This is a genomic window from Paraburkholderia sp. SARCC-3016, assembly GCF_031119615.1.
Classification (GTDB): Bacteria; Pseudomonadota; Gammaproteobacteria; order Burkholderiales; family Burkholderiaceae; genus Paraburkholderia.
The window spans coordinates 1-115,343 of record NZ_JAVHZD010000011.1 but is presented as its reverse complement, the minus strand read 5'-3'; the positions used below and the strand labels follow the sequence as shown (position 1 = coordinate 115,343).

The following is a 115,343-nucleotide window of genomic DNA, read 5'->3' as shown; positions in this document are numbered from 1 at the left end:
AAATGGACGAAGCGCTCGCATCGGGCAGTCTGATGCAGCCCGTGGAAGTGGCCGATGCAGTCGTATTCATGCTGACGCGGCCGCGCAATGTGACGGTTCGCGACCTCGTCATTTTGCCGAACAGCGTCGATCTGTAACCAACCTGTCTGAGCCTCGATGCGAGGCCTCGAACCATGACCTCAGCGAACACACGCTATGTGATCGGCGTCGACGTGGGCACCGGCAGTGCCCGCGCCGGCATCTTCGATACGGCCGGCCATATGATGGCATCGGCCAAACGCGACATCACCGTTTTCCACGAAGCCGGCTCGATCGTCGAGCAGTCGAGCACGGAAATCTGGAGCGCGATTTGCCATTCGGTGAAGGAAGCGCTGGCGCAGGCCGCGCTGTCGCCGGACCAGATCGCCGGCATCGGCTTCGATGCAACGTGCTCGCTCGTCGTATTGGGCGACGGCGGACGGCCGCTGCCGGTCGGCCCGTCCGAACAGGCCGGACGCGACATCATCGTCTGGATGGATCACCGCGCGCTCGAGCAGGCCGAGCGGATCAACGAGACGAACCATGAGGTGCTGAAGTTCGTCGGCGGCAAGATCTCGCCCGAGATGGAAACGCCGAAGCTGCTGTGGCTGCTCGAGCATCGTCCGCACGTATTCCGAGCGGCGTGGCAGTTCTTCGACCTGACCGACTTCCTGACCTGGCGCGCGACCGGCGATCTGTCGCGGTCGACGTGCACGGTCACCTGCAAATGGACGTATCTCGCGCACGAGCAGCGCTGGGACGACACGTATTTCCGCACGGTCGGCCTCGGCGTGCTCGCCGACGAAGGCTTTGTGCGTATCGGCCAGAAGGTGGTCGACCCGGGCACGCCGCTCGGCGGCGGACTGACGAGCGCGGCCGCCGCGGAACTGGGCTTGCGCGCGGGCACGCCGGTCGCGGCCGGCATCATCGATGCGCACGCCGGCGGCATCGGCACGGTCGGTGCGCAAGGCAAGCCCGAATCGAGCCTCGGCTACGTGTTCGGCACCTCGTCGTGCACGATGACGACCACGCGGCAGCCCGTGTTCGTGCCCGGCGTCTGGGGACCGTACTTCTCGGCCATGGTGCCCGAAGCGTGGCTCAACGAAGGCGGCCAATCGGTAGCGGGCGCGGCGATCGAGCGCCTGCTTTCGATGCACCCGGAAACGCTGCGAGCGCAAACCGAAGCGGCGCAGGCCGGCCAATCTTTGCCGGTGATGCTCGCGGAAATCGCGTCACGCCGATCGGACGATCTGTCGGGCGCGGCAAAGCTTGCGGAGGGCTTGCATGTCGTGCCCGAATTCCTCGGCAATCGTGCGCCGTTCGCCGATCCGCATGCGCGCGCGGTCATCGCGGGTCTCGGCATGGAAACCGGCCTCGACAGTCTTGTCGCGCTTTATATCGCGGGCATTTGCAGCATCGGTTACGGACTGCGCCAGATCATCGAAACGCAGGCGCAGGCCGGCGCGCCGATCGAGCAGGTGGTGATCAGCGGCGGCGCGGGACGGCTCGACCTCGTGCGTCAGCTGCTTGCCGATGCAACGGGCAAGCCCGTGCTCGCGATCCAGGCGGAAGAACCTGTTCTGCTCGGCGCAGCGATGCTCGGCGCCGTGGCAGGCGGGTTGTTCGACGACGTGCGCTCGGCGATGACGGGCATGTCGCGCATCACCGATACTTACACGCCCGCTGCAGGCGCAATCGCCTCATTGCACGACGCGCGCTATGTCGCATTCGCGAAGCTGCAGCGCGTGGCGAGGGAAATCAGATAGAAATCGACTCGCGGCGACGCCCTCGCCGGCGCCCGCCGTGCTCATTGCGTCTGCTGCCGTCCCCACTGCCCCGCTACCGCTCTACTGCCCCGGCAGATGCGACCGTAGGAAATCGACATACCCGTTCTGGATCTTGATGATTTTCTCGGCGCACTCGTTATAGTCCGACGCTTTCGTATCGTTAGGTCCGTACATGCCGCGGCATTGCGCGTAGAGCGTCAGCGTCGCCGCGCCGCCGCTGCCCTTGGCGACGCGCGTGGCCGAATAAGCAGGGTCGCCGGAACCGGACGGCACGTCCGTATCGATCGCGAACGCATCGGCACGCGTAACCGATGTACTCGAATGCTGCTCGATATAGCGCTTCGTCAACGCCCAGGCCGAATCGCATTGAGCCGTACTGCTGCAATCGACCGTCGCGTTGTGTTGCGCGGTTGAAAGGCCCGCCTGATTGCGCTCCAGACGCTGCTCGGCTCGTTGCTCCTTCTCAGGCGACGAACAGGCAGTAAGCGCAAACGCAACGGCAAGCGCGGCAGGCATAACAATCGCAAAGGCTATGTTTTTTTTCACGCGTCGAACTTCCGTGGCCAAGTTTGAGCGCGATTATAGCCGTGCTCCCCAAGCGGTCGCGCATTAGCGGGTGTCGCATTCGGTGCGTAGCGGTCTCGCCCTCCAGGGCATGCAATAAGCGCCGGCCCGTCGTGCCGAGCCAATATGCGCCGAGCCGATATGTGCCGAGCCGATATCGACGGACGAGCGTATGCTCGAGCGCGTTCTCGCCGCAGCCCGTCGATCCCGTGCGCACGCGGCGACGTCAGACCGTTCGCCGCGTTAGCATCGAGCGAATCTCGCCGATCGCCCGTGCCGGGTTGAGCCCCTTCGGGCACACATCGACGCAATTCATGATCGTGCGGCAACGGAACAGCCGGTACGCGTCCTCGAGATTCGTCAGCCGTGCGGCCGTATCCTTATCGCGCGAATCCACGATGAACCGGTACGCCTGCAACAGCCCGGCTGGCCCGACGAAACGATCCGGATTCCACCAGAACGACGGACACGACGACGAGCAGCACGCGCACAAAATACATTCGTAAAGTCCGTCGAGCTGATCGCGTTCGTCGGGAGACTGAAGGCGTTCGCGCTCGGGCGGCGGATCGTCGTTGACGAGCCACGGTCTGATCGAATGGTACTGGTTGAAGAACGTCGTCATATCGACGATCAGATCGCGCACCACGGGTAAGCCCGGCAACGGCCGCAACACGATGTGCTTCGGCAGCTCGTTCATGTTGGCCAGACACGCGAGGCCGTTCTTGCCGTTGATGTTCATTGCGTCCGAACCGCAGATGCCCTCGCGGCACGAGCGGCGGTAAGCAAGCGTTTCGTCGATCGACTTCAGCTTGCCGAGCACGTCGAGCAGCATGCGCTCGCTATGGCCGAGTTCGAGTTCGTATCGCTGCATACGCGGTGCGGTATCGGCGTCAGGGTCGTATCGATAGATATCGATGGTTCGGATATCGGACATAGGTGGCTCCCGGTTGGCGCGAGTCCGCTTGCGGCTTCCGGCCCATAGCCGTACGGCGCGTCGCGGCGTCAGGCGCGCATGGCGCGTTCCCGCCGGGCGCCGTGTTAGCCGTCTTCCCCCACTTCGGCGGGATTGGGCAAATCGGGCAGATCTTCGGTCGATGGCGGATCGGGTTCGTGTGGCACCTGCGGCAGGTCGGTACCGTCGTCCTCGGCCGGCGTATGGTCGATAAAGAGTTGTTCCGTGTTCATTCGTCGCTCCTTCAGAGGAATGGTGTTCCCCGCTGATTAGCATGTCGCAGGCCAACAGCGGTCCGCCGCGCGAAATCTATCCAGACGATGGACCGGCCTACTTCGCGCGCGGCCGCTCCAGGGCCTCGTCGGGCCGATGCAGCCGCCCTTCACGGATGGCCGTGACGCCATTGATAACCGCGCGCGCGACGTTATCGGTTTCGGCCTGCATGCCCGTGTCTTCATCGAGCGCATGATGGCTCGTCGCATACGGCTCGTAGTAACCGATAAAGCGGTCGAGCCGCGACTGGGCGCCGCATTCGATCAATCCCATCCAGTCGAGCCAGTCGCACAACGCCGCGCGTGACGTCTCGATACCGGACACGTCCCCGTGCACGACGACGCCATATGCGCGCCCTTGCAAATGCTTCCGGTAGCTCCATCCGTTCAGCTCGAGCTGCTTCGCCTTCTTCGCGTCTTTGCCGCTTGTCGAAGTCGGGTCGGGATTGCCGCCGTCGGCACATACGAGCCGGTCGATCATCAGTTTCAAAGGGCTCGGCGACTGATACCAGTAAACAGGCGAGACGAAGATAACCCCATGACAGGCGGCAAAGCGTTCGTAGATTTCGTTCATCCAGTCGTTGACCTGCCCGAGCGAATGATTCGGATAGCAGCTGCAAGGCCAGTGGCACAGCGGCATGGCCGTCGATACACAGGCTTTGCACGGATGGATATGAAGATCGCGGTCTGACGTCAGCAGCGATAGATCGAGAAAATCGGCATCGAATTGCGCGTTCGTCACGATCGACTCGACGCGCTTCGCGAGACGAAAGCTCTTCGACATCTCGCCAGGGCACGTATGGTCGTTTCGCGCCGACGCGTTGACGATCAGAACACGCGAGCGCGTCGCCCGATCCTGCTGCTTTTGCTGCGCGGCCCGGATGCGCTGCGCGGCCTCGCGCCATTCGACCGACAGGTCATAGGCGGGATCGGCGAAACCCGGCCCGGCCTTCGCGGTTATCGGCGATTTGCGGCCTTGCATATACGCCTCCCATGCGATCGCTTCGAGCCGGGCGATCGACACGTCTTCTGCGCGAAACGCCGGATCGAAGAAGCGCGCGGCAAAACGTTCGTGAAAAGCGTCACGCGACATCTTCTCCGTGATCTGGCCTTTCCTGACTTCGGGGCTAAATTCAGGGCTAACTTCAGGGCTAAATTCAGGGCTAACTTCTTTGTCGTTGCTCACGGCACGCCTCGCGAGTTCGAAAGTCTGCTCAAACAGACATAAGCAATGAGCGGCACGCAGAAAGTGTGCCGCGCTACACCTCGCCAGCGCCGGTCAATGCGGCAGCACACGCGTCAACGGGAACGAACCGTGCTAGCCGGATTGAAAACCGTGAAAAGAACGAAACTGACGAAGGCGTGACACCATGACGATCGGCTGCCCCGAATGCGGCGCGCTCGAGGACATTCCGCCGCTTACCGCGCGCACAATCGCCCGCTGCCGCATCTGCCGCTATCCGCTCGAACGGCGTAGCGGCCGTAGCGTGAACGCAGCGCTCGCGTGCGCGAGCACGACGTTCATCCTGCTGTTCCCCGCGAACCTCGCCCCGCTGATGACCGTCGACATGCTCGGCGCCGAACGCTCGTCGGTGCTGTCCTCGGGCATCGTCGACATGTGGGACGGCGGCTCGGTGATCCTTGCGCTGCTGCTCGGCACGTTCGGCATCGTGCTGCCGTTCGTACGCTTCGGCGGGCTTGCGATCGTGCTCGGTGCGGTCCGGTTCGGATGGCATTTCAGACAAATGGGCAGACTGTTCCGCTGGACGCTCTGGCTCGACGTCTGGGCCATGCCCGACGTGTATCTGGTCGGCTGCTTCGTCGGCTATGCGCGCGTCACGCAAAACCTGACCGGCACGATCGGCGCGGGCGGCTACTGCTTCATTACCGCGGCGCTGATGTCGATGATCACGCGCGCCGCGCTCGATCGCCGCACGGTCTGGCGCGCAATCGCGCCCGAGCAACGACTGCAGGACGACACACCGGCAATTTCATGCACGGCGTGCGACCTCGTCCAGCCGGCATCGCGCGAGGGCCACGCGTGCCCGCGCTGCGGGCTGACGCTGCGTACGCGCAAACCCGATGCGGTCGTACGCGCGGGCGCGCTGTCGCTGGCCGCGCTGGTGCTCACGCTGCCCGCGAACCTGTATCCGATGACGTACTCGCTGCAACTCGGCCAAGGCGTGACCGACCGGATTGTCGACGGCGTTTATCAACTGTTTCATGCAGGCTTGTGGCCGCTCGGCATTCTGATCTTTTGCACGAGTATCGTGATCCCAGTGGCGAAAATCGCGGGCATGGCGTGGTTTGTCATCTCGGTCAAACGCGGCTCGCGCAGGCATTTGCGCGCCAAGGCGCACCTGTACCGATGGATCGACGAACTCGGCCGATGGTCGAACGTCGACGTGTTTACGATCGCGGCGTTTATCCCATTGATCCGTTTCGGCAGCATCGCGTCGTCGCGGCCCGCGATCGGTGCGACGGCGTTCGCGCTCGTCGTGTTCTTCACGATGTTGGCGTCGCGCGCCTTCGATCCGCGGCTGCTCTGGGACGCGCGCGCGTCGCGGAGGCGGCCGTGAACGGCGCGGGACGCTTACGGCGCACCCAGGCCGAGGTGCGGCGCAGCGCGTGGCCGGGCTGGATCTGGGCGGTGCCGATCGCCGCACTCGGCGTGGCCTTGTGGCTTGGCATCCGCTCGCTCGCGCAAGGCGGCGAAACGGTCACCGTGACGTTCTCGAATGCCCACGGGATGAAAGCCGACGATACCGACGTCACACTGCGCGGCGTGAAGGTCGGCAAGGTTTCGGATGTTTCGCTCGCGCCGGACGGCAAGCATGTGGAAGCGAAACTGAAGATAGATCGTGCCGAAAAGAAGTATCTGGTGAGCGGCACGAAGTTTTATCTGCTCGGCGCGCAACCGGACTTCAGCGATCCGTCGTCGTTGAAAGCGATGCTTGCCGGGCCCGAAATCGTGATGGAGCCAGGCACCGGCCAGCCGACCGATCACTTCGACGGCGGCGACCGGAAGCCTGCGCTCGCGCCGCAACATGGCCCGATCGTCACCTACGTCGTGCGCTTCGACGGCGCGGTCGGCGACCTGAAGGACGGCGCCGCGGTCGAGCTGCGCGGCTTTCATGTCGGCACGGTCACGAGCGTGCGCCTGAGCTACGACGCACGCACCGGCACATTGAGCACGCCGGTGCAGATCGCGCTCGACCCGGCCGCGCTCGACATCGTCGACGTACAGCCGCCCGCCAACGGCGACTGGCGGCCGATTGTCGATGACATGATGAAGCGCCTTGTCGGCGAGGGCATGCGTGCGCGGCTCACGCAAGATCCGCCGCTCATCGGCGCACGTAAAGTAAGCCTCGATTTCGTGCGCGACGCGTCTCCCGCCGCGCTCCTTGCTGCGGACGACGGCATGCCCGTCATTCCCGGCGTCGCGCCCGCCGACATCGACACGATGATGTCGACCGCGAACGGCATCGTCGACAAGATCGACAGCCTGCCGATCAAGGAAACGGGAGAACAGGTGCGCAGCATCGCCGAGCATGTGAACAGGCTCAGTTCATCGCCGCAGATCAAGGATAGCCTCCAGCATATCGACCACTCGGTCGCGCAGATCGATCGCACGCTGCAGCAGGTGTCGCCGCAAATCGGTCCGCTCGTCGCGCAACTGCGCGAGACGGCGAATTCGGCCGACCAGGCTGTGGTGGCGGCAAACCGCACGCTTGGCGGCGACGCGACGAGCCAGGACGATTTGCCGGCCACGTTGCGCGAGCTGACCGACACCGCGAGATCGATACGCGCGCTCGCCGATTATCTGGACCGGCATCCCGAAGCGCTCGTTCGAGGCAGACAGGAGGACAGGCCGTGAGCCGCAAATCGACGGACAAGACCACGCGCGCATTCGTACCGGCGAAAGCATCACCGAAGAACGTCACCGCTGCGCCGCTCGCGGCGAGCGTCATCGCAGTGATTGCCGCAGGCGCGCTCGCCGGCTGCGGACACAGCCCGCCTACACGTTATGTGACGCTGAACGCAACGCCGGCCGACGCGCCGTTCGTGACGGCCCAGATACCGCCGGTGCAGCTGACCGCGGTCCATATTCCCGCGGAACTGGACCGGCCCGAGGTCGTCACGCAGCAGTCGCCGAACCGGATCTCGGTCGCCGAAAGCGAGCGCTGGGGCGCGCCGCTCGCACAGATGATGCGCCGCACGCTTGCGCAAGACCTCGTCACGCGCCTGCCCGCGGGCTCGTTCGTGCTGCCCGATGCGCCGGCGCCGCCCGACACGCGAACGCTCGTCGTAACGGTCCTCGATGCAGAGGCCGACGCAAACGGCACGCTGACGCTGCAAGCGGCATGGACGCTGCTGTCGGGGCGACCCGCCCGCGCCACGTTCTCGCGGCAGACAACGCTGAAATCCGAGATCGAGAATCGCGGCGACGCGGCAGCGCAGGCGGCCGCAATGAGTCGGGCTCTCGGGCAACTGGCCGATCAGATCGCGACGTCGATCGCCGCGCGCTAAAACGCACGCGTCATTCGGCGGGGTACGTCACCGTGCCGTCAGGCCGCAAATGCGCGCCCGGCGTCAGCGTCGCCGCGCCGGCGTGTTCCGCATCGACGATATGGACGACTTTCTCTCCGTGCGCGATCAGATAATCGGCAATGATGCGCCGGTGGCAACGCCACCAGACCGTCTCCGCGCACATGATCGCGCACGGACCGGCCTGGCCGAGTTCGAGCAGCTTCGTAAAACCGGCCGCGAATTCCGCGCCCATCGCGTAGTCGGCGTAATTGTGGAACGAGCGGTTTTGCCAGAACGCGTTGGTCGAGGGCGGCACCTCCTTGCGCATGCTGCGTCGTCCGCCGAGCTCGGCAAGATGCAGGTAGCCGATCGCGGGCGCGAGCGCATCGGGCAGCGTTGCGGCATTGAACTGAGGGTTCGTCGCCGAGCGCGGAATGCGCCGGACGTCGACGAGCGTCTCGATCCGTGCGTCTCGCAGCAGGGGGAGAAACTCATCGAGCGTCCGTGTCGAATGACCGATTGTGTAGAAAGTATTCGCCATAACCGTGGCCGCTCAACGTGCCTCGCGTGCCTCGCGGGCATCGCGTGCATCGCTCGACTGTGCCTCGCCCGGCTGCGATGCATTGCGAGCTGCCAGCAAAGCCATGGCGCGCAACAACGACTGACCGCCCGGCGTCACCGTGGGCAACGCAACGCCGTTGCCCGTCGGTTCGAGTGCAATCAGTCGACGCTCCAGCAGCGTCTTCAGTTCGTAGCGCTCGAGGTCGGCTGCGTCCGGCGCATGCTTGACGAGCAGCAGCGTCGCGAACTCGTGCGGCGTCAGCATGGGCGCTCCGGTGCGTCGCGAAACAACGTTGCCGGCGCGTGCACGATGGCGTCGCATGCGGCTTCGGGCTCTCGCCCAGGCACATGCCATGGCTGCGCTTGCCCGGACTCTCTTGCATGACCCCAGTCGTGGCCGTGATTCCAGCTTGAAAACTGCATCGCTTGATTCTCCCCGGTGGATAAGTCAACGTGATCGCTGCGCATGTTGCGTGCCACGCCGCAGCACGCCGATCCGGTACATCCGATGCTCACGAGCGATAGCCAACGTCGGCAACGCACGAAGGAGCACACCATGTCATCGAATCAATCGAACCCCGCCAACCCGCAGATCCGCAAGTTCATCGATGTTCAAAAGGCGCTGAAAGGCGTGTCCTATCCCGCGAACAGGCAGCGCCTGCTCGACGCCGCAAAACAGCACGGTGCCGACCAGGAAGTGATGGACGCGCTGTCCGGCCTCGGCGACGAACAGTTCGACAGCCCGGCTGCGGTGTCGAAGGCCGTCGGCAACGAGGCGTAGGAGCACACAGCATTTGCGCCGCACATGCGCCACTCGCAGCGCGCGTACGAAGCGAACCCGCCGAACGGCGTGCGATGCACACGCTCGGGTACGCGCGATGCGGTAAGTCATGCGCCGTCCCCGGCAGCATCGATGACTCAACCCACGATTACCAAGGAGCGCTTTATGTTCATGCACAACAAGCGTCTGCAATACACAGTTCGCGTTGCCGCGCCCGATCCCGGCCTCGCGAATCTTCTGCTCGAGCAGTTCGGCGGACCGCAAGGCGAGCTCGCCGCTGCCATGCGCTACTTCACGCAGGCTGTAACCGAGGAAGATCCGGGCCGCAAGGACATGCTCTACGACATCGCGACCGAAGAGCTGAGCCACCTCGAAATCATCGGATCGATCGTCGCGATGCTCAATCGCGGCGCGAAGGGCGAGCTGGCCGAGGCCGTCGACGCGCAAGCCGAGCTGTACCGCAAGCTGAACGGCGCCGGCAACGACAGCCACGTCACGCAAGTGCTGTACGGCGCGGGAACGCCGTTGACCAACTCCGCGGGTGTGCCGTGGACCGCCGCGTATATCGATACGATCGGCGAACCGACGGCCGACCTGCGTTCGAATATCGCGGCCGAAGCACGCGCGAAAATCATCTACGAGCGGCTCATCAACGTGACCGACGATGCCGGTATTCGCGACGCGCTCGGCTTTCTGATGACGCGCGAAGTCTCGCATCAAAAGTCGTTCGAAAAGGCGCTGTATTCGATTGTCGGCAACTTCCCGCCGGGCAAAATGCCGCCGATGCCGGAATTCGCCGACGCGTATCTGAAGATGTCGCAGGGCGAGCCGCCGCAAATGGGGCCGTGGAACGAGGGCAGCGGCCTGAGGTTCGTCGGCGACCCCGAACCGGCTGTCGACGGCGGCGACGGCCTCGCGTCGGTCAAGCTCGGCAAACAGCAGACGGCCGCGCTCGAGGCGATGCAACAGCGGCTCATGTCCGATCCGTCGTCGGATCCTGAGACAGGCGCGGAACTCGGCATGTCGCCGGTCGATGCAAAGGCTGGCGCGAAAACCGGCGCCAAGGCGGCCGCGAAAGCGGGGGCCAAAGCCGGCGCCAAGTAGTCGCAACGGCTATAGACCGGCAGCCGCGCAACACCGGCGGCCTGCCGTGCGCCCGGTAGCGCGCGTGCCGTCGCGGCACGCGCCCACCCGATACGCGGCGCGGATATGAGAGGTAGCGGACAATGGAATTCGACTACGGGAATTACCACATCGACGCATCCCCGCTTTCGGAAGGCGGGCGCTACTTTGCCCGAGCGCGGATTTGCATCGTGACGACACGCGGTGCGAACCGCAACGAGGTGAAATGGAGCGGCGACCTCGGGCAGTTTGCTTCCGAAGCCGAGGCCGCCGAATGCGGCAGAAAATGGGCGATCGACTGGTGCGACAGTCAAAAGTAGCTGGCGCCCGTTGGCGCGAGCGCCCCTGGCAGGCTGCTGAAATACATTCCTGGCGATGCCCAGTGCCTCTTTCCAATGAGGCAGCGCGCCAGGTTGGTTGATGTCGATTTGATGCTGGACGCCCTCGATTCGGGTCGAACCAATGTCATCTCCTCGCCGATTTTCGCCCCTATGCCGCTTTAGCGGCGAGCGTGCGCATGCGGTCGGGTTGTAGGCCGCCTGAGCTCGTCCTGGCTCCCGCCGGCGGGCTTAACAGCGGAATAGTAGTTCACATTTGTTCACAATTCAGACGATCCGCTCCATTTCGCCTGCGCGAAACCCACAATGTCAGAAAACTGTAATTGACGCGCGCAGCAGCGCTAACATAAAAAACGTATCGCTATCCTTACTAACCCAAAAGAGCGGCTGAAGGTACAGCGTCACCGTGCGGTGAATGCGGGACAGGCATTGCCGCCTTCTCTGGCGCGGCAGACAAGGCAAGCACTCTTTATGCACTTCCCGACGCTTGCCGTTGCGAACGCTTGACGCAACTACCTCTGCTTAAAGACCTCAGTCATTGCACGAGCGCAATGCGCTCGTCCCGTCGGGCTCACCAATCTTGCGAATCAATTACTTATGGCGATCGATGGAGTGATTTTTGTAAGCTCAGTCGCGATACTTAAAAATGCGTAAAGAATAACTTACTTTTTTTTATCGAAAGACGTCATTTAGTTGACATTAGGCACTGCCTAAATGTCCGCGCTGGCAGAACAACACAACGCAATCCCCACCCGGCCGATCTCTCTGCCAGCGCAACTTGATCATCATCAGGGACAAATACCTGACAAAAAGATTCGGGCCGATACCAAATTGGCATCCGCTTTTAATATCTGGAGGATCATGATGAATCGCAGCATTGTCCAAGCTGGCCTTGCCGTCACCTTGATTACGAGCAGTCTGGGTTTGGTGACAGCGGCTCCCCAAGGCAACATGGAGCTCTTGCCGACTGGCCAGTTCATTTCCCCGATGGCCATTCCTGGTGCTGTCGCGCAGTTGCTAAATCCACAACTTCCGGCCAAACCGGCACAGGTAGTGAGCGGTGCTATCAAGTCGCAGTTGAGTCCGGACGGCAACACGCTGGCCGTGATCACCGCCGGCTACAACACGGTCTACACCGGCGCCAATAACGCCACGCTGGATGCGGCCGATTCAACTCAATATATCTTCATCTATGACGTATCGGGCGCGAACAAGGTTTCCCCGAAGCTCGTGCAGGCCATCCACCAGAACAACGCGTTTGATGGTCTCGTCTGGAACGGTAACAGGACGCTGTACGGCACCGGCGGCGTGGATGACAAGGTCTATGTGTACAACCGCGCATCGGCCGCTCCCCAGTCGCAATGGACGCAGACCGCAGCCATCGCGCTGAACCACAGCAAGGGTATCGGCTCCGGCGCGAAGCCGAACGCCGGCGGCCTGGCGCTCTCCGCGGACGGCCGCACGCTCGTCGTCGCCAACAACTACAACGATTCGATTTCCATTATCGATACGGGCTCAAACACGCTTACCTCGGAATACGATCTGCGTCCGTTCAACACGTCCGGTCAACAAGGTGCGGCCGGTGGCGAATACCCGTGGGCCGTTTCGCTGAAGTCTGATGGCACCGCGTTCGTCTCGTCGGTACGCGATCGCGAAGTGGTGGTGTTGAACCTGTCGAACCCCGCGGCGCCGCAGTTCATCACGCGTATTCCGGTGCAGGGCAATGCTTACGGTATGTCCTTGTCGCCGGACGAGGCGAAGCTCTACGTCGCGGTCTCGAACGCCGATCAGATCGCTGTCATCGATACGATCCGCCACAAGGTTGAGAAGACGATCGACCTCGCGATCGATGCCGGCGACGGCAACGGTCATGGCAGCGGCTGGGGCAATGACCAGGGCCGGGGTAACAATGGAAAGTACAGCGGCCGCGATACGGTCAATGTAACCGTATCGCGTGACGGCAGGACTCTGTATGCCGTCAACAACGGCGATAACTCGATCGCCGTGATCTCACACGACGGCAACAACGGCTACCACGTCGAAGGCTTCATGCCGACCGCCTATGCGCCGAAGGACATCACGGCGAGCGCTGATGGTTCACGCCTGTACATTATCAACGGCAAGTCGGTCACGGGCCCGAACCCGCTTTACACGTCGGGCACGCAAGCGCAGTACCAGTTCGGTCTCGAGCAAAGCGCGCTCGTAAGCGTGCCGGTCCCGCGCGCGGGCGAGCTTGACCGGCTGACCAGCCAGGTGGACGAAAATAACCATTACTCGGCGAAGGAGGCCGAAAACGATCGACAAACGATGCAGTTCATGCGAAATCACATCCGGCATGTGATCTACGTCGTGAAGGAAAACCGCACGTACGACCAGATCCTCGGCGATCTGGGCAACGGCGCGAACGGCGATCCGACGTTGACGATGTATGGCAAGTCCACGACACCCAACTTCCACAACATCTCCGAGAACTTCGTCACGATCGACAACTTCATGGACCCGGGCGATGGTTCGATGGACGGCTGGTCATGGGTGCAGCACGCGCACGTCACGCCGACCGAGGAAGTGTCGCAGCAGGAGAACTACGCTGGTGTGAACCGTGGCATGTCGTATGAATCCGAGGGCGACAATCGCGGCTTGCCCGTGGGGCTTTCTACCACTGCCATGCGCGACGCTGCGACGAACGGCGCCGTCACGAGCGCCACGTCATCGTTGCCGGGCGGCACCGCTAACGCACTACCGGGCATCGCCGATATTTCGGTCCCCGACGCTCCGTTCGGCTATCAGCGGGCCAACATCTACGACGCGGTACTCGCCGCAGGCGGTACGGTGCGCAACTATGGCGGCATGGTCAACAACGTGGGCTCGATCGGCACGATCGCCAACCCGCTGCTCGATCCGGCCGACGCCAACATCGTTCAGGCTCACCCGGTCAAACCGACGCTCGTCGGCCGCACGGATGAGTACTACCGTGGTTTCGATCAGGCGTACCCGGACACGTTCCGCGAACTCGAATGGAACCGCGAGTTCCAGCAGTACGTGAAAAACGGCGGCCTGCCGTCGTTCGAGTTCGTTCGCATGGGCTCGGATCACACCGGCAGCTTCGCGCAGAACGTCGGCCAGATGGGTTCAGCGGAGCAGGAAGAAGCCGATAACGACTTCGCAGTCGGCAAGCTAATCGAGACCGTCGCCAACAGCCCGTACGCGAAGGATACGGTGGTCGTGGTGGTCGAGGACGACTCGCAGGCCGGTTCCGACCACGTCGATTCGCACCGCTCAACCGCTTATGTCGTCGGCGCGTACGTAAAGAAGCACGCCGTGGTCAGCACCCACTATACGCAGGTCAACGCGATCCGCACGATGGAAGACCTGCTCGGTACGCAACATATCGATCTGAACACGGCGTACGCGAAGCCGATGGCCGATCTTTTCGACACGACGGGGAACGGTTCGTGGACGTACACGGCGGTCGCGTCAACGATCCTCAAGGGCACGAATGTTGGCAACGTCGCCACGGGCTCGCCGAAGAGCGGCAACGATGGCAATCAGTTTGCCCAGGGTCCGGACATTCATCCGCTGCATGATGCGGCGTACTGGGCGAACGCGACGAAGGACTTCGACTTCTCGAAGGAAGATCGCATTCCGCCGGAGTTGTTCAACCAGGTTCTGTGGAAGGGCGTGATGGGTAACAGGGCATATCCGGAACCGCACTCGATCTACACGAAGCTTGATACCGATGGGTCGAAGGTGGTCGCGACGGCGGATGACGATGGCGACGACGATTAAGCCGGTCGTGGCATTGATTCGATCGCGCGTCGGGCGAAGCTGCATTGCCTGATATCTGACACGCCCGATCCGGACTCGCCGTTGATGACGGGTGGCTGCCCATACGCGCAGCCACCCGTGCAGATGCCCATTCGATGGGCAGGTAACCTGCTCGTCTTTCGCTACATATAACAACCATTCCACGGTACAGCGTTAATGAGAGCCTCCTCCCCGAGAAGCGCAATTGCGGTGTCCGCCGCTTTTGCGATTTGGCTCGCCAGTACGGCGCAAGCTCAACAGAATCAACCCTTGAGTGCCCAACAAACCAGGGCGCCTTCCACATTGCAGCCTATTGTTATCGAAGCATCAAAAATAACGACCGCCACGGACAACGTTAACGATCCCGACCAGATTGTCAACGCAAGCAAAACCGGCACCCCGCTCGGCGACCTGCCGATGAGCGTGCAGGAAGTTCCGCGCGCGATTCTCGATGAACAAGGCGTCACCTCGTTACAGGAAGCGGTTCGTAACGGCAACTTTTCCGGTGTGAATTATGGTGGTACCGATTCAAAAGGCTTCACCGACCACTTCATGATCCGCGGCCTGCAGGCGCAGACCTATGACGACGGCTTTTCGGACGGCGATCAGGTCAACGGCCCGACGCATTCGCTGCTGGGGGTCGAGCGCATCGAAGTGCTCGAAGGACCGGGATCGGCGCTGCTCGGCAGCGGCCCTCCGGGCGGATCGATCAACCTGATTCACTACACGCCGTCGGCGCAGTTTCATTGGGGCGGCAGTATTCAGACCGGCTCGTTCGGCACGGCTAACGCGAGCGGCTACGTCACGGGACCCACCGGCATCGACGGACTGAACTACCGGCTGGACGTGGGAGGCAACCGCTCCGACGGCTACCGCGACCTCTCATCATGGAACAAGGAAATCCGTCCCGATGTGCAATGGACAATCGGCGATCACAAGTTCGAGTTCTCGATCGATGCGCAGGACTACATGGCGACGCCCGATTCATACGGGTTGATCTACTTCAATGGGGCGCCGATTCGCAACGTTCCGTTCGACGCCAAATATTCGACGCCGTTCGCCAACGCCCACGGCAACTACGTCCGCACCACGCTTTCGGATGAATGGCGTATCAGCGACTATCTGACGATCAACAACCGGGTATCGTACCTGCACCACTCGCTGGACTTTTTCAGCAACGGCGACAGCACGCACGCGAAGGTCAAGGGCGACACATTCACTGGCCGCCAGCTGCGCGATCAGGATGATTCGCTGAACACAATCGACTATCAGTTGGAACCGGTGTGGAAATTCTCGACGGGCAGCGTCCACCATACGCTGCTAACGGGCTTCGAATACCTGCACCAGGATTTGAACAGCGCAAAGACGACCGCAGATCTTCCGGATATCGACAACATCTTTGCGCCGGCGCCCCCGGAAACCTCCATCGCGAACCTGAACTTTCAGTGCGCGCCGTCCCACTCGTGCCAGAACGACCACTTGGTGGCGAATTTTTATAGCCTTTACGCGACCGATCAGCTCGATGTGACGGATCAGTTCAAGGTCCGTGCGGGCGTGCGCAAGGACTGGTTCGGCACATCGCTGGCTTTGAACCCGGTCGCCGGCGAGCCGGACCGTACTGCCAACGACGGCATCACCCTGGTGCCGGGCAACACGTACACGCGCAACGATGCGCCGACCAGCTGGAACGTCGGCGTGCTGTACAAGGTCACGCCTTGGATGGCGCCGTACTTCGGCGTCTCACGCAGCTACCTCGCGAATTTCAATTCGGAAAACACGGCGTTTTCCATCGGCCCGCCGGAATCGGCGCTGCAGTACGAGTTCGGCGTGAAGTGGGCGTTCGACGATGGGCGGTACGTGCTCAACACTGCGTTGTTCGACGTGAAACGGGACCATGTCGCGACGCCGTTTGGCGACGACCAGATTGCGTTCGACGCACAACGCACGCGCGGAGCTGAGGTTTCGCTCGACGCGGATCTCACATCGAACTGGCACGTCTATGCGAATTTCACCGCGGAGCATGCGCGCATCACCGACAGTCAGGACACTCCGGGTGCTGTCGGTACCGAACCGCAGGGCGTGCCCGCGTATATGGCGAACCTATGGACGACATACCGCTTCAGCCTCTTCGGAAGAACTGGGTTTCATGCCGGGGCTGGCATCAACTACATCAGCCGGATGACGAACGGATTCGCGAACGGCTATGACTGGGCGCCTGCCTCCCTGATCGAGAATTTGCAGTTCGGTTACGCGGAGCGCCATTGGGGAGTCGATCTGAACATCGACAACGTCACCGACCAGCGCTACTTCATCGCCACCAACGTGGTCGGCGCTTACGTCGGGCCGCCGTTGGCCGCCTACGTTACCGTCCACGCAGACTTCTGATGAGGTGGGAGCGGTCGCGTTTCAACGTTTACCCCTCCCGCACGGATGACCTGCGCGGGAGGTATTTCAACAGCCTGCTAGAGCATCGGCGCCCCGCCCGTCACCGCGACTGTCGCCCCGGAGATATAGCTTGCTTCATCGGAAGCGAGCATCACATACGGCGGCGCCACTTCGGCGGGCTGCCCTGGCCGCTTCATCGGCACCTGCTTGCCGAATTCCTTGACCTTTTCCTCGGGCATTGTCGATGGAATCAGCGGCGTCCAGATCGGCCCCGGCGCGACGCAGTTGACGCGTATGTCACGTTCCGCGAGTGATTGCGCGAGACCGGCCGTGAAGTTCTGAATCGCGCCCTTCGTCGTTGCATACGCGAGCAGGCCCGGGTTCGGTTTGTCCGCGTTGATCGACGCCGTGTTGACGATCGAGCCGCCGGCTTTCATCTGCTTGACGGCAGCGCGGGTAATTCTGAACATCGCGCCAATGTTCGTATCGAACGTGCGGTCCCATTCGTCGTCGCTGATTGCTTCGATCGACGGGTACGTCATCTGGTAGGCCGCATTGTTGACAAGCACGTCTAGCTTGCCGAATTCGCGCACGGCGCGCTCGACGATCTCATCGCAATGCGCCTTGTCCGTAATGTCGCCTCGTACGAGTACCGCCTTACGCCCCGCCTGTTCGATCCAGCGCGCGGTTTCCCGCGCATCGTCGTCTTCGTTCAGATACGCGATCAGCACGTCCGCGCTTTCGCGTGCGAAAGCGATCGCCACCGCGCGTCCGATGCCGCTGTCGCCGCCGGTGACGATCGCGGCCTTGCCTGCGAGGCGCCCCGAGCCGCGGTAGCTCTGTTCGCCATGGTCGGGCTTCGGATCCATCGGCGCGGTGCGGCCAGGCACCTGGTTCTGCTGTTGGGCGGGCGTCGATTGTCCCTTTTGCTGAGTCTCGGTCATGCTAGCTCCCTGTGCGTTGCGCCGGACACAACGCGGCCCGGCGTCCGCTAAAGGACAGCAAGCCGCGAACCTGCGCGCGATCAGGGGACTGCTTCCTGTGCCACTTCATGCGGCGCATTTTCCGCCGCTTCTTTCACCGCTTTTTTCGCCGTCTTCTTCACGATCCGCACCGGTATCGACTTCGCTCCGGGGACCTTGCTCTCCTTCGCGTAATGCCACAACGGCAGCAACGGATTGCACTCCGGATAGTAACCGGCGATGCAGCCTTGCGGAATGTCGAACGGCACGATCGTCAGGCCGTCGACGCGGCGCTCGACGCCGTCGTCGGCAATCGTCTGCAAGGAGATCGCGTCGCCGTGGGACAGCGCATGCCCGTCGATATCGGCGGGGTTCATCAGGATCACCATCCGCGTGCCCTTGATGCCTCTGAAGCGATCGTCGTGGTTATAGATCGTCGTGTTGAACTGACTGTCGCTGCGCAAGGTCATGAGCCGCAGCGAATCAGGCTCGCGCACGGGCATGTCGGGATCCTCGCCGATCGAGGTAGGCACCATGAATTCGGCCTTGCCGCTTTTCGTCTGCCACTTGCGTTCGCGCGCGGGCAGCGGACGCGGGAAGCCTCCGGGCGTCCACATCCTTGCATCGAAATCGTGGAACATCTCAGGCCACGTCTTCGCCATTTCGCCGCGCACGCGCGAGTAGTCGTCGCGCCACGTGTCCCAGTCGACGGTCGAGCGATCGCCCAACGTCGCCTTTGCAATGCCCGCGATAATGAACGGCTCGGAGCGTATAGAAGGCGACGCCGGCTCCACCACGCCGCGAGAGCCATGAAAACACGCGGTGCTGTCTTCCATCGACACCGCCTGGTCGCCGCCCGCCTGCCGGTCGATCTCGATGCGGCTCAGGCACGGCAGCATATATGAGTTCCGGCCGTGCACGAGATGGCTGCGATTGAGCTTCGTCGTGATGTTGACGGTCAGATCGAGTTCGGCCCACGCCGGCTCGGTACGCAAACGGTCCGGTACCGAACGCACGAGATTGCCGCCCAGATTGACCATCGCTTTCACTTTGCCGTCGAGCATCGCCTCGAATGCCTCGACGATATTCATGCCCTTGTCGCGCGGCGGCTCGAACGAGAACTGCTTCGCAAGCTGATCGAGCGGCGCGAGTTCGGGCTTTTCGGTAATGCCGACCGTGCGCTGGCCCTGCACGTTCGAGTGGCCGCGCACCGGCGAGGGCCCCGCGCCGGGCTTGCCGACATTGCCGCGCAGCAACAGCATATTGACGAGCATGCGCACGTTCTGCACGCCCATGCGGTGTTGCGTCATGCCCATGCCGTAATGCGCGATTACGGCATTCGCTTTCATATATTCGTCTGCTGCCGCCTCGATCGCCTCGCGCGGCAGGCCGCTTACGCGCACGATGTCGTCCCAGTCGGCATCGCGCACATAGCGCGCGAACTCCTCGAAACCGTTCGTATGGTCGCGGATGAAATCGACATCGATCACCCGCGGCTCGCCCGCGCTGAGTGCACGGTCGTCCGCCTCGATCACGATCTTGCAGATGCCGAGAATCGCGGCCGTGTCGCCCCCCGTCCTCACCTGGTGGTACTGCGTGCTGATCTGCGTATCGCCGGGCGTCAGCATATCTTTAGGCGACTGCGGGTTCGCGAAGTGCAGCAGGCCCGGTTCGCGCAGCGGATTAAACGTGATGATCGGCACGCCGCGCTTTCTCGCATCCTGCAACTGATGCAACATACGCGGGCTGTTCGTGCCGACGTTCTGGCCGAAGAAGAACATCAGGTCGGTTTTTTCGAAGTCGTCGAGCGTAATCGTGCCCACGCCGACGCCGATCGCTTCCTTGAGCCCGACGGCCGTGCTCTCGTGGCACATATTCGAACTGTCGGGCAAATTGTTCGTCCCATACATGCGCGCGAACAGCTGCAGCATGTACGACGTTTCGAGCGACGCGCGGCCCGACGTGTAGAACACGACGCTCTTCGGGTCCAGCTCGCGCAGTTGCGCGCCGATCGCATCGAACGCCTCCTGCCACGAGACGGGCACGTATCGGTCCGAGGCCGCGTCGTAGCGCATCGGCTCGGTCAGGCGACCCGCTTCTTCGAGATCGTGATCGTGCCACGTCAGCAGGTCGCTGACCGAATGCACGCGGAAAAAGTCGGGCGTAATGCGCTTTGCCGTGATGTCCCACGCGGTCGCCTTCGCGCCGCTTTCGCAGAATTCGAACGCATGCGGGGACGCCGGTTTGGCCCATGAACAGCTGACGCACATGAAGCCGTCGGGCTTGTTTTGATGCATCAACGCGCGGCTATCGGCGAGCGGCGCCTTTTCCTGCAGCAGGATTTTCGTCACCGCCTTCACCGATCCCCAACCGCCCGACGCGTAGGGATACGCACTGCTTTTTCCCTCGTTAGCCATATGGATTCACCTGTTACTGAAGTATCACGATGTGAGTGGTCAGCAAGCAGCGTTCCAGTTGTGCGCCGACGACAGCCGGTCGCGCAATGCCGGATATGCGTGCGACCGCGAGCAGCAACGAGGAACGCGCGATGCTGCTGCGAGAACGGGAAGCCGGCGTTCGCGGCTCGCATCCGCGGGCGGCCAATGAGCCAATGACGCCGGCATGTCGACACGGGAGCCGCAACATGAAACAGGTCGAGCAAGCAAGCCATCGCGTCCGGTACGAGCCGCTTTGGGCGCGGGCGTGCCGCGCGATACCGTCGGGCCTCGTTGCGGGGCTGTTCGCGGCAGCGACCGCGGCCGCACGATCGGTCCGCGAAGGCAGCACCGCGTTCGCGCCGGTCAATGCCGTCACGCATTGCCTCTGGCCGCACCGCGCATTCCGGCAACGCGGCTTCAGCTTGCGACACACGGTAACGGGTTTCGCGATTCACGAGGCGTCTGCCGTCTTTTGGGCGATGTTGTTCGAAACCCTTATCGAACGCATGCCCGACGCGCGGCAAAGACAGCAGCCGGTCGCGACGGCGGCGGCCGCGGCGGCAACCGCAGCGACGGCTTATGCGGTCGACTACAAGGTCGTGCCGAAGCGGCTCACGCCTGGCTTCGAGGCACACCTGTCGGATAGGTCGCTGGCCGCCGTCTATATCGCGCTGGGCGCGGGGTTGTTCGTCGTGGCGATGCTACGGCGGCCGTCGCGTTAGTGCGTTGCCGGAGCGCTTACGCGCCCGTTCCTTCAGCTTTGCCCGAGTTGTTCTGGCCGCTCTCTTCGGATCCCTGCTTGACCTCGCGCAGATCCTGTTCGCTGACCTCGGCCTGGCGCACGGTGGTGCCATCCTCGCCGGTTTCGGAAATATCGGTTTCGAACGTGCCGGCGCCGCCGGTATCCTTGCCGGCTTCGTCCTTGCCGGCTTCGTCTTTGCCGGCTTCGTCTTTGCCGGCTTCGTCCTTGCCGGCTTCGTCCTTGCCGGCTTCGTCCTTGCCTGTATTGCCCGGTTGCGTGGTGCCGGGCGCTTGTTCCTTCGTCGCCATGATTTGCTCCTTTCGATGTGTCGAATGACAGCGGGTCGCTGCGCGTGCCGCAATCGCACGCCCCGTGAATACAGCATCGGCAGTGCCCGAACTCATGCGCTGGAAAGCGCCGCGTTCTTCGCACGAGAAAAAGCATGCAAGCGTCGACACATCAATTGCCGTCGCGCGATGCCGGCACGCGCCGGCGGGACGGTCCGACCATGCCGCGCGCGCGTCACATGCGCTATGGCGTGCCGGCGGCAGAGGCCTGAGACGCCAAACCGGCAAGCGGTGTATCGTACCGGGCATACGGTCACCGGCCGCGCGTTCGAGGTGGCCGCTTTAGTCAGTACAACAACAGAGAACAAGACGCCCGATGCCGAGCCCTGCCTCCTCCTGCCTGCATGCCCGCCGCCTGCGCCACGGGCGCACGCCTGCGCCACGTTTTTGCGCCGCAACACCGGTCGCGCTCGTTATCGCCCTCACCGTATCGACACCCGCACACGCGCAATCGAGCGTCCAGATGTACGGCCGCATCGACGGCGGCATCGAGTATCTGAACCATCTGGCGCAGCCGAACGGCACCAATGCCACGCGCTGGAGCGCCGAGGGCGGCGACTGGGGCACGAGCATGTGGGGCATACGTGGTACTGAAGATCTAGGCGGTGGCCGTAATGCGCTGTTCGATCTCGAAACGGCCTTCCAGGTGATGAACGGCACGACCGGCGGCAACGGGCGGCTGTTCTCGCGCCGTGCCTACGTCGGCCTCAGCGACCAGAAGCTCGGGCAGATCCAGGCGGGCCGCAATCTCTTCATCGACAGCGACGGCGTGTGGGCGTTCGATCCGTTCGTGCAACAGGCGGTGTCGTCGGCATCGCTCGTGCGCGGGCGTAACTGGCAGCAGACGAACAACAACGTCGAGTATCACAGCCCGATCATCGGCGGATTCGACGTACAGACGCAGTTCGCATTCGGCAACCAGACGAGTTTCAACACGGGAGCGCCCGGCGAATTCGGCCGCTCGGATGGTGTGATGCTGACATGGCATTCGCCGGCCCTCGAGTTTCGCGGCATTTACGACGAGCTGCGTAACTCGAACGGGCAGATGGACAATATTTTCACGGCATCGCGCGAATACTTTGTCGGCACGAACATCAACGTCGACCCGGTTAAAGTCCAGGCTGCATGGACGCACTACGCGGCACCCGATACGCCCGCCGGCCTCGCCGACAGCGCGGACCATTACTGGCTCGGCGCCACGTTCCAGGCAACCACGCGCTGGGCGCTAACGGCTGCCGGCTTCTACGTCAATGTGCGCAACGGCAGCGGCGATGCGACGCACGACCCGGCGGGACACGCCACGCTCTACGCGCTCGGCACCACGTACAACTTCAGCAAGCGTACGTTTTTCTACGCGACCGTCGCATACGTGCGCAACAGCGCGAATGCGACCTTCTCGGTGTTCGCCAACCCGCGCGGCTCGACGCCGAACACGAGTCCGCTCGCCGGAGAATCGCAAACGGGCGCGTACATGGGAATAATGAGCAACTTCTGACGCGGCGTGGCACTGCGAATTACGCGCGTGCGATATGCAAACCGAACTCGAACCAGGCAGCCGAGAAATTGGCCCGCAACGCAAGGTTGAGGGCCGCGCAACACGCACGGGGTGGTAGGCCCCGCTCGTAGGGCGACGCTGAATGAGCGTATTACATTGCGTGCTCCCACATACCGCGCGTCGGAGCATCGCGAACAGGACAATGTTTTCAGTCTGTCCGTAAAGCGTCCTTAAAGGACTCATTTCCCGGAGTGCCGGAACGGGGAATGCTCGTGCATCACCTGGCGCAGGTAAAGCGACCCGCAAGCGAACAAGCAAACGTATGCGGGAAAGCGGGTATGAGCGGGTGCAAGCGTGTGCCCGCCGCTACCGGCGCGAACCCAACGTCAGGGAGGCTCACCATGAAGGCGCTTAGATGGCACGGCAAGAAAGACATCCGGTGCGACACCGTGCCGGATCCTCAGATCGAACACCCGCGCGACGCGATCGTGAAAGTGACGACTTGCGCGATTTGCGGTTCGGACCTGCATCTGTTCGACGGCTTCATGCCGGGCATGAAGCACGGCGACATCATGGGCCACGAGTTTATGGGGGAGGTCGTCGAAGTCGGAAAGGATAACGCTGCATTGAAGGCGGGAGACCGCGTCGTGGTGCCGTTCACGATAATTTGCGGCGAATGCGATCAATGCAGGCGCGGCAATTTCTCGGTATGCGAGCGCTCGAATCGCAGCAAGGAAGCGGCCGACAAGATGTTTGGACACACCACTGCGGGACTTTTCGGCTATACGCATCTAACGGGCGGCTACGCCGGCGGCCAGGCCGAGTACGTCAGAGTGCCGTTTGCCGACACGACCCACGTGAAGATTCCGGACGGACTGACCGACGAGCAGGTGCTCTTTCTCGGCGATATTTTCCCGACCGGCTGGCAGGCTGCGGTGCAATGCGATATCGAGCCGACCGACACAGTCGCGATCTGGGGTGCGGGGCCGGTCGGGCAGATGGCGATTCGCAGCGCCGTGCTGCTCGGCGCGAAACAGGTTATCGCCATCGATAACGTGCCCGAGCGTCTCGCAATGGCGCGCGCCGGCGGAGCGACGACGATCGACTTCAAAAACGAAAGTGTGCTCGACCGGTTGCACGATCTGACCGCCGGCAAGGGGCCCGAGAAATGCATCGACGCAGTCGGCATGGAGTCGCACGCCACACGCTCGGTCGACTCGATGTACGACCGGGCCAAACAGGCCGTGATGCTCGAAACCGACCGGCCGCACGTGTTGCGCGAGATGATTTACGTGTGCCGCCCGGCCGGCACGATTTCGGTACCCGGCGTTTACGGCGGACTCGTCGACAAGATTCCAATGGGCGCGGCGATGAATAAGGGCTTGACCTGGCGCATGGGGCAAACGCACGTGAACCGCTGGACCGACGATCTGCTGAGACGCATTCAGGAAGGGCAAATCGATCCGTCTTTTGTTATCACGCATTCGGTGCGGCTCGAAGACGGGCCCGCGATGTACAAAACGTTTCGCGACAAGGAAGATGGTTGCATCAAGGTCGTAATGAAGCCATGACCGACACCGACTGATGCGACGACAATAAATACCGGCCGTTGGCGGCCCCACTGCGTACGAGCGGCAAGCGCGTCGCCAACGATCTCCGCTCGCGAGCGCCACCACAGCAAGCGCATCCGAATCGCCGTGTAATGTTTCCCGCCGGGAACGGAGTGTGCGACGCAATTCTTTACTCGCCGGCCCGATGCAGCGCCGCAAGGCTTCATTGCGCGACTACATGGCCGATGCCGACACTGAAAAGAACGAAACGGATCGAGATTCATTGCCATGACGCCCGAAACGCCGCAACCGCGAAATACGCGGGCCCCCCTCCGGAAACCTGTCCCACGAGGGGCACGTTGGATCCTTTGGCTAACCATACTCTTCGCTGCACTATCCGGCCTGTACCTGCTCGTCGGTGGCATCTGGCTTGTCGCGCTGCGCGGCTCACCGTATTACGTCGCTGCGGGTATCGCGATGCTCGCCGTCGCATGGCTCGTTTTCCGGCGCAACCGATGGGCACTCGCACTGTACGGACTGCTGCTGCTCGGCACGCTCGCATGGGCCGTCGCCGAGGCCGGGTTCGACTTCTGGGCGCTCGCGCCGCGCATCGATGTGCTGGTGGTGTTCGGTGTCTGGCTTCTGCTTCCGTTTATCTGCCGGCAGTTCGTCGGCACCGTGATGCCGGCCGCGCTCGTGATAGGCATCGGTCTCATCGCGAGCGCAGCGGTGCTCGTCTATGCGGCTTACAACGATCCGCAGCAGATCAACGGCACGCTTGCCGCAGAACAGGCGTCGCCGACGCCGGACGCCGATCCGCGCGCGGGCGACTGGCCCGCTTACGGTCGCACGCAAGGCGGCACGCGCTATTCACCGCTAGCGCAGATCAACGAGCAGAACGTGAAAAATCTACAAGTCGCGTGGACCTTCGAAACCGGCGATCGCAAGGGAAAGAGCGACCCGGTGGAAATCACCGACGAGGTTACGCCGATCAAGGTCGGCAGCATGCTTTATCTGTGTTCGCCGCACCAGAAACTGTTCGCGCTCGATGCGGCGACGGGCAAGGAAAAATGGCGCTTCGATCCGGGCCTCAAGACGGACCCGAGCTTTCAGCATGTAACCTGCCGTGGCGTGTCGTATCACGAGACCGCGGCCGCACGCGCGGCGAGCGCATCGGCCACACCGCAAGCGCAAGCCGCTTTGCCGATGTGCTCCCGGCGCGTGATTTTGCCGGTCAACAACGGCCATCTCTTTGAACTCGATGCAGCGACGGGTCAGCGATGCGCAGCGTTCGGCAATAACGGCGACCTCGACCTTCAGCACCTCGAACCTGTCAAAACGTCAGGCGCGTATGAACCGACATCGCCGCCTGTCGTAACGGATAAGGTAATCGTCGTGGCGGGCTCGGTGACCGACAACTTTTCGGTTAGCGAACCGTCCGGCGCCATCCGCGGCTTCGACGTCGAAACCGGCAAGCTGCTCTGGGTATTCGACCCGGGCGCTCATGCGCCCAATGCGATACCGGACGACCAGCACAGCTTCGTGCCGAACTCCCCGAACTCATGGGCGCCAGCCGCTTACGACCCGAAGCTCGACCTCGTCTATCTGCCGATGGGCGTGAGCACGCCCGACATCTGGGGCGGCCGGCGCACGCCGGACATGGAGCGTTATGCAAGCGGTCTGCTCGCGCTGCACGCGTCGACGGGCAAACTCGCGTGGTTCTATCAAACCGTGCACCACGATCTATGGGACATGGACTTGCCCGCGCAACCGTCGCTCGTCGACCTCAAGGACGCGCACGGCAATATCGTGCCGGCCATCTATGCACCGGCGAAAACGGGCAACATCTTCGTGCTCGACCGCCGCACCGGCAAGCTGATCGTGCCCGCGCCGGAAGAGCCGGTGCCGCAGGGCGCCGCGCAAGGCGATCATGTCTCGCCGGCACAGCCGTATTCGCAGCTGACGTTCCGGCCCGCGCAAAATCTTCGCGGCGCCGACATGTGGGGCGCCACGATGTACGACCAGCTCGTGTGCCGCGTGATGTTTCATCGCCTGCGCTACGAAGGTCCGTTTACGCCGCCGTCCGAGCAAGGCACGCTCGTTTTCCCGGGCAATCTCGGCATGTTCGAATGGGGCGGGCTCGCAGTCGATACGGATCGGCGCATCGCTATCGCTAACCCGATCGCGTTGCCGTTCGTATCGAGGCTGATTCCACGCGGTCCGCACAATCCGATGGAGCCGCCTGAAGCGGGCCAGAGCGGCACCGGCACCGAGGTCGGCGTCCAGCCTCAGTACGGCGTGCCGTTCGGCGTGACACTGAATCCGTTCCTGTCGCCGCTCGGACTGCCGTGCAAGGAACCGGCGTGGGGTTATGTCGCGGCACTCGACCTGACGTCGAATCAGATCGTCTGGAAAAAGCGCATCGGCACGGTGCGAGACAGCTCGCCGCTGCCGTTGCCGTTTCGCATGGGCATGCCAATGCTGGGCGGTCCGATGACGACCGCGGGCCACGTATTCTTTATCGGCGCCACCGCTGACAACTACCTGCGCGCGTTCAGCACCGACACGGGCCGCGAACTATGGCGCGCACGCTTGCCTGCCGGCGGACAGGCCACGCCGATGACATACGAGGCGAACGGCAAACAGTTCGTGGTGATCGCAGCCGGTGGACATGGGTCGTTTGGAACGAAGCTAGGCGACTACGTGGTTGCCTATGCATTGCCCGGCAAGCAGTAACACAGGCAAGCAGCAGCACATGCAATGACGGCTACGAGGCCGCCCTCGGCGTCGCTATGCTTTCACTACCAGTTTGCCGCGCACGTGACCGGCTTCGATGCGCGCAAACGCCTGTTTCAGATCGTCGAACGCAAACTGTTCGGCAACACGCACCTTCACGCGGCCTTCGTCGATCAGCGCCGCAATCGACGCGAGTTGCGATCCGTCCGGCCGCGCGGTGTAGCGCACGCCTCGCGCGCCGCGAGCGGCTGCTTCGGTCTGCGACGGCTCGGTCAGCGTTGAAACGAGCGCGCCGCCGCGCTTGACCGCCTGCCACGAACGCAACTGCGTCTCGCCGCCCACGAGATCGAACACAAGATCCATATCGCGTGCGACGTCTTCGAAACGCTGGCGTTTATGGTCGATCACGTGGTCGACGCCAAGCGAGCGGACAAAGTCGACGCCGTCCCCCGATGCGGTCGCGTAGACTTCGGCGCCCTTCTCGCGTGCGAACTGCACGGCCAGATGGCCGACGCCACCCGCGGCCGCGTGCACGAGTACGCGTTCGCCTTTTTCCAGCAGCCCCTGATCGAAGAGGCCTTGCCATGCCGTCAACGCGGCAAGCGGCACTGCGCCGGCCGCGGCGATATCGAGCGAACGCGGCGGCTCGGCAAGCGCGGCGCTGTCGACCACTACGAAGTCCGCAAACGCGCCCTGCCCCTCTCCGACGAAGGCGTACACGTGCTGATCGGCGCGCCACTGCACGGCGTCGCGTCCGACGCGCATCACTGTGCCGGCGAGATCGCGCCCGAGGGTGAAAGGCAACGCGTCTTCGCGAATCGCCGGGTAGCGCCCCTCGCGCGTTTTTACGTCGACCGGGTTGACGCCTGCGGCGAGCACTTGCACAAGGACCTCGTTCGGCGCTGGTTCTGGAACGGGAATCGACTCGAGCTGCACGGCGTCCGCGCCGCCAAAGCGGTGAATGCGATAGGCGCGCATGGTTGATGCGGGTGTCGATGCTGTCATTGAACGTCTCCAGTGGTGCAATGTTTTAAGTGAGCGCGCAAACGATGTTCCTTTTCCGATGGCGAAATCGGGTATGAACCCTGCTCGTTGCCGGTGGGCTCACATCAAAGGGGAGACACGATGAAACGGGTCATTTGCGTTGCATGCTCGGCGGCCGCGCTCATGTTCGGCATCACCGCATGCAATAAGGCGGATCAGAAGGCCGGCGAAAACCTGAGCGCCGGCAGCAGTGGCGTGATGAGCAATAGTGCGGGGCCGAGCGGGACGCCCGGACAGAGCGCGGCTGCCGATGCGACGAGCGATTCGGCGGCAACGGCAGGGCAAGGAGCACAGACGCAGCAAGCGCCTGCCGTAAGCACGCCTTCGACGACGGCGAGCGAACCGGCCTCAGGGCCGAGCCAGTAAGCGCTCTCTCCGAGGTTTCCCAAGCCACGCTAGAACGCACGCTCAGGCGCTAGGCAGAAGGATCGGCCATGCGCACATTCGCGCGCAATAACGTGTCGGCCAGAATCATGTCGAGTGCGTTCAACGGCCGGAATCCGCCACGCACGACAGGCCTGAACACAGGGTCGCCGCGGCGAACCGGCATGCCGGTCAACCCGCATACGCCGGCCACTCGGGCAAAGCCCGCGCGCCATGTCTGGTCCTGATACCGGCCCAAGGTCGGGTCGCTCCACGAAACGAGTATGGTCGACTCGGTCTGCCGTTCGATCCTGCGGATCGACATGATATTGGCCATGGCGCAGCGCAACGGATCGTCGAAATCGAGTGACGCAAAAGACGCCTTGCGAATCGCATGTCCGATATCGTGAGGATGGCTGCGCAACCGTTTGACAATGTGCGACCAGGGGTCGATGTGTTTCATGCTCGTTGCCCAGCAAGCCGGCTGTGCCGAAATTGACAGCGCCGATCACGTTGCCTGTCGCACTGACTATCACATTGACTAAGCTGCATTGACCATTCTCTCGTCATCCGAAGCATCGGCGAAAGTCTGCCGATGTACCGGCATTGCGCTCACGCAATTGAGGTCGAGCCTTCTCGTGTGCTCGATCATGTAATCGACGAACACTCGGATTCTCGCGGGGAGATGTTTTCGGCTCGGATAGCAAAGATAGTGGCCGCTGTCGTCCGGTACATACTGCGCAAGACAGCTGACGAGGCGCCCTTCGCGAAAAAAATCGCACACCTGATAAGCGGGCAGCTGCGCGATACCCTGCCCGTCCAGCACCGATTGCAGCATCAGCTCTGCATCGTTGAACGTATGAACCGCAACGGGCACGCGCCGCAGCGCGACACCGCCGGCCTTGAATTCCCATTCCCTTACGCGGCCCGACGCAGTCCGGAAGTTGATGCAGCGATGTTTGGCCAGTTCGTCGATCTCGCTCGGCAAGCCGTGCACGCGCGCGTAGTCGCGCGACGCGCATACGAGCATCTGCATCGGTATCAGCTTGCGCGCGACGATTTCGCTGTCTTCCATGCGCCCGTCGCGAAACGAGACGTCGATGCGATCGCCGGTGAAGTCCGAAACGCGGTCGTTGAGCAGCAGTTCGAGCGTGATGCCGGGGAATTGAGCATGGAAACCGCGCAACAGCGGCGCGACGATCTTGCGGCCGAACCCGGGCGTCGAACAGATACGCAACTGCCCGCGCGGCGGCCCGTTGCGCAACTCGCGCATCTCGTCGAGCGCCTGCACGATGCGCTCGACGCCGGGCCTGCAGTTTTCGTAGAACAGTTCGCCCTCGCGCGTCAGCGATGTGCTGCGTGTCGTGCGAAGGAAGAGCCGCGTATCGAGTTGCGCCTCGAGCTTTTGCACATTGCGGCTGACCGACGAACGCCCGATGCCGAGGCGGTCGCCTGCTCTGGCAAAACTCCCTTCGTCGGCAACGGCAAGGAAAGATACGACGCCGGCATAGCTCGTTGCGAAACTGCTGGCAAACGGATCGTCGGCGCCGCTAACGGATCGGCGGGGGGCATAGTCTGACATGGAAGCGCAAATAGTTGAGTCCACACCTGACTAGACGGATGAGCGCGACCGTTTGTGACACGGCCGCCTTTATTTTTATCTGGCCCCCGGCTATGTAGACCGAATCTATTTCTCGGGCACGAGAACCGGTGCGCCTTTGTCCTTCAACAGCAGCACGATAAATCTCGCGGGCTGTGTCTGGCTCGCATTGCGTCCCACAGTATGGACGTCATTCGGCCCTTCGTAGAACGTCTGGCCCGGCTTCAACGTCACTTCCTTGCCGCCCTTGAGCTGCATCACGATCGATCCTTCGAGCACATAGACGAACGCGTGCGCGTTGTGCCGGTGTACCGGGTCGACCGAGCCAGGCGGATATTCGACCATGATCATAAGGCCCTCCTTGCCCGGGTAGTCGGGCAGCGGCTGCGTCATCAGCGATGTGACGATTGCCTGGGGCGCCGCGGCATACGCGACGCCCGCCGGCGACAGCGCGCAGAGGCAGACCAAAACCATCGCAGTTATTTTCGAGCGGAACATGATGGGCTCCAAAAGAATGCGGCCCGCAACCGCGGGCCGCGATAAAAACTGCACAAGCGCGGGACAACGGAAAACGGTGCCGGCACTCAGGCGAGATTCGCCTTGTCGAGACCGAATGCCTTGTCCGCCGAACCCGGCACAGTCCTGAACGCGACGTTCGCGCGGTTCCAGCCGTTGATTGCCATCACTGCGTATGTCAGGTCCGACAATTCCTTCTCCGAGAACTGGCCGCGCACACGCTCGTAGATCTCGTCGGGCACGCCATGCTCGGGCAGCTTCGTCAGCACCTCGGTCCATGCAAGCGCGGCGCGCTCGCGTGGCGAAAACAGCGTCGACTCGCGCCAGATCGCGACATGATGAAGCCGCAATTCGCGCTCGCCGTGGATGCGCGCCTCCTTCGCGTGCATATCGCAGCAAAACCCGCAGCCGTTCATTTGCGATGCGCGCAGCGAGACAAAGTCGAGAATCGCCTGCTCGATGCCGCACTCCTTCAGCTGCATGCTGAAGTCGAGGTACTTTTTAAAGAGCTCCGGTGATTGTTGAATATAGTTGATGCGCTGGGACATGGCCTACCTCGTTGATGAAATTGCGCCGATGGGCTCCGGGCGCAGCGCGAGCCTGATGCGCTGCGGCGGAGCGACAAGGACGATGGTAGGGTTGCCGCGCGCGCGGCGGTAGATAGACGATTGGACTCACGGCGTTGTCCCGGAGGCACCAATCAGGCACCGCCTGGACACCAATCGCGCATCGATCGGAGCGCGAACAAAGGCCGGACGAACATCGGCCTCAAGCCCGATGCGCACGCGCTAAAGACCAGACACTCGCTCTGGCGCGAGTTTAGTTCTGGGAAGACGCAAAGCGCCCGGGAGGCATACCGTGCGCTTTTGCAATGAACGTGAGCTTGTTGGGATTGCGCTGAACGAGGAGACAGACAATCTGGTTGCCGTCCGTTTCGATCGAGATCGCCGATTCGAGCTGACCGTCGAGATAGCGCAATAGCGCCCACTGCCCGCCAAGCTCGACAAGCCTGAAACGAACGTCGCTACGGTAACGCAGCGCCGACGCATAGAAAAGCTGCGCAATGCGCTTGCCGCCGAGCATCGGCTCCGGGAAGCTTGGCACCTTGCCGCCGCCATCGCCGTATAGCATCGCTTCTTCCGCGAGCAATGCATGGATGCCGGCGAAGTCGCCGCGCTCCACTGCTACCGTGAAGCTCTGCAGCAAGCGCCGATGCGTCTCGCGCGACACCTCGTAACGCGGCCGCCCGTCGCGCAGTTGCGCTTTCGCACGGCTCACGAGTTGACGGCAGGCCGCTTCCGTCTTGCCGAGCACTTCGGCCACCTCGTCATAATCGACGTCGAGCACCTCGCGCAGCAAGAACGCCGCGCGTGCCTCCGGAGTAAGGCGTTCGAGCAGCAAAAGAAATGCAACGGACACATCGTCCGCGCGTTCCTTGACTTCCTCGGGCGTAGCCGGCGATTCGGTTAGAAGCGGTTCGGGCAGCCAGATACCTGCATACTGTTCGCGCTGAATCTTCGCCGCGCGCAGGCGATCGATCGACATGCGAGTCGTCACGGCGACGAGCCATGCCTCCGCGTTGTCGATCGTGTCGTGCGCGGCCGCATGCCAGCGCAGCCAGACCTCTTGCACGATATCTTCGGCTTCGGCGACCGATCCGAGCATCCGGTACGCCATTTTTTGCAAGCGCGGGCGAAGCCGGTCAAAGACGTGGAGGCTGTCTTCCATATCACGGTGCGCGGTAACCGCGCTCCTGCAGCGTCCACGTATTGCCGTCGAGGTCTTCGAAATCGGCAAAGCTCGCATAATCGCGACGCTTGGCGTCGAGCCCGGCGCTAAAGCCGCCCTCCCATGTATCGATCGGCGCCTTGTGCCGGCACTCGCTAACCGCTACGCCACGCCCGATCAGCGCGGCGCGCTCGGCCGCAAGGTCTGGCGTGACCAGATACAGGTTACGCAAGCGCGCCGCGGAATCGGCCGCCACCAGTTGCACCGAGCACGACGAGCCTGGCGGCGTGAGCTGCGCGACCCGGAACGCGGGCGTGGGATGGTAGTCGACGTCCAGCTTGAATCCGACCTTCTGCGTATAGAACGCAAGGGCGCGGTCGACATCGGCGACCGGCAGCGAAACGACTTCCAGGGCAAGCATGACGGCTCCTGCGAGGGCTTGTCGACGCCTTCGAATGGTTCGAATGAGGAGGTCTGCGCACCGGACGGGCGCAATGATGGGCGTTCGACGTTGGATGACAACGATGAGGATAGCCCGATTTGGTTGCAGCCGGGTGAAATCTCGCCGCAACCTGCGCCCCACAAGGCGCTCACGCCTTAAAACGGCTGAAACGCCCCGCCAAAAAAAACGCACGAGCGGAGCTCGTGCGTAGTCTACAAAGCGACAAACAAACGCAACAACAAAAGGCCGAGGTATGGAGGGAGCCGTCCTTCTGCTGCACCACGAAGGTTAGCGCATCGACCTGCGTCGATATACGGGGCCTGCCTGAATTCACTTACCGGCAAGCGTGAACAATCGCGCAAACCTAAGCCGGACCGATGCGCCCGCGCCTGGCGATCGGCGTCATCGTCAATAGCAACCAGTTTTGACTTGACCATTTAGATTACGCATGCAATCTTTCATGACCTTAGAGTGTATTCAACATCTATAAGAAACACGATCTCATATCGCACGTCAAACAAGTCTGGGATGCCTGCAAGTGGATACGGAAACGGAACTGCAAGACGATCAGGTCAAAGAGCGCGATGCACTGCACACGCGCAAGCGATCGCCGGTCGGGAGCTGGGTTGGGGTGCTCGTCGTCATGGCCGTCATCGGTGGCGGCTGGTGGTTTTACCAGCACCGCGAGAGCAAAGCTCTGGCTGCGAATGCAAAACCCGCGGCGCCACCGCAAGTGACCGTGAGCAAGCCACTCGTCGAAAACCTCGATACGCGTCTGGGCTTTCTCGGGCAATTCTCGGCGGTCGATCAGGTCGAGCTGCGCGCGCAGGTGGGCGGCACGCTCACCGGCATCTACTTCAAGGACGGCGACATCGTTCATAAGGGCGATCTGCTGTTCTCGATCGATCCGGTGCCTTACGAAATCAGGCTTGCACAGGCAAAGGCCCAGCTCGAGAATGCGACGGCGAAGCGCGTGCTCGCGGAGCAGGAGCTGCGCCGCGCACAGGAACTCGAGCGCAACGACGCGGGTACGGTCGAAAACGTGCAGCAACGCACATCCGACCTGAGCGCCTCGCAGGCCGCGATCGACGATGCGCAGGCACAGATTCGCGACGCGCGCTTCGACCTCGATCATTGCAGGATCTCCGCGCCGTTTACGGGCCGCATCGGCCGGCACCTCGTTTCGATCGGTAACCTGATCGCCGGCAGCCGCGCGGCGACGAGCCCGACCACGCTACTGGCGACCATCGTGTCGCTCGATCCGATCTACCTCGATTTCGATATGAGCGAGGCCGATTTCCAGACGTTTTCGCACTACCGCGGCGATTTGAAGAGCCCGCTTGCGAACAGGGTCGAACTGACATCGGGTAACGGCAACGACACCGTGTTGAAGCGGCAGGGCACGCTCGACTTCGTCGACAACGTGCTCGACCGCTCGAGCGGCACGATTCACGCGCGAGCGACGGTGGCGAACCCGGACCTGCGCCTCACGCCGGGCGAATTTGCGCGCGTACGCCTCGCGGTCGCGCGGCCGGTGCCGACGCTGCTGATTCCCGATGCGTCCGTGCTGCCCGACCAGTCCGAGCATATTGTGCTGACGGTCGCAGCTGACGGCACGGTCGTGCCGAAGCAGGTGCAGGTAGGCGATATGCGCGGCGGCCTGCGCGTGATCCGCTCGGGCCTGAATGCCGACGATCGCGTGATCGTGGACGGCCTGCCGTTCGCGGCGCCCGGCGCCAGGGTGGCGACGCGTGACGGCACGCTTCGTTATGCGGCCACGCAAGGCCAGTAAGGCGGGAAGGACCGGACGAAGCCATGCGTATTGCCCATTTCTTTATCGACCGCCCGCGCTTTGCGACGGTGGTCAGCGCCTTCCTGACCTTGATCGGCCTCGGTGCAATGTTCGTCTTGCCGGTCGCGCAGTATCCGGAAATCGTTCCGCCTACCGTACAGGTGACGACGACTTATCCGGGCGCGTCGGCCGAGACGATTGCGCGTACCGTTGCGACACCGCTCGAACAGCAGATCAACGGTGTCGAAAACATGCTCTATATGAGCAGCCAGTCGACCGGCGACGGCAAGCTGACCGTGACCGTGACGTTTCGCATCGGCACCGACCTGAACGTTGCGCAGATGCTCACGCAAAACCGGGTGCAGGATGCGCTGCCGCGCCTGCCCGACGACGTGCAGCGCCTCGGCGTGCAGGTCAGAAAATCGACGCCGAGCATTCTGCTCGCCGTCCACCTCGATTCGCCCGATAAAACGCGCGACACACTGTATCTGTCGAACTATGCGACGCTGCACGTGAAGGACGAACTCGCGCGCCTGCAAGGCGTCGGCGACGTACAGTTCATCGGCGGCCGCGAGTACGCGATGCGTATCTGGGTCGATCCCGACAAGGTCGCCGCCAGCAATCTGACGGCCAGCGAAGTGCTCGCCGCGCTGCGCGCACAGAATCTGCAAGTGTCGGCCGGCGTGCTGAACCAGCCGCCGGCGAAAAGCGACGCCGCCTATCAGATCAACGTCGAAGCGCTCGGCCGCCTGTCGTCGCCCGATGAATTCGGCGACATCGTCGTGAAATCGGACCCGCAGGGGCGCGTGACGCGCATCCGCGATATCGCCCGCGTCGAAGTGGGCGCGGCCGACTACGGTTCGACCGCGTTCATGGACCGCAACCAGGCGGCCACGATGCTGATCTACGCGGAACCGGGTGCGAATTCTCTCGCGGTCGAGAAGGAAGTGCTGTCGACGATGCGCGGCCTCAGCAAAGACTTCCCACCCGGCGTCGAGTACAAGATCATCTATGACCCGACGATCTTCATCGGCAAATCGGTCCACGAAGTGGTCGTCACGATCTTCGTCGCGATTCTGCTCGTGGTGGGCGTCGTGTTCGTATTCCTGCAGAACTGGCGCGCGACGATCATTCCCGTGGTTGCGATTCCGGTTTCGTTGCTCGGCTCGTTTATCGTGCTTGCCACGTTCGGCATTTCGCTCAACAACCTGTCGCTATTCGGGCTCGTGCTGGCGGTGGGTATCGTGGTCGACGATGCGATCGTGGTGGTCGAGAACGTCGAGCGCAATATGCACGCGGGCATGTCGCCGACCGAAGCCGCGCACCGGACCATGGACGAAGTGGGCGGCGCATTGCTGTCGATCGCGCTGACGCTTTGCGCGGTGTTCGTTCCGTCCGCGTTCCTCAGCGGCATTTCGGGGCTGTTCTTCCGCCAGTTTGCGGTGACGATCGCGGCATCGACGGTCATTTCGTGCTTCGTCTCGCTTACGTTGAGCCCTGCGCTGTGCGCGGTGCTGTTCAAGCAGCGTGCGCCGCATGAAACCGGTGGCGAGCAGCGCGGCAACGCTGTTTCGCGCCTGCTGTACGCCGGTTTTACACGGTTCAATCACGGCTTTGAAAAGCTGTCCTCCGGCTACGGCAAGCTCACGCGCCGCCTGGTTCGCGGCCTCACGGTGATGCTTGCGGTTTACGTCGCGCTGATCGGCGTAGCCGCACTGGAGTTCGCGCATACGCCGACCGGGTTTATTCCGGAGCAGGACCAGGGCTATCTGATTACCGTCGTGCAATTGCCGCCCGGCGCATCGCTCGAGCGCACCGAGAAGGTGGTGCGCAGCGCAACGGACATCATCCTGTCGACGCGCGGCATCGAGCACGTCGCACCGTTTGTCGGGCTCGACGCGACCACGCTGACGGTCGCCTCGAATTCGGGAACGATCTTTTCCGGCTTGCCGTCGCTTTACAACCACGAGATACCGGGCCTGACCGCGGACGGCGTGCTCGCGGATCTGCGCAAGCGCCTCTCGGTCATCAAGGATGCCTACGTGCTGACGATTCCCCCGCCGCCCGTGCAAGGCATCGGCAATGCGGGCGGCTTCAAGATGATGCTCGAAGACCGCGCGGGCCTCGGTCCCGACGCACTCGTGCACGCAGCCAGGGATCTCGTCGCCGCGGCGAACAAAGACCCCGATTTTGCGGGCGTATTCACGCTGTTCAACGCCGGGTCGCCTTCGGTATTCGCGGATATCGACCGCGTGAAGGCGGAGAAAGTCGGCCTCACGCCGACCGACGTGTTCTCCACGTTGCAGGTATACCTCGGCTCGCAGTACGTGAACGACTTCAACTATCTGGGCCGCACGTACGAAGTCATCGTGCAGGGCGACGGCCAGTACCGGCGCGACGCGTCGGACATTACGCGGCTGAAGGCGCGCAACCAGGCTGGTGAGATGGTGCCGATCGGCACGGTCGCGAAGATGGAAACGCGCACGATTCCGTACCGCGTGCCGCGCTACAACCTGTACCCCGCCGCAGAAGTGCAAGGTGTGGCTGCGCCGGGCGTTGCAACCGGCACGGCATTGCACCGGATGGAAGAACTGGCGCACCAGGTCCTGCCGCAAGGGATCGGCTTCGAGTGGACCGAACTCGCGTACCAGCAGCAGCAACGCGGCACGCCGACGCTGCTCGTATTCGGCGCCGCTGCGCTGTTCGTGTTCCTCGTGCTCGTCGCTCAGTACGAAAGCTGGAAGCTGCCGCTCTCGATCGTGCTGATCGTGCCGATGTGCATTCTCGCGTCGGTGACGGGCCTTGCGATTCGCGGCATGCCAATCGACATCCTCGCGCAGATCGGCTTCGTCGTGCTCGTCGGTCTTGCGGCAAAGAACGCGATTCTGATCGTCGAGTTCGCACGGCAAAAGCAGGACGAAGGCGACACGGCGGTGAATGCCGCCGTGCATGCGGCCCGTACGCGCCTGCGCCCGATCCTGATGACGTCGTTCGCGTTCATTCTGGGCGTCGCACCGCTCGCAGTCGCGACCGGTGCGGGCGCGGAAATGCGGCAGTCGCTCGGCACGGCTGTCCTGTTCGGCATGCTCGGCGTGACCGGCTTCGGCCTGCTGTTTACCCCGGCGTTCTATGTCTTCATTCGAAAATTCGGCCGCAAGGAGCGCACGTGATGGCTTTCGATTTCTTTGACGCGAGGCCGTCGCGTGCTTTGGAAACGATGCGTTCCGAAACATCGCCGCCGTCGCGTTTCCGGCCGCGCCGTGCCGGCGGCATCGCACCTGCGTTGATGCTTGCCGCGGTACTGTCGGGCTGCGCCGTCGGACCCGACTATGTGAAGCCGACCGAAAATCTCGCGCCGTTCCACAACAGGATCCAGACCGACCAGCAGGCGAGAACCGCCGCCCCGCCGCTCGATATCTGGTGGACCGGCTTCAACGATCCCATGCTTGTCACGATTGTCCAGCGAGCACTTGCGCAGAACCTCGATCTCGCGGCGTCGATCGCACGCGTGCAGCAGGCCCGTGCCACCGCGTCGGCCGCAGGCGCGCAACTGCTGCCGACCGTCGACCTCGACGCGGCGGCATCGATCGAGCATCAAAGCACCGTGAGTCCGTTCGGCTCGCTCGCGAAGACGTTCCCCGGCTACTCGCGCGATCAGCGCGAATATACGGTCGCGGCCGCGGCGAGCTGGGAAATCGATCTGTTCGGTGGTTTGCGGCGCGACGCCGCGGCCGCGCGAAACGAGGCGCAAGCCGCCGAAGCGGAGCAGCTCGGCACACGCGTGACCGTCGCGGCCGATGCGGCCGATGCCTATATGCAAATCCGCGGCTTTCAGGCACGCCTTGCGGTCGCGCAGGATCAGATCGACACCGATACGCGTCTGCTCGAACTCGTGCGTGTGCGCCGTCGCGCGGGCGCGGCGACCGAACGCGAAATCGCGCAGGCCGATGCGCTGCTGAAGCAGGCCCGAACGATCGTGCCGACGCTGCGTATTCAGCTCGAAGCGCAGTTGAACCGCCTCGACGTGCTGATGGGTGCGCAGCCCGGCACCTATGCGAAAGAACTGTCGGAGCCCGCCGGGATTCCGGACATTCCGTCGATCGACGACAGCAGCCAGCCGGTCGACGTGCTGCGCCGCCGGCCCGACGTCATCGCCGCGGAACGGCGTCTTGCGGCATCGAATGAACGGATCGGCGCAGCGCTTTCCGACTATTACCCGAAGATTTCGATCTCCGGATTGCTTGGCGTCGACAGCATCACGTCAGGCGATCTGTTCACGTCGCGTGCATTCCAGCCCGCGGTGACAGGCGGATTGCGCTGGCGCCTGTTCGACTTCGGCAAGGTCGACGCCGAAGTCGCCGACGCACGCGGCGCAAATGCGCAAGCGCTCGCGCAGTATCGCCAAACGGTGTTGAAAGCGGCGGAAGATGTCGAGAACGCGTTTACCGCGCTATCGCAGACCGAAGCGCGCCGTCACGAACTCGAAGACGAAGTCGCGGCGCTGACGAAGTCTCGCGATCTTTCAGAGCGCGCCTACAAGGCAGGCGCCATCACGCTGACCGACGTGCTCGACGCCGACCGCGAATTGCTGTTCGCACGCGACGACCTCGACGGCACACGGGCCGACGCGGCACGCGCGGCCGTCACGACGTTCCGCGCGCTCGGCGGCGGGTGGAAAGTCGATGCGGTGCCGCAGATCGCAAGCGGCGACGGCGCTAAAAAGTCCGATCCCGCGCACTAACGTTCACGGCGCGCTCAACCCCACGGCAAAGAGGCTTCGAATCTTCGAAGCCCCTTTGCCTATGCTTCACGAGATCAGCGACTTGCGCGCCTCGCGCAAAATCGATGCGGACAGCGCTTCATCGTTCACCATGCGCGCAACGCTCATCGCGCCGATCATCGTCGACAACATGACCCATGCTTTCTTTCGCGCCGCGGCTGCCGGCATGTCGGTCAACTGGGAGGCGATCAGCTCGGCAAGGTCGACGAGCGAACGGGTCGCAACCTGACGAACTTCTTCCGTGCCGCGCGCGAGTTCGCCCGACAGCGCGACGAACGGACAGCCGTCTACGACGTTTTCGAGGTGTTCGGGCGATAGATAGCGATCGACAATCGCCTTGACGCCGCGATTCGCGGGTGTGGCCTGCAACGCGGATTCAAGCGTTTCCTGCAGCGCATCGGCGGCAAGCGCGACCGATTCCTGCACGACCTGGTCCTTTGACGAGAAGTGCTTGTAAAAGCCACCGTGCGTAAGTCCGGCTTCGCCCATGAAGTCGGCAAGGCCCGTGTTGCCGATGCCCTGCAAACGGAATTTTCCCGACGCCGCTTCAACGATCCGCTGCCGCGTTTCAGCGGTCTCCAGTCTTGACTTTCTCATTGCCTGCAATCTCCAAACAAAGCTCCGGATTCCCGGTGCTCCGGTTGCTTAGATTATATACACCATCCAATCTGCGCGGCATAGTAATTGCGAAAGCATGGTTCTGCTCTGTGTTGAGCCCCAGTAGCTGAATACCACCCCCCATTGAATGGCTTATCTGGAGAAACCATGCATATCGTCTGTCACATGATGTCGTCGCTCGACGGCCGCAGCCTTACCGATGGCTGGCATCTCGACTTTGCAGGCCCCTGCTACGAAGAAACAGCCGCAAGCTTCAAGGCCGACGCGTGGGCCTGCGGCCGCGTGACGATGCAGGAGATTTCACACGGCAGCGACTATCCACGCGGTCTGGCAAAGCAGCCGATCGCGCGCACCGACCGTTTCGTCAGACGCGATGCGACCCAATATGCGATCTCGATCGATCCAAACGGACGTGTTGCATGGAAAAGCGACACCGCGCTCGATTCGCATATCGTCGAAGTGCTCTCCGAAAACGTGCACGACGATTATCTTGCGCACCTGCAGTCGATCGGCGCGTCGTATCTGTTCGGCGGCAGCGGCGATATCGAACTGAAGCGCGTCGTCGATACGCTCGAGCGCGAGCTGAAGATACGAAAGCTGATCGTCGAAGGCGGCGGCCATGTATCCGGCGCCTTCGTCAATGCGGGGCTCGCCGATGAAGTGAGCGTGCTCGTCATCCCGCTCGTCGACGGCCGCGAGGCCCATACGTCCTCGTTCGAAGTGTCGATGGAAAAATGGAAAAAGCCCGCGTATTTGCGGCTCGATTCAGTCGAGCGGCTCGATAACGATGTCGTCTGGCTCCGCTACGGCCGCAAGGCGTGATCCGGTCCGACGAAGCGCATTCCGGCAAATCCCGTTCGCACTTTATTGGCTTTCAGCGTGTTATCCAGCGATTTGATAAGCTTGATCGACGTACCTGCATCGACGTAGCAGCAAGGAGACTTTAAACAATGCCCCCATCATCCGATTACGAGCCGCCGAAGGTCTGGACATGGTCCAGGGAGAACGGCGGTCATTTCTCGAGTATCAATCGCCCCGTCTCCGGATCGACGCACGACAAGCCGTTGCCGGTCGGCAAGCATCCGCTCCAGCTCTACTCGCAAGGCACACCGAACGGCGTCAAGGTCACGGTGATGCTCGAGGAACTGCTTGCACGCGGTCATCGCGGCGCCGAGTACGATGCGTGGCTTATCAGGATCAACGACGGCGATCAGTTCGGCAGCGGCTTTGTCGATATCAATCCGAATTCGAAGATTCCGGCGCTTGTCGATCGCAGCGGCCCGGCGCCCGTGCGTGTATTCGAATCCGGCGCAATCTTGCTGCATCTGGCTGAGAAATTCGGCGAGTTTCTGCCGAAAGACGCGGCCGGACGGGCCGAGTGCATGTCGTGGCTTTTCTGGCAGGTAGGCAGTGCGCCGTATGTGGGCGGCGGTTTCGGCCATTTCTATGCATACGCGCCGTCGAAGATGGAATACCCGATCGATCGCTTCACGATGGAAACGAAGCGACTGCTCGATGTGCTGGACAAACGCCTCGCAGAAAACGAATACATGGCCGGCAGCGAATACACGATTGCCGATATCGCGATCTGGCCTTGGTATGGCGGACTCGTTAAAAACCGGCTTTACGATGCTGCCGAATTCCTTTCGGCGAGCGACTATAAACACGTGCAGCGCTGGGCCGATGCAATCGACCGGCGTCCGGCCGTGCAGCGCGGGCGCATGGTCAACCGCATCTCGGGCGATCCTTCGAGTCAACTGCACGAGCGTCACGACGCTTCCGACTTCGGAACGCGCACGCAAGACAAGTTGTCGGTGCAACGGTAAAGCGCTCACGCCCGCTCGCTCGATCTCGCGCAATGCAATGGCATTCGAAGCAGGCGCCATTGCATTGCCACTGTCACTGCACACATTCGCAAACGCTGCGTCGGCGCCGCAGTCGCGATGAACAAACAGCACCGCGACGCCCTCGCTTCCATCCTTGCACTATCCCTCGCTCTTTCCGGCATTGCTCCGGTTTAAAGCTGCAGTTCCACGAAGCGCCGCCCGCTCGTCAGCGACGCGTCGAAGTCCCGAAGCGCTGATACGTCAAAGTACCCCAAGGCCGCGTCAGGTACGCGGCCTTTTCACATTTCGCCCATCGCTCTGGCACACCGGCAAATGCGGGTAATCCCGGATTCTGCAGCCTCTGCGCGCGCCCTACGATTCAGCCAGCGCAATTACAGAACATCGTTCTGTCTAACAGAACGATGTGAATCTCCAAGGAATCTCCAAGGAATCTCCCTCGATGACTGCCCTTCCACTCTCGGGCATCCGCGTACTGGACCTGTCGAACGTCCTGTCCGGACCTTTCTGCACCTATCAGCTGGCATTGCTCGGCGCCGACGTGATCAAGATCGAAAACCCCGACGGCGGCGATCTCGCGCGTCGTTTGGGCGCCGACCCGGGTGCGTCCGCGCGCAACATGGGCGCGTCGTTCGTCGCAGTCAACGCCGGCAAGGAATCGATCACGCTGAACCTGAAGCACGATGCGGCGAAGGACATCCTGCGCAAACTCGCGCGCGACGCTGACGTGCTCGTCGAAAACTACCGCCCCGGCGTGATGGATCGCCTCGGCCTCGGGGCGCAGTCGCTGCTCGCCCTGAATCCACGCCTCGTGTATTGCGCGATTTCCGGCTTCGGCAGCGACGGCCCGCTCGCGCATCGTCCTGCTTACGATCAGATTATCCAGGGCATGTCGGGCGCGATGAGCGTGACTGGCGACGCCGGATCGGCGCCGCTGCGCGTCGGCTATCCGGTGACCGATACGGTCGGCGGCATCAGCGCGGCCCTCGCGATCTGCGCGGCCGTGCTCGCCGCGCAACGCACGGGCGAAGGACGAATCGTCGATGTGTCGATGCTCGAAGCGTCGCTGTCGACGATGGGTTGGGTCGTTTCGAACTACCTGAACGCAGGCGTCGAACCAAAACCGATGGGCAACGAAAATTTCACGGCGGCACCGTCCGGCACTTTCGATTGCGGCGACGGCAAGCTCAACATCGCGGCTAACGAAACCAAGCAGTTCGTCGCGCTATGCAACGTGATCGACCGGCCGGAACTCGCACACGACGAGCGCTTTCGCGAGCGCGACACACGCAAACGCCATCGCGCCGAGCTCAGGCACGAGATCGAAGCCACGTTGCGTACCGACACCGCGGCCAACTGGGAAGCACGCCTGATCGCCGCCGGTGTGCCCGCGGGATTGGTGTTGAGCGTTCCCGAAGCCGTTTCGCAACCGCAAATCGCGGGCCGGCAATTTATCCGCGAATTGCCCGATGGCGAATGCGTGCAACGCGTCACGCGCGCCGGCTATCGCTTTCTCGATGCACAGGGCGCGACGCTCGAAGGCGGTCCCGCCAGACGTGCGCCTTACCTGTCGGAGCATACGCAAGCGCATCTCCGGCAGTTGGGATTCGACGCGGATGCGATCGCTCAGTTGAAAAACGAAGGCGCGATCTGAACATCGCACGCCAACGAAAAACCGACCGGAGACACGAGGCAAACATGAAACAGACATTGACCGCGGACGCGCTTCCCGAGCCCGCACGAACCACCTCGAGCGTGCGGGCCGAGACCGGGCGCGACATCGCCGCACGCGATATCGTCGCGCGCCTCGACCGGCTGCCCGCCACGCGCCATATCTGGACCATCGTATTCCTGTTGTCGCTTGGCGGCAGCTTCGAGTTCTACGATCTGTTCATGACCGGCTATATCGCCCCGGGGCTCACGGAAAGCGGCCTGTTCGTGAAGACGTCGACGTCGATCTTCGCAATGAACAGCATCGCCGCATTCGTTGCCGCGACATTTATCGGGCTTTTTATCGGCACGATGGGGCTGGGCTTTCTTGCCGATCGTTTCGGACGACGCAAGATATTCGTCGTCGCATTGCTTGGCTATACGGCCGCCAGCGTGCTAATGGCGTTCCAGCATAGCGCCGTCGAAGTCAATCTGTTCCGTCTGCTGGCCGGCATCGGACTCGGCATCGAGATGGTGACGATCAATACCTACGTCGCGGAACTGATGCCGAAGGATCTGCGTGGCCGCGCTTTCGCGATCACGCAGGTTGTGCCGTATCTTGCCGTGCCGATCGTTGCGTTGATGTCGTGGTGGCTCGTGCCGCAGCAGCCGCTCGGCTTCGACGGCTGGCGTTGGGTGGTGCTCGTGGGCGCGATCGGCGCCGCGCTGATCTGGATCATTCGCCTCGGCATTCCGGAGAGCCCGCGCTGGCTCGTCTCGCGCGGCCGTCTCGATGAAGCGGAACGCGTCACGAGACAGATCGAACAGGTCGTCGAACGCCAATACGGCCGTGCATTACCGCCGCCTGCGCCGCGCGAACACGCCGCGCCCACCGTCGAGCGACGCTTTCGCGACATCCTGAAAGCGCCGTATTTGAAACGCACGATCATGATGTCGCTGTTCAACGCGGTCCAGGTGATCGGTTTCTACGGTTTCAGCAACTGGGTTCCGTCGCTGCTGACGAGCAAGGGCATCGGCCTCGTCCATAGCCTGCAGTACTCGTTTTTGATGTCGATCGCGTTGCCGCTCGGCCCGGCGCTGTTTTTCTTCTTCGCCGATCGCATCGAACGAAAATGGAGCCTTGTCGGCGCATCGGGCGTAGCGGCCGCATTCGGCCTCGCATTCGCGAATCAGACGGGCACGGTGGGCCTGATCGTGTTCGGCTTCTGCATGAACCTTGCGCTTACCGTGCTGACGTACTCGTTCCAGACGTATCAATCGGAGCTCTATCCGACCGAGGTTCGCGCGCGCGCCATCGGCTTTGTCTATTCATGGAGCCGGCTGAGCGCGATCTTCTCCGGTTTTATCGTCGCGTTCTGCCTGCGCGAATTCGGCGCGACTGGCGTGTTTTACATGATCACCGGATGCATGGCGTTCGTCATGCTGCTGATCGGCATCATGGGGCCGCGCACGAAAGGACTCGCGCTCGAAGACATCAACCGCTGAACCACGCACCGCCGAGGATCTTTTGTCATGACTTCCCCGCAGGATTTCGCCACACTCGCCGCCGACTACTGGAGCACGTCGATCGTCGATATTCACCCCGGCTCGATCGGGATACGCGGCTACCCGATTCAGGACCTGATCGGCGCGATCAGCTTCCCGCAGATGATCTGGCTGATGTTGCGCGGCGATCTGCCGAGCGACGGCCAGGCCCGTTTGCTCGAAGCGGCGCTCGTCGCCTCGGTCGATCATGGTCCGCATGCGCCGTCGATTGCGATTTCGCGAATGGCCGTAAGCTGCGGCCTGCCGTTGAACGGCGCGATGGCCTCCGCGCTCAACACGCTCGATGACGTTCACGGCGGCGCGGGACAGCAGGCCGTCGAACTGTTTCATGCCATCGAGCGCACCGAAGCGCAAGGTGCAACGCTAGAAGAAGCGGTCGAGAAAGAAGTCGACGCATTCAACGCCGCACATGGCAAATACCTGCCGGGCTTCGGCCATCGCTTTCATCCGATCGATCCGCGCGCGGGCCGTCTGCTGCATCTGGTCGACGCAGCGGCTGCAGACAAAATCGTATCTGGTCGCTACGCAACGATTGCGCGCGGCGTCGAAGCATTGCTCGAAGCGCGCAAAGGCCGCACGATTCCGATGAATATCGACGGCGCCACTGGCGTGATCTATGCGGAACTCGGCTTCGAGCCCGAGCTTGCGCGCGGCATCTTCTGCCTGTCGCGCGCGGTCGGCATTCTGTCGCATGCGTGGGAACAGCGCGGCCGCGCCGAGCGTAACAAGGGGCCGATGCCGCGCCAGATGCCGTACAGGTACACGGGCGCGCCCGCACGCCATCTCGATGGAGAGAAGCAATGAGCTGGAATCCGGTTCCGCCGGCCGTCAAAACGGTCGTGCATACCGCGATGCCGGATGCGCTGCGCAAACACGGCGTCGTGTCCGAATGGTCTCGCGCGAACAAGGGCGGCGAGCCAATCGATTGCTTTATCGAAGGCCCGTGCTTCGATCCGGACGGCAACCTGTATATCGTCGATATTCCGCACGGACGCATTTTCCAGATTACGCCCTCGCTCGAATGGCGCGTCATTGCGGCTTACGACGGCGAGCCGAACGGCCTCGCATGGCATCCGCAACATCAGCTGATCATCGCCGACTATAAAAATGGCGTGATGAAGCTCGACCCCGTGCAAGGCGAAGTGAAGCCGCTGCTTGCGCGGCGCAATAGCGAGCGGTTCAAGGGCGTCAACGATCTGATCGTCGCGCGTAACGGCGACATCTATTTCACGGACCAGGGGCAAACAGGTTTGCACGATCCAACGGGACGCGTGTTTCGCCTGACTGCCGAAGGACGCCTCGACTGCCTGCTCGACAACGGCCCGAGCCCGAACGGACTCGTGCTCGACGGCAAGGAGAAGGTGTTATTCGTAGCGATGACGCGCGATAACGCGATCTGGCGCCTGCCGCTGCTGCCGGACGGCAGCACGAGCAAGGTCGGCCGGTTCGCGCAGTTCTATGGTACGAGCGGTCCCGATGGCCTGACGATCGATGCGCACGGCAACCTGTTCGTCGCGCATGCCTCGCTTGGCGCGGTGTTCGTATTGAATGCGCATGGCGAGCCGCTTGCGAAAATCGAATCGTGCGCGGGGCGCACGATCACGAACGTGACCTTCGACGGACCGGGACAGCACACGCTATTCATCACCGATTCGAGCACGGGTTCCGTGTTGCGCGCCGACTGGAACGCGCACCGCGCGTTCACGGCGACCCGGCCGGCGTAGAATTGCGCCGTTATCGTTTCGGTTACATTCATTCGCTAGCCATGGTTTCTCCCAGCCGCGTGTCCGACGGCGCAAGCGCGGCGCCCTCGACTTCCCCCGACGGCGTCGCGGCACTCGATCGTGCCTTTGCCATCCTCTTCGCGTTCCGCCCCGACGACAAGGGACTTTCGCTTGCCGAGCTCGCGATCCGAACCGGCCTCTACAAGAGCACGATCTTGCGGCTGATTGCGTCGCTGACACACCACCGTATGCTGTTGCGCTCCGACGATGGGCGCTACCTGATCGGGCCTGCCGCACTGCAACTCGGCGCGCTCTATCAGCGCGGCCTGCAGCTGGCCGACGTCGTTTTGCCGTTGATGCGCGCGTTGCGCGACGAATGCAACGAAAGCGTGTCGTTCTATGTGCGGCGTCAGGATTTGCGCGTGTGCCTGCATCGTGTCGATACGACGCATACGATTCGCGACCACGTTCGCGAAGGCGATGTGCTGCCGATGGAAAAAGGCTCGGGCGGGCGTGTACTCAATGCCTTCAGTGGCGCCCGCGGAGAGCTATACGACCGGATTCGCCGCGACGGTTATTACATTTCGATCGGCGAGCGCGACAGCGAAACGGCCGGTATTTCGACGCCGGTCTTTTCCGCCGCTCAACCGCTCGCGGGCTCATTCACGTTAGCGGGGCCGCGCCCGCGCGTCGATGAAGCGTTGCTCAAGGGCATGCGCGTTTCGATGCTTGAATCGTCGATCAAGGCAAGCGAGTTGCTCGGCGGCGACGCAGAAGCACTGCGCGCCGCGCTTGCATTGATCGACGGCAAGAAGGCGCGCAACCGGCAAAAGTCATGACGCGCAAGCCGGGCGCACGACGGCCTTTGAGGCTGCCGGCGCTCGGTGTTCTAGAAGCGCGTGCGCATACCGATGGTCGCCGCGACCTGGTTGCCCGTCGAAGACTGCGCGAGGCCATTGATAAACGCGCCTTCGAACGCCGAGCCTTCCGCACCGTACGCATGCTGGTAAACACCTTCCACATAGACATCGGTGCGCTTGCTGAGCGAATAATCGGCCATCAGCGTGACCTGATGCCACTTCGGATCGGCCGAACCGGTGGCGCCGCTGAAGGCGCCTTGCGTGAACGTATAAGCGCCCGCCAGCGAGATTGCCGGCGTCACCGCGTAGTGCACGTTGACTTCATAGTTATCGAAGTGGAGCGTATCGAACGGTTGCTGGATCACTGAATTCGCACCGGGCTGCGTGTTCTCGAACAGCGTATGCGTCCACAGCAGGCCGACGACGGCCGGGCCGATCGTATAGTTGCCGCCGACGCCCATCACGCGCTGACGTGCGGCAGGGAAATTCACGAAGTCGTTGTTCGAGACGGCGCCGGTGCCGTTGAGCGAACCGTTATTGAGCTGCAAATATGCGGCTGCGAGGTTGATCGGACCGATGCTGTATGTCAGGCCGAAGCTATACGCGCGATTGTCCGAGAAGCCGCCGGCCGTGTTGCTGAAGCCATAAAGCGCTTCACCCGTCAGGCCGCGGTAAGTCGGGCTGACATATTTGACAGAATTGTCGATGTAGAACGAGTCGTCGACGTTGTCGTTATCGAATGGGTGAGCGGCGAGGTTGTTGCCGTCGCCATTGTTCGCAAGCGCGAGCGGGCCGAGCACGTCGACAACGGAGTCATATTGACGGCCGAGCGTCAGGGTGCCGTACTGGTCGTGCTGGAGGCCGACGAACGCTTGACGGCCGAATATCGTGTTCGCGTAAGTGGTTTTGCCGTTCTGGATATTGAAGCCGTTTTCGAGGCGGAAGATCGCATGCAGGTTGCCGCCAAGGTCTTCGCTGCCTTTCAAGCCCCAGACTTCATTCGACAACATGCTGCTTTGTTCCTGCCATGCGCTGCTGCCGCCCTGGTTGTTCGTATAGACGATACCGGTGTCGATCAAACCATAAAGGGTGACGCTGCTTTGCGCATGAGCCGCCACGGCGAAGACGGACAAAGCAGCTGCGCCGATAATTTTCTTTTTCACTGAATCCCCAACAGAAATGAAGCCGGGCGCGCGTTGCGCCGGGTACGTCGGAATGTCCCGATGACGCCCTGCTTATTTGACAAGCGTGTTCAACGAAAGGCCGCCCGTACGACTGCGAGAGTGGGCCATCCTTTGCATGAGGTCCGCTTCGGCACCTAAAGCCTGACGATTCTATGCAGGTTGTTTGGGTGGAGCATCGAAAGAGTTGGGGAGGTTTTGAAAAGATTTTATAAAGATGATTTGGGGGCGTGGGTGCCTTTGCGGGCCTGGGGGTATCCGTAGCACACTTATAAGCTCACCAATCATCCCCACTTTGGATTGTTTCCTCGAGGAATTCCCGAGCAACTACGAGAACCCTTTCCCAATGCTCTTCATTGAGCACAATCTCCCGGTCAATCGGATAGAAAGCAAACTGCAACTTCTGTTCTCGGGTAACCTCGATCCGCATGAACGGGTGTCCTCGGCCGACCTGGAAAGTTTCGTGATCCTCAAGCAAATAAACGAACAGATATGGATGAACAGCCCGAACGTCATCAATCTGTTCAAATACCAGTTTCCCCATATCAATTTCCTCGCTGACTTCCCCTAAACCCAATGAAATTGCCATTCCTGGTCCAACTCGCTGCTACGCCGTCGGATCTCGTGTAAGTGACCCAACCTTGGCCGGCAGGGCCCCTCTCCCCGCTTTGCTGATCAATTGACCTGCCGTATGCATTTCGTTAGCTGCCGCGGCGAGCTCATCAATCACCGCCTGAGTGGTGGTGCACTCGCTCCCCCTCCGCCCAACCACCGACCTCGCCCAATCAAGAGCCTTCGCCGCATTCGCCGCCCAACTGACCGGTCGCGACAGCAAGCACTCGACACAAACCGGCTCAAGCCCCGGCTCCGGCAACACCCCCAACGCCATGAGCAACGACGAAATCGAACGACCCACCGGCCCCGCCGGCATCACCCCCGCTTCATAGTTATCAAGCCAGAAGTCGATTTCATCGCTACTGATCGCCACGTCCGCGCCGTTATCGGTTTTGACGCTACCGGGACGGGACACCACACGCCCGTCCGGCGAATACCCATAACTAACCGACAACTGCCGTTGAACAAAGCCATTCGCCTGCGTCGCCAACTCGACGTACCAGAACTTGCTGACGCGCCCACGCACGTCGTATCCGACCGTGACGTCGACACCCTGGTCAGAAAGGTTCAGCGGCCGATGCGCTGCATCCCTGATGTAAATAACAACCGCCCGACCGCTAACCGCTTCACGCCAGTTCCGGCTATTGCCGCTCGCATCCGTTGTCAGATACCAGTCCTCGCTCAACACGCCATTCGCGTACACCTGCAACGTCTTCAGGTGATTGAAAGAGTCGTATGTCATCCCATACGTACGCGTCTGGCCGCCCGCGGTCGACGCATCGAACCCACGCGCGCCAGTCGGGTCATCCGTCGTCAGTTCGCTAACGCCGGTCGGGTTGCCGCCCGCGTCGTAGACAAACGCGCGAATTTTCCCCGGCATCGCCACCATCGATGCGTGCGGATGGTTTTCAGCACGCCAGCCGCCGAATACGTTTCCCGCGTATCGTTCGTCAGATCCGGTGACCGTCCACTCCGTCGCGCTCTGCGCAAGCGTGAACGGCATGCCGCCACTTGCTTTCCACTGCACTGCGTCCTTGACGAACGTGAGCTTCGAGCCATCGTCGCGGTAAGCAATCACCTGAGCGGACGCGCCGCTCGACTTCGCGACGTCCAGCTGACGCTGCCAGTTATGAAACCAGTTAGTACCGAAACCTGAGTCGGTCCGCGTGAATGGCGCGGAGCGATACGTCCGTTTGAATACGAGCGGCAGGTCGCCGCCGCTGACGAAGTCGGTCTCGCTGACCGTCGTCACGCCGGTCGCCGGATACACCGGGTCGGCGACCGGACAGCTTGCCTCGGGCGGCGGCGTCGAAGGCGTAGCACAATAGCTGTCGATCAGATCGAGTCGGTTGATGCAGCTATAGTTGCCCATTCCGCCGGGCGTGCCGCCGGCAACACTAATCGCACATCCCCGCGTGCCCGGCACAGCGCGCGATTGCGAATAAAGTCCGAAACACGACACATCGCCCGAACCGGCGTGCACATCCGTTGCGAATGCAACGATCAAACCAGCCGCGAGTACATGTACGGCGCGCAGGCACGCGCGATTCAGCCACCCTCGGTCAACCATGATCTCTCCAGATTCATTGTTCGATTTCCCTTTGGTGAACAGGTACGTCAAACATATCGAGAGAAACGGGTTTTGAATCTACGAACGCGCTGATTCGGGGGCAGAAATTTCGGCTATGGGCAGCGGTAAGGAACGAGGCAAGAAGGCGACGGAGGGAATCGCACGCCTGCGTCAGAGATCAGCTACTTAACTTCCGGAAAGCACTCATATGCCGGACCAGTCCCTGCTTGTCGCCAAGCTGCTCCTTGAGAAGTGCGAGGTTGTGATGCGCGTCGGCATAATTCGGATTGATCTCGAGAGACCGCGCGTAACTCCGCTCGGCATCCTTGAGCCTGCCGAGCAGTTCAAGCGCAACCGCACGGTTAAAGTGAAGAACGGCGTCTTCGGGAAAGTACCCGATCGCTTCGTCAAAGACGGCTAACGCATCCTGACAACGCCCTTCGTCCTCGCACAGCAACGCGCCGAGGTCGACATACGCGCCATAGAACGGCAAAGGTGAAACCGCCAGCGCCTTACGATAAGCGTGCTCTGCTTCTCCAGCTTCCCCATCGGCCGCCAGTTGATCCGCAAGCGCGTACCACTCGTGCGCCTGCGCGCGAGCGTCTTTCTTCGCAGGAGACGCATCGAGAAAAACCACATCGCCTTTGATATCCGCAACCTCGAAATCGAAAGCGAGCTGCCCCGTGTTCGCATCCCACTGCGACGGGCCGGTCCTGACCATGATCGTGTTGCCGAGCGCGCTCACGCGTATGCCGGATAGCGGAATCTCGTCGGGAAGTTGCGTGCGCAAGCGTGCTAGCGCAGTGAGAATCTTGCGCGAGGAAATCCGCGCCGATTGCAGCTGAAACGCGGTACGCAGAAGCACGACATCCTGAAACGTGAAGCGCAGCTCGTTGCGCGGCCCACGCGCCGGTGTAACGAAGCCCTCGTCGATCAGGCCCGCGAGCACGCTGCGCGACACCCCGAGCAACGACTGGAGCTTCCGTACCGAGATGTCGTGGCGATTGTTCTTCTGCTTCACTTGCGAGCACGGACCTTGGCCGGAGCCGCTGCGGACGGAGCGGCCGCTTTCGCCGCGCGCTGCGCGGGTTTCCTCGCGCGCGGCGCCGGCATTTCGGTTACCTGAGCCTCCTCCGCCGCCTTACGCGCAACAGGCTTTTGCCGAGCACCGCCACCGCCGCCCTTCGACAGGCTCGCGCGCAACGCTTCCATCAGATCGATCACCTGGCCGCCGGACTCGCTCTCCACCGGTTCGTTGGATACGATCTCCTTGCCCTCGATTTTCCGATCGATCGCAGCGAGAATCCGCTTCTTCTCTTCATTCTCGTAGGCAGCCGGGTCGTAGTGATCCTCTGTGCCCTGCTCGATAATCTGCAATGCGAGCTTGAGTTCCGCCGCGGACACGGGCACATGCTCGATATGCAAATCGGCAAGCGAGCGCACTTCGTCGGCAAACAGCAGTTGCTGGAAGATAAGTCCGTCTTCCGTCGGGCGGATCAGCACGATGTGTGTTTTGCCCTTCGATGCCCATTTCGCCAATGCGCCGCGCTGGCTTTCGAGCAGTGCCTGCTGCAGCAGGCTATACGGCTTGCCGCCGCGTTTATCGGGCGCAATGAAATACGCCTTGTCGTAGTAAAGGGGATCGACGGATTTTTCGGGGATGAAAGCGACGATCTCCACGACGTGGCTCGCGCTATCCTCGAGTGCCTTCAATTCGTCTGCAGTAAATACGACGAACCGGTCCTTTTCGAACTCGTAGCCCTTGTTCATCGCGCCGCGCTCGACGATCTGGCCAGTCGCTTCTGAAATGTACTGCTGCTTGACCCGCGAGCCGTCCGGCGCAAGCAGATTGAAGCGGACGTCCGCCGAACTCTCGGTTGCGGAGTAAAGCTTGACAGGTATTGAAACAAGACCGAAAGACAGAGAAAGCGATGCGATCGAGCGCGCAGGCATGGGCTTCTCCTCATGAGCCGGCACAAGGACGCCGGCTCCAGCGGCAACGCCATCCCGCCTCGCGGCGGGTGGCTCCGTTCGACCCCGACACGGGCCGATTCCGAGAGAATAGCACCGCTGACGTTTCCCCCGGTTCGACGGCAACGCGTGCTACGTCACAAACGGCAGTTTGCTATCCCGCGCCGAGGTCAACATCGACAACGTGATCTTGCGGACCTCGAGCTTGCTTTGCGTGATATGCGCATTAAGCATGATCCGTGCCTCGGTCAGTTTGCCGCGCTCGATCAGGTGAAGAATCGTCGAATGCTCGTCATAGGTCGCGGTGGTGCGATGCGGCTTCAGAAAATCCAGACGCCGCACGATGCGAATGCGCTCGGTCACTTCGTCATGGACGCGTAGCATCTCGAGATTGCCCGCCGCCCTGACCAGCCCGCGATGAAACTGCTCGTCCATCCTGAACATATCGACTGCATCGCGCGTGCGGTCCTGTTCGGCAACGCACCATATCCGATCGAGTTCGCCGAGCAGCGGATGGGTCGCCGCATTCATCGTCAACCGCTCGAGCGAGGCGGTTTCGAGCACGATGCGCAGGTCGTAAAGCTGATCGAGCCGCTCGAAATCGACCGCGGCCACTTTCCAACCGCGCCGGAATCCGACTTCGAGATAGCCTTCGCGCGCAAGGCGGAACAACGCATCGCGCATCGGGGTGCGCGACACGCCGTAGTACTGCGCGATATCGTTCTCCGAAAAGCGGTCGCCGGGAAACAGCCGGAAACTGAAAACATCGTGCTTGAGCCGCTGATAGACCTCTTCCGCGAGCGGATTCGCTCGAGACGCGGCCTTTTCCGGCCCGGCATGCTCCTCATCGGCGAGCATGGGCCACCCCGATACCTCAGCCATGTGCGCACCGCCGTTCATAAACCGGAGCGCGTCGCATCAGCGCGTATCGATCAGGCTGACGTGGGCGGCCACGATGGTCCAGCCGTCGAACACCCCGCCCGTGTCGAAACGCACCCATGTCTGCATCTGCCTCCCGAGCAGCGGCGTCTCGTCGCTGGTGAATTCCGTGCTCACGGTCGCGTGATCGTTGCCGTATGCCGTCACGACCGTACGATGAAGCCGCCGCGAGCGCGGCACGGGGGCACACGTCTCGCGCCAGCGGCGGATCGCGTCGCCGCCGTGCTGCACCTCTGCGATGCCGTAGCGCACGGTTTGCTGCGCATGCCAGAACAGCGCGTTCATGGTCGCGATATCGTTGTCGACCAGTGCGCGCTCATAGGCATCGAATGCCGCCGTGACTTGCGCAATCACGTCCGGACGATTCAGCTCGCTCATCGATACCGTCATCCTCATGCCTCCATCAGGTTCGCAAGCGTCGCCGTCCAACCGACAATCGCCCCCTGCGAACGCATCATCGCCAGCGTTGCTTCCTTGAAGGCCGGAATGTAGCTCGCCGTCGCATCTTCGATCAGCAGGCATTCGTAGCCGCGGTCGTTCGCTTCGCGCATCGTCGTCTGCACGCAGACTTCGGTCGTCACGCCCGCGAGAATCAGGTGCGTAATCGCGCGCAACGCGAGTTCCTCCGCAAGGCGTGTTGCATAGAACGCGCCCTTGCCGGGCTTGTCGATCACGATCTCGCCGCCGGCCGGCGCGAGTGCGTCGACGATCGCGTTGCCCGGCTCCCCGCGCACGAGGATCCGGCCCATCGGCCCCCGATCGCCGATGCGTGCGAGCGGCGTACCGCGCGCACGCTTGGCCGGGTGACAATCGGATAAATCCGTTGCGTGCGATTCGCGCGTGTGCACGACGAGCCAACCCTGCGCGCGCGCATGCGCGAGCAGCGCCGCGACCGTCGGCACAATCGAGGCGAGCAGCGACACGTCGTTGCCGAGTGCAGCGCCGAAACCGCCGGGCTCGATAAAGTCGCGTTGCATGTCGATCACGACCAGCGCGGTGCGGTGCGGGTCGAAATGAAACGGAAAAGGTTGCGCGCCGCTCACCGTTTGCATCGCTCAGCCTCGCGAGCCGTTGCGGTAATGCCGCTCGGGAGCCGGAAAACCGCACGACGTGCCGTCCGTGACGCGCACCTCGTGCTCCCACGGTAACCGGTATTCGCCGCGCACGAGGTCCTGCATGAACGTATAGGGGCAATCGCGCGCGCCGCCCTTCACCGCGACATAGCCGCGATGACCGAGTTGATAGAGGTTGTTTTCCACGCCCCAGTGAACGCGCGCTTCGCGCACGAGATCGGGCCGCATTTCACAGGTGATGATCTCGTCGGGACGATGGCTTCCTTCGACGAGCACGGTGCCGTCGAAATCGCAGAACATGCCTTCGCCCATCGAATCGAACGTGCCGTCGCTGCCGCACAGGCACACGCTCGCGGTCTGCGCAAGATTCTGGAACGCATTGGCCTGGTTCGTGACGCGCCAGGCGTGACGGATCGGCGCCGTGTAGCCGGCCGTGCGCAAGATGATTTCCGCCCCTTTATAGGCGGCTTCTCGCGCCATCTCGGGAAACATGCCGTCGTGGCAAATGATCAGCGACAGCATCGCGCCGTTCGGCCCCTTGCAGACCGGCACGCCGAGATCGCCGGGCTCCCAGGGCTCGACCGGCACCCACGGATGCAGCTTTCGATAATAGAGCTGCACGACACCGTCGCTGTCGATCACGATGCCGCTGTTATACGGATTCCCGCCGGCATTGCGCTCCATGATCGAGAAGCAGCCCCAGATGCGGTGCTCGATACAGGCAGCCTTGAACGCCGCCACTTCGGGGCCGTCGAGACTGCACATGATCGCGTCGTCGGTGCGCATCGATAGCCCGTGCAGCGCGTATTCGGGAAACACGACGAGGTCCATCGCCGGGTTGTTGCGGCGCGCCTTGCCCACCAGTTCGACGATCCGCTGCGTCTGCGCGGCCAGTTGTGCCGGCGTTTCGACATCGGGGTTCTGCAATTGCACGAGGCCGACCACGATCCCATTCGGTGATCTGTTCAATCCACCCAATCCACTCGAACTCATTGCTGTCCTCTCTCCTAGGTCAGATACCCGCATGCACGGGAGCCGCCACGTCCGCACGTTCCGTGCTCGCATCGCCGTGTCCCGCCATATGACGGCCGAGCAACACCCGGTCCGCCTGTTCCGCAGCCGTTTCGAACACGATGCGGCCGTCGGCCATTACCGCGATGCGATCCGCGAGCTCGAGCAGTTCGTCGAGATCTTCGCTGACGAGCAAGACGGCGGCGCCCGCGGCCCGCGCGGCTAGAATCCGCGCATGAATATCGGCCACCGATGCGAAATCGAGGCCGAACACGGGGTTGGCCACGATCAGCACGTCGACGGGCTGGCCAAGCTCGCGCGCGAGCACCGCGCGTTGCACATTGCCGCCCGACAAGGTGCCGATTGCACGCTCGGGCACCGGCGGCCGCACGTTGAATTCGGCAATCAGTTTCTGTGCGCGCGCGCGCAGCGCGCGGCGGTCGAGGCGCCAGCCGCCGCGCTTGAACGGCGCCCGGTCGAATTCGCGCAACGCGAGATTCTCGGCGACGCTCATGCCGGCCACACAGGCATTGCGCAGCGGCTCCTCCGGAAGCGCGAATACGCGCAGGCGCGTCATCGCTTCGCGCGTCGCACGATACGGCTCGCCCATCACGCGCATTTCGCCGGCCTCGGCGCGGCGCTGTCCGACGAGCGCATCGATCAACTCCTTCTGGCCGTTGCCCGAGACACCCGCGATGCCGAGAATCTCGCCCGCACGCACCGCGATCGATACCCCACGCACCGCGCGATGGCCGCGATCGTCGCCCACGCTCAGTTCACGCAATTCGAGCCGGACCGGCGCGTCGGTTGCCACGGCGCCGCGCGGCAGTCGGCGCGCATCGAGTTCCGCGGCCGCGCGCGGATCCCGCGTGCCCTCGTCGCCCATCATCCATGCGGCAAGCCGGTCGCGGTCGGTGTCGCACACGGCGCTCGTGCCGACCCAGCGCCCCTTGCGCAATACCGTCACGTCGTTCGCATAGGCATCGACTTCACGAAACTTGTGCGTGATCATCAGCACGGTCAGTTCGCCGCGCGCGGTCAGCTCGCGCATCAGACCGAGCACCTCGTCGGCCTCCTGCGGCGTCAGCACCGAGGTCGGTTCGTCGAGAATCAGGAAGCGCTGGCGCAAATAAAGCTGCTTCAATATTTCGAGCTTCTGCTTCTCGCCGGCCGCGAGGCCCGCAACGGGCGCATCGAGCCGCAAACGGAACGGCATGGCGCGCATGAACGTATCGAGCGCCGCGCGCTCCGCGGCCCAGTCGATGCGCCACGGCACGCGACCGCGCGCAAGCAGCAGGTTCTCTTCGACCGACAGGCCCGCGGCCAGTGTGAAGTGCTGATACACCATGCCGATGCCGAGCGCCTGCGCGTCGCGCGGCGACGCTATGTGAACCTGACGGCCGTCGGCGACGATCTCGCCGTCGTCCAGCACGCCGTAGCCGACGAGCCCTTTGACGAGCGTGCTCTTGCCCGCGCCGTTTTCGCCGAGCAGCGCGTGTATCGTGCCGGCGCGCACCTTCAGCGAGACGCCGTCGAGCGCGCAAAACGCGCCGAACCGTTTCGTCGCGTTCAGCACCTCGATGCCGACTGCGCGAGCGGCCGTCGACACGATCAACTCCCGAGCGCCGCGAGCAGCGCCGCCGAATCCGAAACGGTGCCGAACACGCCGCCCTGCATGAGGATCATCTTCAGCGCCGCCTCGTGATTGCCGGCGTCGGTTGCGCCGCAACAGTCCGCAAGCACCATGCATTCGAAGCCGCGATCGTTCGCCTCGCGCATCGTCGTATGCACGCAGACGTCGGTGGTAATGCCCGTCAGCACGAGATTCGCAATCCCGCGCGTGCGCAGAATCAGTTCGAGATCGGTCGCGCAGAACGAGCCTTTGCCGGGCTTGTCGATGACGATCTCTCCGGGCAGCGGCGCAAGTTCGTCGATGATTTGCCAGCCCGGTTCGCCGCGCACCAGAATCCGGCCGCATGGCCCATCGTCGCCGATACCGATGCCGTCGGTGCCGGCCCGGCGGCTGCGCCAGCGCTTGTTCGCGGGCAGATCGGACAGATCGGGCCGATGCCCTTCGCGCGTGTGGATGATCGTGAAGCCCAGTTCGCGCATGAGCCCCAGCACCGATTTGATCGGCGTGATCGGCGCACGCGTGAGCGACAGGTCGTAGCCCATCTTGTCGACATAGCCGCCGATGCCGCAAAAATCCGTCTGCATGTCGATGATCACGAGCGCGGTGTTATCCGCGCGCAGCGCACCGTCGTAGGGCCACGGGTACGGACGGGCTTCGATAAAACGGTTCATGGTCGTGCTCTCTTGCGGGTTCGTAGGGCAAACGGCGTTCATCTCAGGTGCGCATCATCGCGTCAGGCTCAATTCGCCCGGCGCGCCGGCGAGCGTGCGATCAGGCCGGCAATTGACGATCATGATGACGAGCGTCAGCAGATAAGGCGCGGCGTTGAACAGGTAGTAACCGCTCGTCACGCCGATCGCCTGCAGCGCGGGCCCGAGCGCACCGGCTGCGCCGAACAGCAACGCGGCCGCGAGGCATGCGAGCGGTCTCCAGCGCGCGAAAATCACGAGCGCCACCGCCATCAGCCCCTGGCCGCTCGACAGCCCTTCGTTCCAGCTGCCTGGATAGACGAGCGATAGATAAGCGCCGCCGATGCCCGCGAACATGCCCCCTACCGCAGTCGCCGCAACGCGTACACGCGTGATCGGATAGCCCATCGCCCGCGCGCTCTCCTCGTTTTCGCCGACGAGGCGCAGCACCATGCCCCAGCGCGTATGACGCAAGCCCCATTGCAATGCGAAGGCGAGCACGACGCCGATCGCGAACAGCGGATTCACATGCAAGGCCTCGCGCACCTGGGGCGATGCCGACGCATCGCCGAGATGAAGCGACGCGAGCATCGGCGCCTGCGGCTCGATAAAGGGCTTGCCGAGATAGAACGCAAGGCCGGTGCCGATCAGCATCAATGCGATACCGAAAGCGATATCCGACACGCGAGGCAACGAACAGACGAGCCCGTGCAAGCAACCGAGCAACAGGCCCGCGCCACCGGCGGCGAGCACGCCGGCCCACGGCGAACCGGACACGAACGATGCGGCGTAACCGGTCATCGCCCCCGATACCAGAATGCCCTCGAGACCGAGATTGACGCGGCCGCCCTTCTCGGTCAGGCATTCGCCGAGACTGACGAACAGATAGGGCGTGCTGACGCGAATCGCGCCCGCGACGAGCGATAGCGCGAGCACGGCGAGAGTCGAATGCGGATCAGGCATGAGTACGCTCCAGTTGCACGCCCGCTTCTCCGTTACGCGCGGCCGATTGCAGCCTCGTGCGCCACGCCGCGAGGCGTGTGCTCAAGGTCTCCCAGGCGAGCAGATTGGCGAACAGCAAGCCTTGTAGAAACAGCGTGGTCGCATCGGGCAGGCCGAGGCGGCGCTGCAGCAAGCTGCCGCTCGCTTCGATCCCGCCGACGAGCACGGCGCACAGCATGATCGCGAGCGGGTTCTGCCGCGCGGCAAAGGCGACGAGAATGCCCGCATAGCCGTATCCGGCGAGCAGCGACGCGTTCGCGCTGCCCTGCACGGCCGCGACTTCGAACATGCCCGCAAGGCCCGCAGACGCACCGCCCAGCACACAGGCGGCGAACGCGAGCCGGTTCACCGGCAAGCCGACGAGCCGCGCCGCACGAAAGTTGCCGCCGGCGACACGCATCGCGAAACCGTGCGTGCTGTGCCGCACGAACACCCAGGCCGCGATGCTCGCGAGCACGCCCCAGAACAGCCCCCAATGCACGTCGAGGCCAGGCATCGAACCGATCGCGAGCGCGTCGGGCAACGGCGGCGTCGAGGGCTTGTTCAGGCTGGCCGGATCGCGCAGCGGCCCTTCTACGAGCTGTTTGAAAACCGCGATCGCGATATACGACATCAGGAGGCTGCTGATCGTCTCGTTGACACCGCGCCACTGGCGCAGCGCACCCACCGCGCCGATCCAGACACCGCCTGCCGCCATGCCGGCGAACGCCATCAACGGCAGCGCGACGAGCCAAGGCAACCCATGCGGCACCGCCTGTGCAGCGACTGCCGCCGCGAGACCGCCGAGCGCAAGCGCGCCCTCGCCGCCGATCACGATCAGCCCGACCTGCGCGGGCAGCGCGACGCACAGCGCCGTGAGCATCAGCGGCGCGGCCCGCAGCAGCGTGTTTTGCCATGCAAACCACGAACCGAACGCACCCTCGCCGATAAGTCCTAGCGCTTGTGCGGCAGGCTGCCCCTGCACGAGCAGGAACAGCGAAAACAGCAGCAGCGTGCACACGAACGCGCATAGTGTCGGCACGGCCGGCAGCATGCCGAGCATGAATCTCGTCCTGCCGCCCGTCGCACTCGCGCTGGCTGAAACATCGGAACGCATCGTCACTCCTTGCCTCGGACCGAACCGGACCACCGCACGAACGTCAGGCGCGGCTCCCTGCAACGACCGCGACGGTCAGATCTGCCCCACCACGCCCGAAACGAGATAGTTCATGCTTTCGAGTGCGATATCGGTTTGCGGATGCGCCACGCCGGCCGCGATCACGCTCGCACCTTTGTTGTCCTTGATCGGCCCCTTGAAGATCGTGTAGTCGCCTGCCACCATCTTCGCTTTGACCGAATCGGCGTTCGATCGCGCATCGGCACCGACCTTCGGCCCGTACGGCGACATCTTCACGAAGCCTTCCTTGAGGCCGCCGCGCATCAGGTTCTGTTGCGGCTGCCCGTTTTGCGCGGACGCGACGATGGTCTTGAACGGCGTTGCCCAATCCCATTCGGCGCCGGTCAGATAGCCTTTCGGCGCGAGCGCCGCCTGGCTTGCGTGATAGCCGCAGCTCATCGCACCGCGCTTTTCCGCGGTCTCGACCACCACCTTTGGACCGTCGACGTGGCAGGTGATCACATCGCACCCCTGGTCGACGAGACTGTTGGTCGCCTCGGCCTCCTTGATCGGCATCGACCAGTCGCCGGTAAAAATCACATGTGTCGTGATCGACGGATCGACCGATTGCGCGCCAAGCGTAAACGCATTGATATTGCGCAGCACCTGCGGAATCGGCTTCGCCGCGACGAAGCCAAGCTTCCTGCTTTTGCTCGTATGACCAGCCACCACGCCGTTCAGATACTGGCACTCGTCGATGTAACCGAAATAGCTCGTGATATTGGCCGGATTGCCGCTCTTCCACAGTCCGCCGCAATGTGCGAAGCGCACCTTCGGATACTTCGCGGCCACTTTCAGCACATGCGGATCGAAGTAACCGAACGACGTCGCGAAGATCAGCGTCGCGCCGTCCTGCTCGATCATCGCCTCCATGGTTTTCTGAACAGCCACCGTCTCAGGCACGTTCTCTTCTTCGACGACCTTCACATTCGGCAGCTTTTTGATCACCGCGGCGGCCTGAGCCTGCGCCTGGTTGTAGCCGTAGTCGCCGCGCGCGCCGACGTAGATCACACCGACCGTCAGATCGCCGGCGGCAAACGCCACGTCGAACGGCAGCGCGCTGCCGAGCGCGAACGCGCCGATCTGTTTGATGAAGTCGCGGCGATGGGTCATGGTCTGGATTCCTGTCTGTCGTGGTTGACTGCTGCATGGACTGCCGCGTGGACGATCGCGCGCATCTTGCGTTCAATCTTGGATACAAGTTCCGGCGGGGAGGTTGCAGCTTTCGTGCCGGTTCTTGCGCAAGATGGCGTCAAGCCATACCGGACAACGATTTGCGGGCGGCGATCAGGCATGCGAGCGACTCAGGCGAAATCGCTCGCATGATCCAGCGTGATTCGAACAGGTCATGATTTGGTGCAGCCTTCCCAGCAATCGTGCGCGAAATAGCGCACACGAAGGGCGTGCATCCGAATGAAACAGCCCTCGCCTAGGGCTTGACCGCGATTACGTCGATCTCCACCACCCACTCGGGCCGCGCAAGCGCGGTCACGGTCAGCCCCGTCGACACCGCATGCACGCCTTTGAGCCAACGGCCGACCACGCGATACACCGCTTCGCGATAGCGAATATCGGTCAGATAGATCGTAATCTTGCAGATATCGTCGAGTTTGCTGCCGGCTTCCTCGAGCAGCATCTTGACGTTCGACATCGCTTTCTCGGCCTGCGCGGCCGCATCGCCGATACCGACCGATTCGCGCGTATCGAGATCCTGGCCGATCTGGCCACGCAGGAAGACCATCTTGCCGGCCACGACAGCCTGCGAAAGGTCATTGTCGAGCCGTTGCTCGGGATACGTGTCGCGCGTATTGAACGGCCGGATGCGAATATGTTCCATCAGTTAGCGCCCCTTGTCGAAATAGCCTGCACGGATCGCGCTGCCGATCAGGTTCAGAATCAGCCGTCCCGCCGTGATGCACGAAATCTGATTGACGTCCTTCTCCGGCTGGATTTCGACGATATCCATCCCCACCACGCGCCCCTTCTTCACGAGACCGTGAATCAGCTTGCGCGCCTGCACGAACGTCACGCCGCCGGGCGCCGGACCGGCCACGGCCGGCATCGCCGACGGGTCGAGACCGTCGGCGTCGATCGTCAGATAGTAGTTGCCGCCGTCGGGAATACGCGCGAGCACGGCGTCCATGCCCACGTCGTGCAACTCGTAAGCGGTCACGAGCTCCGAGCCGTATGCACGCGCCGCGCGCAACTCCTCGGGGCGGCCGCTGCCTTGCGCCCGCAGGCCGATCTGCACGATGCGATCGACGTGCGCCATCTCCGACGCGCGGCGGATCGGGCTCGACAGCCCGTCGCGCACGCCGTTCACTTCGTCGCGCCAGTCGAGATGCGCGTCGACATGCACGAGCGTGATCGGCGCAAGGCTATCGAATGCGCGCAGTACAGGTGTCGTGATGCCGTGGTCGCCGCCCATCACGATCGGCAGCGCGCCCGCCGCGAGAATCTTGCGCACGGCGGCTTCTGCGCGCTGATAGTGGCTGCCGGGCGCCGCGAGGTCGGCCATCACGTCGCCGCAGTCGACAAAACGGATATCGTCGCGTTCCTGCAAAAGCGGGCCGTCGATGTCGAAGTCGTAGTGGCCCGGCGAGCGCACGACGCGGTCCGTCGCTGCGCGGATTGCCGCCGGTGCGCGGGTCTGGTCGTTCGTGAAATCGGCCGCCGAATAGGCGGCGCCATACGGCATGCCGAGCACGGCAATGTCGGCTTCGAGGTGGTCGAGATCGAGCGCGAGCTCGGAATAAAGCAGCGTCTTGTGTCCGGTCTTCGGCGGCACCGTAAGCGGCGCAATATGCGGTCGTGTCATCGGGAAACTCCAGCGTGGCAAGAGGAACGGGAAGGAACTGCCTGAACGATCCTGATCGAGGTTCAGACGCGCCGGTAGCGCGTGGCATAGCGCTCGGTCCACTGGCCCGCAACGTCGAGCAGCACGCTGCACCCCCAATAGATCAGCGCGGTCGTGCCGAGCACTTCGACATAGGCGAACGTGTCCGCGGTCAGCAGATTGCTCTGGTACGTCAGTTCCGCGAGACTCATCACGGAGAACACCGACGAGTCCTTGAACATCATGATCGCGAGGCTCGTCGTCGCGGGCGCAAGGAATCCGACTATCTGCGGCAGCACGATATAACGCTGGATCTGCAGACCCGAAAGCCCGAGCGAGAGGCTTGCCTGCCATTGCCCGCGCGGCAGGCTCGCAAATGCGGCACGCAGGATTTCGCAGAAATAGCCGCCCGTATAGAACGCCGTCGCCGCGACGCCTATCGCAAACGCGGACAGCGTGACGCCCAGCTTCGGCAAGCCGAAAAAGGCCAGGTAGACGAGAATCAGAAACGGCACGTTGCGCACGATCTCCACATAGGCGAGCGCGAGCGCACGCAGCGCGGCCCACGGCGCCGCCCGGCAATACGCGGCGATCGTGCCGGCAACGATGCCGAGCGGAATGCCGAGCACGCAGACCTGCGCCGTGACCGCGAGGCCCTTGAGCAGCGGCCCCACCGACGACTCGACGACGGCAAGATCAATGGCCATGGGGCAATACCTTCGCGAAGCGCCGCTCGATCCGGCGCGAGGCCGACGATGCGACGAACAGGATGGCGAAATAGAGCGCGGCCGTCAGCGAAAAGAGCTGCAGCGGCAGATTCGTTTGCAGTGTCGCGTCGCGCGCGACGGTGGCGAGATCGTGCACGGCGATGATCGATATCAGCGAAGAGGCTTTGAGCAGCATCGTGAATTCGCTCGTCAACGGCGGAATCGAGCGGTAGAACAGCTGCGGAAACACGATGTAGCGCCACACCTGCAGCGTATTCATACCGAGCGCGCGTCCTGCAGGCACCTGGCCGCGCCCAAGCGTGTTGAGCGCACCGCGCAGGATTTCGGACACGTAGGCAGCCGTATTCAGCGCGAGCGCAAGAATGCCGGCCGGCAACGGCGCGATCGAAACGTTCAGCACCGCGGGCAATACGTAGTACGCGATCAGCATCTGGATCAGCGCGGGCGTGCCGCGAATCACGCTGACGTAGACGATCACGCACGCCGCCAGGAACCGGCCGCCATGTTGCCGAAGCAATAGCAGCACGCAGCCGATGACGATGCCGATCGCGAACGCAATGACACTGGCTACGATCGTTGTCGCCGCGCCCGCGGCGAAATCGCGAACGAACGGCGCGACGGTCGCAACGAGGCCATCGCCTGTCCCGGGCATGCGATGCGCCCGCTTTAGACCGCGCCTGCGGGCAGATAACCGCTCGTCGGCAAATTCATCGTGTAGCCGAACCACTTCTTCTGCATCTGCGCGAGCTGGCCGCTCTGCTCGAGCTGGGTCAGCGAAGTATTGATGAACGCGCGAATTTCCTTGTCCTGCGGATGCGCAACCCAGGCGAGCATCTTCGGTTCGCCGATTTTGCCGACCACACGATACTGGCCGGGCTCGCGCTTCATCATCACCGCGACGATATTCGACGGCATGATGCCGACATCGAGCGTTTTGTTCGACAACGCGACCATCACATCCGGATAGGCCTGAAACAGCTTCATGTCCGTATAGCCCGCGCCCTTCGCTTTCAGTTGCGTATCGAACGCCTGCGCGACAGGTTGCGACGACGAACCCATTTGCGTGCCGACCACATGCCCAGCGACATCGTCGGCCTTGTTGATGCGCGTGTCGTTCGAACGCACGACGAGCACGGTGTCGACGACGCCGACCGGCTCCGAAAACGCAAAGCGCTTTGCGCGTTCCGCATTGATGCCGACGCTCGTCGCGACAAAGTCGAACTTGTGCGCCATCAGGCCGGGCAGCAAGCCCTGGAACGGCAGGTTGACCTGATTGAGCGTCACACCGAGCTTGCCCGCCATGTACTCGAGAATGTCGTGACCGTAGCCGACCACCTGGCCGTTCTCGACGAACTCGAAAGGTTCGTAGGCCGCTTCCGTGCCGACCGTCAGCTTGCCCCGCTTGCGGATATCGTCGAGCGTGCCGCCCTCGGCGAAGGCGAGAGACGGCAAGGCAAGCGCGAGCGACACACCGCCCGCTACGGTCAGAAATTTGCGTCGGTCGAGCGAGAGCATGAGGTTCCCCGAGGTCGTGGCGGATCGAATTGGTGAATCGAATGTAGGCAGTCAAAATAGTTTTGGAAAACCATTTTTTCGCTGCTATGGTTTCGAAAACCAAAACCTTTCGCGTCCCTGCGCCATGAAGAAGATGGACCTGACCGAGCGCGACCTGCGCTCGCTTCGCGTTTTTTGCGCCGCCGCGCAGGCGAGCGGATTCGCCGCGGCCGAGCGCGCGCTGGCGATGTCGAAAGCGTCGATCAGCCGGCATATCAACGACGTCGAAGCGCGCCTCGGCGTCAAGCTATGCGAGCGCGGGCCCGGCGGCTTTCAGTTGACGGAAAGCGGCGCGGTCGCGCTGCGCGTCGCGATGCAGGCCCTCGAATCGCTCGAGCGCATCAAGCCCGAAGTCGATGCGGTGCGTGGCGTTCTGTCGGGGCCGCTGCTGCTCGGCACGTCCGAGCACGTCATGACCCATGAGGATTGCCATATTCCCGAGGCGCTCGCCGAACTGCAGCGCGTCGCGCCGCTCGTGCGGCCATCGCTGTCGGTGATGACCTTCAGCGATCTCAGCGCCGCACTAGCCGAGCGGCGTGTGCAGATCGCGATCCGCGGCGCGTACCGGCAAATGCGCACGTTTCGCCATTACCCGCTGTTCACGGAGACGCATCGCGTGTTCTATTGTCCGGCCGCCGTCGGCGAAATTCGTGCGAATGGCGACACGCGCGCGTTGCCGCTTGCGTACCGGCCGCATCCGTTCGTCGAAGATGCGCTCGTGAATCACGGATTCACGCAAGGCATGGAGGCAAGCGGCCTCGAAGCGATTGCGATGATGGTCGCATCGGGTCGATCGGTCGGCTTGCTGCCCGAACACTACGCGGCGCGGCTCTCGCCACGCTACGAATTCGACGTGCTGCCCGACTCGCCGTCCTATCCGATGCCGTTTTGCGCCATCGTGGAAGAAGCGCGGCCGCTCACGCGCAGCGCCGAGATGTTTCTGCAGTTGCTGCTCGATGCGCATCAGCGGCGCTCGGTTGCATCGCGCACTGACTGATCGACGACGAAGCCGTCGAAAATGAGGGCTGACATGTGCACGCCATTCACTCGTCGTGCACGACTACCATCTTGCCCCTCGCCTCGCCGGCTTCCATGATCCGATGCGTCTGCGGCACTTCGTCGAAGCGAAACACGCGCCACGGTTTGGCCGAGTATTTCCCCGCTTCGACATCGGCCGCAATCGCTTGCAGCGGCACTTCCGAAAGCGGAAATCCCGGCGTGCCGAATACGAAGCTGCCAAAGAAAGTCAGGTCGACGCCGCTCGGCATTTGCAGCAGCGGATTGAAATCGGCAATCGGCGCAAGGCCGCCGAGCCAGCCGGCCAGACACACCTTGCCGTCACGACGCACCATGTCGAGCGAATCGAGCACCGTGCTATTGCCGACGAGATCCAGCACAGCATCGATCTGCTTGCGCTCCGCGATATGTTTCGCCAGGTCCGGCCGTTCGATTTCGCATCGGCTCACGCCATGCGCCTTCAGTTGTTCGAAGCTCGACTCCTTCGAGGTCGTGCCGATCACTGTCACGCCGGCATTGACCGCGAGGTTGACCGCGGCGATTCCAAGTGCCGACGACGCACCGCGAATCACGATCGTCTGCCCGCGTTGAATCTTCAGGTTACGGAACAGCGTCGTCCATGACGTTGCGTACGATTGCGGAATCGCCGCAAGCTCTGCCCACGACAGATTCGATTCGATCGGCGTCACATTGCTGACGCGCGCCCGCGTGTACTCCGCATAACTGCCGTTGATCGTGCGGCCGAGGCCGCCCATCATCGTCGCGACCTTCGTGCCGACCGCGAATTCGCCACCCGGGCAGGCATCGACGATCCCGACGCATTCGATTCCGCTGACCGGCGCGGCTTCCGCCCATTCGCCGCGGCGCATATGCATCTCCGCATGGTTGATGCCGAACGCCTTGATCCTGATAACGACAGTTCCTGCCTCAGGTTCGGGCTTCGGAATGTCCTTGTACACCAGCGCTTCAAGACCGCCAAAACCATCCAGAACAATCGCCTTCACTTCGCTCTCCTGTAACGTCCAATTGAACCGTCGACTGACTTTCAGACATAACCGCACAGCATCAATCAGTTCGTCCGTGGAACGCATGATAGCCAGACTATGTAACTTGTCAAAGCGTTTATTATGGGTTACACAAGGCGAGACGGCGGATGCCGTGCGATGTGAACAAAGTCGGGCGACTGCGACCGGGCCGGTACGAAGTCTGCGTAATGTGCCGCCCCGTATGCCAGTCAAGGCCGATCCCCGCGGCGGCATATGAGGACGGGTCTCTCGCGAGGCTCAAATCGTAAATTTCGCGGCACCACAGAATCTCGTTGCGAGAAACAATTCAAATCCGCGCCGATCGTTATGGAGCGACGTCAATTACCCGGTTTATCCGAAAGCCTGCGCGCAGGGCCCGCCTGAGCCGCTCAGAGCGGGCTGTCTCTCTCGCTCCCTCACGTCTCGATAAACGCGCAATTCCTGACATTTAGGAATTCGAGGCGATTGAATTCGCTCAGGTGACAAATAAAAGTCAGACGGGAGAGATAAACCAAGGCGAATAAGCGTTAACCCTTATTCATTATCCCGCCATTCCCTCCGTTAGCTGAAAAGAACGACTTTGCATTTTCACCTCACGCAACAAATGCGTGCCTCTCAAGGAGTTGCAATTGAGCCGTCTCAGCGTAAACACAAAATTATGGATGGCGCTCGTCGTAACCTGGTTGGGTCTTCTCATCCTGGGCGGTTGGGCTGCACGTGAATCACGCAATACGATGCTTTCGGAACGGCAAGGCGCGGTGCAAAACGTCGTCGAGGCCGCGTACGGGGTCGCGCAGCAGTACGCGAAACTTGCCGACGAACACAAGATGCCGGTCGAACAGGCGCGCGCGGAAGCGCTCGCCCGTATCAGTGCAATGCGCTACCCGAATAATGGCTACATCATCATCTGCGATTCGCATCCGACGGTGATCATGCATCCGGTGCTTGCCGACATGCGTAATCGAGATGTAACCAACTACAAGGATCCGGACGGCAAGCTGTTCTGGCTCGAGATGGTCAGGCTCGCGCAGGAGAAAGGCCAGGGATTTGTCCAATATGAAGGTCGCCTGAACAACGGTATCGCGACGAAGATCGCGTTCGTCAAGCGCTTTGCGCCATGGGACCTGTATCTGACGTCAGGCGTCTACGTCAACGATATCGACAGCGCGTTTTACGCCAACCTGCGTAATTACCTGATTGTCGTGCTCGTTGTCGGTGGCCTGATCTCGCTTGCCATGGTGATGATTATCCGCAACGTGGAGCGCAGCCTCGGCGGCGAGCCCTCGTATGCGGTCGAAATCGCGGAAACGATAGCAAGCGGCGACCTGACCGGTGCACTGAATCTGCGCGCGAACGACACGCAGAGCATGCTGTTCGCGCTCCATAACATGCAGCAGCGGCTCATCGACACGATCTCGAAGATCCGCGGCGGCGCCGAGACGATCACCGTGGCCGCCCAGCAGATTTCTGCCGGCAATCAGGATCTGTCGTCGCGAACCGAACAACAGGCAAGCTCGCTCAGCGAGACGGCGGCAAGCATGGAGCAGCTCACCGCCACCGTCAAACAGAATGCCGACAACGCGAAGCAGGCGAACCAGATGGCCGCGAACGCTTCGCATATCGCCGGCGAAGGCGGGGAAGTCGTCCATCAGGTGGTGGATCGCATGCAAAGCATCGCATCGAGTTCGACGCGCATCGTCGAGATCATTTCGGTGATCGAAGGCATCGCGTTCCAGACGAATATCCTCGCGCTCAACGCCGCGGTGGAAGCGGCGCGCGCCGGCGAAGACGGCCGCGGCTTCGCGGTGGTCGCCGGCGAAGTGCGGAGCCTCGCGCAACGTAGCGCGGACGCCGCCAAGGAGATCAAGGCGCTGATCGAAGCGTCGGTGCAGGAGATCGAATCGGGCCGCGGACTTGCCGAACGCGCAGGCGAGACGATCGACTCGATCATGAAGGCGGTGCGGCATGTGACCGACATCATCGGCGAAATCTCAGCCGCTTCGTCGGAACAGACTCAGGGCATCGAGCAGGTCAATATCGCCATCGCGCAAATGGACGAGACGACGCAGCAGAACGCCGCGATGGTCGAACAGGCGGCTGCCGCGGCGCAATCGATGGAAGAACAGGCGCGCAGCTTGAGAGAAGCGGTCAACGTGTTTCGCGTGGGAAGCGGAGCGTTGACGGCGGCCTAAGATTCGTGAATCGAGCCGCATCGAAGTTCTAAAAGCACAAAAGAAGGGGAATCGCGAGATTCCCCTTCTTTATCCGACGCTACAAATCACGGTCGCTTGCCGGTATGACTGTGTTGAACGCCACTACCCGTTATAGAAGCGGCGACCTTCATTACGCAGCCACAAGCGCACGAGATGCCGCTTGCGTTCGGGCTCCGGGTAGTCGACGAAAGCGGTACGGCGATGGCCGCAGCGCTTGTTATCGACAATCTGGATCTGCCCCGGCTCGAAGAAAAACTCCCTGCACAGCTGCGGCTCGCGCATCGTCTGTTCGAGTACTTCGAGCGCTTCGGCCGTCTCCTCGTCCATCGCCACCCCGGCCATTGCATAACCGTTGACGACGTGCCGATGCGACAGACGGCAAAGCAATTGCCCGTCCACAGCCTGAAACAGCGGATGGCTGATCACCGTCGCGTCGTCGGGCGCATGCTCGCGCTGGCGGTCGAACAGATAAGGCTGATAAAGCCGCGACAACAGATGCGGGCTGCGCTTGAGCATTTCGTTGTACACCGTATAGAAGCTGACGATGCTGCTCACGCCGCCTTCCATCGCCGGCTGCAGACACAACAATGCAACGTAGTCGGGCGGATAGAGGTTATAGCTGTTGTCGGTGTGAAAATTCTGTTCGGCATTCGTGATATCGGGGCGCACGCCATTGCCGGGCGGTTTGCCCTGGTCGCGCACATCGTAGATCATCTTGCCGTCCCAACTCTGCGCAACGGGCCTTGCAACGAGCTGCGACAGAATCCAGTACACGGCTTGCGAGGCCTGTACGCCGTATTCTTTCACGGGCAGCCTGTCGATAATCACGAAGCCGGGACCCGCCTCGAGCGACGCCTTCGCCTGTTGCATCATCCGACGGCACGCGGGCAGTTCGAATTCCGCCGCATCGAGCAGCGCGGTCTGCATCGGATTCGTATTCAACGTCTCGACGAGCCGATCGAGTTCGCGCCGGCATTCGGCGTCGATCGCGATCATGCCGTCGGCCGGATCGAGGCTTTCGCCAGTCCATGCAATCGGGCCGTTGAACGGCGTCGTTCTGATGTCCTGCTTCCCCGGCGCCGTCCCCTCTTCGAGAATCGACACGCCGCGCGCCACGTTATGGTTCACCCTTTGGTCCATCCACCCGCTCCTCTACGAAGTTGTCTGTACGGCATGGAAACTCTAGGGTTTTTGCATGCTGCCGAATAGCGATATATTTCGATCAGGCCACATCGAAAAACTCGATGAACGCTACGAACTCCACTCCATCCGCCTATGGATATCCGACAACTCGAAACCCTGATCCGCATCGTCGAAACCGGCAGCTTCGCGGGCGCCGCCGACGCGCTTTCCGCAACGCAGTCGACCATTTCGGCGCGCATCGGCGCGCTCGAGCGTTCGCTCGGCGTGGTTCTGTTCGATCGTTCGTCGCATCGCGCACGGCTCACGCCGAAGGGACAGGAACTGCTGAAGCCGGCGCAGGAAATCGTCGCGCTGGCAGCGCGCGTGCGTCATCAGATCGGCGATGCCCAGACGCTCACCGGCACGATCAGAATGGGCGTGGTAGGGCTCGTCGCGCAGACGTGGCTTCCGAAACTGATGTCCGCCGTGCGCGATCGCTACCCGGGCGTCACGGTCGTGCTCGACATCGCACTAACGGCGGGACTCGTCGATAAGCTGCGCGACGGCGAAATCGAACTCGCCATCGTCACGGGCCCGATCGACGAAGCAGGCACGTCGTCGGTTCCGCTTGGATACGATGAATTTGTGTGGATCGCTCCGACCGCGCTCAACGTGCCGGCCGAGCGCATGACGCCGGTCGACCTCGCGCGATGGCCGGTGCTCGGCCTGTCCTCGCAATCGCATCACGCGCCCGTGATCGAGCGCTGGTTCCGCGAAGGCGGCGCCGAATACAAGCCTGTCATCTCGTGCAATACCGTGCGGGTGCTCGGCGACCTGACGCTTGCGGGGCTTGGCGTGAGTTTGCTTCCGCGCCGCTCGTACGCCGCGGAAATCGCAGCGGGCATGTTGACCGTGCTCGACACCACGCCCGATATCAAGCCCGTGGAATTCGTCGCGCTATACCGCACGAGCACGCCTAATCCGTTGACGAGCGCCATTGCCGCATTGGCGACCGAAATCAGCGAGTTCGCCAACCGCGCTCGATAGGCGCGCGATCGCATGGCGACCACGCGTGCCGTTCAAGGCCGCTGCGACAAACCCTCTTCAAAGCTCACGCTGGGCGTTGCGGGCGCCTGCGTGGCCTTCGGGAACATTCTGAAGGTTGCGATCAGCGCGACCGCCGCCGCACAACTGAGCCACACGGCCGGCACCGCGTTGTTTCCGGTCGAATGAATCAGCATCGTACAGATGACCGGCGTGAAACCGCCGAACACGGCCTGCGCGACGCTCCACACCAGCGAAAACCCTGTACTGCGAATATGGGCCGGCATGATCTCGGTCAGCGCGACGACCATCCCGCCCTGATACGAGCCGTAAATGAACGCGTACCAGACCTCGACAGCCATCAGCCGTGCAAAGCTCGGCGCCTGAACGAGCCAGTACATCGCAGGATAAGCGGTCAGAATGACCAGTGCTGCGCATGCGGTCAGCACGGCGCGGCGGCCGATCCTGTCCGACAGTGCGCCGATAACCGGTAGCATGACGAAGTTTGTCAGTCCGACCGCCATCGTGACGAGAAACGTGTCCATCGCGGGCAGCTTCAGCACGCTTTGCCCGTAGGTCGGCGTGTAGGCGGTGATCAGGTTGAACATCACCGCGGTCATGGTAACCAGCATGACCGCGCCGCCGATCGTGCGCCGATGCTCGCGCAGCGAATCGGCGATCTGCCGCGGCGAGGGCGTTGTCTTGCGCGCCTCGAATACTTCGGTCTCGCGCAGGCGGCGGCGCATCGAGAACAGCACAGGAATGATCAGGCAGCCGATCACGAATGGAATGCGCCATCCCCACGAATCCATCTGCTCGGGCGACAGTTGCCACCGGAGCACCACACCGAGCACGGCTGCGAAGACGACAGCCAGTTGCTGACTCGCCGATTGCCAGCTGACGAAAAAACCGCGCCGCCCCGGCGGGGCAATCTCCGCGAGATAGACCGATACGCCGCCGAGCTCGGCGCCCGCAGAAAACCCCTGCAGCAGACGTCCGCAGACGACGATGATCGGAGCCGCGATGCCGATCGTCGAATAGCCCGGCACGCAGGTAATCATCAGCATGCCGATCGACATGAGACCGAGCGTCAGCAGCAAACCCTTGCGCCGTCCCTTCCGATCGATATATCCGCCCAGCACGAGCGCGCCGATGGGCCGCATCAGAAAGCCGACGCCGAATGTAGCAAGCGACAGCAATAGCGAAACGAATTCGTTACCGCGCGGGAACAGTGCGTGCGCAATGGACACCGCATAGAAGCCGTAGACGGAGAAGTCGTACATCTCCAGAAAATTTCCGCTCGTCACGCGGAAGATCGTTCTTGCCCACGGTTCGGATCTGGACTGCGCCTGCATGGGTGGCCTCCCCTTCTCGCTGATGCTGCTGTGTCAAACCCCGTGTTCGTATTGTTTGATGCCTGTAGGACTGCAACGCCAGTTGCTCCGCATTGTGCAGTGATCCCCCGGATGTGTAAACCCAAATATCGTTATTCAATTCCTATAATTTAGGAATGTGAAAATCGGCAAAGCGACGACCGAAACGTCCGACCCGGAGGTTTACGGTACGAAGCGAAAAGACTTTAGGAAAACGTGAATTCGTCATCGCTTGCATGCGATGACAGGTCATTACAAAGGAGGGAGCCTTGCCGCATTTTCGCGGCGCCGGCGTGCGCATTCCCGGGCCTCATCGAGGCCGATTTCCTGTTTAATCCGGAATGCGATGCTTTAACAGAAAGCGCTTAAGCGCAAGATTCGCTTTCGATCGGCGCCTTGGCCAGGTCGAGACGGTAGCCGAGCGTATAGATGGAAGATAGCCGCAGGCCATTCTCGGGGCTCAGCTTGAGCTTTTGCCGGATCCGGTAGATGTGCGTGTCGAGCGAGCGCGATTCGACGCTGAGCTCGCGGCCCCATGCCGTCATCGCAAGCAGATCCCGCGAGAGAATCTTGCCGAGGTTCGAGAATAGCGCTGCGACGAGTTGAAACTCTTTGGTGGTCAATTCGATCCTGCTGCCGCGCAGCGTGACCGTGCGTTCGATCGGATCGAGCGCGTAGTCGCCGGCCATGATCGGCTCATCGCGTACCATGGTGCGCGCAACGCGGCGCAATAGCGCGTTCACGCGCGCGGCGAGCTCTTCGGCGCGAAACGGCTTGACCATGTAATCGTCGGCGCCCGCATCGAGTGCGCGGACCACATCGACCTCGTGAACGCGGCTGGTCAGAAACAGCACGCCATACCGGACGTTCGTGCGAGCACGAATCCAATGCAGCACTTCGATGCCGCTCATGCGCGGCAAATGCCAATCGAGAACGACGGCATCGATCGGTTCGGATCGCAAACACCGCACCGCCCGCTCGCCGTCGTCGACAATCGTGACCGCGTGACTCAACGAGCTCAATGCAGTCGATACGGCCTCGGCTTGAATGGGATCGTCCTCGACAACCAGAATGCGCATGTTGCCCCCCGTGCATTGTGACGTTCTTATGTCCGACCTGGATACAGTTGAAGCATTCGCCGATTACGCAAACGTTTGCGGATCGGGCAGTGTCGACACAACGAATGATCGTAGGATACACACTATAAATATGTTTGAATTTTTGTGAACTCCCCAGTGCATTGCTTTCGCAATCAATGCGTCTCGCATCATAATCACCGGTTACATAAAATTGGGGATTATAGGTGAGGCCCCTTGTCCGGCGCATTGCCCGACTCCCCGGTCGACGCGTCGGTCGATTCATCGCTCGAGTCGTCGGCCGTCCGGGGCAAGAACACCATGAAAGTCGTACCGTGGCCGGGCACTGAATCGACCTGCAATGTGCCGCCTAACGAGTCGACCACGGTCTTGACGAAAGCGAGCCCCAAGCCGTGACCTGATCTCGAGAGCTTCTCGTCGAGCTGGCTGAATTCCTGAAAAAGCGCCTTTCTCTCATGCTCGGGAATACCGACGCCACGATCGATCACCGAGATCTTCAGGTGATGGTCCGTTTCCGAGAGCTGCACGTCGACGGTCGAATAACGCGGGCTGAACTTGATCGCATTGCCGATCAGATTCGCAAACGCGCGGCGCAATAGCTGAACGTCGGCAATGGTGCTTCTGCCCGGCTCCGCCGCGAGGTTGACGGTCGTCGATCTTGCCGTAGCCTGCGGCCAGAGGTCGTCGATTGCGTCCCCAAGTACGAGCGCCGGATCGACCGGGGCCAACTTCGGCGGCAAGCTTTCAGCACGTGCAAGAAAGAGGAAGTCGTCGGCCAGGTTAAGGGCGGACGTCGCGTACTGGCCAACCAGCGTCGCAAATTCCCGCGCGGTGAAACGCGGAGTGGCCTGCTGCATCTGTTCGACGAGCGCCAGAATCGCGGCCTGCGGTGAACGCATATCGTGCGACAGAAACCGCAGCGCCGTATCGCGCTGACGCTCGGCCATGCGCACCGAAGAGACATCGGCGACATGAAAAATCAACGCGCCCTCGCGGCCGTTCGACGGTTTGATCTGCGCGCATTTGAGCAGAAGCGAGCGCCCATTTCGTGCATTCGTGATCTCGATGCCTTGCGCGAACATCGATTCGCCATAGGCGGGCGGATCGTCGTCGCTGGACCAGAGCGCAAACAGCGCGAGCGCCTGCGATGCAAACTCGATTGCGCGGTGCGACGCGGTGATCTCGAACAGAACGTCCGAAACGGGTCGGCCCGCCACCGAGCTGCGCTCCGCAATGCGCAATCCGGAACTTTGGCATAGCGCGTTGATGCGCTCGTTTGCGAGGATCACTTCCCCTGTGGCGTTGGTCACGAGGGTTGCCTCGGGAAGACTGTCGACCCATTCGGAAATGAACTCGCGATGCCGCCGAAGTCGGTCGAACAGCGATGCCATCGAATGCAGGCGCCGCTGGACCGGATCGTCGAGGAACTTCGCGGGCCTCGTCTCTTCCGGCAGCGACGGCTCTTTGGCGCCCTTCTCCGCTTCGATCGACAGGTAGCACAGTAGCGCCTCGATGCGCCGCCAGGCCCAAAGCGGATTTGCAATGGCGCACGTAAAAATGCCCACGCAAGGCGACACAAAAAGATACTCGAATTTCAGCACCGCAATCGAACCACCGACCATCATCGCGGCGAGCATGGCGGACATAAGAAGACCGGTGCCGGGGCCAAGCAGAAATAGCATCACGCACACCAGCGGGACGACCCCTTCGTTGAACATCAGCTGGAATGTGCCATCTATGGGACGAACCGTCGTGCTCGCCGCTGCCGGGTGCGCAATACGCAACGCGATATCGAAGAACGCAAGGTCCGCAACACGAAACAGCTGAGCCGATGTAATGCACCAGCAAAGCAGCATCAGTACCATTGCCAGCCAGCAGCATTCACGCTTCAAATTCGAACGCCGGGTCATTGGCGTCGATGCATGAGTGACCGAAGGTTCATGCGACAAATTCGACCCATTTTTCGAAGCCTTTTCCCATGAATTTCATCTTTTTCTTTATCTGTTCTCTTGCCATTTCTTTGAAAAAACAGAATTGGTATATACCGATTTTTTCTTGATACCGTTATATATATCTAACATATTACAAGGGCTCCGGGCCCGGTTGCCCACGCGCCACGTACCGCGCGAGCCTTGTTTGACGAACATGATAGGCAGGTTGCGTGTTTTCCGACGTGCCGCCCGCCATCCCTCGTGTCGCCCAGCGAACTTCCGACCTCAGGCGCAGACCGCTCTCCCGCGCGCAAAAAACCTTTCAATATCAATGCTTACCGGCACGATGGGATCTCTCACGTCCATGGAACAAGTGACGCGCTGCACGCTGTCGTCCAGACAAGTGCACGTACCATACGGAATACGATAACTTACAAATGTGAACAATTGTGACGAATGAGTCGTTGCATGCGTCAATCCGGAGATCCAGCGTGGCACGCTGATTTTTTCGACGATTTCACATGTAAAATATTCTTTTTGGGCGCTGGTCGCGTGCACCATTTTAAACAAGAGTTTGCGGCGCTTCTTTGCAGGGATTTCAGATTAACCGGGAATCACGTAATGTTCTATTTTCATACGGTCACCGGGGTTTGAAGCGACAGACGAGCGCCGGCCAAAAGAATGACGCGCCGTGCGGGGCGCCAGGCCTTGCATTTTGGAGACGATGCGCGGTTCGCTGCGCAATTTAACCGCATCAGATGAAGCGGAACACCAATGCGACAAACTTCGCCAATACAAAACACATTCACTCTGGTCAGCGATGCGGAACGTGGTCTGGGCCAAAACGAGTTTTTCTTTGTGCTGCAGCCGAAGTTGAGATTGCGGCAAAACCGGCTGTCCGGCTTCGAGTATCTGATCAGATGGCAGCATCCGGGAGGCGGCATACTCGAGCCTGCATACTTCATCACTGTCGTTGAAGACTCGTCCCTTGCGGGAAGATTCACGGATCTGCTCATTTCTCGTGCGGTACAGACGCTCGTGCAATGGAAAATGGAGGGCCGCGAGCATCTGTCTCTCGCGATCAACCTGTCGGCCGCGGAACTCGGCCGCAAAGACTTGCCTGGCCGCCTCAAGGCACTGTTCTCGTCGCTCGGCGTGAGTCCGTGCCGGTTTGAAATCGAACTGACCGGCGTCGTCCATCCGGACCAGCTCGACTGGCTGGTCGATGTGATTCACGCAGTTCAGGCGATCGGCGTGCGCGTTGCGCTCGACGATTTCGGATCGGGGTTCAATTCACTGACGCTGCTGCAGCAATTGCCCGTCGATACGGTGAAGTTCGACCGCTCGCTGATCAGGCAGGTGCGCGTGAACGGCGAGTCGCAACGCATGGTTGAAACGCTTGTGCGTCTGGCTCAGAACCACGGCAAACGAATCGTGCTGACGGGGCTCGAAACGGAAGATCAGTTCGCTTGGGCAAAAGCGCTGCCTGATATCGATATCGAAGGTCAGGGATTCTTTATCTGCGAACCGGTCGAAGAGGAATATGTCGATGATGTGATTTGCCGCCATGAGGGGGGAACGGCAGGGGCGGAGTGAGGACGCATGTCTGCGCGGCGAACGCGTTTGCCGCGGCATGCGATATGCGGCCGACGCATGCGCTACCACAAGCAGATCCGAGGTAGGCATATCCTTTTCCGTCACCGCAAGGAGGAAACCGTGTCACAACACCCCGCGCACGCGCAAGACCATCGGCATCCGGGACAACCGAACCCGATCGACATCCAGAAGGCGCTGTCCGGCGCCCGCTATCCGACGACACGCGAAAAGCTCGTCGAACAGACGCGCCGAAACCACGCGAGCGCGGACATCGTCGACATCGTGAGCCGCCTGCCGGACCGCAACTACGACAGCCCGGCCGCCGTGGAGAAGGAAATCGCGCACGAGCAATGACTAAAGAATGCGCGAGTTGGGCATAGCGTTTGCGCTTTGAATGACGCAGCACCCACGCAACCCCATTCTCAGGGAGGGACGATATTATGAGCACGCTTAACCCGCAAGGCGCATCCAACTCAGGCGCAGAAATCGTAGGCGGTGGAGTCGGCGAAGGCCCGGGTCCGGACGTAATGGCCGCGGCTACGCTCGACGGCAACAAGGTTATAACGTCGGATGGCGAGCACGTCGGCAAGATCTCGGACATCATGCTCGATGTGCGCAGCGGACGCGTCGCGTATGCGGTGCTGTCCGAAGGCGGCTTTCTCGGTATGGGTTCCACGCTGCACGCTATTCCATGGAACGCGCTCACGCTAGACACCGCGGAAAAGTGCTTCCGCGTCGATATTGCGGCGCAACGCATCAAGGACGATCCAGGTTTCGACAAGGACCACTGGCCGTCGATGGCGGATTCCACATGGGGCACGCAGATGCATCAGTATTACAACCGCCAGCCGTACTGGTCCGAAGCGCCGCTTGGAAGCAGCTCCGCTGCGCAACGTCAAGGGACGGATGTGCAAGGTCTCTAAACCGGGACCTCGCCGACCTCGCCCGGACGGCTTAACAACCCGCTGTAGTGGCGCGGATGCTGTTTGGTCCGCGCCATGCACCGTCGCCAACGCGCAGCGATGCGATAAGCCGCGCCGTCTGCTCCGGCCCAAATAAGAACTCTGCGAAGCGGCCCCTTCTCGCGACGGGACTTGCTTCGCACAACGCCCGGTCCGGCCGCTCGCGCGAATCACTTGGCGTAGCGGTCATCCGTTGTAAAAAGGAGCTGCCAAATGGGAGCGATGCCGGGCGTGATGCCGCTCACGCTCGATTGGCGAGACGTATTGATCCGTATCGGACTTGCCATTATTGCCGGCTTGCTGATCGGCTTCAACCGCGGCGAGTCCGGAAAAGTCGCCGGCCTGCGAACGACATTGCTAGTTTGCCTCGCCGCGTGCCTCGCGATGCTGCAGGTCAATGCACTGCTATCGCAAGCCGGGAAAGAGCCCTCGTCGTTCGTTACGCTCGATCTGATGCGTTTGCCGCTCGGCATTCTGTCCGGCGTCGGCTTTATCGGCGCGGGCGCGATTCTTCGCAAGGATGGGCTAGTCAAAGGCGTGACGACGGCCGCCACGATGTGGTTTGTGACCGTCATCGGTCTTTGTTTCGGCGGCGGTCAGCTGGCGCTCGGCGCGATCGGCACCGTGCTCGGAATCGTCGTGCTCTGGTTTCTCAAGGCCGTCGAAGACCGCATTCCGCGCGACACTCGAGCCGAATTGACCGTCGTCTACGACAAGTGCCTCTTTTCCAAAGAGGCACTTGTTCAATCGCTTGCGAAACAGGGCTGCACGATCAGTGTAGTGGAGAGTTCGTCGCAAACGGTCGGCCGGCGCATCGAAGAGCGTTTCGAGGTCCATTGGCGCAGTCCGCCAGATATGAAACGCGTGCCGCCACTACAGGAAGCGGCAGCGGCAGCGGGCGCGCTCGAAATCAAATGGTCCATCGTCCGCTGAAGCGGAGCATCGACGCGTGACCCGGGAGACAGCAATGAACGAACACTTCAAAACTCACGACCGCGTGAGCTGGAACACGCCTCAAGGCACGACCTATGGCGAGATCGTGCGCGTAATCACGCAGCGTACGACGTTCGCCGGTCATGCGGTAGCCGCCTCGAAGGACGACCCGCACTATGAGGTGGCGAGCGAGAAAAGCGGCAAGCACGCCGTACATCGCGGCGAAGGCCTGCGCAAAGCGTAAAGGCGCGATCTCGTAACCACATCGCGCGGCGTCGATCTATCCCGCTATCTCGTCGATGGAGGTCGGGCGGCCGCTAATCGGACGTCTGCACCAATCCCGCGATTTCCGCACGCTGCATTCGCGACTGCTCTTGCGCACGCTCGGCCGAAGACGTAGGCATGACAACGGCATCGCCATCCACCACGACGAGGCCGTTCACCTCGCATCTCGTCTCGAGTACCGCGCGCCGGCGGCCCGTCAGTATCTCCTTGACCGTGACGGTTGCGCAGACCGTTTCGCCAATCCTGACGGGACGCCGAAAGCTCAGGTTCTGCGAGAGATAAATGGAGCCGGGGCCTGGCAGATGCGCGGCAATGGCCGCGGAAATAACGGACGCCGACAGCATGCCGTGCGCGATACGACCGCCGAATCGCGTTCGTTTCGCATACTCTTCGTCGAAATGCACAGGGTTCCGGTCGCCGCAAGCGCCGGCAAACAGGAAGACGTCCCGCTCCGACAGGGTCTTCGTGAAGCGCGCGTTCATGCCCACTACCAGGTCTTCGAGATCGTATCCGCCAGCATCATTCATCGTTTGATGTCCTTTTCGCTTGTTTGTCGCTCATTCGTATTTCATTCAGGATGCCTTTCTTTCTTCCCGCTCACTTGCGCCTATCGTTGCGAAGATCCTGCTTGCCACGTTTAAGCCGTACTCCACGGCAAGCACGCCGGCATGAGGTAACGCGCTCAGTATCGCGTCGGCAATATCGCGCCTCGACGCGCCGAGCGTTAGCGCTTCCCTCACATGCGCACCCAGCACCTCCGCGTCCGCGTTTCGCGCAAGACACGTCAGGCACGCAACATCCGAAAGCCGTGAAGCTCGAGCCGCGTCGATGGAATCGAACCGCCTGGTTGTCGATCCCATCTGCGCGAGGTATTGAGCAATGAGCGGCGACAGGTCCGCTATGTCTTTCGGCAAGGCGAAAGCGGACAATTTGTCTGCAGGCAGGTGTTCCATTCGCGCCTCGACCTGTTCAGCCTGCTCAGACGCCATCGCCGCGTCGGATAAGTCTTCGCCTGTGGTCTCGTCGAAAACTTCCAATGCGATTCTTGTAATGGGAAGAACGAGAGGCCAGCCGATATAACCCGTCAGCTGGATCAGCACTTCAGTCAACTCGCTGCGCGTCCACCCCAGACGAATGCATGCCCTAAGGTGCAGTCTGACGGCAGACCATTGATTTTCGCGAGCCATGGTGATGGCCAACGTCGCAAGCTGGCGATCCTTGATCGATAGCGCCGGCCTGTTCAAGGCGGTGCCATAAGCGACATTTGCCAATATTTCGCGTAGCTCGGCAGGCAGCGAATCGAATTGTTCATGCTGACTGCGCAGCCATTGCGCCAGGTTTGTTTCGCGCAATGCCATCTCGCGCACGAAGGGAGATTTCTTATGCGTAACGTCGATGCCTCGCTCGGCAAGCATGGCGCAAACTATCCGAATGCCGGCTAACGCCACGGGAATTCCAGCATAGACCGATGTGTGCAATACGGTCTCAAGCAATTCTTCCGCCGACCATCCCGTATTCAACATGCCGCTCGCATGATATTTGAACGCGGAATCAGCGTTGCCCATTGTCGCTAGCACAGCGACGGTAACGAGTTCGCGATGTTTGAGCGCGAGCTTGGGGCGGGCAATGATTTCGGCATACCCGCCTTCGACGAGCAATCGCTTGAAGTCCGGATCGAGGCGATCCAACGCCGCACTAAGGCTGTCGAATCCCTCGTCCCCTATCGTGCGGATGACCGCCATCCCACGTTCGTACAGCGCGCTTCGATGCTCCGGCGCGCTACGTGAATCCCGCATCGGGTTCGACTCTCTATCCTGTTGCCGCATCCGGAATGCCTCGATTTTCTGTTCGACTGTTCAAACGCTATTCATCCATGGCGAAGCCATCGTACTCGATTAGATGTCGCATGAGGTTCGTACTGTTCGTCAGAAAATCTGAACTTTTGTGAAATTCGATCGCTGCTCTTAACGGCGCTAATAGAATCGTTCCCGCATTCCCTTTGACGGTCCTTAGCGAGGACCGCCCGCATCACCATAACCAGGAGAATCCTTTGCAGAAGCTTCGGGAGAAGGTTGCGCTCGTTACCGGGGGAAGTTCGGGGATCGGACGGACCACTGCTTTGCTAATCGCGAAAGAAGGCGCCATGGTCGCAGTCGCATCGCGGCGCGAGGCGGAAGGGCAAGACGTCGTCGACGAGATCCGCAAGTCGGGCGGTGAGGCCATTTTCGTTAAAACGGATGTATCGAAAGCCGACGACTGCGCAAACGCAGTCGCGCGGACCGTCGACGCGTTCGGCAAGCTTGACATCGCGTTCAACAATGCGGGAGTCGAGGTGTTCGGCAAACCGGTTGCCGAAACCGATGAGTCGACGTGGGACTACGTCGTGGGAACCAACCTCAAGGGAATGTTCCTGTCGATGAAATACGAAATTCCCGAGATGCTCAAGGCTGGTGGAGGATCGATCGTCAACATGTCGTCGACCTATGGACTCGTGGCGTCCGCATTCGGCGGATGCGGCTACCACGCCTCCAAAGCGGGAATTATCGGACTCACTAAAGCGGCAGCGCTTGAATATGCGAAACAGCAGATCAGAGTCAACGCGATCTGCCCCGCTTTCGTCGCGACAGCGATGGTCGAGAAATTTCTCGAAGAGACGGGCATGACCGATCAGATCAAGGGATTTCATCCGATCGGCCGGCTCGGCACGGAAGATGAAATGGCACAGGCGGTCGTGTTCCTTTCCAGTGACGCCTCCTCATTCATCACAGGCATCGCGCTTTCCGTGGACGGCGGCATGGCAGCTGCGTGAAGCTCAACCAAAGCGGCAATCAGAAATTCCTGGTGACACACATATGGATACCGAACTGTTGGATTTTGTCGTCGATTCGAGCAAGGATCAGCCCGAAGTGTTCGAGATCGGCCAGCCGATCCCGTTAGGCCGTGTCCCGCGCAAGATGCATGCGTGGACGATACGCCGTGAAAACCATGGCGAACCGCAAACCGCATTCACGAAGGAAATCGTCGATGTGCCCTCGATCGGCGCAAACGACGTGCTGATTCTCGTGATGGCCGCAGGCGTCAACTACAACGGTGTCTGGGCCGCGCTCGGTCAACCGTTCTCCGTTCTGGATCTGCATGACGATCCCTATCACATCACCGGTTCGGATGCCGCCGGCATCGTGTGGGCGGTCGGGTCCAATGTACGGGCATGGAAAGTCGGCGACGAAGTGATTGCGCATTGCTCGCAAATCGACGGCGACGATGAGGAATGCAATGGCGGCGACCCGATGCTCTCGCCCTCGCAACGCATCTGGGGATACGAGACCACGTACGGTTCGTTTGCGCAATTCTCGCGCGTTCAGGCGACGCAACTGATGCCGCGCCCCAAACACCTGACGTGGTCGGCCAGTGCGTGCTACACGCTGACGCTCGCGACCGCTTACCGCATGCTCTTCGGCCACAAGCCGCACGTGCTCGGGCCCGGACAATCGGTCCTCATATGGGGCGCCGCGGGCGGGCTCGGCACGATGGCGATCCAGCTCGCCGCATTGGCGGGCGCCCGCCCCGTTGCCGTGGTGTCGGACGACTCCAAGGCCGAATTCGTCAAAAGCCTCGGTGCGGTGGGTGTGATCAATCGCTCGCAGTTCTCGTGCTGGGGCGCGCCGCCTGCCATCGACTCGACAGCCGAATACGCCGCTTATATCGATGGCGTCAAGAAATTCGGCAAGGCGATCTGGCAAGCGCTAGGCGAAAAGCGCGATGTCGACATGGTGTTCGAACACCCAGGCCGCAACACATTCGCCGCTTCCTGTTACGTCGTCAAGCGCGGCGGCATGGTCGTGTTTTGCGCAGCGACGAGCGGCTACGACCTCACCTGCGACGCGCGATACATCTGGATGCGTCAAAAGCGGATTCAAGGCAGCCATTTCGCCAACCTGAAGGAGGCCGCGCAGGCAAACCGGCTTGTGATGAGCGGCCGCGTCGACCCGTGCCTGTCCGAAGTCTTTCCATGGAACCGGCTGCCCGAGGCCCACGCGAAGATCCGCAACAACCTGCATTTGCCCGGAAATATGGCCGTGCTCGTGCAGGCCAGCAGCAGCGACGATCTCGACGCGGCGCGTCGCGCATGAGCGGCGAAAGCGGCAAGAGTACCGCCCCTGAGTGCGCCATTGAGTAGCGAGAACAGCATGGAAAATTCCAAAGCAAACGCCGGACGGCTGGCCATTATCGGCATGTCGTTCCGATTTCCCGGGGGCGCCTCGACGGCAGCCGCTTACTGGGCGTTTCTGAACTCGGGACGTTCGGCGATTTGCGAAACGCCGCGCGAGCGTTTCGATATCGACGCTTATTATTCGCCCGACCCCGATGCGCCCGGGACGACCTACTCGCGTGTGGCCGGTTACGTCGACGATCCGTTTCGCTTCGACCGCAAGTTCTTTCGCACGTCAGCAGCGGAAGCGCTGGAAACGGATCCGCAACAACGATGGATGCTCGAATTGACGTGGGCTGCGCTCGAAAACGCGGGGCTGGTGCCGAGCGAACTGCGCGGCAAGCGAGTCGGCCTTTTCATGACGACCGGCGAAGCCGACTACGGCCGCAGGACGATATGGTCGGGCGATCCGGCCGGCATCACCACGTATTCGAAGCTCGGCAATCTTCGCGCGATGGCGCCCGGACGCGTCGCACATCTGTTCGGCTTTAGCGGCCCCGCGCTGTTCGTCGATACGACCTGCTCGTCGTCGCTGGTTGCGATTCATCTCGCCGCGCAAAGCCTGCGCACGGGCGATTGCGATATCGCAATCGCGGGCGGCATCAATCTGATTCTCGGGCCCGAGGAGACGATAGGCGTCGCACGCTTGCAGGCGATGTCCGCCTCGGGACACTGCCGTCCGTTCGACGCGGACGCCGACGGTTATATCCGCGGCGAAGGCGGCGGTGTCGTCGTCATGAAGCGTTTCGAAGATGCGCACGCGCATGGCGATCGCATCGACGCGGTGCTGGCCGGCTCCGCGATCAATAGCGACGGCGCGAGCAACGGGCTGACCGCGCCCAATGGCGCCGCTCAGGAAGCGGTAATCCGCCACGCGCTCGCGCGCGCCGGCGCGCGCCCCGAAGAAGTCGCATACGTCGAGGCGCACGGCACGGGCACGTCGTTGGGCGATCCGATCGAGCTGTCGGCGTTGCGCAACGTCTACACGCAATCGGTTGCAAGGCAAAACGCAATCCTTGTCGGTTCTGTCAAAGCTCAGGTAGGCCACCTCGAAGGCGCCGCCGGCATGGCGGCGATCATCAAGGCGATACTGATTCTGCGTAATCGCTATGTGCCGGCCCAGGTGAATTTTTCGACGCCGAATCCGCGCTTCCGCTGGGAAGGCGCGCAGCTTGAAATTCCGCAGCACGGCAGGCCGCTCGATGGCGGCAAGCCGATGGTCGGCGTCAGCGGCTTCGGCATTACGGGCACCAATGTCCATCTGATCCTCGCGGCGCATGAAAGCGACGCCGACGCGACGGCCGCCAACGTCGAGCGCGAACGCGTGCTGACGCTGTCGGGCCGCTCGCCGCAAGCAAGAGAGCGGCTCGTGTCGGCGTATCGCGAATGCCTCCTCGATACGGCGATGCCGCTGCGCGACATCTGTCATACGGCCAGCGTAAGACGCGACCATTTCACGCATCGGGTTGCACTCGTCGGTACGACCCGGCAGGACTTTATCGACGCCATGGACGACTTCCTCAATACCAGCCCGTCCGGCAAATGGCACGCGGGCGATGCGCCCAAAAAACAACGGCTCGCTTTTCTGTTCCCCGGGCAGGGTGCGTGGCAACCGGGCGTTGGCGCGGAACTCTATAACGGCAACTGGATCTTCAGGCAATTTGCGGACACCTGCTTTAGCGAACTCGAAGTGCAGACCGCGCGCGACGTGCTCGACGCGATTCTTGGCCGCGATCCGGCGGCGGTGCGCCATCATCCGGGCCAGCTTGCGCATTTTGTCGTCTGCTATTCGCTGGCTCGCACATGGATGGAACTGGGGCAGCGGCCCGACCTCCTGATCGGCCATTCGCTCGGCGAGCATGTCGCAGCCGTGATCGGCGGCGTCATGACGCTCGCGGACGGCCTGAAGGCTGTCGAGGCGCGCGGCCGACTGTTCGATACGCAGACGCCGCGCGGCGCGATGCTCGCGGTGGCCGCCGGTGTCGAAGAGCTATCGCGGCAGTTCGAGTTCGGCACGAACCTGTTCGTCGCGGGCGTGAACGGACCCGAGCAGACCGTCGTAAGCGGCACCCAGGAAGCGGTGGCGCAAGTGCAGGACGCCATGACGGCCGCGGGCAAGCGGGTTTCGTTGCTAAAGACCTACGACACGCCCGGCCACTCGCCTATGCTCAGATCGATGCGCGATGCGTTCCGGCGGGCGCTCGAGCCCTTGACGCTCGCGCCCGCGCGCATCCCGATCGTATCGACGCTAACCGGGCAACCCGCAACAGCGCAGGTAGCGAACGTCGAACACTGGCTCGATCTCGTGGAACAGCCAGTGAGGTTCGCGGAGGCGCTGCATCTCGCGTCGGACGGCAAGACCACGTTTATCGAAGTCGGGCCGGGCGCGGCGCTTTCGAAACTGGCACGCGCCAAGGCGTCGGGAGATTGGCAATGCGCGATCTCGTCGCTCGCCGATGGCCCCGACGGTGACGAGGAATCCGAAATGACCGGATTCGCCCATGCGTGTGCGCACCTGTACAGCGCCGGGCATGCTGTCGCATGGAGCAAGATGTATGGAAACGCTCCCTCGCCCGCCGAACTGCCAACCTACCGCTTCGACGAAGAGCGCTTCGAACTGCCGTTTCCACAGCGCAAGCAGGCTGCCCCCGCGCACAACGTGGAACAGCTTCAGCGCGAAATCGCAGAAATCGGCGCAGCCGTCGGCAGCGCGTCAGCCTCCGCGGATGCCGCGGGTCAAGGCACGAACAGTGAGCAGCTTCTCGCGACGATACGCACGATCGCGGCTTCGGTCGCATCGGACACAGTGAGCCTTATGGACGATGTGCCGCTCGTCCAGTTGGGCATGGACTCGCTTGCATTGACCGAATTGCGCGTTCGCCTGCATCAGGCGTTCGGAAAAATGCCGCCGATGTCGATGCTGGCGCGAGGCGCGTCGTTGATCACGCTCGCCGGATTCTTCGCATCGTCGCGATCGCGTTGCGCAACTGAAGCGAACGAAACGGCGAAAACAGAAACGCGGCCCGTCGAAATCGACGAACGCACGCTGACGGTATCGCTACGCGAGGGCTCGGGCCCGGTCATCGCGCTCGTCCATCCGATCGGCGGCGATGTCCTGTCTTACCAGGATCTCGCTTCGGTATGGCCCGGCGATCCGTCCATCGTCGCAGTCCGGCATCCGTATGCGGACCATGACCGCGAGGTCGGCTATCTCACCATCGAACAGCTCGCGTCGCTGTACCGTTCGGCATTCGTCAAGGCAGTCGGCCGGATGCCCGACCTGATCGGCGGCTGGTCGTTCGGCGGCCTCGTCGCGCATGAAATGGCCGCGCAATGGGAAGCGGAAGGATCGAATGCGCCGCCGCTTCTGATCGTCGACAGTCCGCTCTACAACGGCGCATTCGCGACACGCCTGACAAACATCATCAAGGGTGTCGCTCGAGACGACGAAGCCTCGTATCCAGTCGACAGGCTGCTGGCCGACCCTCGCTTCGACTCGATGCTCGATAGCGACTTCTCCCTATCCGACGTGCGTCGACGTGCGCATCCCGACGTCTTCGCGCACCTTGCGCGCCTTCATGCTTCAAGCGCTGCAGCAGTTGCGCTGCATCGCCCCCGGCAGACCCGTACCCGCATCAGCTATGCGCTGGCGACGCGCGGTAAAGGCGGCACCTCTGGCGAGCAGGTGGCCGCGCAACTGCGCTTGCTGACAAACGGCGATATCGCCGTGAAGGTATTCGACGACGACCACGACTCCATCGTCCGCGCACCGTCTGCCGAAGGCCTCGCAAACTTTCTCGATGGCACGGCGGCTGGCGAAGAGCAGCTGTCGCGCGTGACGCAAGCGTAGATGTTTTCCTTTCCCCAAGCCGGACCCTTTGGAGTAGAACCAGAATGAGCGACCAACTTCAAGCCACATCGACGGAAGGTACCGCCGTCAACGCGGATCAAATTCTCGCCTGGATCCAGGAGTGGACCGAGGCGAACAACCTGAAGGTGCCGGCCGATCTCGACCAGACCTTCGCCGAGGCAGGCTTCGACTCGATGCACTCGGTCGAACTGGCCTTCTTTCTCGAAGAACGGCTCAGGATAAAAATCGACGAGACCGTCCTGTTCGACTATCCGACCTTCGCCTCGCTCGCCGGGCATCTCGTGTCGCTCAGCAGCCCGGCCACCGCATCCGAGCCGCAGATCGGCGCGCCGTCGAACGGGTCCGCTGGCGGCGCCGGAAACTGGTAACCGCGCCACTTCCTCCCCCACTACTCATCGGAGTGCAAATGATGACGGAAGTAACCGGCCCTGATACCCGGAGTCCAGCCGAAACGCCGGCGACGGGATGGGCCTCTCGCGTAGCCGGCTGCGGATCGGCGCTTCCGGAGCGCAAGATGACGAACCACGAACTCGCCACGATGGTCGACACGTCGGACGAGTGGATCACGCAGCGAACCGGCATCAAGGAACGGCGGATTGCAGCGGATGGAGAAAACACCTCCGATCTCGCCACGCGCGCCGCGCTCTCCGCGCTGAAACAGGCCGGCATTCGCGGTTCGGACGTCGACCTTATCGTGCTCGCGACGTGCACGCCGGACCGCACCGTGCCGGCCAGCGCCGTTCGCGTGCAGGCAGCCATCGGCATGACCGCTGGCATCGCGTTCGACGTCCAGGCAGCCTGCTCGGGGTTCGTCTTTGCGTTGTCGGTCGCCGACAACATGATTCGACTTGGCCAGGCACGCACTGCCCTCGTGATCGGCGCCGAAACGATATCGCGCATTATCGACTGGACCGACCGCAATAGCTGCGTGCTGTTTGGCGACGGCGCGGGCGCGGTCGTCTTGCGCGCCGAGCGCCAGACCGGGGGACTGCGCAAAGGCGTCCTGTCCACGCATCTGCGCTCCGATGGCCGGCATCAGGACAAGATTCGTACGGATGGCGGACCATCTTCGACGCGGACTGCCGGCTACATGCATCTCGAAGGGCGCGAAGTGTTTCTCCATGCCGTCGTCAATCTCGCCGAGGCTTCGCAGGAAGCGCTCGCGGCCAACGGGTTGACGCAGGCCGATCTCGATTGGGTCGTTCCGCACCAGGCGAATCAGCGCATTGTGCAAACGCTCGGCGAGAAACTGCATCTGCCAAAGGAGAAGGTCATTCTGACGGTCGATCACCACGGCAACACGTCGGCCGCGTCGATTCCGCTCGCGCTTGCGGAAGCGGTGGAAGATGGGCGCATCAAGGAGAACGATCTCGTTCTGACGCCGACGATGGGCGCCGGTTTTACGTGGGGCGCGGCATTGATCCGCTGGTAAGGCCGATACCGCGTGTCTGTACGTCAGGGCACAGAACAGGCTTATCCCATCGAGCATTATTACCGGTTGACACTGGTTTCCCAATCCCTTTACATCCGGGATTGGCGCGGCGCTTTTCCCGCGGTGAACCGTCGAGGAACCGAGGATGGGACGTTCTGCAATCAACCTGGCGCACCGGTGCTGTCCGCCATTCGCGAGTTTCGCTCGCGGTGCCCTGGCACTGCTTGCCATGCTTGTGCTGCCGTCGGTCGCTACCTGCCAGGCGATCTCCGTCTTGAAGCCGAAGGCGCCGCCGGAGCAGTACAAGGTAGGCATGTTCGTCACCGCGATCTATGCGGTCGATACTGCCGAGAACACCTTTGCGGCGGACTTCTGGATCTGGAGCGTCGGACGCTCGGCCGCGAAGAATCCGTTGCAGACGATCGAATTCGTCCATTCCGATGCCGTCACGAAGCGGCTGGAGAGCACGACGAAACGCGGCGACCTGTACTGGCGGCAAGTCAAAATCGTCGGCAAATTCAGGCAAGACTGGGATTTGCGCAATTTCCCGTTCGACGAACAGGTCGTTCACCTGACGATCGAAGAAGGCGTCGATGACACGTCGAGCATGGTCTATGTGCCCGATGTCGCGAACACCGGCTATTTACCGACCGCGAGCCCGCAGGGCTGGCGCATCACGGATCAGCGCATCGACGTCGGCACGACGCACTATGCAACAGAGTTCGGCGACCCCGCCGGCGGCAAGGGCTCCGATTACACGAAGCTCGAAATGACGATCACGCTGCAGCGCTCGAGCCTTGCGCTGTTTCTCAATCTGGCCGCGCCGCTATATGCGGCATTTCTGCTGTGCACGGTCAGCTTTCTGCTTCACAAGGACGATGGCCGTCCGCTGATCGAATCGCGCGTGACCCTGCTGGCCGGCGCCCTGTTTGCCGTCGTGCTGAACTTCCGCGCCGTCGCGAACGTGCTTGGCCACGAGCATCATCTGACGATTGTCGATCGCCTGAACATTGTCGTGCTGGTCGATATCGTGTTCGCCACCATCGTCACGATCACCGCGAGCATCACGACTAACCGGGGCAGGAAGTTTTCGCTGATTTTCGAGTATGTATGCGGCGCGATCGTCGCGTTGACCTTTATCGCATTCAATCTGTTCCTGATCGGCGGCAGGAATTGATGGCGGCGCGGCGATCCGCGGTCATTCGGCCAAGTAAGCGTTCGGCTCCAAGCGCGCTTCAATGTTTCGTGAAGCCGCTCTTTCGCTTCCGTCGCGGAAGAAAATATAAAAGGAGCAGAAGCAGCGCGACGAGCGCGGGGCACCAGCGGACATCCGTCGCGACCTGCACGCGCCGACCCAGTTTAGGGTCGGCCATGGCCGCCGATAGCGACCTGAAATCGTCCAGCCGCTGATAGCCGAATCCCGCGTGCGCCGCCAGCGCGCGAAGATAGGGCTCGCGCAATGCCGACAGTTCCTCGTGCCCGCCGGCGCCCGCGCCACTTCGCGACGGCACCGACTGAATCACTTCATCGGCACGCCAGAAGCCGATGCGTACGCCTTGCGCATTCGTGTGCGGAATCGGCGCCGGTTGATCGCCGCCTACCCCGACGATCCAGCCATCGGCCTGCCCTCGCTCAATACCGCGGATGGTCGTGTCGGACGGCGCGACGGGCGGCGCCTCCTGTCCATCGGTGATAAAGACCACCGCGGCCTTCGATTCGCCGTCCGACGCCGCATGCACGGCCGAGTAAAGGCCGCCTTGCGCAATCACGCTGCTATTTGCCCAGCGCATCTGTCCGCCGATCTGATCTAGCGACGACAGTAAAGCATCGTAATGCGAACAGACTTCAACCGGAACGAAAAGCAACAGCGAACGCGTTCCCGTGAAGACACTCCAGCCGACAAGCGAACCGCAAGGCAAGCGCTGCAAGGCGTGCTGCACCGCCGTCTTCGCGAACGTCAGCCGGCTCACGGGACGCCCGTTCAGCGTGACGTCCTCGGTATCCATGCTCTGTGTAATGTCGAACGTAACGATGTAGCTCGATATGAACCGCGCACGCGCCATCGGTGGCATCCATACTGCCGCGACCAGCAGCAACGCAGCCGCGCCGAGCAATGCATATCGGCGCACGACGCCCGGCCTGCCGCCCGTGCCGGTGTTCACGGCAGTTCCTGAGGCTGCGCGCCGCGTACCCTGACGCTGCGTCGCTGCTCGATATCCTGATCGGTCTCGGTCTCGTCGGGCGATTCCGGTGCGAGACGCAGTGCGCGCTCGAGGTTGTAGCGCGCGTCCCAGTCGCTCGGATCGTCGCGTAGCAGATCGCGGTAGCGCGACTTTGCTGTTTCGAGCAACGGCAGCGATCGTAGCGGCCCGCGCGCGTCGCCGCCGGCCGATGCACGCAACGACATGTTCGCGAGATCGAAAAGCGCAGCCCGCTTAACGTCGACCGGACCGGGCTGCAGCATGAGCTCGTTGAACAGCTTGCCCGCGTTCGCCTCGCTCCCTGCGGCGGACAACGCAACAGCGCGAGCAAGACGCGCCTGCGGTGCCTCATTGGCGGGTCCGTTCGAAAGCTGCGCGACGGTTGCGCTGCGCATGGCGTCGATCGCGCGGCTCACATCGATCGCCCGCTGTAGCGCCACTGCGTAGTACACGGTAACGCCTGCGCAGCACGCTGCGGCACCACCGAACAGAATATGCATCCCTATGCGTTTCATGCGAAGCTCCGCTTCTGAACAGCACTCATGCAGATCAACGCAGCACAGCAGAATAGACCCACCGCAAAACACCGTATGCTTCTGTCCTGCCGTGGCAGTCGCTCGATGAATAGCGAACGCTGACTCTCGCGGCGCCCGATTTCGGCCATTGCGGCAGCCATCTGCTCCGCATCCTTTGCCTGATACAGGTGGTACGGTGTCCGTAGCGACTGGAAGAACCGATGCAGTTCGGCCTCGGCCGAGTGTTCGAATCGCGGTTCGATGTTGCTCAGATCGGGGCTGAAGATGCCGCTGCGCAGATAGACGAAATAAAGCGCGACGCCGTTATCGGCAAGCGCCGCAGCAATCTTTCGACGCGCGTCCGAATCGAGCCGCGCCCCGCCGTCCGAGACCAGAACGATGGCGCGTCCGCCGGCGCGCGGCCGGCCATCGAAGAGGCGCACCGCATACGACAACCCGGCGTCGAGCCGCGTATCCGGCATACCGCGCCCCACGTTGGTCGCTTCCATCGCCGCATCGACAATTCCATGATCGCGCGTGAACGGCACCGCCAGCATTGGCTGCAAACCGAACAGCACGAATGCGAAGCTGTCGTTAGGACGATGTGCCACGAAAGTGGCCAACGCGCGCGATGCGACCTGCCGCTTCGATTCGCCGGTCGAAAGCGCGCTTGAGTATTTCGCGAGCCCGCGGCCCAATTCGGCGTCCATGCTCGCGCTGCGGTCCATCAGAATCATGATTTCACCGCCGGTGCCCGTTACACGCCTTTCGAGGTTCGAGTTGCCCGGTCCCGATAGTCCAACGATGATCGAGGCAATGGCCAGCATCGCAAGAACGCGCCACAACGCGCTGACGAAGCGGCCCACCCGGTCGCCCGGCAGCCACGTCACGCACGAAAACGGCAGCGATTCGAAGTGCTGGCGCAACAGCGGCAATGCGGCGAGCGGCAGCAGCAGGAGCACCCACGGATAGGTAAAGTCAGGCATGGCATTCAATTAGCGCCGGTTGCGCCGCTCCGCGCGATATAGCGCGCGGGCAAAATCGCGCAGCGAAAAATGCTCCTGCTGCGGCCCGATGTGCGCGCCTTGAAAAAAGCGCGCGCTCGAACAGCGAAAGAACGTTTCGATCTGCGGTTCGAGCGTCTGCAAGTGCGGAGCATGCTGCATCAGTTCGGGTAATGAGCGCGCGCGCACGACGCGGCCGGCCGTCGCGTTGAACGCATCATGAATCAGCCGCCACGTCTGCGTATCGCTTTCCATCGATGCGGCGTCGCGACGTCGCAGCGCGCGCCACGTGCGTGCGAACGGCAGCGCGGCGCGCTCGCGACGCTCGCGCCATAACCACCATAGGCTCCATGCGATCACGATGCCGAACGTTGCCGAGCCCCAGATCGCAATTGCGCGCCGGATTGGCGCCACGGGCGGCGCTGGCACAATGCGGTCTCCTTGCAGCGGCGTCAGCCGGCCGACGTTCGGCGGTTCGCTCAGCGTCAACGGCGCGACCGTCACCGGCCAGTCGGGAATGTCGAGCGTTGCACCCGAGGCAAGCGGAAGCTTTAGCGCGGGAATGGTCACGGACGTGAGCTGCTCGGGTGCATTGATGATCTGATAACGCAGCACGAGCCATCGTCGTCCGGCGCTATCGGTTGAAATCGATGAAAGGCGGCGTTCGAGCCACAGCGAAATTCGGCCTGCGGATGGCGGCGCCGCGAGATCCACGCGCTGTCCATGCTGTTCGAGCAACACCTGTTGCTCTAGCACGTCGGCTATGGCATGACCGTATGCGGGAGGCTGCTGAACCGACGCTTCGGCTGCGCTAGCCATTGGACAGTTGCACAACATCGCGAACGCGCATGCAAACGCGCGCGCTAGCGTGAAACCAGACGCATGCTGGCACGCCACCACACGCAGACGCACACCGAAGTTGCCTTGCGACGCGCCGTACCTGGCGCCGTTCCGTCGTGGCGTCATGCGACTTGCTCCACGAAATAGCGGCTCAGCGCATCGGCATCGAACGTGTCGGTCATGAAGAGCGGACGCACGCCGCCCTTCGCGAAGGTATCGATAATGTGTTGCTTTCTCGCAGCCATGCCGGCACGCCATCGGTCGCGCAGCTTGTCCGTTATCCAGAGCGATCGCTGTTCGCCGGTTTCCATATCGTGTGTCGTGAGCCAACCGCGAGCCGACGGCGGCTCCACTTCCGCCGAACTCCAGACGACGATCGGCACGAGCCAGACACGCGACATCGACCGGAGCATGTCCGGCAACGCCTCGATCGGCCATTGGAAATCGGAGACCAGAAAGGCAAGACACGCGCGCTCGGCAATGCGCGCAAACGCTCTTTCCAATCCGCTTGCCCGCGACTTCGACACGGAATGCCGGTCGCGAACCTTTGCGTCGAGCAATGTCGCGCGCATCAGCGCACCGGCTCCGCGCACCTGCCGCGCCGGCAAAAACAGGTCTTCGCGCTCGCCTTCGTCGAACGCGAGCATGCCCACCCGGTCACCGTGGCGAAATGCGCTATAGCCGAGCGCCTCGGCAAACTGCGCAGCGGCATCGAGCTTCGTCGGCGCGTCCGCATCGCGACCGAAACGCATCGATGCCGACACATCGACGACCGCGTAGACCGGCACCGCGACGCGCTGCCTGTGAAGCCGCACGAGCCAGTCGCCGTGACCGCCGCGAATGCTGGCCCGGATATCGATGCGCCGCGGGTCCGGATAGTCGAAAAGCCGCGTGTGCGCGACGAATTCCTGCCCTGCGCCGACGCTCGTGCCGCGATGCGAGCCGGGCCGGGCGCCGGCTACCCGCACCGGCAGCCTGTAGTGGAACTCCTTGAGTTGCGCACGCATGGTGTTACGGCGCTGCAATGCGCGCGACGATCTGCTGCGTCAGCGCCTGTGCAAGCTCGGTGCGCCGCAGTTCGTAGATCGGCGTAAAAAACACACGATGTCCGAGCGCCGGCGTCAGCACGACATGCACGTCTTCCGGTTCGACGTAGGTGCGCCCCGCGAGCCATGCTACGACGCGCGCGGCGCGCAGCAGCATGCTCATGCCGCGCGGGCTCGCTCCTGCAAGAATCAGATTGTCGATATCGACGTCTTCGAGTTCGATGCCGTAACGCCGCGGCGATTCGGTCGCTCGCCAGATATCGAGCGCGTAACGCTCGATCGCATCGGACGTCTGCACGCTTGCCTGAATGATCGCGGCCATCGTGTTCAATTCGCGCCATGGCAACACTTCCGGCGTCACGCGCTCGACCAGCGCGTCGATATCGTGAAACGACGGATCGAATACGAGTGCGCGGCGCACATCGTCGTCGTCGGGCGTCGCCATGTTGAGTTCGAACATGAAGCGGTCGCGCGCGGCCGATGCGAGCTCGAAGGTCTCTTCTTTCTCGACCTTGTTGCGATCGGCGAACAGCGTCATATGCGGAAAGTTGTATTCGCGGTCGAATGCGAACACCGAGCGCTCGGCCATCGCGCGCAGCAACAGCGACTGCACCTGCGGGCGAGCGCGGTTGATCTCGTTGAAAAAGAATGTCGATAGCGATTCGCCGTGCTTGAGCAGTGGCCCCGGCTCGATGCGCGGCTTGCCGACCGCGTCGACATACGTGTGATAAACGAGGTCGCCCGGCATCAGATCGATCGTGCCTTCGACGCGCTCGAATTCGCCGCCAATCGCTCGTGCGATTGCCCGCAGCAGCGTCGTCTTACCGACGCCCACGCCGCCCTCGAGCAACACGTGGCCCCGCGCGAACAGCGCGATATTGATCAGGCGTACGGTGTCGTGATGCCCGATTACGGCTTTGGCGGCTTCCTGCTCGAGGTTAAGCGCATAGCTGCGCCAATCCTGCAGTTGCTCGTTCGCGCCCATCGTGTGCGTCCTCGCAATCCGCCCCGCGGCGCGCGATGCTCGCTTGTTTCATGGCCGCTCCGGCGTGTGGGTAAGGATCCGACTGCAGAATGCATTTCCCATGCCTGTAGGGCGAGATGCAGCCAAGGCCGCAAACGCATTCGAAAATGCGCCTCGGGGAAGTCAGGGTTTGTGCCAGTCTGTTCCACCGCGGAGGACACTTTGTGTCTTTTCCCCGCGCGCCGCACGCGCCTCGCGATGCGCTATTTCATCAGTTCGGCGATTCAATCAGATTGAGATCGGGGTCTCGCAAGTAGACCGAACCAATCTTTCGCGTCGCCTCCTTCGCTCGACGGGACCTCCACGATAGGCCAACCGACCTTCCCGCCAGCCTACACGATCGCCCTAAGACTCGTATAAATGAGCCTGACACCGATCACGAGCAGAATCGCACATGAAAGCTGATGAAAGAGCGTTGCATTGAGTCTGCGATTCAAGCGGATGCCCGCATATGTGCCGAGCACCGCGACGGGCGTAAGCAGAAGGCTCGTCAGCAAAGTGGTCCGTGTGAAGAGGCCAAGCATCGAAAAGCTCATCAGCTTCGCGAGGTTGACCACGGCGAAGAATGCAGCCGTGGTGCCGGCAAAACAGCGGTTGCTCAACCTGAACGGCAATAGATACATCGTCAGTGCCGGTTCGCCCGCGTTCGCCATAAAGCTCGTGAAGCCCGATGTCGCGCCCCAGAACACGCAAGAAGCCGGTCGTAGACGCGGCACCGCTTCCGTCGTCGCAACGCGGCGCGCTCCGGGTATGCGACGCCGCGCAAAATCGACGGAGATCAAACCGACAGCGAGCCGCAACCATGCTTCGCCGAGATGATGTAACGCCAGCGTGCCCGCGCCGATGCCGATAAACGATGCCGGTATGGCGAGCCGCAGCAACGGCCGGTTCCATTGACCACGGTATTGCCATAACGCGAGCAGGTCGGTCAGGCAAAGCACGGGCAAAAGAATCGCGACCACCTCCGGCACCGGCAGGTAGAGCGCCATCAGCGGCACGGTCACGACGCCGACGCCAAGGCCGAAGCCGCCCTTTGAAAGACTTGTCAGCAGAAGCGCCGGCACGCCCACAACATAAAACCAGACATTGCTTATCAGCAGAGTATTCAACATCGCATGGCGCCGCATTCAGTTCCGCGAGGAACGCGAGCCGCCATACTACGTGAGTCGGCGCTTGAATGCGAACGATTCCTATCGGCGCCTGCTACCGCTCGTTACCGTTATCGCGAGCGACGACAAGGCGTGAGCTTTCGTATCATTCGAATCGACGCTTTCATACGCATGACGGTCTTTCTCGTTACGCCTCAAAGCGCCGGCGGCAACAGCTTGCGATCGGTAAACAACGGTTATTCCGCAAAGTGATAGGCGTTCCTCCCCAAAACGCGGCGCCATCGCTATCGGCCAACGGATTTTCGACCGAACGGCCGATTCGTGCTAACCTGGCTCGCCGATGTCCTCACCCCTCGAACCTGTCGAAGAGCAAACAATGACCTCGAACGCAGTCATCGCGATTCATGGCGGCGCCGGCACGATTTCGCGAGCGTCGATGACGCCGGACGTCGAAGCGCGCTATCACGCCGAATTGCGCGCGGTGCTGGACGCCGCGCAGCGCGTGCTCGCCAACGGCGCCAGCGCGCTCGATGCCGTTACCGAGGCGGTGCGGCTACTCGAAGACTGCCCGCTGTTCAATGCGGGACGCGGCGCGGTCTTCACATCGGCAGGCAAGCACGAACTCGACGCGTCGATCATGGACGGCCGCACGCTGAAAGCGGGTGCCGTGTCGTGCGTGACGCGCGTGCGCAATCCGGTGCTCGCAGCACGGCGCGTGCTCGAATGCAGCGAACACGTGATGTTCACGGGCGACGGCGCCGAAGCCTTCGCACAGGCGCAAGGTCTGGAACTGGTCGAGCCCTCTTACTACCACACCGACGACCGACACCGGCAATGGCAGCTGGCACGCAGTCAGCAACGCGCCATGCTCGACCATGACGGCGCCACACTTGCGGCCGCGCAATCGCCAACCGCGCAAAACGAGGCGGATGCGCCGCCGCGCGAGCCGATCGATCCCGATAACAAATTCGGCACGGTCGGCGCGGTCGCCGTCGATCTGCAAGGCCATATCGCAGCCGCGACATCGACGGGCGGCATCACGAACAAGCAACCGGGCCGCGTCGGCGACTCTCCGTTGATCGGCGCGGGCTGCTACGCCGACGACGCGACCTGCGCCGTCTCCACGACAGGCACGGGCGAAATGTTTATCCGCATGGTCGCCGCCTACGACGTGGCCGCGCAGATCGCCTATCGCGGCGTGTCGCTCGATGAAGCGGCGCAAGATGTCGTGATGAATCGCTTGCCGCGCATCGACGGACGCGGCGGCCTGATTGCCGTCGACGCCCATGGCAACGTCGCATTGCCGTTCAATACCGAAGGAATGTATCGCGGTTTCGCGCGCGTGGGGGAAACCCCGGTCACGATGATCGGCCGCTGAATGCGCGAACGGTCGATGTTGCGACAGGCGTGTCAAACCTGCTTGCGACAGCGTTCGTGTGGGAATTCGCCGCTGACGAAGGTGTTTTGTTGAAGTAGACGGGACCTCGATGTCGAGCCGTTACACACACGAGGCACGGCGAACATGCGGTCGTCGCCACGAAACAGATGACAAGCGTTCAAACGTTTGATCACCCCTTGCGCGCCAAGCTTGCATATGCCCAACGACTCCATTGCCTTCGAAGATGTCATCGTTGCTTACCGGGACGCGATCGAGCGCCAACCGCTGCAATATCTGAAGACAGCGCGCAACAGCCTGCCCGGAGTCGAACAGCATACGTATTTGCTGAATTCGCAGAACTGGTCGCCTGAAGCGCTCGTCCAGCCGGCTCTGTGGCAACACGACGTCACGCTCTACGTTCCGCCCGACGCGATGCGCGAGCGCGCGCTGCTCGTCGTGAACGGCGGAACACGGCACGATCAAAGCGGTGAAGACGCTGCCCGTCCGCACGACTTTGCACACGATGTGCTCGCAACCATCGCCTGTGAAACGCGAACGGCCGTGGTGGTGATCCACGACGTGCCGAACCAGAACCTCGTCTATACCGACGACGGCCGCGCGCGTGCCGAAGACGACAGCGTTGCGCATAGCTGGGCGCTTTTTCTTGACGATCCCGCCAGACGACCGACACTGCCGTTGAACGTGCCGATGGTTGCGGCCATTTCCCGCGCGATGTCGCTGGCCGAACGCGAATTGAGCGCGCTCGGCATTCGCGCGTTTACGATCTCTGCCGTATCGAAACGCGCGTGGGCAAGCTGGCTTGCCGTCATCGCCGACACGAGAATCGATGCAATTGTGGCGTTCGCCGCCGACATTCTCGACACACGCGAGGTGCTGAACCACATGTATCGCTCGTACGGAGGTGCATGGCCAATCGCTTTTTCCCCATACTTTGCGGAGCATATCGACGAGAAGATCGACACCACGCAGTTCGATGCGTTGATGCAGATCGTCGATCCGCTCCGGTATCTTGGAACGCGCCACGCGCAAAGGCTCGACGTGCCAAAGTACATCGTCAACGCTAGCGGCGACGATCTGTTCGCGCCCGATAACGCCGGCTTCTACTATGACAGGCTAGGCGGCATCAAGACGCTGCGCATGGTGCCGAATGCTTCGCATCACGACATCAAGGATGCGACGCATCGTTCGATGACGCCGTTCGTCAACAGGCTGCAAAACGCAGTGCCGTTGCCGTCGATCAATACCACGCTAAGCCGCCAGGGCCGCGACGCGGTAGTTCGCTTCGATTCTTCGGAGCCGCCGAAAACGCTTGCGTTATGGAGCGCGACGAATCCGCACGCGCGCGATTTCCGGTTGGCGTGCGGTATTCGATATACCGCGAACCCCATTGCACCGACAGACGACGGCACGATTGACGCGCCGATTCGCGAACCCGAAACGGGCTGGAGTGCATTCTTTATCGAAGCGACCTACGCCGACGGGTTCGTCGCGACGAGCCGAACGTACATTATCGGTAGAGAAACGTACCCGATTTCGTCTCCGGCAGAGGGAAATGCGGCGTGCCGAACGATTCCAGGACGCGTCTCTGCGCGCACTGGATCCTTCAGATAAGCAGGGAAACGCGCCCGCTTACGGGCCAGCGACATTAAGCGCAGATGCGGACTAAGTGAAAACCCCTGTTGTATTCTGGCCGCGAAATCCGCGTTACAAGGGAAATCTCGAACTGTTCGTCCATTTGACGTGCTCTATGATGACGCTGCCTGTTCGATGGGCAAGCAAGCATCCAATACCGCGCGAGGCAGTTCATGGCGGCTGGCCTGCACCAGACGCGCGTACGAAACAGAAGGTTTTCGAATGCCGATTTCTCAGCTATCCAATGGGGCGTTCATGCACGGTCGCAAACCGCGCTACTGGATCGCCGGCGCATTCTTATGGGGTCTCACCAGCGTCGGCTTCGCCGAGGTCCCTGTAGCACCGCCTGGAAATCCGGCTGCGCACACATCCTCCGCGCACCCGAATAACGTTCGATCAGCCGATCGGCCCCAAACGCATTCGCACAGCCCGCGCACGAAAACAGCGCTTGCGACGAAGCCGGCAAGCACGCAAACAACGAAGCAACCCGAACAGAATTACAGTGCGGCACTCAGCCAATACCAGTTTGCGTACGGAAACGCCAATGTTCCGTTCTCGCCCCAGCCGGAGGCCGGCGCATCGACCTATGCGGGCACGACAATCGAGAGCCAGATTGTGAAGCGGAATTCGACGCAATATGGCGCCCCTGCAACGTCGGCATCGTCAGCGCGTTCGACCGCGCCCGACGACACCTGGCGCTTTATGGCGAACCCCCTCATCAACGCTACACACTCGCACGAAATCGGGGCAGCCGTTTCTGTCCGGCACGATTTCTAGCGCGACCCGCACCTACCCTACTGGCTGGCGCCGGGGCTCACCGATATGGCAATTGCTTCGGTATAGACAACCTTCACCTGATCGCCCTTCCGGATGTTCTTCATCTGCTCCGGATCTTCCACGACGACATCGACGGTATTGCCTTGTGGGCCCTTCAACGTAACGGATTTGGCCTTGGCATTAACGGAGACGACATCCGCGATCACCGTCACCTCCCGGCCGATGGTGCCGCCGGGCTTCTCACCAGGGGCGGCGCGTTTTTCGACAAGCTGCTGCGTGGCAGAGCGCGGGCCGTTCGTTTTCTCGAGACTTAGCGACATCGCCTTCCTGTATTCCATCGTGACGATGTCGCCAACCTTGAGCTGATCGAAATTGCGCGCCTCCTCGCCCACCTCAACCTCGAACACCCGTCCGCTCCTCTCTTTCAGCGTCACGGTTCGGGTTGCCGGCGCAATCGCTACGATCGTGGCGGTGACCGTGGAGGTTGCCGTCACAGACGCATTGCCCATCCCTTTTGTCACATCGACCGACGTCTGCGGCTGAGCGAGTGCCGGATGGGCCACCACGGCGAGGGTGACGACCAGCAGCCAGTTTCCGATCTTCATCGTTGTGCTCCTCGAAAGTATTAGCGCCGTCCACATGCGGACATGGCTCATGCGGAACATCATCACCAGCGGATCCTGCTTCAGCCTACTCACAGCGCTACACGAACGATAGTGGACCTTGGTCCAATTAATCATTCGAAGCTTGCATGTAGCCGCTTCGCGAATCCCCTGCCTTTAGCACATTGCCGTAGCCCTCAATTCTCATTCTCAGTTCATCAGAATTCAGACCTGTAATTCGGAACCCTTATTTAAAAAAATAGATTTTGAAAATTCAGATACAGGGCATTAAATGAATTAGCCATCAACCACACATGGAGGATGACGATGCGGCGGCGAGATTTCTTGATAAGCGCGAGCGCGGCGGCTGTCTTCGCCGCCTGCACCGGCTGCACGACGACGACCGGCAGCGGCGAAAGCGCGGCAACGGATATGGCCCGGCGTCAGTCCATCGACGCAAGCGTCGACGGTGCGCTATCGCGCCTTTACACTTCGGTCAAAGGATCGAGGGAACTCGTATCGAAGGCGCAAGGGGTTCTGGTCTTCCCGAACGTACTCCAGGCGGGATTCATTGTTGGCGGGCAGCATGGCGATGGTGCGCTACGAGTAAGCGGCGGCACTGTCGGGTACTACAGCACGACATCGGGTTCGTTTGGTCTGACTGCGGGGGCGCAATCGAAGGCGATCGTGTTTCTTTTCATGACGTCCGACGCGCTCGATCAGTTCAGGAAGTCGCAAGGCTGGACAGTTGCCGGGGACGCGTCCGTGGCGCTCGTAAAGATCGGCGCGAACGGTATGATCGATACGACCTCGGCCACTGCGCCTGTGGAAGTCATCGTCATGACGAATGCCGGATTGATGGCGGACGTCTCGCTTGCCGGCACGAAGGTGACTCCGCTCCAGATTTGAATTCGAGCAGTGGAACTGTCAACGCGGTCGCCGTGCAAAGCACCGGTGATCCGCGCCGTTCTATGGGCCGGCGATACGCGATGCGATCCGACTGTCAGATCAGGCCGCGCATTGCGGCATCGATTCGCAACCCGCCTGGCATCAGTTCCGTGCGGGGAAAGCACACGAGCACAAAAGCGCGTGTCCGGGGCGGGTCACCCGGAATGCGCGCGAAATGAAACTCGATTTCGTGGCAACCCGAGCCTTCCTTGTCGCGGACAACGTTCATCAGGTCGATGCGAACGCGTTTCGAGCTGACATACAGATGCGCCGCAGGATTAGCCAGAACGTCGCATATTCCCTTGAGCTGCAGGTCGTATGTTTTGCCCGGCATTCTGATCTCACCGAGGTTGCGCGCGTTTTCTTCCAGTTGCTTCTGCACGTGTTCGAGCTGTCCCGCCTCGTCCGCCGATTCACCGCCGACTACCGAACGCATGCCGGTGCCCTGCTGTTCCAGAAGCGTCTTGCGTGCTTGCAGCAGCGAGCGCGCTTCGTCAAGCAGTTTATTGTGATCGTTCGTCAGCTTCGCCATGCCCTCGAGCACCAGTTGGTCCATTAGACGATGTCCAATCTCGTCACGCAGTTCGGACTCGGTGCGACTGCACATGCGCACGCGATGATCCCCGAACAGCAATGAAGTCTGAGGAACGTCGTGACGGACGTCATTGCCCTGGAGCTCGACGCCGAGGAAATGCCGCTCATTCATCGCCATGCCCAGCGTCGCATAGGCTTCGGCAGAGTCGGGATTCCGGTCGAAAAACAACCGCAGTTCTTCGGCGCGCGCGAACGCCTCCAGCAACACGTCAGGCGTAGCAAAAAAAGCACGCAGGTGAAAATCGGATGACCACGCCTGCGCATCGGCGCGATGCGCAGGCGGCAATGAAGCGAGCAAGCCGTCGATGTGCTGGAGAGAACTCGATACAGCGGGCTTCAGACGCTGCTCATAGTGAGGCGCCATTTGCAGGCGCGGATGTATGGTCAGAATGCGTTCGATGCTTTCGTCGATCCGCGCTGCGTTTGGCGAGCCAGGCTGCGCACGATTCCGGTTGAGTAGCCAGTCGAGCATTGCCATCTGTCTATTCCTCGCTTCCAGCGGCGCCTCGAGAGCCACGCGAACGACGCCTGACGCACTGTTCTCTTTTGCATCCCTCAACTATTCTAGGCGTTATCGAAGCGCCAGGCGGCACAGCTTCCAACCATCCGTGCGTGAGGCCGGTGCGATCTCACGCGATCGACGCATGCAACCCGACACATCCCTTTGCGAATCCAAACGCTCTGGCAGGAACGATCACGGGTGGTTGCGTTGGCTGCCCGGCGTGACGATGCTAAGGGAATACGAGGCGAGCTCGCTGCCGAAAGACATCGCCGCCGGCCTTGTCCTGACCACCATGCTGGTGCCGGTCGGCATTGCCTATGCAGAGGCTTCGGGTGTACCGGGCGTATACGGCCTTTACGCGACCATCGTTCCGTTGCTTGCCTACGCTGTCTTCGGACCCAGCCGGATTCTCGTGCTCGGCCCGGATTCCGCCCTTGCCGCGCCGATTCTCGCCGTCGTCGCGACGATGGCTAGCGGCGATCCGTCGCGCGCGATCGCCGTGGCGAGCATGATGGCGATCGTCTCCGGCGTATTTTGCATTGCCATGGGCGTACTGCGTCTCGGCTTTGTCACCGAGCTGCTATCTAAACCGATCCGATACGGCTATATGAACGGTATCGCGATTGCCGTCCTGATCAGCCAGTTGCCGAAGCTCTTCGCTATCAGAATCGATGAGGACGGCCCCCTAAGGGGTCTCTTAAGCCTCGTTATAGGCATTGCCGACGGCAAAACGAACTGGTACAGCTTCGCGGTAGGCGCAGGCAGCCTTGCGTTGATCCTCTTGCTCAAACGCTTTGAAAAGGTGCCGGGCATCCTGATCGCGGTCGTGCTCGCGACGCTATGCGTGAGCGCGTTCGGCCTCGACAGCCTCGGCGTCAAGGTGCTCGGCAAGATTCCTCAAGGTCTGCCGTCCTTTGTCTTGCCCTGGGCGAACAGAGTCGATCTGACCAGAATCGTCATCGGCGGCTGCGCCGTCGCGCTTATATCGTTTGCCGATACGAGTGTGCTGTCGCGAACCTTTGCGGCGCGAACCCGGAGCCGCGTCGACCCCAACCTGGAAATGGTGGGTCTCGGCGCCGCCAACCTGGCGGCCGGTCTATTTCAGGGATTTCCGATCAGCAGCAGCTCTTCGCGCACGCCGGTGGCCGAAGCCGCGGGTGCCAGAACGCAACTGGCCGGTGTTGCAGGTGCGCTGGCGGTCGCCGTGCTGCTGATCGCCGCGCCGAACCTGATGCGTTACGTGCCTAACAGCGCGCTGGCCGCCGTCGTCATCGCGGCTGCCATTGGCCTCTTCGAAATCGCGGACCTCAGGCGGATCTATCGCATCCAGCAGTGGGAGTTCTGGCTTTCCATCGTGTGCTTTGTCGGCGTGGCGGTCTTTGGCGCCATTACGGGCATCTGCATCGCGGTCGCCATCGCCGTCATCGAGTTTCTATGGGATGGCTGGCGGCCTCACTTTGCGGTCCTCGGTCGCGTCGATGACGTGCGAGGCTTCCATGACATCGAGCGTTACCCGAATGCGACGCGCATTCCGGGATTACTGCTGTTTCGCTGGGACGCTCCGTTGTTTTTCGCGAACTCGGAGCTATTTCAGGAGCGCCTGCTACAAGCCGTCGACGAATCGCCGACGCCCGTGCGCAGGATCGTCGTGGCAGCCGAACCGGTTACGAGCGTGGACGTGACGTCGGCCGATATGTTGCTCGAGTTGATTCGCATACTGAACGAGCGCGGGATCACCTTGCATTTCGCCGAAATGAAGGACCCCGTGCGCGACAAGCTCAAACGCTTCGAACTGATGGAACTCGTCGGCGCCGAACGATTTCATCCGACCATAAACAGCGCCGTCGAGTACCATCTGGGCAAAAAGGAGACCCGCACGAGCGACAAGGAAGGACGCGGGTGACGCCGCGACCGCCCGTTTCGCGGCAAAGCGCCGAACGCGTCGCGTATCATTGACCGCCACTCGTCCACTGTGCGCCATGACCGTCGATCGCCCTCGCCCGCCCGTTACCGATACGCACGCAACGCGCGAGCTGCTCAATCTCGCGCATCTGCTCGTGTTCGTTCGCGTTGCGCAGCACGGCAGCGCGATGCGCGCGGCCGAGACGCTGTACCGCGCGCAGTCGGCCGTCACGCGCTCGATTCACGAACTCGAGGGTGCGCTCGGCGTGTCGCTGTTCGAGCGGCATCCGTCGGGCATGCTGCCCACACCGACCGGCCGCACGGTGCTCGAGCGTGCCCAGCGTGTATTCGGCGAACTCGAAACGCTGGCCGCATGGTGCGCGACGCGGCAGCAGGACCGGCGCCTGAACGGGCCGCGCGGCGTGCCGTCGTCGCTGCTCAATACGCGGCGTCTGCAACTGCTCGTCGAACTCGCACGCCACCGGCATATGCCGAGCGCCGCACGCGCGCTCGGCATCAGCCAGCCCGCGGTCAGCAGCGCGATCCGTGTGCTCGAGACAGGCGCGGGCTTCGAACTGTTTCATCGCAGCGCGCGCGGCCTGCAGCCCACGCCCGACGGCGAGATCTTCGTGCTTCACGTACGTCGCGCGCTAAATGAATTGCGCCACGTGCCCGATGACGTCGCGGCATTGCAGGGCACGATTCGCGGGCATGTGCTCGTCGGCGCGCTGCCGCTCGCGCGCACGCTGATCCTGCCCGCCGCAGTCGCTCGTCTGAGCAAGGCCTATCCGGGCGTGCGCGTCATTACCGACGAAAGCGCCTATGAAACGCTCGCCGTAGGCCTGCGTGCGGGCGATATCGACTTTATTCTCGGCGCGGTGCGCGAGCCCGATCCGGCAAGCGGCCTCGTCACGGAGGCTTTGATGTCCGAACCGATGGCAGTGCTGGCGCGGCCAGGTCATCCGCTCGCGAGCGTGCGCAATCTGAAGCTCAAACAGCTGACCGACATGCAATGGGTGCTGCCGCGCAGCCATTCGCCGAGCCGCGCGATTCTCGACGCGCTCTTCGAGCGCGGCCGGCTCGCGCCACCCGTACCCGCGGTCGAAACCGCCGATCTTGCGATGATTCGCGGCCTGTTGCTGCAATCGGATATGGTGGCCGCGCTTTCCGCGCACCAGATGCAGTACGAATGTGAACTGGGCCAGCTCGCGGTACTCGACGTGCCGATGCCGGACACCGAGCGCGACATCGGCTTGACGATGCGTGCATTCGCCGACCCGTCGCCGGCCGCGCGCAAGCTTATCGATGCGATTCGCGAGGTCGTCGCGCAATTCAATCCGCTTGCATCGAGGCGTGCGGTCGCCTAGCGTGTGCGGTCGCCTAGCGCGCAAGCAGGTCGAGAAAGTCCCGCCAGACAAAAGGCACGACGTCCTCGTAACGCATGCCGCGCGTTTGCATGGCATCCGCTACGCTGTCCTGCAGTTTCGCGCACGCCTCGCTCATCAGCGGGTCGAGTTTTGCGTCGCGCAGCGTCTGCGCGACTTCGCGCATCTCCTCCGCGCGCCGGCGCCCGTGTTCGGCAACCCGGCTGATCATATAGCCGGGCACATCCGCATCGTTTTGCATCTTGCCGAAGGTCTCTTTCAGCGACGCCAGCACGATTTCCTCTGCGCCGTAATGCCGCGCCGCCGCGAGACACTCAACGGATAGCGCCTCGATGCCCTTGATCATCACGCTGCGGCACATCTTGGCGGCCGACGCGACGCCGACCTTCGCCGATACGGCTTGCGCATTGCAGCCGAGTGCCTGCAGTCGTGGCGCAAGCGCTTCGGCGGTCGTGCCGCCGAGCAGCATCGGCACTTTCAGTCCATACGGCGGCACTGGCGCCATGACCGCGGCTTCGACATAGCGGGCGCCCGCCGCTTCGATGCAGCGTTGCCCGTGCTGCTTCGTATGCGGCGATACCGAGTTGATGTCGAGATACGTCTGGTCCTGCGCGATGCAGCGGCTCACTGCTTCGGCTACTTCGATATCCGAAGCAGCCGTCACCGCGGACACTATCAATTGCGCGCCGACCAACGCCTGCGCGGGATCCGGCGCCGCACGCACGCCGGCTTTACGCGCCTTGTCGCGCATGGCCTCGGCATGCGGGCGGTCAGCGTCGAGCAGGCGGTCGTACATCGACACCTGCACGCCTTTGTTCGCGAGCGCCGCGCCGAGAATACCGCCCGCTTCACCGAACCCGATGAACGCTACGCTTGCGATTGCCGTCGTACTCGCTGCATCGTGCATCGAGGTGTCTCCTTCTTTCATGTCGGGCGAGCGCTTTAGCGTCCGCCCGTATCTCGAACGACAATGCGAGGCAACGTGGCTGCGTTAAAGGTCGTCGGCCGATTCGACGTAGACCAGGCCCTTGGCCGCGAGCTTGTCGCGCATACCGTAGTAGTCGAGGCCGAGCTGGCCGGTGGCAAGCACGCTGCGCGTCTTTTCCTCTTTCACGAGACGCGCCTTTGCCGCTTCGGCAACCGCGGCGACCGTCTCGAGCGGGACCACGACAATGCCGTCGTCGTCGGCCACGATCACGTCGCCGGGACGCACGAGTTGCTGCGCGCACACCACCGGCACGTTGACCGAGCCGATCGTTTCCTTCACCGTGCCCTGCGACGAGATCGCCTTCGACCAGACCGGGAAGTCCATCTCCTTCAGCGCACGCACGTCCCGGCAGCCCGCGTCGATAATCAGACCGCGCACGCCGCGTGCAGCGAGCGAGGTGGCGAGCAGTTCGCCGAAATAGCCGTCATCGCAGGGGGACGTGGGCGCGACGACGAGCACGTCGCCTTGCTGGCATTGCTCGACGGCCACGTGGATCATCCAGTTGTCGGCCGGCGGAATCAGTACCGTCACCGCGGAGCCTGCAATCGATGCGCCCGCATAGATGGGCCGCATATAAGTGGCGAGCAGCCCGAGACGGCTCTGCGCTTCATGAACGGTCGCGCTGCCGGCGCTCCTCAGCACTTCGACCGCGGCCGGATCAGCGCGCGAGATGCGCGTTACGACGACGCCGCGCTTCATGACAGATCTCCGACCACGCTCGGCGTGACGCGCTGATACCCTTCCGCGTATTCGATGTTGCGCTTCGCGGTGATGCCGATATTGCGCTTGGCCTGCACGCCGCGCTGCAGCGCGACGCGGGTGTAGTACTCCCACAGATGCTCCTGTCCTGCCATGCATTCGATTGCCTTGCGCTTTACGTCCCATACTTCAGTGATATCGAGGAACGTGTTCGGCGACCACTCGCACTGCTCGGTCTGGTGCGGTTCGAATGCGTAGACAGGCGGCGCGCCGACAATCTTCTGGCCCGGGTTGTGGCCTTCGGCCTGCGCAATGATGCGCGCTTCCTGTGCGACGTGCATCGCGAGCGGATGATCGAAGTTATACGGATCTTTGAGCGAATGGCTCAGCACGAAAGCCGGCTGAACGTCGCGATAGACGTCGACGAGGCGCAACAGCGCTTCGTCCGATACGCGCAACGGGTAGTCGCCGAGATCGAAGAATTCGACTTCCGCGCCCAGCACGTCGGCGGCACGTTCCGCTTCCTCGCGGCGCGACGCCTTGACCTTGTCGAGCGTCATGCCTTCTTTTCGCCACAACCTGGCGGATTCGCCGCGCTCGCCGAACGACAGGCACACCACCTTGACGCGATAACCGTTTTTCTTATGCAGCGCGATCGCGCCGCCTGCCCGCCACACAAAGTCGGCGCTATGCGCGCTGACGACCAGCATCGATCTGTTCTCCGCCATCTGCAGCCCTGTACGTTGATTTATTCGAAAAAATGAAATCCAACGCTGACGATTCTAGGAGCCGTGCGCCGGCGAAGGGTACGCGAAGAACCCTCGGAGGCTATCTATTCTGTTTATTGAAACCGTTTTGAAGGCAAATCACGCATCGCTGCACGGTGCGTCTTGAGGACAGTATTCGCCGAACATCGCGGCACAGTGGTCCGATGCAAGATTTTCCGCCACGCGCGCGGCTACCGATGCGTTGGCGAATAGCGCGCTCGAAATCGGCACGCGCGAATGTGCGGGCGGCCCGACAAACCAGAGGTTGCCCGCGCCGGCCGGGCGGGTCGGCTCCGCGTTCAATCGCTGCGATAGCGCCACCGTCTCTTCGTCGCGCGCGCCGTACGCTTCGATTTCCATTTCACCTGCCTCGTTTTTAACGAGGCGTGGCGCATGAAATCCGGCGGTGACGACAATCGCATCGAATCGCTGAAAGCCCTGGCCAAAATTCACGCACCATGGCACGGCCTTGTCGGGCGGAGCAACGACATCGAGCAGCTTGCCCTTGCAGACGGACAACAGCCCGTCGTCTATCAGGCTCAGCAACTTCTTCGCGTTCGGCAAGGCGAGCGCGGTAAGGTACGGGTCGACGCGCTCGGCCATCGCGGGGTGCATTGCGCCGCGAAACGGAAACCGCGTTCCGGCGTAGATCGCATTGATCGCCTCTACAAGGTCGACCAGCAAGTCCTGCCATTGACATTGACCGTGTTCCGCAAGACGCACCTGGTCTCGCAACCGCTCGGCATAGGCGTGTGCCGTGCTGAACTGCTCGCGCCACGAAGGTCCGGCCAGGGTCGTCATGTGGTACACGAAATACTTCAGGTAGGCATACCTCAAGCCCTTCGGATACGACGCGTCGCTGCCTGGCGTCCACCGCCTGAAAAGCGATTCGAGCCACGCGCGGTCGAGGCGAAACCGCGTGTTTCTGACGGATCGGCTGCGCACCGCAGGCAGCGCGCCCGACGGCGAAACCATCGACACCTTGCAGTCCTGGCGGCACAGCAGAATCGCCGCATCGACGGCCGACAGTTTGCTGCCGACCACCAGCACGCGTGAATGTCCCGGAACCCGACGCAACATGTCGGCTTCCGGATACGGGCTGTCGATGAGACGCGGATGTCCGATGTACGGCTTCAGCGGACCGGGAATGCGGGGCGCGCCAAAGCCCGTGCAGAAAACGACGTCGGTCGCGACGAGCGAATACGACGCATCGCCGCGCTCGAGCTTCAGTTCGTGGCCGCCCGCATCGAGGACACGCACGGAACGAAAGCGATACGGCAGGTGAACGAGTTTGATGCCGCGTCGGCGCGCGAGATCGGAGAAGTGGCGGAAGCGTTCGGCGAGATAGGCGCCGATCGACGAGCGCGGCACGAACGCTTCCGGGTCGACCGATCGCCCGGTTTGACGCAGATACAGCAGAAAGTCCTGCGGGGCATCGGCGATTACAGACATGACTTCCGCCGATGTATTGCATAACAGGTCATCGTCAAGGCTTCCGAAAACGATGCCGGGGCCAATCTCGCCGGGTGCTATCACGTAAATCGTCTTCGCCGCGCGCCGTTTGACCAGCGCAATGAACGTCGCCACGCATGCGGCGCCGCCGCCAACCAGAGCCACACTATTTTCGTCCTGCTTCATCGTATCGAAGTCCTGTTTTACCGTTCGCCGGCCTGCTGCCAGCGTTTCCGTGCTTCCTGCTTTCATGCACGACGAACGATATCCGGCGCTTCCGTACCGCATCTTGAAGAATCTTGCAGGCGCGCAGCGGTGCCTCCGTGCGCCACGCCCGGTTGCAAGATTCTTCAAGACCGGGCGCTGCGCAGCCCGGTAAGCTGAAAGGGACGCGTGGTGCAGGAAATTCGCCCGGCGCCGCGGTCACGCGCCGGCATGCCCGAAATGGCGCACGTTCGCCCCGGAAAACATCGCTGCGTCAGCGCGCCGGGCAAAAACGGCAAATTTCGGTAAGGTCTTGTTTTGCGGTCCCTCGCTTTGCGTCGGGGGGTCCATCTGGAATCTGATTTCGAGGCACAGATGTCGCACGACAGCAGCGTCAAGGTTTGGCGGATGACGGATCTGCATGACGCGGAGATGCTCAAGGGTACTTATGTTCGCCACACGTATCCGTGGCACTCTCACGAGGAAATCAGCCTCGGACTGGTGCTGGAAGGCGCGATCGACCTGCGCACTCGCTCGCGTCAGGGCATCGCCAAAGCAGGCTCTTTCACGCTGATCAACGCGGAAGAAGCGCATTGCGGCACACCGGTGAACGGCGCAGGCTGGCGTTGCAGAACCATCCACCTTTCTGCGCAAATGGTGCAAAGCACCGCGGAGGATCTGCGGAGATACTCGCCGGCGTCGAGCGTCGCATTTCTTGGACCGACGTTCGACGATCCCGCCGCCGCCGGCGAGCTGCTGGAACTGCACAGACGCTCCGAGCACGATGCGTCCTCACTCGAACGTCAATCGTGGCTGGTCGCGCTGATCGCGAGACTACTGCTGCAACACTCGGAAACCGCGGTCACGCTGCCCGCGCGCGAACGTGAACCGCGTGCGGTCGAGCTCGCGCGCGGCTATCTGGTCGAAAATCTCGATGACAAGGTTACGCTGGACGCACTGGCCGCCACATCGGGCGTGCCGCCATTCCGGCTCTTGCGCGCGTTTCAGCAGTCGGTCGGACTCACGCCGCATGCTTATCAAACGCAGTCGCGCATCCGTGCGGCGTGCCGGCTGTTGCGATCGCAGCACCCGCTTGCCGACATCGCCATCGCGACCGGCTTTGCGGATCAGGCGCACCTGACCCGCACGTTCAAGGCAATCATGGGCATGACGCCCGGTCAGTATCGCCACGCGTTTCAGCCTGACTGAGCCGCTCATGCCTGCGCGTGACGACCGGTCACGCGCCACCGCGCGCCGTTAGAAGCGCGCGCGCATTCCCATCATGCCGACAATCTGATTGCCGGTCGACGAAGCCCCGCCGGAGTTGTAGATGAACGCGCTGAAATTGTGGCCGCTGACGTGCTGATAAACCCCTTCGAGATAGACATCGGTGCGCCTGGAGAGGCTGTACACCGTTTGCAGACCGATCTGATTCCACTTCGGCGACGACCCGAACGTCGAGGTGTCCGTCACATGGCCGTTCGTAAAGACGTATTCGGCGCCGACCGTCAGTTGCGGCAACACCCGGTACTTGCCGTTCAGTTCGTAGTTGTCGAAACGTACGGTTCCATTCTGCGAACCGAATGACGTCGAGCCCTGGAACTGCGTGTGCGTATAGACGAAGCCGAGCGTCGCCTTGCCGATCTCGTAGCTCACGCCTGCGCCGGCGATCCGCTGCACGTCCGCGCCGAGCACAAAGCCAGCAGTGTTGTTCGCCTGCGTTTCGTTGACATCGAGCGCGCCGGGGCTATTGATCGTGGTGTTCTTCGTGCCGTTCAGTTGAAAGTAAGCGATACCGGCCTTTAGCGGACCCTTGCTGTATGCAAGGCCGGCGCTGTAAGCACGATTCACTGCAAAGTCCGTACTATTGGAGAACGCGTACTGCGCTTCGAACTTCAAACCGGAATAAACAAGGCTCGTGTACTTCACTGTGTTGCTCAAACGATATGAGTGAGTCATGTCGTCGTTGTCGAACGGGTGAGCGAACGCGGTATCGCCGAAGTTGATCGATGTCGCCGAAAGCGGAATCAGCGTGTCGGTCAGCGCGTCGTATTGGCGGCCGAGCGTAACGGTACCGTATTTCGTGCTGTTCAGACCGACGAATGCCTGACGACCGAACAATCGCCCATCCTGAGCCGACTTGCCGTTGTTAATGTTGAACCCGCCTTCGAGCACGAAAATCGCACCAAGGCCACCGCCAAGTTCTTCTTTACCTCGCAAACCAAAGCGGCTGCCATTCACATTGCCGGTGGTCTGTCGAAACAGCGATCCGCCCTTGCCAACGTTATTCGTGTATTGGAGACCTGCGTCCAGCAGGCCATACAGCGTCACAGAACTTTGCGCGTGCGCGATCTGCGCGGCGCACATACCTGAACAGGCAATAAAATACAGACCCCGCTTCATCTCTCTCCTCTCATGTAATGGAAGGTCGAAAACCGGTTCGGTTGAGCCGGCTTATCAAGACAGTGGGCTGTAATTTATCTTTCGAGTCTGAGCCGGCGCTATACAGATGCCCTTTTTTGTTGAAAAAGCATCCTTAAAGACTGCATGTACTTAGTTTCCCGAACTATATTGGGCACGATTTCATAACATTGTTTTCGCAACGTCCTGAATACCAGACACGATGGACTGGATTTTCCGTACCGATATAGCCCGGGCGCGCTTATGAACGGTGATGCGCGGTTGCCGTGAAGGCGAAAACCGCGGGATCGCCGCTCCGAATTCGTCAAACGCTGCGTAACGCGGTCCGTTGAAACAAAGCGCGATGACGAAGGCAGGTCTGCGCGCCGGTCAGCCGCGTGGCTTGAGCCGCACCGGCATGGTGTTCGGCACCATCGTAAATGCAGACACTTCTTCGATCTTCGCCGGGTCGATTGCGAGTTCGATTTCGAAGTGCCTCGACATCATCGACAGGACGAGCCTCATCTCGACCGCGGCGAGATAACGGCCCGGACATACCCGCGGGCCGGCGCCGAACGTCAGATACGCCTTCAGTTCGTGCGCGCCCTCCGATTGCGCTCTCGGGTGCCTCCAGCGGTCGGGGTCGAACCTTTCCGGATGTGCGAAGTTCAGCGGGTCGAGCATGGCAGGGCGCGTGAGAAACAGCATGCGTGTTCCAGCCGGTATGGCTACGCCGCCGATTTGCACGTCGCTTAGCGGCTCGAAAGTCTGTATCGCGGCAACGGGTCGCAATCTGAGCGCTTCGTTGCATACGGCTTCGCACAGGTCGAGATGCTTCAATGCGTCGTAATCCGGACAGATTCCGGCTTCGCCGAACGCCGCACGCGATTGTTCGAACAGCCGCTGTTGCAGGCGGTCGTCCGCCGCAACGTACATCAGTGCCCAGGCAATGGCATTGGCCGTCGTATCCTCTCCCGCGACGAGCAGCGTTAGAACATTCGCGGAGATCTGCTCGTCGGTTACCGTTGAATCGGGCCCGTTGCGCGCGGCGAGCATCGCTTCGAGCAGATTGCGCGGCGGCGCATCGGGAGACTCGTGCATGCGCTCGCGCGTGCGCTCGATCATCTTACGGATATAGCTGTGCACCTCCGCCATGGCCCGCGCGAGTCGCCGGTCCTCGGGAAGCGTGAAATAGTGCCAGTAGGGAAAGAGCGCGGTCACGCGCCGCATGAGCGCGGGCGGCACCAGCGCCAGTTGCTCCTGGATGACGCCCCGCTCCCGTTCCAGCGTATGCGGAGTCGGAGGCCAAGCGGTCTTAGGAAGACAAAACATTCTACCAACTCCTTGGCTCACAGAACGACATGGCTACGATC

At 62.1% G+C, this 115,343-nt stretch carries 103 protein-coding genes and 1 pseudogene (1 of these 104 running past the window's edge); 46 read left to right on the top strand and 58 right to left on the bottom strand.

What is annotated here, in order from left to right:
- Window positions 1–137, top strand: partial view of an SDR family oxidoreductase gene (locus QYH69_RS13225; protein ID WP_308832306.1) — the end only. 595 nt of this gene lie to the left of the window's left edge; the window shows 137 of its 732 coding nt (coding positions 596–732); the start codon falls outside the window, past its left edge; its stop codon occupies window positions 135–137.
- Between the two features lie 36 nt (window positions 138–173).
- Window positions 174–1,784, top strand: coding sequence for an FGGY-family carbohydrate kinase (locus QYH69_RS13220; protein ID WP_308832305.1), 1,611 nt, complete (start codon window positions 174–176; stop codon window positions 1,782–1,784).
- An 81-nt stretch (window positions 1,785–1,865) separates the two neighbouring features.
- Here QYH69_RS13220 and QYH69_RS13215 read toward each other — a convergent pair whose 3' ends face one another.
- The 4 genes from QYH69_RS13215 to QYH69_RS13200 all read right to left on the bottom strand — a co-directional run bounded on the left by QYH69_RS13215 (window position 1,866) and on the right by QYH69_RS13200 (window position 4,686).
- Complete coding sequence (locus QYH69_RS13215) at window positions 1,866–2,321, bottom strand: hypothetical protein (RefSeq protein WP_308832383.1); 456 nt, start codon at window positions 2,319–2,321, stop codon at window positions 1,866–1,868.
- A gap of 274 nt (window positions 2,322–2,595) precedes the next feature.
- Window positions 2,596–3,303: a succinate dehydrogenase/fumarate reductase iron-sulfur subunit gene (locus tag QYH69_RS13210; protein ID WP_308832304.1), complete on the bottom strand. Its 708-nt coding sequence runs from the start codon at window positions 3,301–3,303 to the stop codon at window positions 2,596–2,598.
- A gap of 104 nt (window positions 3,304–3,407) precedes the next feature.
- A complete protein-coding gene (locus QYH69_RS13205; protein WP_308832303.1) occupies window positions 3,408–3,554 on the bottom strand; it encodes a hypothetical protein in 147 nt (48 codons plus the stop codon).
- Between the two features lie 97 nt (window positions 3,555–3,651).
- Window positions 3,652–4,686: a flavodoxin family protein gene (locus QYH69_RS13200; RefSeq protein WP_308832382.1), complete on the bottom strand. Its 1,035-nt coding sequence runs from the start codon at window positions 4,684–4,686 to the stop codon at window positions 3,652–3,654.
- Between the two features lie 277 nt (window positions 4,687–4,963).
- On the opposite strand from QYH69_RS13200, the gene QYH69_RS13195 reads away from it, so the two are divergent.
- The 3 genes from QYH69_RS13195 (at window position 4,964) to QYH69_RS13185 (ending at window position 8,123) form a co-directional block, all read left to right on the top strand.
- A complete protein-coding gene (locus QYH69_RS13195) occupies window positions 4,964–6,172 on the top strand; it encodes a paraquat-inducible protein A (RefSeq protein ID WP_308832302.1) in 1,209 nt (402 codons plus the stop codon).
- Window positions 6,169–7,470: an MlaD family protein gene (locus QYH69_RS13190; protein ID WP_308832301.1), complete on the top strand. Its 1,302-nt coding sequence runs from the start codon at window positions 6,169–6,171 to the stop codon at window positions 7,468–7,470. The genes QYH69_RS13195 and QYH69_RS13190 overlap by 4 nt, the downstream gene beginning before the upstream one ends.
- Before the next feature lie 92 nt (window positions 7,471–7,562).
- The gene (locus QYH69_RS13185) at window positions 7,563–8,123 is read left to right on the top strand and encodes a PqiC family protein (protein WP_308832381.1); all 561 of its coding nucleotides are present in this window, start codon (window positions 7,563–7,565) and stop codon (window positions 8,121–8,123) included.
- Window positions 8,124–8,133: 10 nt separating this feature from the next.
- Here the strand turns inward: QYH69_RS13185 and QYH69_RS13180 are convergent, their stop codons facing one another.
- Together QYH69_RS13180 and QYH69_RS13175 are read right to left on the bottom strand one after the other, a co-directional pair.
- The gene (locus tag QYH69_RS13180) at window positions 8,134–8,664 is read right to left on the bottom strand and encodes a DUF488 domain-containing protein (RefSeq protein WP_308832300.1); all 531 of its coding nucleotides are present in this window, start codon (window positions 8,662–8,664) and stop codon (window positions 8,134–8,136) included.
- Window positions 8,665–8,676: 12 nt separating this feature from the next.
- Window positions 8,677–8,949 (bottom strand): hypothetical protein, encoded by a 273-nt coding sequence (locus QYH69_RS13175; protein WP_308832299.1) that lies wholly within the window; start codon window positions 8,947–8,949, stop codon window positions 8,677–8,679.
- Between the two features lie 291 nt (window positions 8,950–9,240).
- On the opposite strand from QYH69_RS13175, the gene QYH69_RS13170 reads away from it, so the two are divergent.
- From QYH69_RS13170 to QYH69_RS13150, 5 genes are all read left to right on the top strand, one after another.
- Window positions 9,241–9,465, top strand: a complete 225-nt coding sequence (locus QYH69_RS13170) for a DUF2795 domain-containing protein (RefSeq protein WP_308832298.1) — start codon at window positions 9,241–9,243, stop codon at window positions 9,463–9,465.
- 165 nt (window positions 9,466–9,630) lie between these two features.
- The gene (locus QYH69_RS13165; RefSeq protein ID WP_308832380.1) at window positions 9,631–10,569 is read left to right on the top strand and encodes a manganese catalase family protein; all 939 of its coding nucleotides are present in this window, start codon (window positions 9,631–9,633) and stop codon (window positions 10,567–10,569) included.
- Window positions 10,570–10,691: 122 nt separating this feature from the next.
- Window positions 10,692–10,907: a hypothetical protein gene (locus QYH69_RS13160; protein WP_308832297.1), complete on the top strand. Its 216-nt coding sequence runs from the start codon at window positions 10,692–10,694 to the stop codon at window positions 10,905–10,907.
- A gap of 1,071 nt (window positions 10,908–11,978) precedes the next feature.
- Complete coding sequence (locus QYH69_RS13155; protein ID WP_308832296.1) at window positions 11,979–14,711, top strand: bifunctional YncE family protein/alkaline phosphatase family protein; 2,733 nt, start codon at window positions 11,979–11,981, stop codon at window positions 14,709–14,711.
- Window positions 14,712–15,032: 321 nt separating this feature from the next.
- Complete coding sequence (locus QYH69_RS13150) at window positions 15,033–17,114, top strand: TonB-dependent receptor (protein WP_308832295.1); 2,082 nt, start codon at window positions 15,033–15,035, stop codon at window positions 17,112–17,114.
- Window positions 17,115–17,191: 77 nt separating this feature from the next.
- Here QYH69_RS13150 and QYH69_RS13145 read toward each other — a convergent pair whose 3' ends face one another.
- Both QYH69_RS13145 and QYH69_RS13140 read right to left on the bottom strand, forming a co-directional pair.
- The gene (locus tag QYH69_RS13145; protein WP_308832294.1) at window positions 17,192–18,058 is read right to left on the bottom strand and encodes a glucose 1-dehydrogenase; all 867 of its coding nucleotides are present in this window, start codon (window positions 18,056–18,058) and stop codon (window positions 17,192–17,194) included.
- 80 nt (window positions 18,059–18,138) lie between these two features.
- On the bottom strand, window positions 18,139–20,493 hold the full coding sequence (locus tag QYH69_RS13140) for an FdhF/YdeP family oxidoreductase (RefSeq protein WP_308832293.1): 2,355 nt from the start codon (window positions 20,491–20,493) through the stop codon (window positions 18,139–18,141).
- 227 nt (window positions 20,494–20,720) lie between these two features.
- Between QYH69_RS13140 and QYH69_RS13135 the strand changes: the two genes are divergently transcribed.
- On the top strand, window positions 20,721–21,236 hold the full coding sequence (locus QYH69_RS13135; RefSeq protein WP_308832292.1) for a hypothetical protein: 516 nt from the start codon (window positions 20,721–20,723) through the stop codon (window positions 21,234–21,236).
- A gap of 16 nt (window positions 21,237–21,252) precedes the next feature.
- Here QYH69_RS13135 and QYH69_RS36080 read toward each other — a convergent pair.
- Window positions 21,253–21,444: pseudogene (locus QYH69_RS36080) on the bottom strand (hypothetical protein); the annotation flags it as partial.
- Between the two features lie 574 nt (window positions 21,445–22,018).
- On the opposite strand from QYH69_RS36080, the gene QYH69_RS13125 reads away from it, so the two are divergent.
- From QYH69_RS13125 to QYH69_RS13115, 3 genes are all read left to right on the top strand, one after another.
- Complete coding sequence (locus tag QYH69_RS13125; RefSeq protein ID WP_374992404.1) at window positions 22,019–23,098, top strand: porin; 1,080 nt, start codon at window positions 22,019–22,021, stop codon at window positions 23,096–23,098.
- Window positions 23,099–23,499: 401 nt separating this feature from the next.
- Window positions 23,500–24,669, top strand: coding sequence for a zinc-dependent alcohol dehydrogenase (locus tag QYH69_RS13120; protein ID WP_308832290.1), 1,170 nt, complete (start codon window positions 23,500–23,502; stop codon window positions 24,667–24,669).
- Window positions 24,670–24,936: 267 nt separating this feature from the next.
- Window positions 24,937–27,384, top strand: coding sequence for a glucose/quinate/shikimate family membrane-bound PQQ-dependent dehydrogenase (locus tag QYH69_RS13115; protein WP_374992402.1), 2,448 nt, complete (start codon window positions 24,937–24,939; stop codon window positions 27,382–27,384).
- A gap of 54 nt (window positions 27,385–27,438) precedes the next feature.
- Here QYH69_RS13115 and QYH69_RS13110 read toward each other — a convergent pair whose 3' ends face one another.
- Window positions 27,439–28,389 carry an NADP-dependent oxidoreductase gene (locus tag QYH69_RS13110; RefSeq protein ID WP_308832289.1) on the bottom strand — a complete coding sequence of 317 codons (951 nt, stop codon included), beginning with the start codon at window positions 28,387–28,389 and terminating at the stop codon, window positions 27,439–27,441.
- Between the two features lie 120 nt (window positions 28,390–28,509).
- Between QYH69_RS13110 and QYH69_RS13105 the strand changes: the two genes are divergently transcribed.
- On the top strand, window positions 28,510–28,794 hold the full coding sequence (locus QYH69_RS13105) for a hypothetical protein (RefSeq protein WP_308832288.1): 285 nt from the start codon (window positions 28,510–28,512) through the stop codon (window positions 28,792–28,794).
- A gap of 49 nt (window positions 28,795–28,843) precedes the next feature.
- On the opposite strand, the gene QYH69_RS13100 is transcribed toward QYH69_RS13105, so the two are convergent.
- The 6 genes from QYH69_RS13100 to QYH69_RS13075 all read right to left on the bottom strand — a co-directional run bounded on the left by QYH69_RS13100 (window position 28,844) and on the right by QYH69_RS13075 (window position 33,056).
- Window positions 28,844–29,254 carry a DUF3331 domain-containing protein gene (locus QYH69_RS13100; RefSeq protein WP_308832287.1) on the bottom strand — a complete coding sequence of 137 codons (411 nt, stop codon included), beginning with the start codon at window positions 29,252–29,254 and terminating at the stop codon, window positions 28,844–28,846.
- Window positions 29,255–29,332: 78 nt separating this feature from the next.
- On the bottom strand, window positions 29,333–30,373 hold the full coding sequence (locus QYH69_RS13095) for a LysR family transcriptional regulator (RefSeq protein ID WP_308832286.1): 1,041 nt from the start codon (window positions 30,371–30,373) through the stop codon (window positions 29,333–29,335).
- 105 nt (window positions 30,374–30,478) lie between these two features.
- Window positions 30,479–30,889: a cupin domain-containing protein gene (locus QYH69_RS13090; RefSeq protein WP_308832285.1), complete on the bottom strand. Its 411-nt coding sequence runs from the start codon at window positions 30,887–30,889 to the stop codon at window positions 30,479–30,481.
- An 86-nt stretch (window positions 30,890–30,975) separates the two neighbouring features.
- Window positions 30,976–31,455 carry a carboxymuconolactone decarboxylase family protein gene (locus QYH69_RS13085; RefSeq protein ID WP_308832284.1) on the bottom strand — a complete coding sequence of 160 codons (480 nt, stop codon included), beginning with the start codon at window positions 31,453–31,455 and terminating at the stop codon, window positions 30,976–30,978.
- Between the two features lie 271 nt (window positions 31,456–31,726).
- Window positions 31,727–32,635 carry an RNA polymerase sigma-70 factor gene (locus tag QYH69_RS13080; RefSeq protein WP_308832283.1) on the bottom strand — a complete coding sequence of 303 codons (909 nt, stop codon included), beginning with the start codon at window positions 32,633–32,635 and terminating at the stop codon, window positions 31,727–31,729.
- A gap of 1 nt (window position 32,636) precedes the next feature.
- Window positions 32,637–33,056, bottom strand: a complete 420-nt coding sequence (locus QYH69_RS13075) for a VOC family protein (protein ID WP_308832282.1) — start codon at window positions 33,054–33,056, stop codon at window positions 32,637–32,639.
- Between the two features lie 559 nt (window positions 33,057–33,615).
- Here QYH69_RS13075 and QYH69_RS13070 point away from each other — a divergent pair.
- From QYH69_RS13070 to QYH69_RS13060, 3 genes are read left to right on the top strand one after another with little or no spacing between them, the layout of a single operon-like run.
- Window positions 33,616–34,869, top strand: coding sequence for an efflux RND transporter periplasmic adaptor subunit (locus tag QYH69_RS13070; RefSeq protein WP_308832281.1), 1,254 nt, complete (start codon window positions 33,616–33,618; stop codon window positions 34,867–34,869).
- A 23-nt stretch (window positions 34,870–34,892) separates the two neighbouring features.
- Window positions 34,893–38,039: a multidrug efflux RND transporter permease subunit gene (locus tag QYH69_RS13065; RefSeq protein ID WP_308832280.1), complete on the top strand. Its 3,147-nt coding sequence runs from the start codon at window positions 34,893–34,895 to the stop codon at window positions 38,037–38,039.
- A 47-nt stretch (window positions 38,040–38,086) separates the two neighbouring features.
- Window positions 38,087–39,610, top strand: coding sequence for an efflux transporter outer membrane subunit (locus tag QYH69_RS13060; protein WP_374992401.1), 1,524 nt, complete (start codon window positions 38,087–38,089; stop codon window positions 39,608–39,610).
- 66 nt (window positions 39,611–39,676) lie between these two features.
- Here the strand turns inward: QYH69_RS13060 and QYH69_RS13055 are convergent, their stop codons facing one another.
- On the bottom strand, window positions 39,677–40,246 hold the full coding sequence (locus QYH69_RS13055) for a TetR/AcrR family transcriptional regulator (protein WP_075159970.1): 570 nt from the start codon (window positions 40,244–40,246) through the stop codon (window positions 39,677–39,679).
- 168 nt (window positions 40,247–40,414) lie between these two features.
- On the opposite strand from QYH69_RS13055, the gene QYH69_RS13050 reads away from it, so the two are divergent.
- The 7 genes from QYH69_RS13050 to QYH69_RS13020 all read left to right on the top strand — a co-directional run bounded on the left by QYH69_RS13050 (window position 40,415) and on the right by QYH69_RS13020 (window position 47,890).
- Window positions 40,415–41,089 carry a dihydrofolate reductase family protein gene (locus tag QYH69_RS13050; RefSeq protein ID WP_308832279.1) on the top strand — a complete coding sequence of 225 codons (675 nt, stop codon included), beginning with the start codon at window positions 40,415–40,417 and terminating at the stop codon, window positions 41,087–41,089.
- 128 nt (window positions 41,090–41,217) lie between these two features.
- Window positions 41,218–42,093 (top strand): glutathione-dependent disulfide-bond oxidoreductase, encoded by an 876-nt coding sequence (gene yghU / locus QYH69_RS13045; RefSeq protein WP_308832278.1) that lies wholly within the window; start codon window positions 41,218–41,220, stop codon window positions 42,091–42,093.
- A 460-nt stretch (window positions 42,094–42,553) separates the two neighbouring features.
- Window positions 42,554–43,765 carry a CoA transferase gene (locus QYH69_RS13040; protein ID WP_308832277.1) on the top strand — a complete coding sequence of 404 codons (1,212 nt, stop codon included), beginning with the start codon at window positions 42,554–42,556 and terminating at the stop codon, window positions 43,763–43,765.
- Window positions 43,766–43,809: 44 nt separating this feature from the next.
- Window positions 43,810–45,267 carry an MFS transporter gene (locus QYH69_RS13035; protein ID WP_308832276.1) on the top strand — a complete coding sequence of 486 codons (1,458 nt, stop codon included), beginning with the start codon at window positions 43,810–43,812 and terminating at the stop codon, window positions 45,265–45,267.
- A gap of 27 nt (window positions 45,268–45,294) precedes the next feature.
- Complete coding sequence (locus QYH69_RS13030) at window positions 45,295–46,131, top strand: citryl-CoA lyase (RefSeq protein ID WP_308832275.1); 837 nt, start codon at window positions 45,295–45,297, stop codon at window positions 46,129–46,131.
- Entirely contained in the window at window positions 46,128–47,051 is a 924-nt protein-coding gene (locus tag QYH69_RS13025) for an SMP-30/gluconolactonase/LRE family protein (protein WP_308832274.1), read from the top strand. The genes QYH69_RS13030 and QYH69_RS13025 overlap by 4 nt, the downstream gene beginning before the upstream one ends.
- A 41-nt stretch (window positions 47,052–47,092) precedes the next feature.
- Window positions 47,093–47,890 (top strand): IclR family transcriptional regulator, encoded by a 798-nt coding sequence (locus QYH69_RS13020; protein WP_308832273.1) that lies wholly within the window; start codon window positions 47,093–47,095, stop codon window positions 47,888–47,890.
- A gap of 50 nt (window positions 47,891–47,940) precedes the next feature.
- Here QYH69_RS13020 and QYH69_RS13015 read toward each other — a convergent pair whose 3' ends face one another.
- From QYH69_RS13015 to QYH69_RS12925, 19 genes are all read right to left on the bottom strand, one after another.
- Window positions 47,941–49,074 carry a porin gene (locus QYH69_RS13015; protein WP_308832272.1) on the bottom strand — a complete coding sequence of 378 codons (1,134 nt, stop codon included), beginning with the start codon at window positions 49,072–49,074 and terminating at the stop codon, window positions 47,941–47,943.
- A gap of 295 nt (window positions 49,075–49,369) precedes the next feature.
- On the bottom strand, window positions 49,370–49,681 hold the full coding sequence (locus tag QYH69_RS13010; protein WP_308832271.1) for a hypothetical protein: 312 nt from the start codon (window positions 49,679–49,681) through the stop codon (window positions 49,370–49,372).
- An 18-nt stretch (window positions 49,682–49,699) separates the two neighbouring features.
- Window positions 49,700–51,277 carry a DUF6531 domain-containing protein gene (locus QYH69_RS13005; RefSeq protein WP_308832270.1) on the bottom strand — a complete coding sequence of 526 codons (1,578 nt, stop codon included), beginning with the start codon at window positions 51,275–51,277 and terminating at the stop codon, window positions 49,700–49,702.
- A gap of 178 nt (window positions 51,278–51,455) precedes the next feature.
- Entirely contained in the window at window positions 51,456–52,298 is an 843-nt protein-coding gene (locus QYH69_RS13000) for a tetratricopeptide repeat protein (protein WP_308832269.1), read from the bottom strand.
- The gene (locus QYH69_RS12995; RefSeq protein ID WP_308832268.1) at window positions 52,295–53,230 is read right to left on the bottom strand and encodes a Ku protein; all 936 of its coding nucleotides are present in this window, start codon (window positions 53,228–53,230) and stop codon (window positions 52,295–52,297) included. Before QYH69_RS12995 ends, QYH69_RS13000 begins: the two co-directional genes overlap by 4 nt.
- Before the next feature lie 150 nt (window positions 53,231–53,380).
- Window positions 53,381–54,106 carry a GntR family transcriptional regulator gene (locus QYH69_RS12990; RefSeq protein ID WP_308832377.1) on the bottom strand — a complete coding sequence of 242 codons (726 nt, stop codon included), beginning with the start codon at window positions 54,104–54,106 and terminating at the stop codon, window positions 53,381–53,383.
- Between the two features lie 60 nt (window positions 54,107–54,166).
- A complete protein-coding gene (hpxZ, locus tag QYH69_RS12985; RefSeq protein ID WP_308832267.1) occupies window positions 54,167–54,565 on the bottom strand; it encodes an oxalurate catabolism protein HpxZ in 399 nt (132 codons plus the stop codon).
- 14 nt (window positions 54,566–54,579) lie between these two features.
- A complete protein-coding gene (locus QYH69_RS12980) occupies window positions 54,580–55,239 on the bottom strand; it encodes an isochorismatase family cysteine hydrolase (protein ID WP_308832266.1) in 660 nt (219 codons plus the stop codon).
- A gap of 3 nt (window positions 55,240–55,242) precedes the next feature.
- A complete protein-coding gene (locus QYH69_RS12975) occupies window positions 55,243–56,253 on the bottom strand; it encodes a formamidase (RefSeq protein ID WP_308832265.1) in 1,011 nt (336 codons plus the stop codon).
- Between the two features lie 19 nt (window positions 56,254–56,272).
- Window positions 56,273–57,880, bottom strand: coding sequence for an ABC transporter ATP-binding protein (locus QYH69_RS12970; RefSeq protein ID WP_308832264.1), 1,608 nt, complete (start codon window positions 57,878–57,880; stop codon window positions 56,273–56,275).
- A 2-nt stretch (window positions 57,881–57,882) separates the two neighbouring features.
- Window positions 57,883–58,575, bottom strand: a complete 693-nt coding sequence (locus tag QYH69_RS12965; protein ID WP_308832263.1) for an isochorismatase family cysteine hydrolase — start codon at window positions 58,573–58,575, stop codon at window positions 57,883–57,885.
- A 54-nt stretch (window positions 58,576–58,629) separates the two neighbouring features.
- Window positions 58,630–59,556: an ABC transporter permease gene (locus QYH69_RS12960; RefSeq protein ID WP_308832262.1), complete on the bottom strand. Its 927-nt coding sequence runs from the start codon at window positions 59,554–59,556 to the stop codon at window positions 58,630–58,632.
- Window positions 59,549–60,691: an ABC transporter permease gene (locus QYH69_RS12955; RefSeq protein ID WP_308832261.1), complete on the bottom strand. Its 1,143-nt coding sequence runs from the start codon at window positions 60,689–60,691 to the stop codon at window positions 59,549–59,551. Before QYH69_RS12955 ends, QYH69_RS12960 begins: the two co-directional genes overlap by 8 nt.
- Window positions 60,692–60,766: 75 nt before the next feature.
- Complete coding sequence (locus QYH69_RS12950) at window positions 60,767–61,864, bottom strand: BMP family ABC transporter substrate-binding protein (protein WP_308832260.1); 1,098 nt, start codon at window positions 61,862–61,864, stop codon at window positions 60,767–60,769.
- Between the two features lie 316 nt (window positions 61,865–62,180).
- Window positions 62,181–62,588, bottom strand: a complete 408-nt coding sequence (locus QYH69_RS12945; protein ID WP_308832259.1) for a RidA family protein — start codon at window positions 62,586–62,588, stop codon at window positions 62,181–62,183.
- Window positions 62,589–62,591: 3 nt separating this feature from the next.
- On the bottom strand, window positions 62,592–63,569 hold the full coding sequence (locus tag QYH69_RS12940; RefSeq protein ID WP_308832258.1) for an agmatinase: 978 nt from the start codon (window positions 63,567–63,569) through the stop codon (window positions 62,592–62,594).
- 62 nt (window positions 63,570–63,631) lie between these two features.
- On the bottom strand, window positions 63,632–64,294 hold the full coding sequence (locus QYH69_RS12935; protein WP_308832257.1) for an amino acid ABC transporter permease: 663 nt from the start codon (window positions 64,292–64,294) through the stop codon (window positions 63,632–63,634).
- Window positions 64,284–64,967, bottom strand: coding sequence for an amino acid ABC transporter permease (locus tag QYH69_RS12930; RefSeq protein WP_308832256.1), 684 nt, complete (start codon window positions 64,965–64,967; stop codon window positions 64,284–64,286). Before QYH69_RS12930 ends, QYH69_RS12935 begins: the two co-directional genes overlap by 11 nt.
- 14 nt (window positions 64,968–64,981) lie before the next feature.
- A complete protein-coding gene (locus QYH69_RS12925) occupies window positions 64,982–65,830 on the bottom strand; it encodes a transporter substrate-binding domain-containing protein (protein ID WP_308832255.1) in 849 nt (282 codons plus the stop codon).
- Between the two features lie 124 nt (window positions 65,831–65,954).
- Here QYH69_RS12925 and QYH69_RS12920 point away from each other — a divergent pair, with 124 nt between their 5' ends.
- Window positions 65,955–66,866, top strand: a complete 912-nt coding sequence (locus tag QYH69_RS12920; protein ID WP_308832254.1) for a LysR family transcriptional regulator — start codon at window positions 65,955–65,957, stop codon at window positions 66,864–66,866.
- Between the two features lie 46 nt (window positions 66,867–66,912).
- Here the strand turns inward: QYH69_RS12920 and QYH69_RS12915 are convergent, their stop codons facing one another.
- Complete coding sequence (locus QYH69_RS12915; protein ID WP_308832253.1) at window positions 66,913–67,890, bottom strand: zinc-binding alcohol dehydrogenase family protein; 978 nt, start codon at window positions 67,888–67,890, stop codon at window positions 66,913–66,915.
- Window positions 67,891–68,645: 755 nt separating this feature from the next.
- On the opposite strand from QYH69_RS12915, the gene QYH69_RS12910 reads away from it, so the two are divergent.
- The gene (locus tag QYH69_RS12910) at window positions 68,646–70,103 is read left to right on the top strand and encodes a methyl-accepting chemotaxis protein (protein ID WP_308832252.1); all 1,458 of its coding nucleotides are present in this window, start codon (window positions 68,646–68,648) and stop codon (window positions 70,101–70,103) included.
- Window positions 70,104–70,226: 123 nt separating this feature from the next.
- On the opposite strand, the gene QYH69_RS12905 is transcribed toward QYH69_RS12910, so the two are convergent.
- A complete protein-coding gene (locus QYH69_RS12905) occupies window positions 70,227–71,264 on the bottom strand; it encodes a TauD/TfdA family dioxygenase (RefSeq protein ID WP_308832251.1) in 1,038 nt (345 codons plus the stop codon).
- A 135-nt stretch (window positions 71,265–71,399) separates the two neighbouring features.
- Here QYH69_RS12905 and QYH69_RS12900 point away from each other — a divergent pair, with 135 nt between their 5' ends.
- Window positions 71,400–72,293: a LysR family transcriptional regulator gene (locus tag QYH69_RS12900; RefSeq protein ID WP_308832250.1), complete on the top strand. Its 894-nt coding sequence runs from the start codon at window positions 71,400–71,402 to the stop codon at window positions 72,291–72,293.
- Between the two features lie 32 nt (window positions 72,294–72,325).
- Here QYH69_RS12900 and QYH69_RS12895 read toward each other — a convergent pair whose 3' ends face one another.
- The 3 genes from QYH69_RS12895 to QYH69_RS12885 all read right to left on the bottom strand — a co-directional run bounded on the left by QYH69_RS12895 (window position 72,326) and on the right by QYH69_RS12885 (window position 76,625).
- Window positions 72,326–73,645 carry an MFS transporter gene (locus QYH69_RS12895; RefSeq protein ID WP_308832249.1) on the bottom strand — a complete coding sequence of 440 codons (1,320 nt, stop codon included), beginning with the start codon at window positions 73,643–73,645 and terminating at the stop codon, window positions 72,326–72,328.
- Window positions 73,646–74,028: 383 nt separating this feature from the next.
- Complete coding sequence (locus QYH69_RS12890) at window positions 74,029–74,742, bottom strand: response regulator transcription factor (protein WP_308832248.1); 714 nt, start codon at window positions 74,740–74,742, stop codon at window positions 74,029–74,031.
- Between the two features lie 218 nt (window positions 74,743–74,960).
- Window positions 74,961–76,625, bottom strand: a complete 1,665-nt coding sequence (locus QYH69_RS12885; protein WP_308832247.1) for a HAMP domain-containing sensor histidine kinase — start codon at window positions 76,623–76,625, stop codon at window positions 74,961–74,963.
- An 840-nt stretch (window positions 76,626–77,465) separates the two neighbouring features.
- Here QYH69_RS12885 and QYH69_RS12880 point away from each other — a divergent pair.
- The 5 genes from QYH69_RS12880 (at window position 77,466) to QYH69_RS12860 (ending at window position 80,426) form a co-directional block, all read left to right on the top strand.
- Window positions 77,466–78,287 carry an EAL domain-containing protein gene (locus QYH69_RS12880; protein ID WP_308832246.1) on the top strand — a complete coding sequence of 274 codons (822 nt, stop codon included), beginning with the start codon at window positions 77,466–77,468 and terminating at the stop codon, window positions 78,285–78,287.
- Between the two features lie 120 nt (window positions 78,288–78,407).
- The gene (locus QYH69_RS12875; protein WP_308832245.1) at window positions 78,408–78,641 is read left to right on the top strand and encodes a DUF2795 domain-containing protein; all 234 of its coding nucleotides are present in this window, start codon (window positions 78,408–78,410) and stop codon (window positions 78,639–78,641) included.
- A gap of 86 nt (window positions 78,642–78,727) precedes the next feature.
- Window positions 78,728–79,210, top strand: coding sequence for a PRC-barrel domain-containing protein (locus QYH69_RS12870; RefSeq protein WP_308832244.1), 483 nt, complete (start codon window positions 78,728–78,730; stop codon window positions 79,208–79,210).
- 252 nt (window positions 79,211–79,462) lie between these two features.
- The gene (locus QYH69_RS12865; RefSeq protein ID WP_374992400.1) at window positions 79,463–80,182 is read left to right on the top strand and encodes an MgtC/SapB family protein; all 720 of its coding nucleotides are present in this window, start codon (window positions 79,463–79,465) and stop codon (window positions 80,180–80,182) included.
- Between the two features lie 34 nt (window positions 80,183–80,216).
- Window positions 80,217–80,426 carry a DUF2945 domain-containing protein gene (locus tag QYH69_RS12860; protein ID WP_308832243.1) on the top strand — a complete coding sequence of 70 codons (210 nt, stop codon included), beginning with the start codon at window positions 80,217–80,219 and terminating at the stop codon, window positions 80,424–80,426.
- A gap of 73 nt (window positions 80,427–80,499) precedes the next feature.
- On the opposite strand, the gene QYH69_RS12855 is transcribed toward QYH69_RS12860, so the two are convergent.
- Together QYH69_RS12855 and QYH69_RS12850 are read right to left on the bottom strand one after the other, a co-directional pair.
- The gene (locus QYH69_RS12855) at window positions 80,500–80,994 is read right to left on the bottom strand and encodes a MaoC family dehydratase (RefSeq protein ID WP_308832242.1); all 495 of its coding nucleotides are present in this window, start codon (window positions 80,992–80,994) and stop codon (window positions 80,500–80,502) included.
- Between the two features lie 45 nt (window positions 80,995–81,039).
- Window positions 81,040–82,209, bottom strand: coding sequence for a carboxymuconolactone decarboxylase family protein (locus tag QYH69_RS12850; RefSeq protein ID WP_308832241.1), 1,170 nt, complete (start codon window positions 82,207–82,209; stop codon window positions 81,040–81,042).
- A gap of 257 nt (window positions 82,210–82,466) precedes the next feature.
- Between QYH69_RS12850 and QYH69_RS12845 the strand changes: the two genes are divergently transcribed.
- The 6 genes from QYH69_RS12845 to QYH69_RS12820 all read left to right on the top strand — a co-directional run bounded on the left by QYH69_RS12845 (window position 82,467) and on the right by QYH69_RS12820 (window position 91,157).
- Window positions 82,467–83,276: a glucose 1-dehydrogenase gene (locus QYH69_RS12845; RefSeq protein ID WP_308832240.1), complete on the top strand. Its 810-nt coding sequence runs from the start codon at window positions 82,467–82,469 to the stop codon at window positions 83,274–83,276.
- A gap of 43 nt (window positions 83,277–83,319) precedes the next feature.
- Window positions 83,320–84,597, top strand: a complete 1,278-nt coding sequence (ccrA, locus tag QYH69_RS12840; protein WP_308832239.1) for a crotonyl-CoA carboxylase/reductase — start codon at window positions 83,320–83,322, stop codon at window positions 84,595–84,597.
- A gap of 57 nt (window positions 84,598–84,654) precedes the next feature.
- Window positions 84,655–88,527: a beta-ketoacyl synthase N-terminal-like domain-containing protein gene (locus tag QYH69_RS12835; protein WP_308832238.1), complete on the top strand. Its 3,873-nt coding sequence runs from the start codon at window positions 84,655–84,657 to the stop codon at window positions 88,525–88,527.
- 44 nt (window positions 88,528–88,571) lie between these two features.
- The gene (locus QYH69_RS12830) at window positions 88,572–88,916 is read left to right on the top strand and encodes an acyl carrier protein (protein WP_308832237.1); all 345 of its coding nucleotides are present in this window, start codon (window positions 88,572–88,574) and stop codon (window positions 88,914–88,916) included.
- Window positions 88,917–88,957: 41 nt separating this feature from the next.
- Window positions 88,958–89,980, top strand: coding sequence for a beta-ketoacyl-ACP synthase III (locus tag QYH69_RS12825; RefSeq protein ID WP_308832375.1), 1,023 nt, complete (start codon window positions 88,958–88,960; stop codon window positions 89,978–89,980).
- 145 nt (window positions 89,981–90,125) lie between these two features.
- Window positions 90,126–91,157 (top strand): hypothetical protein, encoded by a 1,032-nt coding sequence (locus QYH69_RS12820; RefSeq protein WP_308832236.1) that lies wholly within the window; start codon window positions 90,126–90,128, stop codon window positions 91,155–91,157.
- A gap of 58 nt (window positions 91,158–91,215) precedes the next feature.
- Here the strand turns inward: QYH69_RS12820 and QYH69_RS12815 are convergent, their stop codons facing one another.
- The 7 genes from QYH69_RS12815 to QYH69_RS12785 form a co-directional block, all read right to left on the bottom strand.
- Complete coding sequence (locus tag QYH69_RS12815) at window positions 91,216–92,142, bottom strand: MxaL protein (protein WP_308832235.1); 927 nt, start codon at window positions 92,140–92,142, stop codon at window positions 91,216–91,218.
- Window positions 92,139–92,696, bottom strand: coding sequence for an MxaK protein (locus QYH69_RS12810; protein WP_308832234.1), 558 nt, complete (start codon window positions 92,694–92,696; stop codon window positions 92,139–92,141). The genes QYH69_RS12815 and QYH69_RS12810 overlap by 4 nt, the downstream gene beginning before the upstream one ends.
- Window positions 92,693–93,691: a vWA domain-containing protein gene (locus tag QYH69_RS12805; protein ID WP_308832233.1), complete on the bottom strand. Its 999-nt coding sequence runs from the start codon at window positions 93,689–93,691 to the stop codon at window positions 92,693–92,695. The genes QYH69_RS12810 and QYH69_RS12805 overlap by 4 nt, the downstream gene beginning before the upstream one ends.
- Entirely contained in the window at window positions 93,692–94,666 is a 975-nt protein-coding gene (locus QYH69_RS12800) for a hypothetical protein (protein ID WP_308832232.1), read from the bottom strand.
- Window positions 94,663–95,547, bottom strand: a complete 885-nt coding sequence (locus QYH69_RS12795) for a DUF58 domain-containing protein (protein ID WP_308832231.1) — start codon at window positions 95,545–95,547, stop codon at window positions 94,663–94,665. The genes QYH69_RS12800 and QYH69_RS12795 overlap by 4 nt, the downstream gene beginning before the upstream one ends.
- 4 nt (window positions 95,548–95,551) lie before the next feature.
- Window positions 95,552–96,571, bottom strand: a complete 1,020-nt coding sequence (locus tag QYH69_RS12790; protein ID WP_308832230.1) for a MoxR family ATPase — start codon at window positions 96,569–96,571, stop codon at window positions 95,552–95,554.
- A gap of 371 nt (window positions 96,572–96,942) precedes the next feature.
- Window positions 96,943–97,722, bottom strand: a complete 780-nt coding sequence (locus tag QYH69_RS12785) for a sulfite exporter TauE/SafE family protein (protein WP_308832229.1) — start codon at window positions 97,720–97,722, stop codon at window positions 96,943–96,945.
- A 373-nt stretch (window positions 97,723–98,095) separates the two neighbouring features.
- On the opposite strand from QYH69_RS12785, the gene QYH69_RS12780 reads away from it, so the two are divergent.
- The 3 genes from QYH69_RS12780 to QYH69_RS12770 all read left to right on the top strand — a co-directional run bounded on the left by QYH69_RS12780 (window position 98,096) and on the right by QYH69_RS12770 (window position 101,527).
- Window positions 98,096–99,097, top strand: a complete 1,002-nt coding sequence (locus QYH69_RS12780; protein WP_308832228.1) for an isoaspartyl peptidase/L-asparaginase — start codon at window positions 98,096–98,098, stop codon at window positions 99,095–99,097.
- 216 nt (window positions 99,098–99,313) lie between these two features.
- Window positions 99,314–100,729, top strand: a complete 1,416-nt coding sequence (locus tag QYH69_RS12775; RefSeq protein ID WP_308832227.1) for a PhoPQ-activated protein PqaA family protein — start codon at window positions 99,314–99,316, stop codon at window positions 100,727–100,729.
- Window positions 100,730–100,885: 156 nt separating this feature from the next.
- Window positions 100,886–101,527, top strand: coding sequence for a hypothetical protein (locus QYH69_RS12770; RefSeq protein ID WP_308832226.1), 642 nt, complete (start codon window positions 100,886–100,888; stop codon window positions 101,525–101,527).
- A gap of 17 nt (window positions 101,528–101,544) precedes the next feature.
- Here QYH69_RS12770 and QYH69_RS12765 read toward each other — a convergent pair whose 3' ends face one another.
- Window positions 101,545–102,132 carry a hypothetical protein gene (locus tag QYH69_RS12765; RefSeq protein ID WP_308832225.1) on the bottom strand — a complete coding sequence of 196 codons (588 nt, stop codon included), beginning with the start codon at window positions 102,130–102,132 and terminating at the stop codon, window positions 101,545–101,547.
- 324 nt (window positions 102,133–102,456) lie between these two features.
- Between QYH69_RS12765 and QYH69_RS12760 the strand changes: the two genes are divergently transcribed.
- A complete protein-coding gene (locus QYH69_RS12760; RefSeq protein WP_308832224.1) occupies window positions 102,457–103,038 on the top strand; it encodes a YSC84-related protein in 582 nt (193 codons plus the stop codon).
- A gap of 94 nt (window positions 103,039–103,132) precedes the next feature.
- Here QYH69_RS12760 and QYH69_RS12755 read toward each other — a convergent pair whose 3' ends face one another.
- Entirely contained in the window at window positions 103,133–104,188 is a 1,056-nt protein-coding gene (locus QYH69_RS12755; RefSeq protein WP_308832223.1) for a hypothetical protein, read from the bottom strand.
- 127 nt (window positions 104,189–104,315) lie between these two features.
- Here QYH69_RS12755 and QYH69_RS12750 point away from each other — a divergent pair, with 127 nt between their 5' ends.
- Both QYH69_RS12750 and QYH69_RS12745 read left to right on the top strand, forming a co-directional pair.
- On the top strand, window positions 104,316–106,076 hold the full coding sequence (locus QYH69_RS12750; RefSeq protein ID WP_308832222.1) for a sulfate permease: 1,761 nt from the start codon (window positions 104,316–104,318) through the stop codon (window positions 106,074–106,076).
- 76 nt (window positions 106,077–106,152) lie between these two features.
- Window positions 106,153–107,442 (top strand): LysR family transcriptional regulator, encoded by a 1,290-nt coding sequence (locus QYH69_RS12745; protein WP_308832221.1) that lies wholly within the window; start codon window positions 106,153–106,155, stop codon window positions 107,440–107,442.
- Between the two features lie 13 nt (window positions 107,443–107,455).
- Here the strand turns inward: QYH69_RS12745 and QYH69_RS12740 are convergent, their stop codons facing one another.
- The 4 genes from QYH69_RS12740 to QYH69_RS12725 form a co-directional block, all read right to left on the bottom strand.
- The gene (locus QYH69_RS12740) at window positions 107,456–108,367 is read right to left on the bottom strand and encodes a DUF1932 domain-containing protein (RefSeq protein WP_308832220.1); all 912 of its coding nucleotides are present in this window, start codon (window positions 108,365–108,367) and stop codon (window positions 107,456–107,458) included.
- Window positions 108,368–108,451: 84 nt separating this feature from the next.
- The gene (locus tag QYH69_RS12735) at window positions 108,452–109,147 is read right to left on the bottom strand and encodes a 4-carboxy-4-hydroxy-2-oxoadipate aldolase/oxaloacetate decarboxylase (protein WP_308832219.1); all 696 of its coding nucleotides are present in this window, start codon (window positions 109,145–109,147) and stop codon (window positions 108,452–108,454) included.
- Window positions 109,144–109,875: a PIG-L deacetylase family protein gene (locus tag QYH69_RS12730; RefSeq protein WP_308832218.1), complete on the bottom strand. Its 732-nt coding sequence runs from the start codon at window positions 109,873–109,875 to the stop codon at window positions 109,144–109,146. The genes QYH69_RS12735 and QYH69_RS12730 overlap by 4 nt, the downstream gene beginning before the upstream one ends.
- Before the next feature lie 138 nt (window positions 109,876–110,013).
- Window positions 110,014–111,552, bottom strand: coding sequence for an FAD/NAD(P)-binding protein (locus tag QYH69_RS12725; protein ID WP_308832217.1), 1,539 nt, complete (start codon window positions 111,550–111,552; stop codon window positions 110,014–110,016).
- A gap of 393 nt (window positions 111,553–111,945) precedes the next feature.
- Between QYH69_RS12725 and QYH69_RS12720 the strand changes: the two genes are divergently transcribed.
- Window positions 111,946–112,779, top strand: a complete 834-nt coding sequence (locus QYH69_RS12720) for an AraC family transcriptional regulator (RefSeq protein WP_308832216.1) — start codon at window positions 111,946–111,948, stop codon at window positions 112,777–112,779.
- Between the two features lie 48 nt (window positions 112,780–112,827).
- Here the strand turns inward: QYH69_RS12720 and QYH69_RS12715 are convergent, their stop codons facing one another.
- A complete protein-coding gene (locus tag QYH69_RS12715) occupies window positions 112,828–113,973 on the bottom strand; it encodes a porin (RefSeq protein WP_308832215.1) in 1,146 nt (381 codons plus the stop codon).
- Between the two features lie 387 nt (window positions 113,974–114,360).
- On the bottom strand, window positions 114,361–115,302 hold the full coding sequence (locus QYH69_RS12710) for a cytochrome P450 (protein ID WP_308832214.1): 942 nt from the start codon (window positions 115,300–115,302) through the stop codon (window positions 114,361–114,363).
- Window positions 115,303–115,343 lie beyond the last annotated feature (41 nt).

Excerpts from the sequence above, each read along its gene's own strand:
- QYH69_RS13025 (WP_308832274.1), top strand. The coding sequence starts at position 46,128 with ATGAGCTGGAATCCGGTTCCGCCGGCCGTCAAAACGGTCGTGCATACC.
- QYH69_RS12800 (WP_308832232.1), bottom strand. The coding sequence starts at position 94,666 with ATGACGCCACGACGGAACGGCGCCAGGTACGGCGCGTCGCAAGGCAAC.
- QYH69_RS13060 (WP_374992401.1), top strand. The coding sequence starts at position 38,087 with ATGCGTTCCGAAACATCGCCGCCGTCGCGTTTCCGGCCGCGCCGTGCC.
- QYH69_RS13145 (WP_308832294.1), bottom strand. The coding sequence starts at position 18,058 with ATGACCGAGACTCAGCAAAAGGGACAATCGACGCCCGCCCAACAGCAG.
- QYH69_RS12830 (WP_308832237.1), top strand. The coding sequence starts at position 88,572 with ATGAGCGACCAACTTCAAGCCACATCGACGGAAGGTACCGCCGTCAAC.
- ccrA (WP_308832239.1), top strand. The coding sequence starts at position 83,320 with ATGGATACCGAACTGTTGGATTTTGTCGTCGATTCGAGCAAGGATCAG.
- QYH69_RS12925 (WP_308832255.1), bottom strand. The coding sequence starts at position 65,830 with ATGCTCTCGCTCGACCGACGCAAATTTCTGACCGTAGCGGGCGGTGTG.
- QYH69_RS12725 (WP_308832217.1), bottom strand. The coding sequence starts at position 111,552 with ATGAAGCAGGACGAAAATAGTGTGGCTCTGGTTGGCGGCGGCGCCGCA.
- QYH69_RS12965 (WP_308832263.1), bottom strand. The coding sequence starts at position 58,575 with ATGAACCGTTTTATCGAAGCCCGTCCGTACCCGTGGCCCTACGACGGT.
- QYH69_RS12820 (WP_308832236.1), top strand. The coding sequence starts at position 90,126 with ATGGGACGTTCTGCAATCAACCTGGCGCACCGGTGCTGTCCGCCATTC.
- QYH69_RS13180 (WP_308832300.1), bottom strand. The coding sequence starts at position 8,664 with ATGGCGAATACTTTCTACACAATCGGTCATTCGACACGGACGCTCGAT.
- QYH69_RS13200 (WP_308832382.1), bottom strand. The coding sequence starts at position 4,686 with ATGTCGCGTGACGCTTTTCACGAACGTTTTGCCGCGCGCTTCTTCGAT.
- QYH69_RS13105 (WP_308832288.1), top strand. The coding sequence starts at position 28,510 with ATGAAACGGGTCATTTGCGTTGCATGCTCGGCGGCCGCGCTCATGTTC.
- QYH69_RS12870 (WP_308832244.1), top strand. The coding sequence starts at position 78,728 with ATGAGCACGCTTAACCCGCAAGGCGCATCCAACTCAGGCGCAGAAATC.
- yghU (WP_308832278.1), top strand. The coding sequence starts at position 41,218 with ATGCCCCCATCATCCGATTACGAGCCGCCGAAGGTCTGGACATGGTCC.
- QYH69_RS12865 (WP_374992400.1), top strand. The coding sequence starts at position 79,463 with ATGGGAGCGATGCCGGGCGTGATGCCGCTCACGCTCGATTGGCGAGAC.
- QYH69_RS13055 (WP_075159970.1), bottom strand. The coding sequence starts at position 40,246 with ATGAGAAAGTCAAGACTGGAGACCGCTGAAACGCGGCAGCGGATCGTT.
- QYH69_RS12920 (WP_308832254.1), top strand. The coding sequence starts at position 65,955 with ATGAAGAAGATGGACCTGACCGAGCGCGACCTGCGCTCGCTTCGCGTT.
- QYH69_RS12935 (WP_308832257.1), bottom strand. The coding sequence starts at position 64,294 with ATGGCCATTGATCTTGCCGTCGTCGAGTCGTCGGTGGGGCCGCTGCTC.
- QYH69_RS12885 (WP_308832247.1), bottom strand. The coding sequence starts at position 76,625 with ATGGTACTGATGCTGCTTTGCTGGTGCATTACATCGGCTCAGCTGTTT.
- QYH69_RS12740 (WP_308832220.1), bottom strand. The coding sequence starts at position 108,367 with ATGCACGATGCAGCGAGTACGACGGCAATCGCAAGCGTAGCGTTCATC.
- QYH69_RS13005 (WP_308832270.1), bottom strand. The coding sequence starts at position 51,277 with ATGGTTGACCGAGGGTGGCTGAATCGCGCGTGCCTGCGCGCCGTACAT.
- QYH69_RS13165 (WP_308832380.1), top strand. The coding sequence starts at position 9,631 with ATGTTCATGCACAACAAGCGTCTGCAATACACAGTTCGCGTTGCCGCG.
- QYH69_RS13135 (WP_308832292.1), top strand. The coding sequence starts at position 20,721 with ATGAAACAGGTCGAGCAAGCAAGCCATCGCGTCCGGTACGAGCCGCTT.
- QYH69_RS12715 (WP_308832215.1), bottom strand. The coding sequence starts at position 113,973 with ATGAAGCGGGGTCTGTATTTTATTGCCTGTTCAGGTATGTGCGCCGCG.
- QYH69_RS12955 (WP_308832261.1), bottom strand. The coding sequence starts at position 60,691 with ATGCGTTCCGATGTTTCAGCCAGCGCGAGTGCGACGGGCGGCAGGACG.
- QYH69_RS13140 (WP_308832293.1), bottom strand. The coding sequence starts at position 20,493 with ATGGCTAACGAGGGAAAAAGCAGTGCGTATCCCTACGCGTCGGGCGGT.
- QYH69_RS12930 (WP_308832256.1), bottom strand. The coding sequence starts at position 64,967 with ATGCCCGGGACAGGCGATGGCCTCGTTGCGACCGTCGCGCCGTTCGTT.
- QYH69_RS13100 (WP_308832287.1), bottom strand. The coding sequence starts at position 29,254 with ATGAAACACATCGACCCCTGGTCGCACATTGTCAAACGGTTGCGCAGC.
- QYH69_RS12770 (WP_308832226.1), top strand. The coding sequence starts at position 100,886 with ATGGGCAAGCAAGCATCCAATACCGCGCGAGGCAGTTCATGGCGGCTG.
- QYH69_RS12765 (WP_308832225.1), bottom strand. The coding sequence starts at position 102,132 with ATGAAGATCGGAAACTGGCTGCTGGTCGTCACCCTCGCCGTGGTGGCC.
- QYH69_RS13010 (WP_308832271.1), bottom strand. The coding sequence starts at position 49,681 with ATGGCAATTTCATTGGGTTTAGGGGAAGTCAGCGAGGAAATTGATATG.
- QYH69_RS12750 (WP_308832222.1), top strand. The coding sequence starts at position 104,316 with ATGCAACCCGACACATCCCTTTGCGAATCCAAACGCTCTGGCAGGAAC.
- QYH69_RS12730 (WP_308832218.1), bottom strand. The coding sequence starts at position 109,875 with ATGGCGGAGAACAGATCGATGCTGGTCGTCAGCGCGCATAGCGCCGAC.
- QYH69_RS13160 (WP_308832297.1), top strand. The coding sequence starts at position 10,692 with ATGGAATTCGACTACGGGAATTACCACATCGACGCATCCCCGCTTTCG.
- QYH69_RS12790 (WP_308832230.1), bottom strand. The coding sequence starts at position 96,571 with ATGGGCGCGAACGAGCAACTGCAGGATTGGCGCAGCTATGCGCTTAAC.
- QYH69_RS13205 (WP_308832303.1), bottom strand. The coding sequence starts at position 3,554 with ATGAACACGGAACAACTCTTTATCGACCATACGCCGGCCGAGGACGAC.
- QYH69_RS13085 (WP_308832284.1), bottom strand. The coding sequence starts at position 31,455 with ATGTCCCAGCGCATCAACTATATTCAACAATCACCGGAGCTCTTTAAA.
- QYH69_RS12940 (WP_308832258.1), bottom strand. The coding sequence starts at position 63,569 with ATGACACGACCGCATATTGCGCCGCTTACGGTGCCGCCGAAGACCGGA.
- QYH69_RS12960 (WP_308832262.1), bottom strand. The coding sequence starts at position 59,556 with ATGCCTGATCCGCATTCGACTCTCGCCGTGCTCGCGCTATCGCTCGTC.
- QYH69_RS13220 (WP_308832305.1), top strand. The coding sequence starts at position 174 with ATGACCTCAGCGAACACACGCTATGTGATCGGCGTCGACGTGGGCACC.
- QYH69_RS12835 (WP_308832238.1), top strand. The coding sequence starts at position 84,655 with ATGGAAAATTCCAAAGCAAACGCCGGACGGCTGGCCATTATCGGCATG.
- QYH69_RS13080 (WP_308832283.1), bottom strand. The coding sequence starts at position 32,635 with ATGGAAGACAGCCTCCACGTCTTTGACCGGCTTCGCCCGCGCTTGCAA.
- QYH69_RS12850 (WP_308832241.1), bottom strand. The coding sequence starts at position 82,209 with ATGGCGGTCATCCGCACGATAGGGGACGAGGGATTCGACAGCCTTAGT.
- QYH69_RS13110 (WP_308832289.1), bottom strand. The coding sequence starts at position 28,389 with ATGACAGCATCGACACCCGCATCAACCATGCGCGCCTATCGCATTCAC.
- hpxZ (WP_308832267.1), bottom strand. The coding sequence starts at position 54,565 with ATGAGCGAGCTGAATCGTCCGGACGTGATTGCGCAAGTCACGGCGGCA.
- QYH69_RS13050 (WP_308832279.1), top strand. The coding sequence starts at position 40,415 with ATGCATATCGTCTGTCACATGATGTCGTCGCTCGACGGCCGCAGCCTT.
- QYH69_RS12945 (WP_308832259.1), bottom strand. The coding sequence starts at position 62,588 with ATGGAACATATTCGCATCCGGCCGTTCAATACGCGCGACACGTATCCC.
- QYH69_RS13030 (WP_308832275.1), top strand. The coding sequence starts at position 45,295 with ATGACTTCCCCGCAGGATTTCGCCACACTCGCCGCCGACTACTGGAGC.
- QYH69_RS12890 (WP_308832248.1), bottom strand. The coding sequence starts at position 74,742 with ATGCGCATTCTGGTTGTCGAGGACGATCCCATTCAAGCCGAGGCCGTA.
- QYH69_RS12880 (WP_308832246.1), top strand. The coding sequence starts at position 77,466 with ATGCGACAAACTTCGCCAATACAAAACACATTCACTCTGGTCAGCGAT.
- QYH69_RS12825 (WP_308832375.1), top strand. The coding sequence starts at position 88,958 with ATGACGGAAGTAACCGGCCCTGATACCCGGAGTCCAGCCGAAACGCCG.
- QYH69_RS12775 (WP_308832227.1), top strand. The coding sequence starts at position 99,314 with ATGCCCAACGACTCCATTGCCTTCGAAGATGTCATCGTTGCTTACCGG.
- QYH69_RS12810 (WP_308832234.1), bottom strand. The coding sequence starts at position 92,696 with ATGAAACGCATAGGGATGCATATTCTGTTCGGTGGTGCCGCAGCGTGC.
- QYH69_RS13075 (WP_308832282.1), bottom strand. The coding sequence starts at position 33,056 with ATGCTTGCCCTGGAAGTCGTTTCGCTGCCGGTCGCCGATGTCGACCGC.
- QYH69_RS12900 (WP_308832250.1), top strand. The coding sequence starts at position 71,400 with ATGGATATCCGACAACTCGAAACCCTGATCCGCATCGTCGAAACCGGC.
- QYH69_RS13095 (WP_308832286.1), bottom strand. The coding sequence starts at position 30,373 with ATGTCAGACTATGCCCCCCGCCGATCCGTTAGCGGCGCCGACGATCCG.
- QYH69_RS13020 (WP_308832273.1), top strand. The coding sequence starts at position 47,093 with ATGGTTTCTCCCAGCCGCGTGTCCGACGGCGCAAGCGCGGCGCCCTCG.
- QYH69_RS12910 (WP_308832252.1), top strand. The coding sequence starts at position 68,646 with ATGCTTTCGGAACGGCAAGGCGCGGTGCAAAACGTCGTCGAGGCCGCG.
- QYH69_RS12745 (WP_308832221.1), top strand. The coding sequence starts at position 106,153 with ATGACCGTCGATCGCCCTCGCCCGCCCGTTACCGATACGCACGCAACG.
- QYH69_RS12950 (WP_308832260.1), bottom strand. The coding sequence starts at position 61,864 with ATGACCCATCGCCGCGACTTCATCAAACAGATCGGCGCGTTCGCGCTC.
- QYH69_RS12780 (WP_308832228.1), top strand. The coding sequence starts at position 98,096 with ATGACCTCGAACGCAGTCATCGCGATTCATGGCGGCGCCGGCACGATT.
- QYH69_RS13175 (WP_308832299.1), bottom strand. The coding sequence starts at position 8,949 with ATGCTGACGCCGCACGAGTTCGCGACGCTGCTGCTCGTCAAGCATGCG.
- QYH69_RS12860 (WP_308832243.1), top strand. The coding sequence starts at position 80,217 with ATGAACGAACACTTCAAAACTCACGACCGCGTGAGCTGGAACACGCCT.
- QYH69_RS12720 (WP_308832216.1), top strand. The coding sequence starts at position 111,946 with ATGTCGCACGACAGCAGCGTCAAGGTTTGGCGGATGACGGATCTGCAT.
- QYH69_RS12905 (WP_308832251.1), bottom strand. The coding sequence starts at position 71,264 with ATGGACCAAAGGGTGAACCATAACGTGGCGCGCGGCGTGTCGATTCTC.
- QYH69_RS12760 (WP_308832224.1), top strand. The coding sequence starts at position 102,457 with ATGCGGCGGCGAGATTTCTTGATAAGCGCGAGCGCGGCGGCTGTCTTC.
- QYH69_RS13120 (WP_308832290.1), top strand. The coding sequence starts at position 23,500 with ATGAAGGCGCTTAGATGGCACGGCAAGAAAGACATCCGGTGCGACACC.
- QYH69_RS12980 (WP_308832266.1), bottom strand. The coding sequence starts at position 55,239 with ATGCAAACGGTGAGCGGCGCGCAACCTTTTCCGTTTCATTTCGACCCG.
- QYH69_RS13065 (WP_308832280.1), top strand. The coding sequence starts at position 34,893 with ATGCGTATTGCCCATTTCTTTATCGACCGCCCGCGCTTTGCGACGGTG.
- QYH69_RS13210 (WP_308832304.1), bottom strand. The coding sequence starts at position 3,303 with ATGTCCGATATCCGAACCATCGATATCTATCGATACGACCCTGACGCC.
- QYH69_RS12785 (WP_308832229.1), bottom strand. The coding sequence starts at position 97,722 with ATGTTGAATACTCTGCTGATAAGCAATGTCTGGTTTTATGTTGTGGGC.
- QYH69_RS13090 (WP_308832285.1), bottom strand. The coding sequence starts at position 30,889 with ATGTTCCGCTCGAAAATAACTGCGATGGTTTTGGTCTGCCTCTGCGCG.
- QYH69_RS12995 (WP_308832268.1), bottom strand. The coding sequence starts at position 53,230 with ATGCCTGCGCGCTCGATCGCATCGCTTTCTCTGTCTTTCGGTCTTGTT.
- QYH69_RS13215 (WP_308832383.1), bottom strand. The coding sequence starts at position 2,321 with ATGCCTGCCGCGCTTGCCGTTGCGTTTGCGCTTACTGCCTGTTCGTCG.
- QYH69_RS12795 (WP_308832231.1), bottom strand. The coding sequence starts at position 95,547 with ATGCGTGCGCAACTCAAGGAGTTCCACTACAGGCTGCCGGTGCGGGTA.
- QYH69_RS12735 (WP_308832219.1), bottom strand. The coding sequence starts at position 109,147 with ATGAAGCGCGGCGTCGTCGTAACGCGCATCTCGCGCGCTGATCCGGCC.
- QYH69_RS13035 (WP_308832276.1), top strand. The coding sequence starts at position 43,810 with ATGAAACAGACATTGACCGCGGACGCGCTTCCCGAGCCCGCACGAACC.
- QYH69_RS12990 (WP_308832377.1), bottom strand. The coding sequence starts at position 54,106 with ATGCTCGCCGATGAGGAGCATGCCGGGCCGGAAAAGGCCGCGTCTCGA.
- QYH69_RS13195 (WP_308832302.1), top strand. The coding sequence starts at position 4,964 with ATGACGATCGGCTGCCCCGAATGCGGCGCGCTCGAGGACATTCCGCCG.
- QYH69_RS12975 (WP_308832265.1), bottom strand. The coding sequence starts at position 56,253 with ATGAGTTCGAGTGGATTGGGTGGATTGAACAGATCACCGAATGGGATC.
- QYH69_RS13170 (WP_308832298.1), top strand. The coding sequence starts at position 9,241 with ATGTCATCGAATCAATCGAACCCCGCCAACCCGCAGATCCGCAAGTTC.
- QYH69_RS13115 (WP_374992402.1), top strand. The coding sequence starts at position 24,937 with ATGACGCCCGAAACGCCGCAACCGCGAAATACGCGGGCCCCCCTCCGG.
- QYH69_RS12710 (WP_308832214.1), bottom strand. The coding sequence starts at position 115,302 with ATGTTTTGTCTTCCTAAGACCGCTTGGCCTCCGACTCCGCATACGCTG.
- QYH69_RS12895 (WP_308832249.1), bottom strand. The coding sequence starts at position 73,645 with ATGCAGGCGCAGTCCAGATCCGAACCGTGGGCAAGAACGATCTTCCGC.
- QYH69_RS13040 (WP_308832277.1), top strand. The coding sequence starts at position 42,554 with ATGACTGCCCTTCCACTCTCGGGCATCCGCGTACTGGACCTGTCGAAC.
- QYH69_RS12855 (WP_308832242.1), bottom strand. The coding sequence starts at position 80,994 with ATGAATGATGCTGGCGGATACGATCTCGAAGACCTGGTAGTGGGCATG.